This is a genomic window from Bacillus cereus group sp. BfR-BA-01524 (assembly GCF_022662595.1).
Taxonomy (GTDB): Bacteria; Bacillota; Bacilli; order Bacillales; family Bacillaceae_G; genus Bacillus_A; species Bacillus_A thuringiensis_S.
Map to the genome: position 1 here is coordinate 1 of NZ_JAKUDW010000016.1, position 84,632 is coordinate 84,632.

The window sequence follows — 84,632 nt, forward strand, 5'->3', positions numbered from 1 at the left end:
ATTTCCGTTATTTTGTTCATTTTGTTTCTTTTCTTCTTCTTGTTTCTTTTGCTCTTCTAGTTTCTTTTGTTCTTCTTGCTTCTTAAGTTCCTCTTGTTGCTTTTGTTCTTCTTGTTTTTTCAGTTCTTCTTGTTTCTTTAATTCTTCTTGCTTTTTCTCTTCTTCAGTTTTTTGCTGTTGATCTTGTTTTGGTTGCTCCGTTGTATCCGGCACGCTAGTATTTGGCGATGAATCACGTTTTTCACCTTTTATACGTAGCTCACTACCTTCTTGAATGACGCTACTTGGCATTTTAAAGCGTGATTTATCTGTAGCCATTTCGCTCATCATTTCTTTAAAGATCAACTGTGCAATTTTCGTATTTTTACTACTAATATACTCGTCTTTACCATCTTTCATATACCCAGTCCATACTGCCATCGTATATTGCGGTGTATATCCAGCAAACCAACTATCACGAGTTGCACTTTCTGGAATTTTATATTGAGCTAATTGTTTTGATGAGTAGTTTGTCGTACCCGTTTTACCAGCTACATCTAAGGATGCTACGTTTGCAGATGTACCAGTACCTGATGTAACTACAGTACGAAGCATATCTGTAATCATATATGCTGTAGAATCTGTCATAACTTGTTTTGGTTTTTGTCCAAAACTTTGTGACTTACCATCTGGATAAACGACTTTCTTAACAAAATGCGGTTTCGTATATTTACCCTCATTACCAAATGCCGCATAAGCGCCCGCTATTTCAGTTGGTGATACTTCATTTGTACCAATCGCTGTTGATTCAGTCGGTGCCGCATTAAATGTAATGCCTAATTTCTCAGAGAAGTCTTTTGATTTATTAATTCCAACTTCTTTCGCAGTCTTAATTGCTGGGATATTTCGTGACTTTTCTAATGCTACACGCATTGTAATTGGACCCATATGACTTCTATCTGAATTTCGTACTTCTTGTCCCGTTGAATACTTAAATGGAGAGTCGTCAATTTGATGGTACGTTGCCCATTTTAAATATTCAATTGCAGGAGCGTAGTCGAAAATCGGCTTCATCGTTGAACCAGCTGCACGATCTAATTCAATTGCCATATTATGCCCTTTAAATACAGCTTTATTTTCTCCACGGCCACTACCTATAGCACGAACTTCTCCTGTTTTCGTATCCATAAATGTAAATGCACCTTGGAATTTATCATTCGGATAATCAATGATATTATTATTTAAAATATTATCAGCAAGTTTCTGTGCTTTCGGATCTAACGTTGTATAAATTTCTAAACCGTCAGAACCGATATTAGCATCTGGTAATTCTTTTTCTACTTCTTTCACAACTGCATCCATAAATGCAGGGTATGGCATTGTTTGTAGTTGAGTTGCAGGCTTGAGTCCCTTTTCTACGTCAACTTTTGATGCTTCTTCCATTTCCTGTTTTGTTATATATCCATGTCGATTCATTAAGTTTAGAACAACATTTCTTCTTTCTGTTGCTTTTTGAACATTTTCTTTTTTCGTTGGATCATAGTTATTCGGTGCTTTCGGTAAACCTGCAAGCATCGCAACTTCTGGTAATGTTAAGTCCTTCAATTCTTTACCATAGTAGTTTTGTGCTGCTGTTGCGATCCCATATGAACGGTTTCCTAAGTTAATTTTATTTAAGTACATCTCTAATATCTCATGTTTTGAATACTGTTGTTCTAGCTTATAAGCTAAATATATTTCTTGTGCCTTACGCTTTGGTGTTTTGTCCATTGATAAGAAGTAATTTTTAATAACTTGCTGTGTTATCGTACTTCCACCTTGAGAACCATAATCTCCTTTAAGACTTACTAGAACAGCACGGGCAGTACCTTTAAAATCTACTCCGCTATGCTCATAAAAACGTGAATCTTCTGTCGCTAAAAATGCATTTTCTACTAATTTAGGTATTTGCTCATACGTAACATTCGTCCTTTTTTCTTTTCCATATTCATATACCAAATCCCCGTTTTTATCATAAATTTTTGAGGATAACGGATTAACAAGTTTTGCTTTCTCAAGTTTTGGTGCATCCTTAATCATTACGAAAAAGGTAGCAACCCCCGCCACTAAACCAACAATACCAAGTAATAAACAAGTAATTAAAAACTTGCGAAAGAATGATGTTTTACCTTTTGGTTTTTGTGTTTTAGAAGCTGGCTGTTTTTTCTTTTTAACTTGTCGTCGTTCCTCTCGAGAACGATAATTTTCTGACATGTTACTTTCTCCTGCCTTTCAATTCTCCCGTTGATTTACTTAAAAATATTGAGGTCACTTTCTAAAATGAATTTGATTAAGAAAGTATATTGACCTGGAGCATTCAATATTTTCCCAATTCACAGATTATAAATTTTAGAATACTTCTTATACAAACTATTTTCACTTCTATTTTTCCTAATAACGCTGCCCCTTTAAGCATAGAATGTAAAAAGTGAATTTTTAATACCTCGTATAAATAATATACCTTTTTTTCAAATGGTCAATATTTTCTTATTTATAAATCAAAGGTGAAATAAAAATAGCACAACGATATGTACTTCGTGTGAACTTCTTTATAATTACGTATAACAAACATTTAATATATTGCATATAAGTATAATACCTCTTAAATTATAAGGATTTCAACTTCACAACCTCAACATCTACAAGAAATTATTAAAAATGAAAAGTGAGGAGTTGCGTAATGATGAAGCTATCTCCCGTGATTTCAAAAAATATAGTTGCTGTTGGCTATAATCCTTTTTCTATGATTTTGCGAATCCAATTAAAGAATGGTATGTACGATTTCTTTAATGTACCAGAAAGTATTTATACTGGCCTATTACATGCACAATCTAAAAGTTATTACCATAAAACTTATATTAAAAATTCTTTCCGCCACACAAAAATTTAAACTTAACACCCACTAAAAAAAGGAGGTTAATCCTCCTTTCTTTTAAAAATATTTTATAGATGAATTATCTTCGATTCCTCTTATTGATTTCATCATATGCTTGAATTTGTTTTTTCAAACGCCGATCAGCTTTTTTATCATGCACTACAAGAATTGCATGTATAACTCCTGGAACCCAAAATATTAATGTTAATATGAAATTTATTATTGCCTGAATTGGTTTTCCACAAAATAATACAGCAACAGGTGGAAGAAAAATTGCTACTAAATACATCATCCCTTGAAAACTCCTTATTTTGTATTTTATATATCACTTTTCAAAATATAAGCAAAGAAACCTTATGATGTTGGCATTACATAAATTTTCATTAAATATACATAGCATCTCTTACTTTAATATATTCTAACTATAGGCAAAAAAACCTACTACTATTTTAATCTTAACCTGCTTCTAAAATCAATGTATCTCCTTCTATTTATATAAGTATTTCAGACTTCCCATTGTTTTCTAGCCTATTTTCTTCCTCTATTGCAGTTACTCCAATTGCAGAAATTAACGTTCCTATCGCTTGTATCCAAATACCAATGAGTGCAATTATTCTCTCATCCTTCTTATCAAAAATACTATCTTCATTTTCTCTCTCATCTTTCAATACATTTGAAACACCTTGATACGCTTGTAATCCAGCACCTAAACTTTGCATGGAGTTACCTAATATAATAATTTTCTGTAATACATTTATATCTATCAAAGCTGCTTCTACTCCTAAAAAAGCACCGATTGATTGTAAACTGTTCCCTGTAATGATAAGATAATCATTTTCTTTCAATTGTTCATTTATATTAAAATATGTTCCTATTACAGTTGATATATTCCCTAATGCTAATAACTCAATTCCTATTCGATCAAGTAATTTACTTTGATTCTCTAAGCCTATATTTTGCTTTTCCCTTTTTTCTTCCCCGTCATTATACTTGCTCGCAATGATTTGTAATATATACCCGAGGGCTTGTAATGAGCTTCCTACAATAACAAGATCCGATTCAACTTTCTCTTCTCCAATAAACCCTCTTGTCGTTCCAATTGCAGCTGTAAGGTTCCCTCCTACTTGAAACCATGCCCCTGTCACTTTTAAACCGCTTGGATTCATTTTTATCACCTATTTAAATATTTTCTAAACCTTTCAAAATAAAGAGAAACTTTAATCAGTGGTTTTTTCTTCATCCTCCGCCTAAATTATTTGCTTTCGCTGAATTTTGAGGTGGGGGTCTTACTGACTGGCAAATAGCGGGATAAACAAATTCCATCCTTAATCTTTTATTTTATTTTTCAGATGTAATTTTGTGAATGATATAATGTGTTACTAATATAAAAAAGCACCTTAAAGGTGCTTTTTTATATGCATGCTGGGCATGTCAATGAATCTCCATTTTCATCTATTGTTATATTCAATATATATTGAATTGCTTTATGTGACCAAGTTTCAGGTGTAGGTGATTCATTTATATATTGTGGCGCACATGACTTCAGCATTGGAGTGCTAATACTCCCTCCAGGATCTAAAGCAACTACAGCCATGCCATGGGGTAATTCCAGTGCCATAGATTTAGTGATACCTTCAATTGCAAATTTCGAGGCACAATATGGCGCAAGCTCAGCTTCACCTTCTCTCCCCCAACTAGAACTCATATTAATGATAATTCCTTCTTTCCTAGCTACCATTGCGGGAACAAACGCTCTTATTACATTTACTACACCATTCACGTTTACATTCATTACATTTTCGAATTCTTGAGCCGTAATTTTCCAAAGTTGTGCATTTTGATTTACAATCGATGCATTATTTATTATAAGATCGGGAGCCGTATGTCTATTAAGTATATAATTTGCCCAATTGTTAACTTGCTGAGAATCTGAAACATCAATTACTTGGAAATCATGTATTTTACTGTACTGTTTTTTCAGTTCTTCAATTTTATCTTTTGAACGTCCACAACCATATATGTTCCACCCTAATTCATGAAATCGATCAACCATCGCACGTCCTAGCCCTTGTGTCACGCCTGTAATAATTACAGATTTACTAATTTCTTTTCGCTTCATTTCTCTCATCCTCCTTCCCTATATCTTACTCTCTTCATTTTTATTCAGCCATTTACTAAAGTATCAACTCAACTCATACTTTAGTAATGGTTTTGATATTGCATACATAAACAAAAAAGTAACCATCATGGTTACTTTTTGCTATATATCTAAAAATTCATTGTTTATTTCATTATTGTTTTTACATTTCAACTTCTCTTTTCCACATTTCTCACATTGATACATATAAAGTGAAACTTTAATCAGTGAGGGTTTTGTTCATCCTCCACTGATTATTAGTTGAACCAATCGAGCTGCCCGGCAAATAGCGGGATAAACTACACCTAGTGTACTTTTTCAAAAATTTTCATTATCCTGCATCTTAATAAAAATATATTTATGTTTACAATGCGATTCACTCAAATAATTTTTAAACCACTTTTTCAACACAACACATTCCATCCTTATGATAGAACCTTTATTTAGCTGCCTTATTACATACTTTTATTTAAATATTCAATCTCATGTTGCAATTTTTTAAATTGCTCAAAATGCATGGTAATAGATTGGCTACTACCATAATCAACATTTTGTTTCACTAATATAACACCCGTATCATGAAAAAGTGCTTCAAGTTCTTTCCTAATAGACACTTTCGCAATATGAGCTGTTTTAATTGCAGATAAAATTGCAATTTCATTAAACTTTAATTTTATTTCATTTGGACAAAATGCGTCTTCAACTAATATAACTTCATTACTATAAATTAGTGCAACAAGATTACTTGATTTGGCATCTGTTAAATCAACTTTTTTCATAATATCTTTCATTACATTTTGCCTCCTTTATTTTCGTATATATCAATTATACAAATTTTTTTAAAAAATTACTCAACTTTATTATATTAATTTTAACACACTTTTATTGAAATCCATGCTCCAAACGTTTTACTGTTCCACAATTTTTATTATATGAACCATCTGGACTATACCTCCATATAGTAATGTTAACAACTTATTATAAAGCAGGTGAAAATTATGCCATCAGTTGTAGGGAATTTAGTTGTACAAAATAGTAATGGTTCATTTAACTTAGGTGATTTCTACAACGTTTCTCCGAAAGAAAATACGAAAGCTTATAATGGTTCCGGCGCATCAAACGTTGGCTTTGTTGTTAATACTTTTAGCGGTGTTAGTGCGACCAATACATTTGATTCTGACCTTGCAGATCAAAACCAAGTGGGTACAGCCTAATCTTATGTTCAACTTTCTGTATAGAAAATTTAAATTTGTCTATACTATAATCAGGCTGTTTGACAGCTCTTGTTGATTTTGGAGTACCCTATCTTTTTCTCCCTTTCCCTGGGGCTCAGCAGCTAGCACGAAGCTAGCTGCTTTTTCTTGTATTATTTGTTTCATAAATCAGAAATAAAAGAAGCTGCCATTTAATATTCAGCTTCTTTTACGTTATTTCAATAATATCCATAGCGTTAAATACATAAGTTTTATAAAAGGCGTCTGTACAAATTACAATTTGTTTTACCGGATTGATATGTACAACTGTCATATAGCTTGTTAATATGTAGCCATCTTCAAAATATGTTACCAATATTTCTTTCTCAGACAGTAATGACGTTAATAATTTATCAGAAATTCTCTCTTTTGCTTCGTTTGTTAAAAGCGGTTTTTGTACTTTTAATTTCTCTCCAATAATCTTTCTCATATTTAAAAGTTGTTCGGACATTACTGTAAACGGAACCCACTCTCTTTCTTCTTTTTGTATCTTTACATCGTTCATTTTTTATCTCCTTGATCATTTATACATTTATTTAGCCATACTATCCCTTAGTTATTTTTAATACTCACTAAACTCGGATTTACTTCTAAACTATAATTAGGTTACCCTCTCAAAAGAACATTCGTTCTTATTATACACGAACTTACGTTCTTTTGAGAAGAGCCATACTTATTATTTTTTAACAAAAAACAAAATTTTAATTATCTCCATACTTTTTTCCTTTATCAAATAAACTTCTCATTTTTTATGTAAAATGCATATAACAACTAAAAGGCGACTTCACACAAAGTGAAATCGCCTGTTTCTAAAAAATATTTCAAATTTTATTTTTCTATCCTAACTAATGTTCTTTCTGGAATACATAATTCATCTATATTAAAATGATTTATTTTTAATTTCAATTCCCCTACTCGTTCCTTATCTTCATCACCAACCCAACAACTAAATAATTCGAAATAGTCTCCATCTTCCGAATAGCCTTCCATAATCTTGCATAAAGTTAAAATTTTTTCTTTCGCTTCTTTTTTTCCTTTACGTTTTGCCACTCGACAAGTTCAATTCCCCAACTAGTTGAAACCTCATATGTGTAATTTGTTTGGAATTGATACTCATGTACAATTTCAAGCATACTTTCATCTGCAAAACACGGTCCAAAAACAATTACATCATTAGAATCTGGATCCGTTAACGGAATTTCTACATTACAGCCTATGTAACTTGCTAAACTCATTTTATACTCCTCCAATATTCGTATAAAAATACTTCATAGTATATTTGTTTACTCAAATATAAAATCCCTGCCTAAACAAAAAAGTTTTAAATTTTTTCGTTTATTAACCATCTATAACTGAAAACATATGCTATGATGAACGAACTCACAAAGCATAAGAAAAGAGAGCATTTACAACACTCTCTTTTCTTACATACTCTATGAAACTTTACAAAACTGAATCAGTGATTTTTATTATTACATTTCATTACATATACTTAGGTTGTACTATTATATGTAACTCTCTCTCTGTATCCGCTTTTTTCGGATGACGAAAATAATTAAGTTCGTACTTTAACACTTTATACTCAACAATCCCGATTTTAATCCCTTTCGTTTCTTTTAATATAGCTAATAAATCACTTACATTTTCATCATATGACTCAAAAATTTTCGCGCCGCCCTCTCCTTGAAAGATTACTTTCATATATTCTCCCCACCTTAATTTATTGATGTGGTAAATGACGCGTTTAAAACGATTCATTCTTTATCCTAAAATTTTCACACCAAAAAGAACATCCTTTCCATTCGAATGCTCAGCTTTTTACTAATTATCCATGTTAAATATTTATTCAAAAACATTATATGTATTATTTTTCAAATTATGTTCGATATCCATTATTAAAGGATAAATATATGTAACACCCTTGCATAATGAAAACCGTATAATATACACTTTCGTTGAAATAATTATAGCACCTTTAATTACCATCCATAATTCCCCATTGTAATTCTTAATATTTAAATGTAATATTGTATTGTCTTACTATCTATTTATAACTCACACACTAATTAGAAAAGGGAACTCTATATGAGTTCCCTTTTCTAATTATGATTACAATCATTATTTCTTTTCTAGAAATTTAAATGTATCTTTAAATTCTTTATTATTCACTTTAATATCAGCATCTTTCAATAAATCATTGACTACTTGTTGTTTCCATTTACCTGTCGTATCTTGTAGTCTTTGTTGTTCTAAATCTTTACGAATTTTTTCCTTTACTTCATCAAATGGCTTTAATTCTTTTTTATCCGTCACTTTAATAATATGGTAACCGTAAGTTGTTTTAACTGGATCACTTACTTGGCCTGCATCTAATTTATACGCAGCTTCCTCAAATTCTTTCACTGTTTGTCCAGGAGCAAAACCAGATATTTCCCCACCCTGTTCCTTTGACCCAGTATCTTCTGAATACTGTTTTGCTAAGGCAGCAAAATCTTCACCATTATTTACTTTCTCCTTTACTTCTTTAGCCGTTTTTTCATCTTTCACTAAAATGTGACTTACTTTCATTTCTGGTTTATAGTTATCTTTCACATCTTTTTCTGTGACTGTTGCTTTAATCGCTTTCTCAAATGCAATTTCTGGCTTCATTTTTTCTTTTAATTCATCTTCATTTTTCAATCCAAGTTGTTCTAAAGTTGATTTAAAGTTCTCACCCATTTTATCTTTTGCTTCTTCTACTTTCTTTTTTGCTTCCTCATCCGAAACTTTATATTTATCTAACAATGCCTTACTTAACATCATTTGATATAAAGTACTTTCTCCATATTGTTGTCGTAATTCTTTACTTAATTCTTTCTCTGTAACATTTCCTACTTTTGATGTTACTACGTTGTCTGAGGAACCGCATGCAGATAATGCTAGCATCACGCATGAAATAATTGTTCCAATAAATATTTTTTTCTTTTTCAATTCAAATACCTCACTTTTATCATTATGCAAATTAACTATACACAGGCATTGTGAAAACAGTGTGTTTTCTACATGTAATTCATTTCATATGAGTTGACTATGTATCATGCATTTCCATTTCCAAACATAAAGAGTCTTCTTACTATTATGTATAGTAAGAAGACTCTTTACATACACCTCAAAAACAATACGACTGCTATAGTTACTTAATACTTACATGTTCTTCAGGTATCCAACGATTCTGCCCGATATCTACTGCATTTCCCACTCTACCCCACACTCGAAAAGATGTCGATCCATCTATAGTTCCTTTATAATTCATACATTCAGGCTCTTCATAATAATTTACTCTGTAGCCAACAGGATATTTCGAAGTTGTATAAAACCATTTCACCTTAAAATGTTTTAAATATGCCCACTGCTTATCGTTCCCTAAACAAATCATATCTTGCTCACCGCCTCCCCAATAACCTGTTAAGATTAAATATGGAATTTTCTGAGTGAGTGCACCTGTAAATTGAGGATTCATGGGGTTTTCATATAAATTTATTCCGTATCCATCAGGATATTTCGAAACTGCAATACCAATGCCATTCGGTTGCTGTGTATACACTATGTTAGGTTGATTTGCTTTGTTCGAATCTATAAACCAAGAAAGTGACTTATTTCCTACTAATCGATTCAGATCACATTTCCCAATCCCAGGAACATTCCCTGAATCCGTATATTGCCAAATATCACATGGATATGCTGGCTTATTCCCTCCATAACGAGGAATCCATACGAAATCAGCTTCCATATTACGTGCTCCAAATGATAAATACGTGTGATGCCCTACATATAATCCTACTTTTTCCGCACCTAAACGGCGTAATTCATCAATAAATGCCTGTGTCCCGCCTTGCATATCTGCCATCGTTTGAACTTCTACGTCCGCCACCCAAAACTTAGCTGATTGATCACCACGATTCCAAAAATCTTGTGCCTCTTTCTTTGCATCAGCAATAGATATAAAACGGCAAAAAGCATAATTACCAAATGGGATACTATGCTTTTTCATTTCACTAACATAGTTTTGATACATAAAATCCACCGTATTAGAGCCATCTTGAACTCTAGCTATCACTAAATCTAGCTGAGATGCTGCAATATCCCAATTGATAGTTCCATTCCATTTTGAAATATCTACAATATAACCCATACATTCCAGCTCCTTTTTAATGTCCTATTCATAGCTTGTTTTATTGTAAGCCTCCCCTCTCTAAAACTAGCTATCTATAATATAAATAAAAAGAATCTTTACTGTTTTTAAAAATATATTCTCTTTCAGAAATATTTCTATTAGTTTTAACATATTTGCCACATAAAATATTCGAAATACACCCTACTATTCATTTGTTATGTAATCTCGTCCTATCATTCATTTTTGCGGATATTAGAAAAAATCCTCCTACATTATTAAATTAAAATTTCCAATATCAATTCCCTTTCAACTAAAAAAATTCATCCCTCATTTTCTATATATTCTTAAGTCAAAATTACTATCTTTACATGCTGAGATTTAGAAAAATTTTAATCAACGGGATATTAGCTAAAAAAACGACTTTGATACATATAAAAAGACATTTTCTATTCATGAAAATGTCTTTCTACAGTTTAATAAAATAACTTTGGTGCTAAATCTGCATTTTGCAATTCTTGATTTTCACTACTCATAACACAACTTGTGGAAAATAGAATTGGGATATCACAAATCTCATCCTGCATAACATCATGAAATACATTTGCAGCAACACCTGTAAACGTTTGACATAAATTTGAAATATCATCATTAAAAAATTGAATCACTTCGGCTTTAAACACCGGAAAGACAACATTAGATCCGCCAGGGAACTGAGGCTGTACCACAACTTGATCAAAATAAGGATTATTTTCTAGTGCTACTAGAAATAAATGTGCAATTTCAAAAGCATCTAGTGGACAAGGTACTGGATTTACGATTTGATTTTCATTATTCGTTACAATAACTGTCACACTTACGTTCCCAAATTCTACAAAAGATTTTAGAAGCGTTGCTAACGCTATCGCTTTTTCATTACTTAACGCATGCACTAAAATAATAAAATTCCCACCAACTGGAATAAGTGGACCAACTGTAACAGTTGGATCAGCGCCTATTGAATTTACCAATTTATTAAAATATGTGATCCACGGTGGTGAAAGCTGAGGTTGAGCTTGTACATTTTCTTGCATTCTTTTATTACCTCCTCATACAATTCTCACTACCATAATATGTATTAGGACAAAAAATGCATTAGATAAACTACTCATTTTTCATATTATATTAATTAAACATTTCATATAGTATTCTCAGTTTTTTTTCACATGTTTAAGTACTTATATGGCCATAAGGCTCTATACTATAATCAACTTAACTAAGATTTCATACTATATAAATACACCTTAATAATTATTTAAATAAAGAGGTGACGCATATATATTATGGAATATTAGGAGCTGATTTCGTGAAAAAAAAACCTATCATATTTAAAGTTCCACCTAATTCAAAACTAAAAGTTACATTTTTCGGTCCTTGTAACGAAGTAATTACAAATGTGTCTATAATTAATCAACTATGCACCCCTAAATGTCAGACTATCACGCAATACCCAGACTTTAAGAAATATGTAACTGAAGTACGATCGCTATCCCGTTGTTAGTCCGCATAATGTACGATTTTCACAACTTTGTTACCTAAAATAACTGAGAAAGAAAATAACTGCATTCCTAAACTAAAATTACTCATTTTATGATATTCCATTGATAATTTATTGATTCTTTACACTTTTTCATTAAAGGAGCATATATTATTGTATGGAGATTATCCACTCATAAAACCTATCTTTCTTTGGAGCGTACTTTTTATGTATGCTCTTTTTTTATGTAACCTTCCCCTTCTAAATTGACCTACAATATATTAAAATTCTTTATATACTCAAGGAGGTCAAATATGTTCAAGCTGCATCCAATACTACTCATCTTAGGATTGATTTTGTTTTTATATAGTGTAATCGTCTTTATGTTATTCTTTTCAGTGCATTAGCATTCCCTACACAAATCTATGTTCAATATATAATTTCTATATAGTAAAAAAAACGTAATGATACGATCTTTTATGTATTCCATCTTTCTTGTTCTATAAGAAAACTAGTAAACTTACTAACAATGAGTTTTCAGAAGCATGTTACTTATTTACGTATTATTTTGTTCATTATCTGAAGAAGGTTGAAGCATCTAAAAATTAAACTACACTTTACCTATTTACTTATATATTTTAGAAAAACAATAATAATCCCCCACCATTTGGTAAGGGGATTAACTAAACCTACTAAAAAACATTTGATGATCTGCTTTATTTAATTGGAGAAGGAAATCTTGCTGCTTCAAAGTGAACCGTATTTACACCATTAACATTTTGTACAATTACGCCCGCAATACTACTTTCTGCAAAAATTTCAACTAAATCTCCTGCTTCTAATTGAAGAATAGTAGTTACGGAAACATCATTATTAAAAAATACTCCTGTTCCAAAGAAATCATTATCTATCGCTATTGCTGGATTTCCATTTACACGAATTTCTACTCTAGCTCTGTAATTCACATTAAAATCATTTGGAGAAAATGTTATATTTCCTAATACACTATATACCCCTCTAGTTTTCGGAGTAAAAATGGATGTTACTGGATTATATTCATTCGCTAGATCAAATTGTTCATTTTGAAATAATACTTTAATAGGAGTATTTGCTAGAACAGGTTGATTAACTGTATTCACAGCTCTAAATGCCGATGCCCTTACAAGCTCCTCTTTCTTATCATCACAACACTTCACCTTTACATACTTCCTATCACATTTACTACTTTTCCTATAACAATCATGACTTTCCTTTTTGTAATCTTTACAATACTTACAGTAATAATAAGACATAGTTAGTCCCCCTTTACACTTATTTTTACATAGTATGCTATATAGGTTAGAATAGCTTGGACGACCTGTTACTATTTTTAATAGAGTAAAAAACCCTCACCATTTCGGTGAGGGTTTACCTTTAAGCTTCTGTAAACTCATTGTTTAATGACTTTATTTAATTGGAGAAGGAAATCTTGCTGCTTCAAAATGTGCACCATCTTCTAAAGGACTTAAAACTCCATCTATACTACTTTGTGCATAAATCTCAACTTCATCCCCTGCATTCAATTGAACAATCGTCGAAACACTTACTACATTTCCAAAACTTATTGGACCAAAAAAGTCATTATCTATAGCTATCGCTGCGTTTCCATTCACACGAATTTCTACACGTGCTCTATAATTTAAAGTTGGATCGTTTGGAAAGAAACCAATCGTTCCAATAATAGAATATACTCCTTTAGTCTTCGGCATAAAAATAGATGTTGCTGGATTATACTCATTCACTAAATCAAATTGTTCATTTTGAAATAACACTTTCACAAAAGTATTAGCAGGAACATTTTGATTTACTGTATTTCTAGCTCTAAATGCGGATGCTCTAACAAGATTGTCCTTGTTATCATGGCACTTACAAGTGTTCTTACAACAATCATGATGCTTCTTTTTATACTCCTTACAATACTTACAGTAGTAATAACAAGACATACTAATTCCCCTTTCAAACTTATTACTACATATTATGTAAGATTGATTTATAAGGTTTGGACTAGCTATTTTTATTATTCATAAGGGCGCTATTAACCTGCACCCTTATTTATATACACCACTTCATTCCTTACTAGTTATAAGTTGTATACAGTCCCATATGGAATAGTCAGAAAAGAACTTCCGTACGGTGTAACTTGATGTACTGGGTAAAAATACTCTACGGATGAATAATACGGTTGTACACCTTGCTGCTGCATTTGCAATTGTTGTTGCATTTGCAATGCTTGTTGAATAGCTTGGATTGTACTTTGTGCTCCACTATACGTTATAGATGTACCATACGCTGGTCGCATACCAGTTTCAGAATTAAAATATGAATAAAACATGATTTTCAACTCACTTCCGTATAAGTTATTACAAATTATATTATGATTCTTTATTTCAGTGGGTACTATAAAGCTAGTCCGCTCGCTTATATTCAAATGACAAAATAAAAAAGTAGCTGCTAGACTACTTTGACTCCTTCTTATCACCAAATGAAATGATATACATATTCTCCTGTTACACGCTCATTAATTCCCGCAACCCTAACAAACCTAAGTAAATCCGCTCCTTGAAGGAAATATACCGAAATCGTAACCGGTACTTGTGACCACATGAATTGATAAAGCTCATTCACTCTCTGATTCGTCGTAACGATTAAATCATTTACAGGTCCATGATTCCATGCAGAGGTTTGAACTGAAGTGAAAGAAAGGTCTTTCCCATTAACCACTATTCTTGATACGCTTTGAGTTATGTCCACAATAATCCCCTCCAACATTACAAAAATTGGACCTTTTTTAGTTCATATTATTATAAATATTCTTGACTGTAATAAATGTTTAAGGCAAATCCCTAATAAAGTGAAACTTTAATCAGTGGGGGCTTACTGCCCGTTAATGCGGGATAAAATTTTTTATTCATATCCCTCAATTCCCATTACAACCATATAATTTCTAACCTTATTCAATTTTTGTAATTAAAATAAAAAGGCATCTTAATTAGATGCCCTTTACTTATCTTTTAATACAATTCTACTGTTAAAATAGCAACGCCAAATCCGATGCAAACCAATCCTATCAATATGAATAGCAATTGGAATCCCCATAAATCACTGATTATTTCTATAATATGCACCAGCACAATAATAATAAAATCTTTAAACCCACTGAAACCATGTTCCTTTGTCTCTCTGATTCCATCAATTACAGTCAGACAAACAATAAAAATACCTAAACCAATTAACATAAAACCTAATACAAGCATTCATATATCCTCTTTTTTCTTTTATCTCCTATTAACGAACATTTCCACATTAAAATTCAGTACATACGGGGAAGTTAGATAAAAAATTAACTACCCGTAAAACCTGATTAGTGTGTACTAATAATTAAAGGGAAGGCCCTCCTCTTCACTTTATATTATCATGAAAGGATATGAGCTTCGGAGTTATTTCTTTATAGAATAAAAAATAGCTAATTCACTACTTAAAAAGTAAAAAAAGCATCAGATTGACTAGTATGTAGATGGTTAAATGAATGTAAAATGTTTTTAAATTATTTACTCTTTTTTTAGTTTGGAAGTAACTCTCATCTCGTCCCATCTTTATACACCACTTTCTTAATCACACTGAACGCAATATTCAATTGATGAGTTTGTCATTTCGTTACCTCCAATTAACGCTTTTGTTCAATGTAGTTATTTTCTTGTATAATAAAAGTTAATTAATCTAGAAGGGACTGAATTATGCGCAGATATCAATATTTTTAATCTACCTATCATTACAACATAACGGAGGTAAAAGTATTGATTACAGAACTACACTCACAGAGATTATATTTAAGGAAAATGAAAGCATCTGATTCACTAAGTATGTTTAAAATATGGTCTGATCCTAATGTTACTAAATTCATGAATATAAGTAATTTCACTGATGAGAACCAGGCAAAAGATATGATTCAATTCCTTAACGAACTCGCTCAAAATAATAAAGCTATACGTTTTACTATTATTGAAAAAGAATCTAATCACATTATCGGTTCATGTGGCTATAATTCCTTAGATTTTGAAAACTCAAAGACTGAGATTGGCTATGATATTTCAAAAACATTTTGGGGTAAAGGATATGCACCTGAAGCAATATCCTCTTTATTAGATTATGCTTTTACACATCTAAAACTATATCGTGTTGAAGCAAAAGTTGAACCTGCAAATGTAAATTCCATAAAAGTATTAGAAAAATTAAACTTTACTTTTGTAAGGTACTCTGAGAAAGAGCGAAAAATCAGCTGGAAAGCTTATCGATTTAAATATCTATTCGAAATTAATAAGCGATTAATTTTAGTCACTCTGCCCATACTCAATCAAAGTGTGGGCTTCTTTAATTTCTGTATAAAATTCAAAAGTTTGACACAATCCTGGAAAAAGCTTATAAAGAAAAGTGAGGTTCCGTTATTTTCACACTTAGTAGCGCAGTCATGTTACATACAATTTTATAAGTGTGAACGAACTACAAAACTAAAAAACAAATAATAAGTTTGCAACATGTTTGCAAATACGAATTTTGCATATAAATTCGTGTGATATTGAAAGGAGTTTTACTTATGAAAGAAATTAAAACAGAACAAGAATTCAAAGACCTCATCGCAAGCGAGGAGCCAGTAGTTGTTAAGTTCTTTACTACATGGTGCCCAGATTGCGTACGTATGGACAACTTTATCGGAGATGTAATGGAAGAGTTCAATAAATTTGAATGGTATTCTATTAATAAAGATGAGTTTCCAAGTATCGCTGAAGAGTATCAAGTAATGGGTATTCCAAGTTTACTTGTATACCAAAATGGTGAGAAGTTAGGCCACTTACATAGTGCTAACGCAAAAACTGAAGAGCAAGTTACTGAGTTTTTAGAAGCATACTAAAATAAAAGCCCTCTGGAAAATATTTTTCAGAGGGCTTTCATCTATTTTCACACTTATCTTTTGACGTTTTTCATCGTTTAATGAATTACACCTTGTCATTATAAGAATAATACATAGTAAGAAAAGTATTCGTTTCTTCATCCATCTACCCTCCTATCTCTTTAGTAAATAAACTCCAATTCGGTTTACACCCTGACTTTGTACTTTTCAACATATTTTTCCTTCACGAAACTTTGTTATCCCCTTCTTAAAAAGCTATAAAACGTCAACAATGTTTGTATAGACCCACACGACTTTCGTTTGATACTCTATTTATAGAAAGAAATTCCTTTAAAGAAAGGTGAGTGATTAAAATGGATACTCTTTCTCATAAAGAAGCTGATAAAGGTGCTATTGTCAGCATTATGGCCTACATATTTTTATCCTCTATGAAAATCATCATCAGTTATATTACCCTCTCTAGCGCATTACGTGCTGACGGTTTAAATAACTTAACGGATATCGGTGCTTCTTTAGCGATATTAATTGGTCTAAAAATATCTCGTAAACCTCGTGACCCAGATCATCCGTATGGGCATTCGCGGGCCGAACAAATCGCATCACTTGTTGCGTCCTTCATTATGGCAACAGTCGGATTAGAAGTTGTTATTAGTGCCATTCAATCTTTCTTAAATCCGAAACAAGCAGCACCTAATGTACTCGCTGCATGGGTTGCTTTATTTTCTGCTGTCGTTATGTACTGCGTGTATTTGTATACGAAAAAAATTGCAGCACGAACAAAAAGTAAATCATTAGAAGCCGCTGCAAAGGATAATTTATCAGATGCACTCGTAAGTATTGGTACTGTAGTAGGTATTGTCGGTTCTCAGTTCCAAATGCCTATTTTAGACCCTATTGCCGCTTTAATTGTCGGTCTTATTATTTGTAAAACTGCATGGGAGATTTTCGTAGAATCTTCTCATATGCTAACAGATGGAATTGATCCTGATAAAATGGAAGAATACGCTGATGCTATTGAGCATATTGGCGGTGTGGAAAACATTGTAGATATTCGAGCACGTATGTACGGGAATCAAACGTACGTTGATATTACAATTGAAGTAGATGCTCGTATGGATGTTGGAGAAAGTCACTGTATTACTGACAATATCGAGGCTATGCTTCGCAAAAAGTTTGGAATTTACCATGCACACATTCATGTTGAGCCAATGAAAAAAGAACCTATTATGACATAGGTTCTTTTTTTATGAACGTTTTATGAAATATAACACATAAAACGAGCCAGCTACCGCCAGCTGCCCATCCTGCTAATACGTCAGATGGATAGTGCACGCCAAGATATATTCGGCTAACTGAAATAGATAATACAACAAAGCTTGCTATAAGAATAATTAATAATTTTTTATGCAACGAAATACGATCTTCAGTAATTGTGACGTATGCAATAAATCCTAAAAAAGCAGTAGCATTCATCGTATGACCGCTCGGAAAACTATATCCAGTCGCAGTAACAAGCTGCGTGACATCAGGTCTTGCTCGTTCGTACCATAGTTTAAGCATACTGTTTAAATAACGAGCTCCGTAGTAATTAATTGTTAGAAGTAACGCACTAAGCAACTTTTTTCTAACGAGAAAATACATTACAAGAATAATGAGTAATGGAAAATATATTCTTTTGGAACCGATAAAAGACACCCAAGTAAAATAGGTCGTCAAATAATCGTTTCGAAAGCTTTGAATAAAATGTGCGACTATATTGTCAAAATTCTCAATACAAGCGGTATGATACGAAAGTGATAATACGACAAAACAAATGAGTAACGTAAAACTTAGCAAGTATAAATGTCGATATCGTTTCACATACATAACCTCACTATGCAAAAAAATGGAGCGGTTGTTTTAGTTTTCCTCTCCATTTCTTTTTTATGCATAGTTTATTAAAAAATATAATTATTAATTTTTTGCTTCATCTCAGGGATATCTTCTCTTGTTACGGTAAAACGAATCACCTTCTCATCAAGATCAAGCGCCTCAGCGAATAATCCAGCTAAACCACGGGATTTTCTATCTACTTCCATAATAATTTCTAGTCGGTCGTATGCACATGGCAAGATTAATAATTCTAATTCATCTAATTTCCCATAATGCTCTCCAGAAACCGGAATAAACTCAAATTCTTGTGCGAATGGAACTTGCTTACGTAATCGATGCGGTAATTCTTCACATTCTATATGACGTGCTTTAAACCCTAATTCATTTACACTATCTAAAACACTACTTAATAATGCATTGGGTAACACTTGAACGTAGTCGCGGTCACTTGGGTCTATACTACGTTTAATATCAAGACCTGTATGAATCCAAACCGTTTTCATACCAAGTGTAAGTGGTGCTTCAATTGGCATTGGAAAAGAAAATGGAATTTCAACTTTTTCATTCGGTTCTACAGAAAAAGGTTCTGTTAAGCGTACTCGCTCTAAATCATATGTTGCTGTTACTTTTTTATCATCCACTTCTCGTACATACGACGTCGATAATGTTAAGTAAATGCTTTCAATTTGTTGGCTAACTGAACCTCCAGTTATATGAACCTTTCCAACTATTTCTTCCCCAACAATATACTCATCTTTTTCAAGAACAGTATCTACCTTTGCACTTCCAATACCAACGCTTGCTAAAAACTTTTGAAACATGGAGTCTCCATCCTTTCTAAAACAGAAGCTACATCTTGTTTTAAATCTTGTACATTCTCATAGTACGGCGTTTTTATTTGTAACATTCTCATAAGAATTTCGCGATTATAATTTTCCAAAGTTAATTCTTCGTACCATGGTTTTTCCTGTTTTTCATTAGATTCATATCCTGCATATAATAAAAATAATGAGAAATGACCGAGCGCATAAAAGTCGCTACGAAAGTGAACTTCTCGCATCAAAGCTTGTTCACCTTCGTAAGTTGTAGCTCGCTCATCATCCTCACCTTTCCATTTAGCCAATCCAAAATCAATAATACTAATTTGATTTTCTTTCATTAGTATGTTTGGAATGCGTAAATCTCGATGAATAATGCCTTCACTATGAAACACCGATACAATTTCTAATATTTCATATAAAATCTCAAAAACTTCACGTTCTGTATATACATACCCATCTATGAAAATATAATCTTCAAAATTTTTACCAGGCATGTACTCCATCACAAAGAAGCTCTTTTTCTCCCATATGAAATGATCATATAGACTAGGAATTGTATGATGATTCAATGTTTGTAAAATCATTTTCTCTTGTTCAAATGATTTTCTACCAGACTCATATCTTTGTTTACTTTGTCTTAATTGTTTTAAGACTTTATATCTATTTATTTGTAAATCATTAACGACATATGTAACCCCATAACTGCCCATTCCAATTACTGATTCAATTTTATAACGTTCTGCAACAATTGTATTTTTTCGCAGTGGTCTATCAAATAATGCTAGTACACGACGCCATTTCATCAGCTACTTGAAAAGAAGCTACGGCTTTTACGTTTTCTTTTATAATGTTGATGTCCATAACCAGATGAACGTCGTTTATAATCGCTACTTGAATAAGAGCGCCCTCTACGACGATAATCACTACTTGAATACGAACGATATTTTTTCTTTCCTAATAAAGAATCAATAATTTTTTTGAACATCCCTTCACCTCTTGAGTAAAATTTCCTTTTCATTATACCAATAATTATTGACTATATTTGTGACAGGTTTGTAAAGAGTAAAAAACGACGAGTTATGCCCGTCGTTACTTTCATTCATCCTCTTCATCAAAAACTTCATCAATCATGCATTTCTCTAATAAATACTCAAATGTAATATCTGCGAGATCTTCAATTTCTTCTCGTTTTGGGACGTACCCTCTTTCAATTAGTTGCTCATAAAAAAACTCCGCAATCTCTTCCGTATCAATCACGACTTCAATTTCCTTCATGAGCATCACTCCTTTATTTCTGTTTTATGAAAAAATCTCAAAATTATGTATATGAGATTAGAAAAATAGATTTTATTTTTTTATAGGTCATAAGCTTTGGACGAGATGCATACGATTGTAGTACAAGCTATTCAAAGGGGGAAATAATAATGGAAAATCAATATGAAGTAGGACAAACAAAAGAAGAGTTCATGCATGAAGATCAATGGGCAGACTCTCTTATAAAGTGGCTTTTTATTTTTTTAATAGTTGTAGGCATACCTTATACTGCATATGTTGTTGTTCAATTTATTCTCTCTTTCTAGTTAACTATTTTTTCTCTGTCAATTTAACTAAATAATTATGAACAACATCCATTACAATTTTATATTCTTCATCTTTAAATGTATCGAACAATAATTGATAATCGTTATAAATATCAAGTAACCCATCAATGATTTCTTGACGATTCGTCTTAACACTCACTTTTTTCGAGTTGTTAATTGACTTTAACTTACCTAAATCTAATTTATTCATACCTGCTTTATCTTGTTTCAGTTTCTTCAAAATTGCATTTGCCGTTTGAGCATTCGCAAGTAACGTTAAATCTGACTCATCCGCTTCTAACCATTCACCATCCGTAATCCGTGACAATTCATAAATTGTATCTTCCCAGGCGTCATTCTTATATCTCCATACTTCTGTACGAAAACCAACAATACGGAAAACATCTTTATCATATCCAGTTACTTGCACAAGATCACCAAACGTGAAATTATAATTTAATTCAATCCACTCCGTATCGCCCTTTTTCATATCTTGCTCTGTAACGTGCTGCAATGTTTGCTCTACGTAAAATCCATCGTGATTATTGACTTCGTATACATAAACTCCATCTAAAACCTTCATATTTGTGATTTTCCCAACGGTTCCATATAGCGTAATCACGACTATGTCCCCTACGTTGTATTTAGGTTGTTTTTTTCTTGCCATCTCTATCTCTCCTTTTTTTGACGTCGTGATTTTGATATCAGTATATGCAACCTACATAAAAACGCTTATCACAGAAGCTTATATTCATAAATTTTTTCAATAAAAATTATAATCTTATAAAATTTACGTTACACTCAAAAAAAGCTAGTAACTAGACTAGCTTCAAATCAACAAATTTCGTATAAAAAAACATACAGAATACTTCACTTTAAACAAAGTAATGTATTCTGTATGTTTTCAAATAGTTTTTATCTATCTTGTATGTATAAATCCCAGGCTTCATCAAATATAGACATACTTTCTAGCATTCCGCTCAACTCTAAGTATGAACTAATTTCATCATAGTCTTCAGATTGCTTCGGAAAACTTAAATCATCATACATCGCCTCTGCTAAATCTGAAATTTCATTTCTAAATAAAGCTGCACGATGCTTCATCATATAATGGTAAAATGTTTTTTTCAAAAATATTCCCTACCTTTCTAACTTGGGTACATTATACAAGGCAAAAAAGAAAAAAACCAGCATAAAAGCTGGTTAAAAGTCGAAATAATTTCTTTTTAATAGACGTGGTCTTCCCATTAATTCTTCATATGTTAGTTGTTTTGGTAAATCTTTCGTATAAATTAAAAATAATTGATCTTCAATTTCTTTTACTGTATGGTCTGATTGATAGTCCATCCCGCACGAGGAACAAGAAATACATGGTGTCTTTTGGATTTCAATGGCTTTCGTACCATCTGGTAATTCCCAATATACAGTATTCAAGCTTTCTTTCGCTTCTGTACTGTCACACCACATACAATTCATACTGCATCACCCTCAGTTTTTTTGTCGTTTTCTTCTAATTTAGCCATTTGTGCTTGATATTTTTTATCTTTTAATTGATCGCGCTTATCACGTTTATCTTTTAAAGATGCATGAGTATCATTATCTTCATAGTCTTTACGACGGTTCATACGCTGTAAGTCGTCTGGAACGAGGTTAAATTTCTTATCGCTCATAAGACCTGCGATACCAACATCTGAACGTTTTTCTTCGTAGTTCGGATAAATCTCTTTAAAGTATCCTTCCGCTCTTCCTGGAATATAGCTCTCTGGCTCTGGATACGTCGTAATAACACCTTCAAAGTTACGAAGTACAACTTTATCTGCACTTTGTGAGATTAAATAGTTTGGTTGAAGTGCAATTTTACCGCCTCCACCTGGCGCATCAACAACGAATGTCGGAACAGCATAACCAGATGTGTGTCCACGTAAACCTTCAATAATTTCAAGACCTTTAGATACTGGTGCACGGAAGTGACCGATACCTTCAGATAAGTCACATTGATAAATATAATATGGACGTACACGGATTTTTACTAAGTCATGCATAAGTTTTTTCATAATTGGAACGCTGTCGTTAATACCAGCTAAAATTACTGCTTGGTTTCCGACTGGAACACCAGCATTCGCTAACATTTCACATGCCTTTTTCGATTCTTCAGTAATTTCAATAGATGTATTGAAATGTGTATTTAACCATACTGGATGGTATTTTTTAATAATGTTACATAAATTTTCTGTAATACGTTGCGGGAATACTACTGGTGCTCTCGTTCCGATACGAATAATCTCAACATGCGGAATCTCTCGTAAATTTTTTAATACATATTCTAAAATTTTATCGTTAATTAGAAGTCCATCACCACCGGAGATTAATACATCTCGTACTTGTGGTGTTTCACTAATATAAGCAATCGCATCATCTAATTGTTTCTTCGGTACACCCATTCCAATTTGTCCACTAAAACGACGGCGTGTACAGTAACGACAATACATAGAACATTGATTTGTTACTAAGAATAGTACACGGTCTGGATAACGATGTGTTAGCCCTGGAACTGGTGAATCTTCATCTTCGTGAAGTGGATCTTCTAAATCATATTTTGTTTTATATAACTCTTCCGAAATCGGTACTGATTGCATCCGAATCGGACAGCGTGGATCATCAGGATTCATTAGCCAAGCATAGTACGGTGTAATGTTTAACGGGATCGTTTTCGTTGAAATTTTAACGCCCTCTTCTTCTTCAGGTGTTAAGTTAATTACTTTTCTTAAGTCATCTAACGTTTTGATCGTATTCGTTAATTGCCAAACCCAATCATTCCATTGCTCTTCAGTAACATCTTTCCATAATTCGATATCCTTCCAGTGACGATTTGGTTTGTATACATCATGTAACATTGCTATTCCCCCTTTTTATACGCTCATCCTTTATATAAGCAATAGTTATGCCAACTTTACATTGTTGATAAGTAAATGTGCGGAGAACCCTATTACATAAGCGAAAAAATATTTTTAAGCGTTGTATGAAATCAATACTTAACATCATATTCATTACTTTTTATATATGTAAACGCTCTTTTATTCGTGCAAACACACAAAAACCGCCGATTATTCGGCGGTTTTGTCGTACTTGCTCAGTTTATATTGAAGCGTTTGACGAGGGATACCTAACATTTTTGCGGCTTGTAATATATTCCCTTCCGTTTCAATCAACGCTTGATCTATTAATTCTTTTTCTGTTTGATGAAGTGCTGCTCTAAGTGGCATTATACCCTTCTTCTTCGAAAAATTCTCTTTCCGAAATGTACGTGGTAAACAATTGGCTGTTAATGTATTCCCTTCTGCAATAATAACAGCATGTTCAATCGTATGTTTTAACTCTCGGACATTTCCAGGCCACTGATAAGCTTGCAGTCTATCTTTCGCTTCCTCATCAATTTGAAGTACACCTTTTTTATAACTTTTATTATATTCTTTCAAAAAATAAGATGCTAATAATAGTACATCCTCAGTTCTTTCACGAAGCGGTGGGATATATAATGAAAATACGTTTAAGCGATAATATAAATCAGTGCGAATTTTATTCTCTCGTAAACATATTTCTGGAGGCTGGTTCATTGCGGTAATAACACGAACATCTACTTTTCTCGTCTTATTATCACCAATTCTTCTAATGACTCCATCTTCTAACACTCGTAACATTTTTGCCTGCAAATCAAGAGGCATTGAATTCAGTTCATCTAAAAATAATGTACCACCATCAACAAGTTCAAATAGCCCAGCTCTTTCAATCGCTCCTGTATAGCTTCCTTTTGTCGTTCCAAACAATAAACTTTCTAATAGCGACTCTGGTAAAGCTGCACAGTTTTGTGCAATAAATGGCTTGTTTTTTCTTTTAGAAGCTTCATGAATTGCTTGTACGAACAGTTCTTTTCCTGTTCCTGTTTCACCATATATTAAAACATTTGCGTCTGTTGGTGCTACTTTTTGTGCTAACTCTTTCGTCTGTTTAAACCGCGTATCATTTGTCACTATCGTCTCAAATGCAGCATGCTTTTTAATCACTTTTTTTCTAGATGATCGCTTTATTTTCGACTGTAAGTCAACAATTGTGTCAGTAAGTTTTTGAATTGTAGAGTAATCCTTTGCAATTTCAACAGCCCCAGCAATATTCCCATCTATAAAAATAGGTAACGTCGTATTTACTGTACAAACATCTTCACCATTTAAATTTTGATAATGCTGTGCTTGATGTACGATAGGTTTTTTTGTATCTAGTACTTTCATCAATGTACTCGTTTCCCTTGATAAAGACGGGAACGCTTCTAATAGATGTTTCCCTAACACTTTTTCAATCTTCGATCCATCGTGTTTTGCAGCTACAGAATTATAAAATATTGTAATTCCATTCTCATCTACAGCGTGTATAGCCTCATCAATACTGCCCAAAATCGCTTCAATGACTTCTTGTGTCGAAACTGCTAGCAATGTCATCCCCCCTCTTGCCGAAAATCCAGCAATTACATGCCGAATTTTCGGCACACCTATGTGCGATTGTAAGCATGACGATTCCGTTCTATAATTTTGACCAATTTTATATTTTCATTAGATAACTCGAAATTCTAATTAGTACAGCTTTTCGAACACCCAGCTCCACCTAACTGTTTTGCTTTACAGCCGAATTTTGAGGCGGAAGTTTTACTGCTTTCGAATAGCTAGATAGATCTTTCACCCATATATTCATATCTTCCAACTTATCGAAAATGTAGCAATTATTCGCCAGTCTTCCTGTATACGTATAGCCTAATTGATGAAAGGCAGCATTCATTCCGAAAGAAAGCGATCGAGCAATTGTATAGGAGCAGAAAATAGATCTTTCTCGAAGCTCTTCCTCTAATTTAATTAGTAAACTTTTCATAAATCCATGTTTACGATATTCAGGTAAAGTAGCACAATTCGTTAATTCTGCATTCCCTTCTTTTATATTCATTTCTGCAGATGCTGTACTAATAATTTTCCCCTCAAATTCATATACGTAGTAAATTGTATCGTCTTCTTTCATCGTCTGTAATACATAACTCGCTTCATTTAAAGGTGTCGGATACACTTCAAATACTTTTCCGAATACAGTTGCTAATTCTTCTGCATCTTCTTCATTCGCTTTTCTCAGCAAAAATTTCTCTGGAACTACTTTTTCTTTTATTTCTTTTCCTTTTACACCGCTTAATATAGTATCTTCCTCAGTCCAATGCATACTATTTCGTCTTTCATCATTATTATATTTCACAAAAAAGTATGCATCGTGTCCTTGAAAATAATGAGGTATCGTTGCTTCCAACAAAAAACCGAAAGAGAGCCATGTTGAAACATGCTCTCCCTTTCCTTTAATAATACATTTAGTGAAAGAATGCTTCTCTGCTAGTTCGTCAATTGTCTGTATAATACTTTCAACATTTCCTGTATAGTGATCTACCCGAATACGCTTATTAAAATAATCTAAAACGCCTTCTACTGTATAACAATTCGTCTGTTCTCTAAAAGATTCATAGTATTTCATTTTTTCACCTCACACCAATCTAGTAATGTACATGCAATAATTTTTGCGGCAGCTATCATTTTATCAACTTCTATATATTCGTTTGGATAGTGTGCTACTTTCGTCTCTCCTGGACCAAATACTATTGTTGGTACGTTTGCAATTTGTGTAAATAAACCTCCATCAGTCCCCCACGGAGATGCTTCAATAATTGGTTCGTTCCCTTCGATTTCAACAAAGTTGTGATGAAGTGTCGTAATGAGTTCATGATTCTCTTCTAATTCACCAGGAACCCATCTCGCTCCAAACCACTCTACTTCTACTGGATTTTCAACAAACCAATTGTCCACATCATTTAATTCAACAATCCAATTCTCAAACTCTTCTTTTGCCGCCTCTATAGTCTCATTCGGCGCAACACCGCATCTTCCTTCTAAAATTAATTCATCTGGAACAGAACTTGGCCAACTCCCTCCTTCAATTTTCCCAATGTTAATTGGAATTGGAATCGGAATCCCTTTAAATAACGGATCTGTAATTCGACTATTTCTTTTCTCCTCTAGCTTTCTTACATGTTCTATAACAAACATACTTTTTTCAATTGCACTAACCCCTTCATAACGCGTTCCACCGTGTGCAGCTTTCCCTTTTACACGTAAACGAAACCACATGGAACCTTGTTGTTTCGGGAAAAACTTCATATTAGTAGGCTCTGGAATAATGACACCATCTGCCTTATATCCTCGTAATATAGTTGCTAATGTCCCTGCTCCGCCACTTTCCTCTTCTATTACACTTTGAAAATAGATGTCTCCTTTTAATGCAATGCTAGATTCAATAATCGCTTCCATCGCAAGCATGAGTGCGACATTTCCGCCTTTCATATCCGTCGTTCCACGGCCATATATACGATTTCCTATTTTCTCACCGCTATAAGGATGATGTTCCCACTGATTGACATCCCCTTCTGGAACTACATCAATATGCCCATTTAATATCATAGATTTCCCGTCTCCACTTCCTTTTAAAGTTGCTACAATATTTGGGCTATCTGAAAAACTTGTACGGGGTGATACAAAATAAGGATGATCTTTCATTTTAGAAAAAGAAGGCTCCCATATATCGAGGTCCAAACCTAATTCACGTAATTTTTCAATCACAATCGCCTGCGCACCGCTTTCATCACCAGATACGCTCTTTTCTTGAATTAATCGTTTTAAAAATTTCACACTTTCTTCTTCATGTCTCTCAATATAATCACAAACTTGCTTTTTTAATTGCTCCATATATTACATCTCCCTTCATTCAATTACTAGTAAGTTAGAACTAATTTGAAAATCCGCTTCTGTATGTCGTTTTATATCTTCTACTGTGTATGGGCTCATTAATTCTTGTAATATAAGTCCACTCGGAGTTACCTCCATGACCGCCATATCAGTAATAATTAAATCTACACATTTCTTTGAAGTTAATGGCAATGTACACTCTGAAACAATTTTTGCATTTCCGTACTTATCAACATGATTCATCACAACAACGACCCGCTTCGCTTTTTGTGCTAAATCCATTGCTCCACCAATACCTGGAACACGTTTTCCAGGTACAATCCAGTTTGCTAAATCACCATTTTCACTTACTTGTAATGAACCAAGAATCGTTATATCTAGCAAACCTTTTCGAATCATCCCAAACGCTGTGCAACTATCGAAATAACTCGCTCCTGTTATAAGAGAAGTTGGTAAACCTGCTGCATTACACAAGTTTTCGTCTTCATTCCCTTTACTTGGCGTTGGTCCCATGCCGACGATTCCATTTTCCGCATGAAACATAACATTTATATCGTCAGGCAAATGATTTGGTACAAGCGATGGTATGCCAATACCTAAATTTACAATCATACCATTTTGTATTTCTTTCGCCGCACGCCTAGCAATCTTATCCCTCACTTCTACGCCCATACCCATTTCCAGTTCACTCCTTCCGACGGTACAATATAATTTACGAAAACACCTGGAACGACAATTTCCTCTGGATCTAAACTTCCTAGCGGGACTATTTCTTCTGCTTCTACAATTGTTATATCCCCAGCCATTGCTACGTGAGGATTCATATTTCGTGCACTTTTGTCAAATACAAGGTTACCAAACGGATCTGCCTTTTTCGCATATACAATTGAAACTTCAGCAGTTAATGCTGTTTCAACTAAATATGTCTTACCGTTCATTTCAACTGTTCGTTTTCCCTCTTCCACAATCGTATCAACACCAACATCAACTAAAATACCACCAAGACCAACACCACCTGCGCGAATGCGTTCCGCTAATGTTCCCTGCGGAGAAAACTCAATTTGTAATCTTCCCTCGTTTAGTTGCCTTCCTGCATTTGGATTGGATCCAATGTGAGAAGTAATTAGTGATTTAACTCTTTCATTTGTAACAAGACGACCGATACCTACATCAGGAAATCCAGTGTCATTTCCAATCAAATTTAAATTTGTAACGCCTTTTTCTAAAATTGCCTGTATTAAAGATGGAGGGGATCCAATCCCTCCAAATCCCCCAAACATTAATGTCATATCATCATGGAACAAAGAAATTACTTCCTCAATTTCTTTTAATTTACCGAATGTATTTGTAATAGTTGTCATGCGATACTATGCCCTCCTTTTTGCATCATCTCTTCCACACTTTTAGAGAAAATTGAAAGTAATTCATCTAACTCGGAATATGTAGTTGTCATTGGCGGTGCTACAAGCAGTGCACTATCTTCTTTTCCTGCTTGCCCTGAAACTGCTTGATATAAAAGCAGGCCATTTTTAGCTGCAACTGAAATAAGCTCCGACGCTTTTGTAAACGGTTGCAATTCTACTCCGATTAGCAACCCTTTTCCGCGCACATCAGCAATGATTGTCGATTGTTGCTGAACTTTCTGTAAGCCTTTTATTAAATACTCTCCCTTTTCTGCTGTTTTTTCAGGGAGATTATGTTTCTCCATATATTCAATAACAGCTAAAGCCGTTGCTGCAGACAATGGATTTGCACTTAACGTATGACCGCTCATTACTGAACGTGACCCACGTAATATTGGCTCCATAACACGATCACTTACAACTGTCGCTGCCATCGGTGTATATCCCGCTCCTAACCCTTTACCAAGTGTCATAATATCCGGTTCTACACCCCAATGCTCCATCGCAAACCATGCTCCAGTACGACCAAGCCCAGTCATTACTTCATCCGCAATAAATAAAATATCGTAATGGTCGCAAATATCTTTAATGACTTTATAATAGTCTTTCGGCGGAACAACCGCGCCTCCAGCTGCTCCGATAATCGGCTCAGCAATAAAAGCAGCAATATGCTCTGCACCAATTCTTTCAATTGATCTTTCTAGTTCAGTCGCACATGCCAGCTGACAAGTTGGATATACCTTTTGAACAGGGCATCTGAAACAATATGGAGCTGGTATAGTCGGATAATCTTCCAAAATAGATACGAAACGTTGTCTACGTAGTGGGTGACCAGACATCGATAACGCACCCATCGTAATGCCGTGATAACTCATCCATCTTGATAATATTTTGTGTTTCCCTTGAATGCCTCGCTCTTGAAAATGCTGAATTGCAATTTTCATAGCTGTTTCATTTGCTTCCGTACCACTATTTACAAAGAAACTCCAGTTCAAATCTCCTACACTTAAATCACTTAACTTCTTCGCTAATTTTTCAGCTGGTTCACTCGTAAACTGTGATCTATAAACAAAAGCAATCTCCTCAGCTTGCTTTTTAATAACGTCTGCAATCTCCTTTACGCCATGCCCAATACCTGCCGTAATTGCTCCTGACGAACCATCAAAATATTTATTGCCATTTTGATCATACAAATAAACACCTTTTCCATGTGAAATCATTGGATACGGCTGACCAACAAGTGGTTTAATTAAGTAATCGCGCATAGCGCTCCCCCATTTCTCCAATTTGTATATATATATGAAGAAAATTGACGTTTCTTTCATAAAAAAGAATCCTCTGCAAAAGCAGTGAATTTATCAAAAAACTATTATAAAATATACAAATGAGTGCTTAAAAATATTTATAAAACAGAAAATTCAGAACTCAAAGCGAAGACCAACCCTTTTCTATACGCCCAAATAACCCTCCCTTTTATATGAAATGACTACATCACCAAATGGTTTTATAGCCTAATGCCAGCTGCCCTTATATGCCGACATTCTGTACACTTCGACGGAACTCCGGTTAAACTCCTTCCTATTATCCTACTTTAAATTGCATATTTTAAAACAAATTTCGACACCCTGCCTTACTAATCAATTCAGATTCATATTTAATATGTAAACTTTTCATTTTTAAACTATAAAAAAAGAACCGATTAACCACACTAATCAGTTCGTCATGACGCTCTCTTATGGGTTAATACTGTCAATTGCTTAAATAAATAGAAAAATCAAGTTTACAAATTCATCCTACAGCCTATAAGACAAAACCTTTTCATAACTTCATTCACAATTACTATCGGGATATCCCTATCCCGAAGTGGCACCCCTTTCCTCAGATTCAAACTACCTTTCCTTTATAATTTATGTAGGACAATTATCACTTTGTATGTGTATTTGCCTATAATTTAAAAAAACTCTAGTTTTCTAGCGATTGTTGGACATGTATTCAATATGTTAATTGAAATGCACTGTCAATTTGGCATTTATATGTTTTTACTTTCGTGCAGTCATATGTACTGCTTTAATCTACGAAATACTCGTAAGTACCAGCACCTCTTTATGACGACATATTTGTTGTCAATTTTTAATTTTCCCTTTATAAAATTATTTTTTTCGCATAACCGCTTTCTTGCTTCGCATATAGTTTTAATGATGACAAAGGAGGAATGTTCATGTCTCAACCTGAAATCGAAAAATATGGACAAGAAGTTACGCAATACGAACAGCTCGCACGTTACTATCAGTTTCGTAATCCTAAAAAATATATAGAATTATATATGAAATATTGCGATGCACTATCGAAACTTGTACAGGCGTATGAAACAAGGGATTCACAAGAAGCTGCTTTACCGTCACATATAAGAATTTTTCATGCCGATCCAAATATACCGGCGGTTGACATTTTAGTAAACGGACAAAAGATTATTAAAAATATTTCATTTAAGCAATTCAGCCCTTATTTATCATTAGTACAAGGTAAATACCGTATAGATATTGTACCCGTCGGAAATGAAACTCCAATCTTTTCAGCATTGGTACCAATAATGGGAAATCATACTTATACTCTTGCTGCAATAAACAGTGATAATCACCTACAATTACAACCTATACTTGATAATACACATTTACCAGCTGGTCAAGCCAAAATACGCTTTGCACATTTCTCTCCAGATACCCCTGTTGTAAATGTAGATTTAAAAGATGGGGATCATTTATTTGAAAATGTACTCTTTAAACAAATAACAGATTTTTTGCAAGTTAGCCCCGGTACAGCAGATATTGAAATTTCACTCGCAGATAATAAAAACGTTTTATTGACTATACCGAAATTCAATGTTGAACCAAATGTTATTTATACAATTTCAATAGCAGGTTATTCAAATAAAGATCCTAAATTAGAAGCAGTTATACTTACAAATTAAAACAGTCTACACCATTCATTTGGTGTAGACTGTTTATTTTTGAAATGCAATTTGAAATTCTGTCCAATCGTTATCTGATCGACACATAATGGACCCATTATGTTTTTCCACAATTTGTTTACATACAAATAATCCAATACCTGTTCCTAACTTTTTAGTAGTTACAAATGGTTCAAAAATCGTTTCTACATTTTCAGCTGGAATCATTGGCCCATTATTTTTTATCACAATTCGAATAGCTTGATCTTCTTCAAATACATCAATGATAATTTTCCGTTCTTCTTTCATTGATTCAAGAGCATCAATTGAATTCATTAATATGTTTAAAAATACTTGTCTCACTTCACTTCGATAGCCAACAAGCGGAATTGGATACGGTAAATTCTTTTCAATCGAAACATTCGCATTGACCAAACTCGGATATAAGAATTGTATAATGTCTTGAAACAAGTCATTAAGCCAAAACCGTTCCGATTCATTCCACATTTCTTTTTTCGATACGAGTAAAAATTGCGAAATACGAAAATTTAATTGATCTAATTCATGCGAAATAATATCTAAATACGATAAACTCGGATGATCTGCCTTTAATAATTTGACAAATCCCATAATGGAAGTAAGCGGATTACGAAATTCATGTACAAAACTAGCTGACATTTGCCCTAAAATCGTCAGCCTTTCTTTATGTGTTTCGTTAATATATTGCTGTTTTTCCTCTAAATTCTTCGATATAATTTCCGAGTATTTTAAAACGGTATAATAAATTAATTTGTCAAAACAAGTATGTATTTTTGCCATAATTGGTTTCAATTCACGAGCACTAACATCTAATTCACACATCGCTTCGAAAAGTTCATTTCTTCCCACGTTTGCGTTATAGACAAAATCTCCAATATTCGCATCTGCTCCAGCACGTTCAATAGCAATTTTCTCGCATAACGGTTGAAGATAAGTTATATCTTTATCTTCCATAGTAAGTTCGATAATTAACTCTAGTAAATCCTCTCCATTTTGAACTACTTCTAGTTTAAATGGATCTTTTTCGGAAATTATCATTTTGTTTTTCCAGTTCTCTACGAATTGGTGCCTATTGTTTTTCAAGTGTGAACAAAATATTTCTTTAATATCCTTATCGATTGGAAAAACCTCCATTCCCTCCATTTCCATACGACGAATACCCTTTATATTTTGAATATTAACACAAAAAATACGATTCGTTAATAGATTTTTGTCACATTTTGTTAATTTCTGTTGATAAAATTAATTTTTTCTTTCTTATTTAACTAATTGTATTCACATACCCTTTTTCCTTCACATATTTTCATTATTTCCGTAGTCAAAATGACTTTTTTTGCATCATTTTTAATTCTTGCGTACAATAGAAAATGAAAGGTGTGAAAAATATGGTAAATAAAAATGTGGAAGATTATCTCCAAGAAGGCATTTACGGCCAAAAGCAAAACAAACCAGAAGAACGTAATATGTATTTAACTACATTACGTGAGCGTGTAGAAATCGCTTTAACAATCGGTCAAGTAATGCAAAGTAATGTATATTCTGAAGTGGCAAGTAGTATGCGCCCTTCTCAATCATTACAAATATTCCTAAATGGTGGCATTGCTTACTCACATTTATCAAAATACATTAAATTAGCAAATGAAAAAAATGTTCCCTTTACAATTGTACAAAATAAAGGAACAGAAACACCAATCGGTTTAGTACTATCTCATAGCACCGCTGTAGACAAAGAGCATATTTATGTAGAAGATACTATTTTTAAACAAGAAATGAAGTAAAAGGTACACTTAATTAAATAGTAACTAGAAACGTAAAAAACACTAAAAAAACGAGTATGGAATCGTAAACATTTTCCTACTCGTTTTTTAGTGCAATGTTTAAGTTCTATATGCTTTATTTTTTAATACATACTAATTTCATTTCTGTCATTTCTTCTATTGCATATTTAATTCCTTCACGCCCCGTGCCACTTTCTTTCACACCACCATAAGGCATATGATCTACTCTGAACGTTGGAATATCATTAATCATGACACCACCAACCTCTAACTCATCGATTGCACGCATTGCTTTAAATAAATTATTTGTAAATACTCCTGCCTGTAAGCCGTAACGCGAATTATTTACTTGCTCAATCGCTTCATCAAATTCTTTAAATGTATTTACTGTCATGAGTGGACCGAATACTTCTTGACACTGCACTGATACATGATCTGGAACATTTGTTAATACAGTCGGTTCAAAGATTCTTGCATCCCGCTTCTTACCACCGCATAAAACAGTTGCTCCTTCCTTAATTGCTTCTTGAACCCACATATCAATTCGCTCTACATCTTTTTTTGAAATTAAAGCTGATACATCCGTTTCTTCAAGCAGTGGATCCCCAACAACAACTGATTCCATCGCTTTCTTTAGCTTCGAATGAAATTCATGCTTTTTCGTTTCATGTACAAAAACACGTTGTACTGAAATACAAACTTGCCCATTATTAACAAATGCTCCCCATTTTACACGTTCAACTATTTCATCTGTTAACTCTACATCTTCATCAATAATAACAGCAGCATTTGATCCTAGTTCTAACGTAACTCGTTTTAACCCAGCCTTTTGTTTTATTCCGATTCCAACTTTTGGACTTCCGGTAAAAGTAATAGAAGCAACATAATCATTTTTAACGATTGCCTCACCAACCGTGGAGCCAGGACCAGAAATGATATTTAAAGCTCCATTTGGCAATCCTGCCTCTTCAAATAACTCAACTAATGCATAAGATGATAATGGCGTTTGATCAGCTGGCTTTAACACAACTGTATTTCCGGCAGCAATTGCAGGTCCAACTTTATGCGCAACTAAATTTAATGGGAAATTAAATGGGGTAATAGCCCCTATAACCCCAATCGGCTTTCGGATTGTATATGCAATACGCCCATCCGCACCAGGTGCGGCGTCTAATGGCAATGTCTCACCATATATACGCTTCGCTTCTTCAGCTGCAAATTTGTACGTTTGAACAGTACGATCTACTTCTCCCCTTGCAGCACGTATTGGTTTTGCAGCTTCTTTTGCAATAATCTCTGCAAATTCTTCTCTTCTTTCATCCATTTTTTGTGCAACCTTCTCTAAAATAGTCGCACGATCATATGCAGATAATTTATTCATTTTTGTCATTGCATTTTTTGCAGCAGTAACAGCCTCTTTTACATCTTCTTCCGTTCCTTGTGCAATTTCTGCTAATGTTTCTTCAGAATATGGTGCGTATAATGGTTTATACGTGTTTACAGATTTCCAATCTCCGTTTATATATAAATGCTTTTTCATACTTCTTCTCCTTCCAAATATATGTATACAACAATACTTCACCTAGTGAAAGGTCTGACTTATGTCATTGTATCATAGCCCCTATTCCTCAAAAAACATTATGCTCAAAAAAACTCTGCTATATAGCAGAGTTTACGAGCTAATTTGCTCTTGTAACGAAATTTGTTTTTCATCTTCTAAAATAACAATCGATTCTACTATCTTTGTAACTTCTAATCTTTTTATATAATGTCCATCTAATTCTTTCACACAAAACTTATAATTTTCAATTTCAATGAAATCCTCTTCAGCAATCTCTATATTCTTCGTTAAAATCCAACCACCGATTGTATCAACACCATCATCATCAATCCCTAAACCAAATAACGTATTCACTTCACTAACAAGTACTTTTCCCTCTAGTATCGTCTTCGTTTCACTAACTTGTTGAATTTCTGGCTGCTCATCCGTATCAAACTCATCCTGAATATCTCCAACAATTTCTTCCAAAATATCTTCAACAGTAACAAGTCCAGATGTCCCACCATATTCATCTATCAATATAGCAATATGTGTTCTTTCTTTTTGCATTTTTAAAAACAAATCATGAATTGGAATAGAATCGATAACTAAAATAATTGGTCTCATATATTGCTCTACTGTATTCTTATTAACAGCTTTATGTTGTACAAACTCAGTAAAAATATCTTTAAAATTCACAAAACCTATTACGTGGTCTTTGTCGCCATCAACAACTGGATACCTTGTATATTTTTCGCGAGACATTTTTTGCAAAGCTTCTTCAGCGGGCATTTCTTTACTTATAATATTCATTTCAGTTCGAGGTACCATTATTTCTTTTGCAATCCGATCATCAAATTCAAAAATTTTATTTACATATTTATATTCAGATTGATTAATCTCACCATTTTTATAACTTTCTGAAACTAACAACCGTAATTCTTCTTCTGAATGAACCTCATCATGCCCCTTCGGCGGTTTCAGCCCTAGCAGCTTCGTAATGATTCGAGCTGAACCATTTAATAGCCAAATGAATGGGAATGCAATACGATAAAAGAAAATTAACGGCTTAGAAACAAGCAAACTCACTTGTTCAGATTTTTGAATTGCAAATGTTTTTGGGGCCAATTCCCCTATTACAACATGTAAAAAAGTAATTAACAAAAATACTAAAGTTACAGCAAAAATGTCTGCTAGTTGAGTAGAGATATTCCAATTTGCAAAAAGCGTATCAAACATTTGCTTTAACGCAGGTTTACCAAACCACCCAATTCCTAAAGCTGTAACAGTAATTCCTAGCTGACAAGCAGATAAATATTCGTCTAAGTTTGTAATGACTGTTTTGACCGATGTTGCACGATTATTTCCTTCTGCAATTAAATAGTCAATTCGTGAACTTCTCACTTTAACAATTGCAAATTCTGCTGCAACGAAAAATGCCGTTAAGGCAATTAAAACAATCACTATACTTATACTATATATGTCCAAATACTTTTCCTTACTTACATTGTAAGCAAGGAAGCCACCTCCTACTTAATTTTATTCAAGTGAAGTAAGCATTCTAATACTCTAACAAAATTCTACATTAGCAACCACCTTTTTATATATTATATGCATACATAAAAAAGATATTTATCATTATGATAATCTAATTCATTTACACTAGTCAAATCATTCTAAATGTTACGATAAAACATTTTTATTTAAACAAACTATTCTTCTTAACTCAATTTCGTGAAAAAACACTTTCTTTGCCGATTCCACACTTCTTTTGTCGCACTAGAAGGGAACTTACTTCATAGCTCGAAATCATTCAACAGGATATATATAGGAGGGATTATTTTGGAATATAAAACACCATTTATCGCAAAAAAATTAGGTGTTAGCCCAAAGGCTGTTGTCCGGATCGCGCAACAATTAAATCTTACGATAGAAAAAAATAAATATGGTCACTTTATTTTCACACAAGATGATGTCGATCAAATGTTAGAACACCATCTATTTCAAATAGAGCAGTCTCAAAATCCTCAACCTACTCAAAAGACTTCCTCAAATGAGGTTGAAGAATTAAAAACTCAAGTCAATACAATTGTTCAAAACATATCATCGAATGATTTTGAACAATTAGCTGATCAATTAAACACTATTACGAGAAGACTCGATCGAATGGAAGAACAAATGCAAGATAAGGCAAATGATGTCGTCACGTACCAACTTTTACAACACCGTCGTGAAATGGAGGAAATGTTAGAGCGAATTCAAAAGTTAGAAGCTGCCCTAACGAAAGAAGAACCCATTTATATTACTCCTGATTCAAAACCAACATACGAACGAGAAAAGAAACCTAAGCGCCGCAAAATGATTTTTAGTATATTTGGATTATAATTTTTAGACCCTTATTAAAATAATAAGGGTCTTTTTTAATGAAGAGTTATATCCTATAAAAATATTATTCTCTTTATTATACATATTCACTTCGTTTTATTTTGTTAACATAATATTTTTACTGTATTCTGCAATTAATGCCTGTGCATGAGCATTCCCTTGAATCACATCACGAAATTCTTTTAAAGAATATAAATGCGTAACCCCTTTTCGAGCATGAATTCTTACTGGTACACCTTGTAAAGTATCATGAAACTGAAATGGATTATCTATCGGTTCAATTGGAAAACCGAGTGTAAGTAAATACATATACATTCTTTTTGTTACTGCTGCAATGTACCATTCAGCTTTTGTTTCTAACGCATGTATAAATAAAATAGCTGTTAGCCTTTTAAAATGTCCTCTCCCACGAGACGTTTTCGAAATACTTAACTTGCCTATTTCATACACATTCTTCAAATCTTTTACTAAATCATTTTTAGAAAACGGATAGAAAAACTCAGAATTTGATTGTTCAGGTACCGTATACTTAATACATTCTACTGTACCAATAGGATGTTCATCTTCTATTAATAAAAATCGTGATGGATTTAAATTACGTTCTACGAACATTAAGTTTCTTTCTTCACAAAAATCTCCCCATAGTTGCTCGAACCCAAAATGTTCTTCCTTTGTTTGAACACGCTGGAACATATTTAACCGCCTTTCCCATCGTCGCTCTGTTTTTGATAACGCTTTCACTATCTATCATATAAGAACAAATCTTCGTATGCAACTAAAAATATTTATGACTTATTATATTCTGCAAAATGAATTAGATTCCAATTTAATCGACTTTTATCCCGCGCTCACATTCCTTTTAATAACACATTTGTATCACTTTTCAAATCTAAATTACAATATGTTTCTTTCCATACAGCATATAATTCTTCTTAATCTAAAAAAATCCTTTATGAAAAAGGATTTCTTTTACTTCTCAATGCTTTTTAACCACTTTTCAAAAATTTGTACCATCCCATGTTTTCCAGCTAATTTCTCTTCCCCTTGTTTCGTCTTATATGGATATAACTGCAAGAAAACACCGCATCCAGACTCAATTTTTTTACTATGCATATGGCTTCCTGGATATACACAAATGACTTCATAAATTGACCTTCGATAATAGACTCGCTTTCCATCCTGTTCTTCTACATACTTTATAGACCAATACTTATACATTTGCTCAGTTGCTTTCGTATTTCCAACGTGCTGAAAAATATTGTACATTGGACTATACTTCACTTCAATAATAATAGAAGATTTATATACGTATTTCCCATCTTCTTTTACATAACAGTCTAAGCGAATATCTGGCTTCTTCGTATCCTCACCATTGTAAAAATTACTCCCTTTACTTAATGCAATAAGAGGATGTGTTTCAATTAAGTCATTAAATGCGACATGCACCTTTATATCATCTCGTTGTAAAACTACTGTCGTTCCATCTTGTAATCCATCTACATAAAAATGTTCTTGTATTTGTTCACGAATGGAATTTCTAGCCTCAAAACCAATTTGCTCTAAAATTGAAATAACGATAAAAAAAGCGTAATATTCATACACTAAAAACGTTGGCTTATTAACAAATAATAACGATGGAGATTGATCCGTATATTGCGGGAGTACTTCTAAATGATGTAGTAATTGTTGATGTGGTATCGGTAAATCATGTAAGTTCATGTTACTCGTTTCAGTAACTTCCCTCCAAAACGAGGAGTGCATTAATATTTGAAAGTATTGTACATTTTCATGAACAATATGCGCCAATATTTTATATTCTTGTATTTTCATTGAGCTCTTTCGTAAATCAGCTTCTTTTAGTAAATGTATATTTTTATATTTTTGCTTCTCTCTATCGGTTACTGATCCATTACGCTCAATTGTTTGTATAATCGTTTTTACGGCTTGAAACTCTTCTGATTTTTTCTTTTTCTCTCTTTCTAATATTTCAATTGTTTGACGTAAAAAACTTTTAGCTTCAATTAAATAATGATGAAATTGCATCGCTTTATATTTAAGAAATGCATTTTCCTTACTATTTTTTTGTTCCATAAACTTACGATTATAATGTTTTGCATAAGGTTTTCTTTCTGCCACTATCGTTCCTTTTCTTGTTGGCTTTCTCTCTTTTCCTTCCCATTTATATGCATTTATAAATTTTGAGCTTGATTCTATTTTCTTAAAGATTTGCTTTATCATCTTCATTTTTTGGGGTAACTTTCTAAGCAACACTAAATAAGAAGAATCCTCAATATCGCTAAGTGCAGAGAAAGTCTTTTTATAATAACCTCTATCCAAAATCAACTCATTTAAAATTGACTTCACATAGTCTTGAATCATTTCAAATTGATCATCAAAAAAGTTTTTCGGTACGATTTGAAAAGCGCCATAATACGTTGTATCTTCTAGACGCACTTCAAAATGGTATAAACCACAGCGCCATGGATAAAAGAATTCTGTTTTCCCATGCTCATATATTAATACTCTTTGTTTTTTTTCATTTATTTCATATTGAGCCTCTTTTATATTTTTCTGTCCCTCATATACTTTATTCCATATAAAAGTAATATTCATTGGAATTTCATAATTGTACTGCAATCTAATTGGTTTTAATTCTTGTACTTTATAAATACATTGAACTAATGCTGTAGTAGATGTACAAAGACGATTCAATAAAATATAATCTCCTTTCCCCTCATTTCCAATGATTAACTTTAATACAAAAGGGAGCGTTTCATTCGTATCAACGATTTTTGTTTCGTAACGCCCTTCATTTTGCATATCCATACAGCTCCAGTTCCCTACGTTTTTCTCGTATATATGCTAAAGAGTGTTCAAATGTAGATACTCTGTTTGCAAGTGCAGATTGCAAAAGAGGTACTAAGATCGCTCCCCTTTTTGCTTCTTCAGAAAGTAAAGAACCAACCATCATTTCGGTCCCTCTAATTTTCGTCAATACACGCTGCTTTATTTGTAAATCAAACCCCTCTTCTCTACTGATCATATAGGTATGGTTATTTTGGAACGGTATGTTTTGCAAATAAGTCGCAATTGCATTTGCACATCGGAAAGAAATTCCCTTAGACGCATCATGTGATGACAATACGACATGCAACTTATCTAATAGCTCTAATTCTTCTTCAGAAAACACTTCAATCATCGCTTTATTTCTCATCCAATTTATCCGAAATTCTCCTGCTGTTACTTTCAAAGGTGGGTGTAATACGACTTTCCCCTGTTCCATGCCCATCTCACAAAACGGGATTTTCTGTAACGTTATTAAGTTCGTTCGGTCTAATAATCGATCAGAGAGCTCTTTCGTTGTTTCATCAAAATTCACAGTACCTACAAATATAATATTTTCTCCAATTTCAATTGTTGACGGAATTGAATTCTCTATGTCCTGTACACCCTCATACAAGTTTAAAATACGATTTTTTGTTTCAAGTTGAAGAACAGATAGAAACGGAGTAAACCAATGCTCAATATGAGACATGTTCATTTCATCAAAAACGATTATATACAGTTGATTTGGATTTTCTTTCGCCTTCATTAACGTCCTAACTAACTTCGTTTCACTTTCAATAAAAGTACCATTTGGATGAAGGTAACCAAGTAAATCATGTGGTTCTTGATACGATGGCGAAATTGGAATCCAAACCAATTCTTCTCCATACTGTAATCCTAATGCTTCTGCATAAGTTTGCACAAAACGCGATTTCCCAACGCCCGGTATACCACCAAGAATTGTTAACATATTTGTTTTTACACTTATATGGAAATTATAAATATCCGTTTCATCCAAATATAGCCCTTTATTACGCACCATACTTTGTACATACTGCAAAAAGGAAGATTCACGCTCATCCCATTCCCATTCATCTTTTTGCACTTTTATATCTTCTACTTCAACTAGCTTACCTTCTTCATGCATTCGTTTCTTTAATTGCTCATACACATGATCACTTACAAAATACAATTGATCTTCTACCGCTATTTCTACATACTTCGTCCAATCACTGCAGTTTATATATTTACATTCCCGATTCTGTTCAAAATATGCGATTGAGCTAATTGATGACTTTAAGGATATGTTTCCATACAGTCTTCCATCGTGCCACAATAATTCAGGAGGCTCAAAGTCCTTCGGAAATTTAGGCATTAGGAATGATAAATAACCATTGCTAAGTTTTCGTTCTAAAGACTCTCTTTTTTTATTATTTGTAACTTTAGGTGCCGGAATCATTTTATAGCTACTTGCTATTTCTTTCGGTTCTTCTGTACATATTAACTCCACGTATACATTTCCTCTTTCATAATAAAGACGAAACATCACTAATTGCTTTTCTAATTTTCTCTTCTTTAATTCCGAAAAGATTTTTTCATTCTTTTTATTGCTACATAACCCTTCAAATACATATGGTTCATTTGCAAATTGTTCCTGTAAAGTGAATGGTATTGGCGATAAGCATTGTACAAAGAAATTCTCTCCACTCTTCTCTTTTTCAGCTTTTGTAAATTTCCCTAAAAATCTCATATAGTACATTCGTTTTATAAAACTTGGCTGAAGAGCTTTATGTAATTTCACCTTAGTCACCTTCTTTTTTCATACTATTCTTAGTGTATGAAAGAAACGAAAAACTAGAAATAAAAAACCTGACGTTATCCGCCAGGTTCAAAATTAAAACGTATATTAATGAGAAGGAAATGCTTTTTTCTCTTGTAAAATTGCATTATGAGCAATTTTCATTTTAGCAAGTACGTAACGTAATCGATCTTCAGCGTTTTCATCTTTACTTTTTTGCAATTCCGCCAAATTTTCAACAGAACTAGCTAAATTCTCAATGACTCCTCTCAGTTCAGGATGATGATTAAAAAAAGATTCTTGCACTAATACTTTCCTTAACTCACTAGCTAAATCAATTATTCTAGACAACTGTTCTTTTTCTTCCATTCTCATCCCTCCTGAATATCTTATGTAGTAAATATTCTCTAAACAAAGAAAAAAGCCCTTTAAATGAAAAGGACTTTTTACATTTTTATATTTCCAGTTAATAACATATACAGTGATGTGATAGCCGCAATAATAATTGCCCACATCACATATTTCTCTGCACCTGCAAAGCAACGGTTCCCTTGTTCTTTTCTTGCAAACGTGTAAACAATAATTCCAATTCCATACACAATTGAAACGAGTAGTAAATTCTTTAAACCAGCTGCGTAAAGAAGCCATACAGAGTAAATAGAAGCAATTAAAGCTAACGCTCCGTTTTTTAATTTAGCGTCTTTTAGCTCGTTTGTAATGACTAATTTAAATTGGAATAACGCTGATAATAAATATGGTAATAAAATTGATGTTGATGCAATGAAATACATAATTTGATATGTTGATTCTGAAAACAGAACGATGATAAATATAATTTGGGCAACACCATTTGAAATCCATAATGCCATGTGCGGTGTTTGCTTTTTATTTGTTTTCGTAAAAACTTTAGGAAATACGCCATCTTTTCCTGCTACATGAGAAATTTCAGAAACAAGTAAAAACCAGCCAATTAATGTACCGACAAGTGAAGCAACTAACCCGATGTTAATCGCAACTGCACCCCATGGACCAACAACATGCTCTAATACATGTCCCATTGACGGGGTTTCTAACACAGAAAGTTCGCTTCTTGTCATCGCTCCCATTGACAGAACAGAAATTAAAATATAAATGGACATTACTAAAATAAGTCCCATTACTGTTGCCTTACCAACATCTCGGCTATTCTTCGCTCTTCCGGATAATACAACCGCTCCTTCAACTCCAATGAAAACCCAAAGTGTTACAAGCATTGTATTTTTCACTTGACCAAGTATAGCGGAAAGTGAGAGCGTTCCTTCTCCCCAAAAATCATGTGTAAATGTATCCCAGCGAAAGGCTGTTACCATAACAACAATAAATAATACGATTGGAACCAATTTCCCTATCGTTGCAATAACATTCATAATAGAAGCTTCACGGATTCCAAATAAAATTAGAAAATGAAGTGTCCATAATAAAAGTGATGCCCCAACGATAGACGCAACATTATTTCCTCCTTTGAAAATTGGAAAGAAATAACCTAATGTACTAAACAGTAACATAATTGTTGCGACATTACCTAAGATTCCTGCTAGCCAATATCCCCAAGCACTATTAAATCCAATATATTCACCGAAACCAGCACGTGCATAACTATAAATTCCACCTTCAAGTTCCGGTTTTTGTCTTGCTAACGTTTGATATACGAGCGCAAGTGGAATCATTCCCATCGCTGTAATACACCAGCCAATTATTATTGCGCCACTGTTTGCTCCTACTGCTAAATCATGCGGTAAACTAAAAACACCGCCACCAACCATTGTTCCAACTACTAATGCGATTAACGGAAAAAATCCTAACTTCTTTTCTATTTGTACCACCCCATCTGTCATTCTAGGTGTTATGTTCGTTCAACTATTAAAGTCACCTTTTTCTCTAATAGACGTTTCTCTTATATTTTTTCAGGAAAACATTACTTATTCTAAAAGAAAATGAGCAAAAATGGAATACTTTTTTGAAAAAATGTATAAGTATGCACAAAAAAACCGCTCATTTTGTAATGAACGGTCATTTCAAACATATAAATTTGTATATTTCTTGTAAATTTAACGAAGTAATTTCTCTTTTTGTAAAAATTGTTTTGCGACTTCTTCACTATTTTTACCATTTACGTTAACTTCATAATTCATTTTTCGCATTTCTTCATCTGTAATCTTTCCAGATAATTTATTTAATACCTTTTCAAGTTCAGGATATTTCTTTAACGTTTCTTTTCTTAATAATGGTGCTCCTTGATAAGGTGGGAATAACCCTTTATCATCTTTTAGCACTTTTAGTCCGTATTGCTCCAATTCACTATCTGTTGAATATGCATCGATTACGTTAACATCTCCAGATTGAATTGCGCTATAACGCAACTTCGGCTCCATCGTTTTAATATTTGAAAACTTATAGTTATATAATTTTTGCATTCCTTTATAACCGTCTTCACGATCAGCAAACTCTAATGTAAATCCTACTTTAGCATTTTGTGCAATATTTCCCAAATCAGAAATTGTATTTATATTATTTTGATCTGCTATTTTTTTCGGCATAGCTAGTGCATATGTATTGTTATACTCCATTGGCTTCAACATAACCATATTATATTTCTTTTCCATTCCAACGCGAGCCTGATCATATACTTCATCACGATTTGTGCTCTTTGGTTCTTCTTTCACGAAAGTAGATAATGCTGTTCCTGAAAATTCTGGGTATATATCTACTTCCCCTGATTTCAACGCTTCAAATACAAATGCTGTTTTTCCAAGACCTGGTTTTAATTGTACGTGTAAATCGGTATCTTGTTCAATAAGCTGCTTATACATTTGAATTAAAATTTCAGGTTCTGATCCAAGTTTGCCCGCAATAACAATATCTTTCTTTTCTGTACTCCAAAGAAATGGAGAAGCAATCATTACTACAACTATACATATCGTCAATATAACACGCTTAGAAGAGCGTTTCGGTCGTTCAAGTATGCGAAGTACTATATCAAAGAATAAAGCGAGTAACGCGGCTGGTACGGCCCCTAAAATGATAAGTGCATGATCATTTCGATCTATACCTAATAATATAAGCTTACCTAGCCCACCAGCACCAATGAGAGCTGCTAATGTAGCCGTTCCAACAATCAATACCATCGCTGTACGAATACCGGCCATAATGATAGGCAATGCAAGAGGAAGTTCTACCTTCCACAACCTTCTCCAACTATTCATCCCCATAGCTCTCGCCGCTTCTATTAGTGATTCATCTAATTCCCTTATTCCTGTATATGTATTTCGTAAAATAGGTAATAGTGCATACACAACTAATGCGATAATCGCTGGAAGTTTTCCAATTCCTACTAACGGAATTAATAGTCCAAGTAATGCAAGTGATGGCACTGTCTGCATTACTGCAGAAGTTCCTATTATAAATTCAGCCATTCGTTCTTTTCTTGTTAATAAAATGCCAAGTGGCACCGCTATAATTACTGCAAAAAATAATGAAATAAGCGATATTTGTAAATGCTCACTTAATGCAGTTAGTAATTCTATTTTTCGTTCTTGGAACGTTTGTATAAAATTAGTCACTGTTTAGCCTCTTTCCTTCATTTGTTCAACAATGTAATTGACAATATGACGACTTGTTAACGCTCCAATATATTGACCATTTTCTTCAACTGGAACGACCTCCTCATCACGCACACGAACTAACGCTTCTTGTAAAGAAGCATGTAATGATAGTGCCTGCCCTTCTAATTGCACACTTTCGTCAAGCGGCAATACATCTGCTACACTTTTCCCCTCATACCAAGTTCGTCCACGATTTCCAATGAACTCCTCTACAAATTCATTTTTCGGATTATGTATAATTCCTTCTGGTGTATCAAGTTGAACAACTTTTCCTTCTTTCATAATACAAATGCGATCTCCAAGTGATAATGCTTCTTGCATATCATGTGTTACGAACACGATTGTTTTTTGAATCTTTTTTTGCAACTGTACAATATCCTTCTGAAGCTGTTCCCTACTTAACGGATCTAGCGCACTAAATGGTTCATCCATAAGAACGATTTTCGGGTTTGCGGCTAATGCTCGCACGACACCGACACGTTGTTTTTGTCCTCCTGATAATTCATCAGGCATACGATCTCGATATATATCCGGATCTAATCCAACCATATGTAACAAGTCATCGACGCGTGCTTTTATGTCCTTTTTGCTCCATTGCCTCATTTCAGGAACAACTGCAATATTTTCAGCGATTGTCATATGAGGAAATAAAGCAATCTGTTGCAACACGTATCCTATATCCCAACGTAATTCGTTTATATTATATTGTTGAATATCTTTTCCATCGATTAAAATCGATCCTTCAGTCGTTTCGATTAAACGATTAATCATCTTCATTGTCGTTGTTTTCCCACAACCACTCGGACCGATGAGAACGAAAAATTCTCCCTTTTTAATTTCTAAATGCAATGAATCCACTGCTTTCGTGCCATCTTCATACGATTTTGACACATGATTAAATTGAATCACAAACACAACTCCTTTACTGTTGTTTCCTTTATTTTGATGGAATATGGCATTCATTTCAAATGATACGCTTTTAAATTAAAAAAGAGCTCGCATTTGAGCTCTAACGGTCGAACAATATTGTTTTCATAATAGCAGCATATTCGCGAACATACATTTTTCTCTTAGAACGCATTGGCGTCTCAGCAGCTAGTGCCTCCATCTTCATGCCTAAACGCTTTGCAATTATTTTTGTTCGATATAAATGATACGTATTACTTACAACTACCGCATGTTTCACATTATATAAATCCATACTAAATTTTAAGTTTTCATACGTATTTGTAGATTGATCTTCTATTAAAATACGACTCTCATCTATACCGTGTACCATTAAATAATTTCTCATGCTGTGAGCTTCCGGTATATCTTCATCTTCTCCTTGACCACCTGAAACAATTACTTTCGCTTCAGGATGGGAAAATAAATACTCCAACGCTACATCCAAACGATTTTGAAGAGATAAAGACGGTCTATCTCCAAATAACTTTGCACCCAGTATAAGAACGTACGGAGAGTGATAGCTCAACTTTTCACGAGCAACTTTGTTCATTCGAAAGGTCATATAAAGGATGTATAGTGGCGGTAATAATAAAATCATAAGAAAGATCCATTTGTTCATAAATAAGTATTCACTCCCTTTCTTGTTATTATATAGAAAAAGAAAGGGAGGCAGAAGTGTTTTTTCAAACGATTGATTTATTAGAAACATGCGCCGCTACTTTACGTTGTGATAGTACATAATAAATAGCGATTCCTAATGAGAAGATCAATATGCAGCTTAATACGTAAAACGGCAGCATGACTCCGACTTTAGATACACCCGCTGTAAACAACATTAATAATAAAATTCGTATTCCAGTACCAATTAGGCGAAATAAGCTGTCTACACGTCCCATTACTTCATTTGGAATTTCCTCCATCATCAATACATTTCTCGCCACTCTTGTACCCGCATTTCCAACTGCATGAAAAATTGCAAGTCCATATAAGAAAATTACGGAAGGTTCAATAATCATTACGGTAATTGAAATTACATAAATGAACATCGTCATAACGATTGAAACTTCTGTTTTTACATATTTCATTATGAGTGGAATACAGATTCCTGCAACAACCGCTCCAACACCGTACATCATCCCCTCTATTGCGTATACAGAGGCATTGGCTTTAAGTATATCCGAAATATAAACTGGTATTAAATAATTTGCCATCATGACACCTATAAACGGCATATAAGTAGCCAGTAAGAACCAAAAGAGCTTAGGACGTTTTTTCATAAAGTGAATTCCTTCAAACAATTGCTTCTTAAATGTTATTTTTCTTTTCACTTCTTTTTTCTTTACGTACGGTATACATAAGAAAAGAAAAAATGCTCCAGCAAAAGTTAACATGTCTACTAACAAAATCCACTTCAAAGATACAATTTCAATTAAGAAGCTCGCGGCCGCTCCAGAAATAACTTGTGTTAACTGTCCTTGTATTTCCATCGTTCCACTTAAACTTTTATAATGTTCTGCTTGAAATATCTCTTGGTTGAACGCAAATATTGTAGGATAAAATAATAAATAGTAGAATGATCCGGCTATATAAATAAGAATATAGTGAATAGAATGATAAGGTTGCCCAGCAAATCCCCATATAACCATTATTCCGATTACGGCTATTCCGATTCCTTCATTACATAGCAATAAAGATTTTCTTGAAAAACGATCAATACTTTGCCCAATGAATGGTGTTAATAAAAACATAATGAGGGTTGCAATGATAGAAACATAACCAAATGTTGTCTCTCCTCCACTCTCTTTAATTAACAGCCAAGGAATCGTTATCATAACAATTCCGGAACCAATAGCAGATAGACTATTGGCCCCTAGAATGTAATACAAGCGAGAATCATGATAAAGTGAGGACATATCACTCCACTCCTAGTTGCTTTTTCACCTCTTTATATACGCTCATATATGCTTTTAATTCTTTAACTACATCATGAATTAATGGTTTGGCATCTTCCCCAAGTTCACCATCTTGCACATGTAATCCATCAAGCACAACTTGTTTTGGAATGGCATTTGCATAAACACCTCTAGCGACCGTTCGCATGCTGTTTAATGCATTTATTCCACCTTTACCGCCACCAGCAACCGCTAACAACGCAACTGGTTTATGAATAAATTCACTACTACTTAAGTAATCTAAAGAGTTTTTCAGCGCACCGCTCATCGCATTATGATATTCTGGTGTACATAATACAACCCCATCCGCAGCTTTCACTAACGTTTTCAATTTTTTTACTGCCTCTAAATCACGTTGTGACTCTTCTCCATTGTATAAAGGTAACTCCTCAATTGCTAAATCATATAATTCCCCTTCAAATTGATCCGCAATATATTTTGCCACCACGCGAGTTCTACCAAATTTTCTTGGTGTACCGTTAATAACGACTAGTTTCATGATTATTTCTCCCCTTTGTTTTCAAGTTCTACTTGTATATTATCAGAAATTTCTATACAAAACACAATATAAAGAGTTAACTTGTTTCATAAAATAGTATGATAAACAAAAAAGAACTCATACTTTCGTATGAGTTTCGCACAATTACTTCGTTTCATCTCTCAGACTCAATGTACCTAAACTTTCATTTGCTTCAAAATGATTATATGCTTTTTCCGCTAATTTTTTCCGTTCTTCTGGTAATTCTATATATTTCATTACGTTTTCAATTATTTTTTCGTACGGAGTAAATACAATTCCCGGCCACTCTACCTCATCTTCTGGATTACTATTTTCGGAAATAATAAATTTCTTATTTGCGACTGCATAAGACACGCGAGGTGTTTCAAGAATTCCTGATAAGTAAAAATGAACATTTAATATAATTTTAGCTCTAGCAATCAATTCATTTCTAACAATTCCCCACGCATTATTTTTAAAAACTATATTTAAATTTGGGGCAATCGCTTTTAGATGATCAAAAATAGCTTGCCGCCTCGGATTAAGGGCACCTATAAACAGAATATCAATATCTTCAGTAATCTCATCTTCAAATGCATCTTTTTTTATTTCCAAAGTTGGAGCATAGTTCATTTTTACATGTTTTATTTCTTTTCCTACCCCTTTTTGTTTTAGCCATTCTATATTTTGTTTACTATAATCCCAAATCACTCTATCTTTTAATAATATTAAATAAAGGGGGTGCGCATATGGACTTCCTTCGTATAGCTGTTCTAAATTATAAATAATTGCATCTTTCGGAAGAAGATTCGGGTTATATGCGTATGTATGTGCTCCAAAAACAACTGTATTCTTTACATTTTCCAGTATTGTTTCTGATATAATTACTGTATTTCCCTCCTGCTCCAACCGCCACTTTAAAGCTCGCGCAACATCTATGAAACTACCGTATGTCTTTGGGCATATAAAAAGACAATAATCATATTCTTTATTCAAATAAGCTTCCATTAATTTTAAATTATTTTTATATAAATCTACATCCGGATGTTTAAGTACTAACTCATTTGCATGTTTTCTTGCTACTTTATATAATCCAGCATAATAAGCAGCGATGCATCTTCTTAATTCGATTCTTTCACGATGTTCATCTAATACATCCATGTTTAAAAGAAGATTTGCGATACAATACGCTTTTAAATGATCACGATCATAATAATAGTCTAGTAGTGGCATCAATTCTTCATACGTATTTCCATGCACCGATTCTCCTAGTTCAATCGCCCATCGCATTAATTCCATGATTACTCCACTACTCCTTTAACCGAAAATGTATTTAATAAAATTTCGCATTATTCTCTACTACATTTGCTATATGAAATGGAATCTCTTCTTTAATCGATTCCAAATACTTTTGCGACACGGCCCCTAAATGTTTTTTATGAGGTATATAGAAAGCACTAATAGAAATTTCATAGTCAAATAAGTAATCATACACATGATAATCTACAAATAGAAGATCATCCTTTGGAAAAGGAATTTCCTTCCCTTGCAGAGCATACATCAAAGCAATATTGTTTTGAGATCGTAATCGATACAACCTTGCAAGTTGGTATAATGGTTCAGCTCGAGTTGGTCTATATTCCCACGCTTTTTGAAAATAAAAAACAGCTAATGCTAAATATTGCTCTTCTTGCCCTTTAACATTTTCTTTTTCATCAGCATCTGTCACTTCATTTTGTTTATTTGCTGAACGATTTGCTAACTGCTCATAACAAAATCCTATTCGCAATAACGAATAGAATACCTCTTCAACCCACCCCCCTGCTTCCACTCGTTTTTTATACCATTTAATCGAATCTTCAAATTGACTTAAATGAAAATAAGTCTGGGCTAAATAAAATAAATATCTTATATGCAAATCTGGCGTTGTTTCTGGGTCATTTATCCCCTGTAACAACAACCTCTCATCTCTTTCAAATTTATCAGCTTTACTCCCCCCATCTCCGGGATCATTCACGACAAGAGTCTCTAACCGATCTACCCTCGTATTGTAATTCGCTCCAACTTTTGAACGATCTATATCCCAATACTCATGAGTAACACCGACAGATTTCCATGGTAAAGAAGCTTTTAATAGACGTGTAAGCCAATATTTAATATGAACATCATATTGCAATGTAAGATAATGATCTTCCGTTAAGCTCGTTTTATCGAAATTCGGATCAACCTCTAAAATCATATCCGCATCTAATATTAATAAATAATCCGCTTCTGGATATGTTTTTTGCGCTAATGAAACTGCTAAGCTTCTGTTATAACCAAAGTTTTTAAACGGCTCATGATGAACTGTCCCAGGTATCTCATTTTCCTTACACCAATTTTCTATAATTTCAGGCGTATTATCCGTCGATCCAGTATCACAAATAGAAACATAATCTACAATTGATTTTGTTGCATTTAAACATCTTTCCATAATTCTAGACTCATTTTTGACAATCATACAAAGACATAACTTTTTTTCTTCCTTTACAGACTTCACTTGCTCATTTCCCATTTAACCACCTCATATTTTATTAACACGCTCTTCTCATATGTAACAACATTTTTTAGCTATACTGATGACATAAGCACCCTTTTACTATTTATGAAAACTTCATTTTATTTATTCTTACTTTTATGTTGGGACATATTTCATGCTTCGCTTTATATTTGATACAATCAATACAAAAAAACATAATACGGGAATCCGTACATTTCAAAGTCTAAGAGGAGGTTATATTTTGTTGGATTACATTTGGCTAAATGACAAATCACCAATTTTAGAACAACTACCAAGTAATTTTAAATCTGCAGCTATATTGCTACATCCATTTGTCCAAATGCCTTTAGGATGGGAAAAGTCTGTGAGAAAAAGACCATATGAGCACATCTATCCTAGCGCTGAAGAAATCATTCACAATGGGAAATCCGTTTCTTGGAAGGAAATGATGTCTTGTAGTGGATTACATTCATACGCAGACCTAGCAATGGCCATGTTGACTTCCATTAGTGTCTTTTCAGAAGAATATAAAAGAGAGGATTTAGCTGAAAAGCTACATTCAAACTTAAAAAAAGATCTTTATTATCCAACAGAAGATTATACGTCTATATTTTTATTACACAAATTACTTAAACTCCTCGGTTCTAAAGGTGCAAAAAATCTATATTTCTCTGAACCAATTCTTGATACAAACGGATTATTACAGGTAAATAATACTACTCCATTAGATATTTGGGACATTAGCAATAATGAGTTAATTATTACTGGAGAAGACAATGAGTATGCGTTTATGAGTATATACGATTCCTTTACAACCTTATTATTAGCTAAAGAAGAAAATATAGAATATATTGTTCAATCAATGAATGTTGAAGCTGTCATTTGTGACAAAAAAACGATGATTGATTGGTATTTTTAAATTAGTAATTTCTTAAACTACAAAAAAAGAAACTTGCGCTTATGCACAAGTTTCTTTTCAAAAACATCCTTATTTTTTTACAACTTCATGTCCACCGAACTGATTACGTAGTGCTGAAACTACTTTTCCATGGAATGTATCATCTTCCTGAGAACGATAGCGCATAAATAATGACATCGCGATTACTGGTGCCGCTGCTTGTAACTCAAGCGCAGTTTCAACAGTCCATTTCCCTTCTCCTGAAGAGTTCATTACACCTTTAATGCCATCAAGTTTAGGATCATCTGCAAATGCTTTTTCAGTTAAGTCCATTAACCAACCGCGGATTACTGATCCGTTCGCCCATACTTTTGCAACATCTTCATAATTGAAATCAAAGTCACTCTTATCTAGTACTTCAAATCCTTCAGCGATTGCTTGCATCATGCCGTACTCAATACCGTTATGAACCATTTTTAAGAAATGACCACTACCAACGCGGCCAGCATAAGAATAGCCATTTTCTACTGCTAAATCTTTAAATAAAGGTTCTAATTGGTCATAAATTTCTTTTTCTCCACCAACCATTAAACAAGCACCGCATCTAGCTCCTTCTACACCGCCAGATGTACCGATATCTACATAATGTAATCCGAAGCTTTTTGCTTCTTCAGCACGGCGTAACGTATCTTTATAGAATGAATTTCCACCTTCAATAACGATATCACCTTCATCTAATAACGGATACACATCTTTTAATACTGACTCTACAACTTCTCCTGCAGGCACCATTACCCAGATCGTACGAGGAGCTTCTAATTCAGCGATCATTTCTTTTAATGTATGACGTGCAGTAATTCCTAGTTTTCCTGCCTTTTCTACAAGCTCTTTATTTACATCGTATACAACTACTTCATGCTTGTCTTCATGTAAGTGTTCAGCTAATGGGAATCCCATTTTTCCTAATCCAATTAAACCTAGTTTCATATTAATCAATCTCCCATTCTATACAAATATATTTAATATCGAAATTAATACAAGTGCTACAACTGATAGTATCGTCTCCATTGCGGTCCATGTTAATAATGTTTCTTTCACAGTCATTCCGAAATATTCTTTAATCATCCAAAATCCCGAATCATTCACGTGTGATAAAATTAATGACCCTGCGCCTGTTGCAAGTGCTAGTAATTCAACATTTACACCAGGTGTACTTGCTGCAATCGGCGCAACAATACCAGCTGCTGTCATCATAGAAACAGTTGCCGATCCTGTTGCAACTCGGATAAGTGCAGCAATTCCCCATCCAAGTAATATTGGTGAAATATGTGATTCTTTCGCCATTTCAGCAATTGTAGTACCAATTCCAGAATCTAATAACACCTTATTAAATGCACCACCAGCACCAATTACTAACAGTATGTTTGCAATCGGCCCAAGGCAATCATTTGTAAATTGTAATACTTTATCTTTAGAAAATCCTTTTGCATAACCAAGGCTAAAGAAAGAATAAATCGTTGCAATTAATAAAGCGACTATTGGATCTCCAATAAAGTGTAACACTTGTGCAAGTTGACTCGTTTTATGTAACGCTACTTCAGCAATGGATGCACCAAGCATAAGAAATACTGGAAGTAAAATAGTAAACAATGTATTTCCGAAGCTAGGAAGTTCTTTCTTCTTATCTCTTTCAATAAATTGCTCCGCTATATCTAATGGTACTTCCTTATGGATACGAGCACCAATCCATTTCCCGTAAAGTGGACCTGAAATAATTGCAGTTGGAAGTCCGACAATTAACGCATATAAAATTGTCTTCCCTACATCTGCTTTAAAAATACCAACTGCCGCCATTGCCGCTGGATGCGGTGGAACAAGTCCGTGTACGACTGACAGTCCTGCTACTAGCGGAATACCGATTGTAATAAGTGATACCCCAGTTTCTAACGCAATTGTAAATACTAACGGAATTAATAGGACAAATCCAACTTGGAAAAATACCGGAATACCTACTAAAAATGCAACGAACATCATCGCCCAGTGAACTCGTTTCTTCCCAAAACGATTAATTAATGTGTTAGCGATCCGTTCAGCACCGCCAGATTCGGCCATCATTTTTCCAAGCATCGTTCCTAGCGCTAAAACTATTGCTAAAAAGCCTAACGTATTACCAAGCCCTAGTTTAATAGAATCAATAATCCCTGGATCTTTTGGTGAAGTTCCAATTAAAGGCATTCCCATTGCCAATCCTACACCAATTGCTGTTAAAATTAATGCGACAAATGGATGCCATTTTACTACCGTAATAAGTAAAAGTAGTATGACAACTGCCGCTAGTACGATCCCAACTACCATTTCTCCCAATCCCCCTATTGTTTACGTTGGAAAGCAGCTATACAATCAAATTCTTCTTTCAAACGATTGTAAAGTCGTTCATACATATAAAACATTTCTAAATATATAGCCGTATTTTCTTTATTCGGTACATGATGATGGACAATATCAATCCAATCCTTTACCTCTTCAAGAGAATCAATTTTTCCTACAGCATATAAAGCAACTGCCGCTGCCCCAAGCGCAGATGCTTCATGACTTTCAGGTACAAGCAATTCTTTCCCCATCATATCGGACAACATTTGTCTCCAAAATGCAGATTTCGCAAACCCTCCTGAAACTCGTATTTCAGTAAGTGGCCCTGTACAGTCCCTGATTGCGAGTGCTACTGAATATACACTCATACAAACACCTTCCATCACTGCACGTATAAAATGTTCTCGCTTATGTTGAAGATTGATTCCAAAGAATGTACCACGAGCATTTGCATTCCAGTAAGGTGCGCGTTCTCCAGATAAGAAAGGTAAAAACAATAGCCCATCCGCTCCAGCTGGTACGCTTTCTGCATATTTAATTAATAAATCATAAGGATCAATTCCGAGCTTCCTTGCAACTTCTTGCTCTGGACTACCAAATTCATCACGTAACCATCTCAGTAATATTCCACCATTATTCGTTGGACCACCGATTACCCAGTGCTCATCTGTTAATGCGTAACAAAACGTTCTCCCTTTCTCATCTGTATTTATATTTGATGAGATTGTTCGAACCGCACCACTCGTTCCAATCGTAATTGCAGCCGCACCCGGTGATATCGCCCCAACTCCTACATTTGCAAGAACCCCATCACTTGCTCCGATGACAATTGGTGTCTCTGCACTTATCCCCATCTTCTGTGCTAATTCTGGCTTCATACCTGATAAAATATATGTAGTTGGTACAGGGGTTGATAATTGTTCTGGTGACATATGTAACATCGTTAAAACATCTTCATCCCAATTTAATGTTTCTAAATTAAATAACCCCGTAGCAGAAGCAATCGAATAATCAACTACGTAGCGTGAAAATAATTGGTAAATCACATACTCTTTAATGGAAATAAATTTATAAGCACTTGTATATAACTCTGGTTCCTCTTCTTTCATCCATAACAATTTAGAAAGTGGTGACATTGGATGGATCGGTGTACCTGTACGTCTATAAATTTCATGCCCATTCATTTGATGTAATAATTTTTCTGATTGCTTCGTACTTCGATTATCTGCCCAAATGATAGAACGCGTTAATGGCGTACCATTTTCATCTACTGCAATTAATGCGTGCATAGCTGCACTAATACCGATCGAAGAAATATCTTCTGGTAATACATTACCCTTTTCAATGGCAACGCTTACACTTTTGTATACAGCGGCACATATTACATCAGGATCTTGCTCAGCCCATCCTACGTTCGGTTGAATAATTGGGTAATCGATTGCATGTGATGCAATAACTTTTCCTTTTTCTGTAAAAACAACCGTTTTCGTACTTGTGGTACCGATATCAATCCCGATTACTCTCCCCCTTGTTTCCATGCGAATCTTCCCTTCATTTCTAGCAAAATACGATTTAGTAAACCGTTTACATGAATTAGTATATAAAATATTTTTTCATTTATCAAGTTATAAAAAGAAAATTTTTTTCATAACAAAAAGTAAATCCCCTCATTCCATTTCACTTATATACTAAATTTAGCTTTTCCGTGCGGTAAAATTACGTTATATTGCGTTACGCAATACACTCTTTCCTCTCATTAACAACACATACATAGTCCTCCATACGTTCTACTCATTTGCATGAAAAAGCGTTGAGAAGCAATATTCATTTTTAGGGATCACGTAACATCACCATCAAGCCAAGAAAAGTAACTATCCGCAGAATAAGAATTCTGTGCATTTTGTTCTTGTTTATTATTTTAGATTCACTAGTCCTTTTATCTTGATAAACATAGAGCGCGGCCCCCCACTATCACTTTTTTATCTTGTAAATATATCTTGCATACTATAAAATTTGATAGTATTTTTATTTTTCAGAAAAATAAAACAATAATATAGAATTTATTGTATAATGTTGTAAAAAGATGTCGGAGGGATTTAATGTTAAATAAAATATCTCAATTCACAATTAAGCTTTCATCAATTCTTTTATCACTCTTACTATTATTAAATTTACCTTATTTATTTATCACTCAACAAGGGTTTACCTTTCAACCAATTTATTTTTTTAATCAGATTGTTACCATGTTAAAACAGGTCTTCTCCCCTGAATCATTAGTGATTATAGGATCAGACCCGAAGTTTGGCCATTTCAAAAAAACACCATTATTTCCAACTGTTTTAGAACCTTACCTATATTCATTTACTATATTATTTTTAGCATTTTTTCTTGCTCTCTTTCTATCATCTAGCATGGCATTTTTTTATTTTTTAGCAAAAGATTATATAAAAAAATGGATAAACCGAATTGTGTTCATATTAGAAGCTGTCCCTGATATGATGATGATGATTTGTTTGCAAATATTTTTCATATGGGTACTTCAGAAATTCGGGGAATCTCCTGTCACTATTATTTCTTTTAATGAAAATCGAGCTTATTTACTCCCTATTTTATCATTAGCTGTCTTACCTACATTACAAATGTTTCGGATGATGGTGTTATACATAAAAGAAGAAGAAGGAAAACATTACGTAGAGGTTGCATATGGAAAAGGCCTTTCATCAAGTTATATACTATGCATTCATTTATTCAAAAATATATCTATCCATTTCTTCCATCATTTAAAAACGATTTTCGTTTTCTTACTTTCTAACTTATTCATTTTAGAATTTGTTTTTAATATGGAAGGCATTATTCAATTTTTATTTAAAAAGGCGTTTGTTTCACCTCCAGCTGCATTTATCATACTTGTCATGATCATTTTACCATTTTATGTTATTTTCCAAATAATCTCTTTTATGATGAATAGATGGAAAAAGCAATTGAAAGGAGTATCATTATGAAATCTATTTGGAAATCAAAACGCTTTTTAATCGGCTTTACTTATCTATTCATACTTATTTCAGCTAGTTTTATTTATAGTTGGTTCTTTAAAGATAACATCCCAAAACCTCCTCAGTTACTTTACAATGACAATAACGAATTACTTGGAAAGGCCCCCTTTCCACCATCGTTAATGCCGCCTTTTGGATCTGATCGTTTTGGAGAGTCTGTTTTCTTACAAATTGTAGAAGGAGCAAAATTCACCATTTTATTAGCCGTGGCAATTAGCTTCTTTCGAATTTTATTCGGAACATGTATAGGAATCCTCTTAAGTTTATATGCTCCAAAATTCAAGAAATTTTTCCAATCATGCTCAGAAGTTTTTTATTATATTCCAACTTTATTTATCGCATTTATACTCATCACGCCCGTTAATATTGTAATCGTATCAAATGCTGATAGATTAGACCCAAATATTTCATTTGCGTTTTATCAAGTACTCGTACTTATTTTCGTGGCTCTGCCTACACTTTCTTTATATATATCCTCAGAAGTCGATGAATTTATGAAACAAGATTACATTTTAAGTTCACAATTACTGGGTGCTAGCCGTTTTCATATTATCAAAAAACACTTACGAGTCTTATTACTTGATCGCTTATTTGTGGTATTTATGGAACATATCGTCCAAGCACTCATACTCGTTATCCATTTGGCGTTGCTTGACATTGTAATTGGCGGGATACAAATGCGTGAACTCTATGACGGAGTGCTCAAACCTGTTTCTCTATCTAATGATTGGGCAGGCCTTATTGGATTAAATCGTTATGAAATGAATCTTTCATGGTGGATTATTTTTTATACTCTCGTTTCATTCTTTATTACAATTCTATTTATTAAGCTTATGACAATCGGGATTCAAGATGCACTGAAAGCAAGAGATTCGCAAGTTGTAGCAATTCAAACCGTTCCAAATCATAAAAAATTTGTTAAACATAAAGATTCTTTTTCGTTTGCAAATAAAGTGAACCTTTAATCATTTTTCATTAATCAAATATTAATTGGCATTGATATTAGTAGAATATAAAGAAGATGATCCCTATTAAATACAGGGATCATCTTTTTATGCCGTCTAACTTTTTTACATGTCCTTCGCTAGACTCATGCTTTTTATATTTAAAGTGAATTATTTGCAATCGCAACTATGCTGTTTAAAATCAATTACCATACGCCCTTGAATTCTACCTTGTTCCATTTCTTCGAATACATTTTGTACTTTATCTAGAGAACAGGTTTGAACAACCGGCACTACTTTTCCTTCTGCCCCGAACATAAACGCCTCTTCTAAGTCCTTACGAGTACCAACTAGAGAACCAACTACTTCAATTCCATCTAGTACAAGTCGCGGAATGTTTAAATCCATAGTTTCTACTGGTAGCCCTACTGCAACTACTTTACCGCAAGCACGTACTGCATCAACTGCTGAGTTAAAGGCTACTTTAGAGACTGCTGTTACTACAGCAGCATAAGCGCCACCAAGCTCCTCTTGAACAATTTTATCAGCAGGACCTTGAGAAATTGGATTGATAATCATATCAGCACCAACTTCTTTTGCTAAGGCTAATTTGTCGTCATTAATGTCTACTGCGATTACCTTTGCACCAAATACATTTTTGGCATATTGGATAGCTAAGTTACCTAATCCACCGCAGCCATAGATTACAATAGGTTGACCAGGTTTAATATCTGATACTTTAATAGCTTTATATGTAGTTACACCAGCACATGTAATTGATGATGCTTGAGCAGGATCTAATCCTTCTGGTACTTTTACCGCATAATCAGCTGTAACGATACATTGTTCAGCCATACCACCATCTACTGAATAACCTGCGTTTTTAACTTCACGGCAAAATGTTTCTCTACCAGTTACGCAATATTCACAACGTCCACAAGATTGGAACATCCATGCGATACTTACACGGTCACCTATCTTTAGTGAAGTAACATCATCAGCTATTTTCGTAACAATACCTACACCCTCATGACCAAGAATACGGCCATCAGTGTTACCAAAATCATGATTCGCAACGTGTAAATCAGTGTGGCAAACTCCACAATACTCTACATCTACTAACGCTTCACCTGAGCGTAACGGACGTAACTCTTTTTCAATCACTTCGATGTTTGCTTTGCTGTTTTTATTAACCACTACTGCTTTCATATGTGATCTCCCCTTTAGTGTTTTAGCGTTTTAATGAGTTTATCTCACAACTACTTTCCCCACTACTTTGGCTAGTTACCGTACCAAATTTAAGTGTTCAATCATCATTACATGTTCATCATAACATGATACTTCATAAACAAATTGTGAAATTATGAACAACATTTGAATTATTACATAAATCGGTTTTTATTTTAGATTTTTAAAAATGAGAGTTTATCACTGCTTATAAGTAAGTCATACATTTCTAAAAGAAAATAAATTAACAAACTTCTCATCGATAAAAAAGCTCTTCACTCAACATTTTCTACATTTAAACACTTAGTTTCACAGTAATAGCCTTTGCCGCCAACATAAACTTTTTCTATTTTATTCTTGCTATTGGTTGCTAATTTAACTAATATTTCGGAAGGCGAGTGTAAAGAATAACCTTGTTCAAATACATAGACTTCTTTTTGCAAATAGTGCTGTTCATAAAGGTAGCAAGCTAATGCACCGTTTGAAGTTCCAGTCGCTGCTTCTTCATTAATGTCGTATAGTGGAGCAAAATTTCTGCATATAATTCGATTGTCATTAAAAGTATATAGATGCATCCCGACAACATTATAATACTTGCTGATTTCTTTAATTTTTTCAAAATTAGGTTGCAGTGCATGTAATTGTGTTTCGCTTTTTATAGGAATTAAAATATCTTTTAAGCCCGTGGAGACAATTTGAATTGGGTATTTATTGTCTATATCTTTAATGTCAAAACAGTCGATGAACTCGTTTGGAGATACAACATCATAGAATATCGGTTTATTTTGTTCCATGAATATGATGTCATCTTTTATGGTAATAGTAAGAACACCGCTGTTCGTTTCAATCGTATAGCGATTCCTGAAAAGTTTATTTAAATGCATCAGTATCGCAAAAGAGCCAATTGTGGCATGACCACATAAATCAACTTCTTCTTTTGGTGTAAAATACTCAAATTTATAATCAGCAATTTCAGATTCTGATATAAATGCGGTTTCCGCATAACCCAATTGTTTGGCTATTGTCATTTTTTGAGTAGTGGTCAATGTATTTGTATTCTCAATAAATACCACTCCTGCTTTATTTCCGCCTTTATGATCCTTGCTAAATGCACTTGCAACATAAACGGATATTTTCATAAGACACCTTCCTCACTTATAGTATAGAAAGCACTACATATAAATAGCATTGGATAAATTATCCATAAAATAAGAGACAAACTATTTTTAGCATTTGAACTCTCCAAAAATAATTGGTCTACAGTCTGAAAGCTCTTCATTTGAAGAGCTTTTTTATATTCGCTTCATCGAAATCGTTTCACGTATACTTTGTAAATTTTTTAGAGTTTCCTCTTGTCGCTGCAGCGACACCCCTACATACAAAGTATCTAATAAACTTAACTGTGCTAATCGTGATGAACTTGCTTCTGTGCGGAATTCAGTCTCACGTGTTGATGTATATAACGTTATATCAGCAAGTTGACTTAATGCTGATTTCTTATAGCTCGTAATCGCAATAATTTTGGCCCCTCTTGCTTTCGCTACTTCTAACGCTTCAAGTAATCCTTTATTGCTACCAGAATGAGAAATGCCAATAACAACTGAATTTCCCGAGAGTAAACCTGCTCCCATAATTTGAAAATGTGAATCAGTATGAGCGATACAAGAAATACCCGTTCTCATAAACTTATGATACGCATCCATCGCAATAATACCAGAGCCACCATTTCCATAAAACTCAATTCGACTTGCTTCTTGCAAGGCTCGTACAGCCTGCTCAAGTGCTGTTTCATTTAGCAAATGTAAAGTATCTTGCAGTCCTGTAATATGCGAATGAAAAACTTTTTTAGCAACAGTTACCATACTATCTTCTGCTGATACCTCTTCATGAATATTTTGCATCGGTGTATGTACAATTTCACGAGCTAATGTAATCTTTAAATCTTGAAAACCTTGCAAACCAAGGTGTTTACATAAGCGGAATATCGTAGCTTCGGAACTATTCGTAACTTCAGCTAATTCTGTAATAGATTTATGTACAACATCTTGTGGATGTTTCAAAATATGTTCGGCAATACTTCGCAATTTTGGTGATAAACCATTTAACGAAGCCTGAATCTTTCCAATCCCACTTCTTGTACCAGGCATAGCATATCCTCCTCTTCCATCGTAGCTTTATCCTGTAAAAACCGATTAGTTTAACTAATAATCAGTGGGGATGGTCCCCCACTGATTAGAGTTTCACTTTATTGTACCTAATTATTGAAAGAAGAAAAACCTATATTAGGGATTACAATAAATTTTAATCGCTCCTATGTATTCTGTCATACGATATAACAGAATTATTCATACTTATGAATAATTCTCCCCATGTTTCACTGCGTATAATGCGGCTTGCGTACGATCATCCACTTCCAATTTAGCTAAAACGTTTGAAACGTGTGTTTTCACAGTTTGTTCTGTAATATGAAGTTCTGCTGCAATCTCCTTATTGCTTCTTCCTTTCGCAATTTCGCGAAGTACCTCTTGCTCTCTTTTCGTTAACATTGAAAAAGGATTTTCTATTTCCTTCTTTACTGCAGAACGCCCCATTAATGCAGGTGTTACTTTCGGGTGAAAATTCGCATTTCCTTGATGTACTGCAATAATAGAAGCCACAAGTTGCTCAGGTTGTACTTCTTTTAATTGATAACCATCTGCTCCAGCTTCAAGTGCTGGTATAACATAATCTTGCTCTGAAAAACTACTTAATATAAGTACCTTTATCGTCTCATCGTATTGCTTTAGACGTTTTGTTGCCTCAATTCCATCCATTTTCGGCATCGATACATCCATTAGTACGACATCCGGTCTTTCTTTTTGCACGAAATGTAATGCCTCTTCGCCATTTTCCGCTTCCCCAATAATTTCAAATTCTTCTCTCGTTTTCAAAAAGAATACAAGTCCTCTTCGAACGATATGATGATCCTCAACTAGTAGCAATTTAATCTTCAATCTTATTCTCCCCTTCAAATCGGCAATTGAATTTCTATTTTTGTTCCCTTTCTCAGCTCTGTTATAATTTGAAACGATCCCTTCATTAACTGAATACGTTCCTTCATACTTTTCAGGCCAAGTGCTGACTCCCTTACTTGCTCTTGTATAAATCCTATTCCATTATCTTCTATGTAAAAATGTAACTGGTTATTTTCTATTTTCAAAAGAACATGTACCTTTTCACACGAAGCATGCTTTTTACAATTATGTAGCGCCTCTTGGCTAATACGCCATAAAACTTCTTCTATTTCATCCCCAATTGAAACCATCCCATCAATTCGAACTTCCACTTGAACTCCTAATAACTTCCCGTAATTTTGAATTGCTTCTGCTAACCCTTTCTCTAATCCTTCAGGTCTTAATTGCCAAATTAATAGAGTCATCTCTTGTAATGCTTCTTGTGATAATTCCCCAATATAACTTAACATCTCTTGCAATTCTCTATCTTGCGTCATATTCAGAGTACCTTTCGCTGTTAGCATAATAGAAAATAGCAATTGTTTTACTGAATCATGTAAATCACGTGCAAGTCGATTTCTTTCCGCTACCACTACATATTTACGTTCTTTCTCAACTAATTGAATACGTTGTATTGTCGTTCCAATTTGAAATGCAATTGATTCTAATAACGCTAACTCTTCCTCTGAAAAATGAGTCTTATGAGGTGCAGCCACATTTAGTAGACCAAATTTTTCTGATCCAGACCTAAGTGGAATTGTCGCATGATGTGTAACATCTTCTGTCTCTCCCCAATTACATTCAATTGCATCTTCTATTCGCTTACATTCAATAATATTAGTCGCTTTTTCCAATCTCCCATTCACAAAACGTTCTACACACCAACAGTCCCCTTCACACATCGGCTTCTTCTCTTGCCACGTAAGAGCTGGTGGTAAATTTTCGTCTACAAGCATACGGTGCTTTCCACTTTCATCAATAAAGAAGATCCACCCTGTTTGTAAATTCATAACTTGTAACAATGTATGCAATACTTTTTCTAACATATCCTGTAAGTTTGTTGCTTCATTTAATAATTCAGCAATTTCTTTTAATGCTTCTAAACGATGCATCTCTTTTTCTTCAAAGTTCATTCTCATCACCAACTACAATTATAACATTAAGAAATTTCTAAATTCTATAAATAAAAAAAGAACCGAATCCCTTCAGCCCTTTCTTTATATCAATCATTTTATTATTGTTATTCTATCCAATGTTGGAAGCAAAATTTTTGTTAACAAACGATCCTACTTTAGCTGTCCGATAAAGATTGTCCACCATGGATATGCTGTAAACTTTCAGTAGTAACAACCATATTCGCTGCTGGCATTTGCACTTGATTCTTATGAAACATAGACATTAATTCAAATCTTACTTGTCTAGAAGTTTCAAAATAATCTTCTGGCTTTATTAAACCTGTAATACAAAATTCATAGCCAACATATTTCAGGTTAGGATTTAAGTCTGTAACACCGACGTATTTAAATGGTTCAACAGCGTCATCCTCTACTCTATAAAGAGTTTGATCCAATTTTTCATTGCATATAACACATACTTCTTCTAACAATTCCTTCACTCTTGTTGGATCTTCCTGATAACTTACCGTGATGCGTTCAATTACACGCATCCATCCTTTATTAAAATTTTGTATCGTTCTAATCTCTCCGTGCGGGATGGTAAGTAGTTTTCCTGACCATTCACGTATTTGCATAAAACGAATACTAATCTCTTCAATAGTTCCTGAATTTGTTCCGTTAAAAGTTACAAAATCACCAACTCGAAACTCTTTGTCCGCTAATCTTGCAAAGCCTAATATAACATCTTTTAGCATCTGTTGTGCTGCAAAACCGATGACAACTCCAGCTATCCCTGCACCTGCAATAATACTTTTTATATCTACAAATTGGCTAATTAAATATATGATAAGACTGATGATAATGATATATCTAAAAATAGATCGAATTACACTTTGAATCGTCTGCTCTACCTCTTCATCAAAAAAGCTTGATTTCCTAAAAAACCAATCAATAATACGGTTTATTACAAACGAAATAATGATTAAAACTAAAGCAAATAGTAAAAATCTTAAAAGTAAAAACTCCCTTACATAATTAAAAAATTCTTCAGTATACGTTAATAAACTCATCCATCCACTTCCTTAACTAATAAAAATTCTATACAAAGCTGCTATATTTTTAAAATTCATTAGACATTCTTCTATAAATATACCCTTTTTCATAACCTAAAGGGAGCTAGCAATTGAATTTTTTTATGACTTTACTTTAAGACTACACTACCCACCCTAACAAAAGGAAAACATTTACATAATATCGAATAGTTCATTTGAAAATATTATTACTCACGGAGGTTACAAGCAATGGGATATATTGAAGAACTAAGAGAAGTTGTTGGATCAAGACCGCTTAATTTAGCAGGCGTTGCGGTAGCTGTTTTCAATGAACAAGGACAAATACTACTACAACAAAGGCGACATGGCATGTGGGGCGTTCCAGGAGGTTTTGTGGAACTTGGTGAATCTATAGAAGAAGCTGGAAGGCGAGAAGTACTTGAAGAAACAGGAATTGAAATTGGTACACTTCAGCTAGCAACTGTATTTTCAGGTAAAGAATTTTTTATGAAATTACCGAACGGAGATGAATTTTACCCTATAACAATCGCTTACCTTTGCAAAGATATTACAGGTGGCTTGCTAAAAGCTGATGGAGTCGAATCATTACATGTACAATTTTTTAATTTAAATGAGCTACCACAAAATATTAGCCCATTCATAAAAAAATTAATTGAGCAAAATATCGTCTCAGTTTAAACGCAAAAAAGAGACCTTTTTAAAGGCCTCTTTTTCATTTCACTTCTGCATGTAAACAAGATTTAAAATGTCCAAGTGCAAATTCATGCCCTTGCGCATTAAAAGATGCAACTGCCTTTTCATAAACAACAATTTTAAATCCTTTATTATAAGCGTCTACTGCTGTGTGAAGAACACAAATGTATGAATACATGGTATATCTTAAAAACTCCTTCGAGCTTGTCGGAACAAGTTTTTTTACAACTTATAATGTAAATTTATTTCAAAAGGACAAAATGGTATATAAATTTGCTTATGTATATGCACCGAACACAAGTTCTTCAACAAACTCTAATCACACTAAAACAAACTCTACCTCTTCTCAAAATAATTCAAACGATAATAAGGAAAGTAACGTAAATTGTAAGGGGAAAATCAAAGGTAATGCAAACAGCAAGATTTATCATGTTCCTGATGGATATTTTTATGATAAAGCAACAAGTAAAATTGTCTGGTTTTGCACAGAAAAAGAAGCTCAAGAAAATGGATATGTAAAATCAAAACGTTAAAAAAGCACCTATAATTAGGTGCCTTTTTTAAAAATATATTATGAGATTAAACTTATTGTAAAATATAATGATAATCATCTATTACTTTTTTAATTGCTTCAGCAATTCCAAGATAGAAACCACTCTTTTCTTCTAATGGCGTTAATTCCATTAAACGAACTTGGTAACTATCCATAGGATTTTTAGGCTGTATATTATACTCATGCTTCGGATACACTGCCCAAACTTCATGTACTGGTCTAAATATATGCCATTGACTTGAAAACTTATTATTATATAGGAAAGGAGAACTCATATTTTCACGATAAGAAATTAATTGATGCATAACAGAATTCTTTTTTCTCTTTGCATTCGTCCATATGGCTTGCACAGGTCTGTATTTAAAATCAACCATAATTGTTCCAATGTATTCATTATCTTCATATATATCCATTCGGGCATCCGGTCGATTATGCGTATCATTTGCATAAATCGGTTTATCCAGAACTGTCTTTTCCTTAGAGAATGGTAAGATTTCATCATAAACCAAACGCAATCGAATATTTTCTTTCTTAAATTCAATTGCCGTTCCTGATTCTAAAAAAGGAACTTGAATTGTTTTTGAATTAGGCTTCATATCGAAAATCCACCCCTTTACCACTTCAAAGCCAACAGTTTCTTGTTGTAATCCGTCTATCAATTGTAAAAACCCCCAAATTTCATACAATAAATATGTTCGTTTCCAATAGTAGTCGTAATTGGTATCAAGTGTAATGGATAACTCTTCATTTTTTAACAAGCGATACAGTTGATATAATTGTCTGTATCTTGAGTCCAATTGCAAGACATGAGGAATGCTCAACACTTGTGCCTCTTCTACTTCTTCCATCCAATCTTCTTTTAACACAAGCAAACATTCACTTCTCACACGTCGAACAAATCGTTCATATTCTATTAATTCATCTAATACTTTAGTTTTCAATCGAACTTCAACGTGTTCATCGTGATGAAAATGTCGTTCGCTTTTAATTTCTCGTTGTATTTTTTCTTTATGACTATGGAGATAGTCCAATAATTGGTTCATTTCTCGCGAGATAAAACGCACAATTTTTTTAATCCATTGATTTTCTAATAAGTTATGATTTCGAATATGTTTAGGTGTATAAATGTAATCTCTACTTTCTGGATGCCTAGAACGATAACGGATACTAGTAGCATCAACTATTCCAGCTTTTCCTTCTGGCACTAAATTATATTCCTTACGAATCCGCATACGAGGGTCGGTTTGAATCTTTTTTAAAGAATTAATCCATTTCAAGTAATCTTTTTTAACGATATATAACTTTCGAAGAATATGAATGGGAATAGGAAGAGAGCTATTAATTCCTAGACTTGCATTTTTTCTTACCAAGTCTTGGGCTAATCCATTCAATGTTTCTTCCACTTCGTCACGCATTGAAACCCATTGTTCTTCTGTGATTTGTTTTGGCTGTACCTTGAGCCAAGAATAGTAAGATACATTTTTTACAACTACCTTGATACGATAATGTCCAGGAATCAGTGAATAATATCCATCCGGATTGTCTGAATCCTTGCTATTTTTATATAAATATATACGACGTATTTCAGGGGAGATATATGCAATATCGTCTTCTCCAATTTCTAAATCCCGCTCTGGGAGGGTATCCAACCCATCCATATAAAGACGGGCTGTTTCATCCTCACAAATAAATTCTAACGATAAGTCTTTGTTTTCCACAACTTTCGGTACGTTTTCATCTTCCATTCGATACAAAAGCGTTTCATCTTGTACGAAGTTAGTAACAGGTATTTTTTTTTCGCTATGGTGATTAGGATTTTGACGAAAAATAACTTTAAACGGTATGACCATATAAATGTAACTCCTTCGCTTTTTCCGCTATCAATTTTCGTGTTTGTTTAAATTCATAAGAATTTGGCATAGTAGATAATAATTCTAATAATTTACTGTTCTCTACTGTTTTTGTGTCTGAATTATATTGACCAAGTAACTCAGTAAATTGTTCATCTGACCCGCGAACTTTTGTTAGAACACGTTGTACTAACTGAATATCAAAAGCTTCTTCTCTACTAAGAGGAGCATTTAACGGAATGTTATTTAGGAAATTGCTGATTTGACGAATAATACGCCATCCAATTCCCAAGTTTCGACTGCAATTTTGCAATTCAATGTGCAAATCCCAGAGGAACTTAGATTCATTTTCATGTAATGAAATTTCACGTTCTTTTCTTTTGAATGTTTCGTATTCATCAAATGTAAATGGCTCTGACTTCGGTATAATTGGTTCTTGTTTACGCTGTTCTTCCATTTGTAGCACATTGGAATATGGCTGCATGTTTAAAGTAATTACATTTGCTCGGTCTAATACTTTATCAGAGAATTGGAATGTAGATTCATCAAGATTTACAGTTCCTACAAAAATCACGTTACTTCCTATACGTAAAGTAGGTGGAAATACATTTTGGTTGTAGATTCTTGCACTAAACTCTTCATTATACAAACGTAAGATTCGCTTATTTTCTTCCAACTCAAGTACCGATAAGAATTGTGAGAAATAATGTTCAACGCGTGCAAGATTCATTTCGTCAAAGCAAACGATATGCAAGTCTTCACCATATTCATTAGCACGAGCTAAGATATTCATCACACCGGAATCTCCTGGGCGATATACGTTATGCAATGTATCTAAATACCCAATTACATCTGCATCATCTTGCCAAAACGGGCGAACCGGTACAAATAACATTTGGTCCTTGTTTAGTTTCACAGCATTTGCATAACATTGGACAAGCTTTGATTTTCCAGTACCACTCATACCAGCTAAAATTACAAGACTTCCTGTTTTCATTGCAGTATGGAAATTATATAAATCTTTAGTGTCGTAATAGAGTCCTAAACGTTTGCATTCATTTTGAAATGCTTCCATAAACTCATTTTCTCTGTAACCAATAGAGTGTTCTTCTGGTGTAACAGGTTCTACAGGTTCGTCATCTGATAATTGTTCTTTTGAAGCATCTTGTGTTTCTAATCCGCCAATCGGTTCCCCATGTTCTTTAAGCAAATCTTGCAATTCATCGTTTAGTTTTGATTCCATAAAAAGAACCTGTTCATGCACATAACTATTCATGACATATTCCGTTTGTAAATTTATAGAATTTACTTGGTCTGATGCTGTATAGAATCGAAAACCGCCATGAGCATAATCATATTTTTCAAATGAACCGTATAGTGTATATTCTTGCTTGTCCGGTTGATGTTTCCATAAAATCATAGATGGAGCAACGTCATCATCCTTAGAGATTTGTTTATGGTCTCCTATATATTTTTTACCCTGTAACTGTTGTTCAAATACCTCTTTTGTACGCTCAGTTGTTTCTTCTGAAAAAATTGGAATCGGCTCCAAAAATGTACCAGGGGCAAAAGAATCAGATTTCTTAACAATACTTACATCTCTTGCAACATGATACTCCATTGCTCCGTTTGGTTTTTTTAACTCTACTTTAAAAAAGAGAATATAGCGATTCAAAAAGTCGCGAAGCGCTTGCTTTCTGTCGAAGTGGCTTTTAGTAATATCATCATAAAAACCCCAATTATTTAACTCCTCTGCATAACAACATACATCTCTTATTTGTCTAGGGAAACTTTCAGGCGGCGTAGAAACGATTCGTATATAAAATTGTAAATTGTCGTTTCGATTGATAATAACAGAACTTCTTCCTGTTGAAACCTCTCCGTCATTTGCTAAAATCCCTGCAATATCAATATCCCATTTTTTTGCTCCGTACATGCTATAAAACCCTCTCTCTTATTCTGTTATTTTGGTTTAATAACTCTTTTACTTGATTGAAATTTTTACAAATGTTAATTTTAGTTTTGTCGATTTGTGAATACGAATCGTTTGCATTCAATAGAAATTGGTCTTTATTATCGAGTTCGTATGATAAAACCCAATAAGATTCACAGTCGAGTGGAAATTGATAATCATGGACAGCACCTGCCTCTACAAATTTAAATTCGATTTTTTCATTATCAAATTGGTTTGTATATACGGGTTTTCCAATTACAAGAATTCGAGTTTTATTTGTTTGATTCAAAGTTACTTTCATTTCAGTTGTGGTTTTGTTATCAGAACCTTCCTTTGTTAGTTCATGCAATTGTTTCTCATTCATTTGTTTTGCATGTAAATGATTTAATTGCCCTTGCAAAGTTTTTATTGTTTCTTCGTACTCGGATTTTTCTTTGTTCCATTTTTCTTGTTCCCCCTTGTACTCGTTAGTCGTTGCTTCGTTTTCTTTCAATAACTCGCTATACAATCGGTTTTTTTCATTTAGTTTTTCAGTTATTTTCTTATTGCTTTCTTTCATCTCGTCTATTTTTTTCTTATGATTCTCATCACGTTTTCCCAACTCCTTCGTCAAATTGTCTACCTTTTGCTCGAGTTGTTGTATCTTCTTTTGGTCTTTTTTAGAGGTCGTCGTTTCCTCTTTTAGTTTTTCATTAGAAATTGGTTTTTGTTTTGTCATCGGTTTTTTATCGTCCGATTTAGTGTTTTCTGATTTCAATGTAATGGATTCATTCGGAACATTTAATAATTCGCTCTGTTCGTCTTTTAAAAGTGCATACAATTGAACTGCCTTTTTTTCTTGGTCTTCAGAAAATAGTTTTGCAAATACCGTAGCCGCATTACTGTGCTCTGCAATATTTACTAGTTCGTTTACCTCTTTATCTACCAACGATAATCCTTCTAGTAGATTTGACCCGATTCCTTTAGACCAGGGCATTAATTTTGGATAATTCTTTGTGTCAAGCAAGTTTGAAATAAGCATATTTCTATTTGTTTTATTAATGATAGATTTAATTTTATTAGTCCGGACACTCTTAAATGTAATTTCTTTTTCTGTGTATATTTGAACCAAAACTTCATTACTAAATTTAGGTAGCAACCATCGCCACACATCTTTACTAGACATACATTCCCTTCTTCCTAAAAGTGATATTGTTTTTTGTGTCTGAATCCGTTTACATAATTATCACTCCCCTCATAATTGGTATTTCTAACCGTTTATTTCTATTATATTAAGAGTCTATAAGAATATAAAGATAGGAAATATACATAATAAAATTTTTCTTGTTCAATGAGTAATATTCCCATTCATTATTTCCGATAAAGTCCTTAATAAAAGATAAGAAAATATTTCCTGAATCACATATGTATGATTACATGATATATCTAAAAAACACCTTCGAGCCTATGGGAACAAGTCTTTTCGTAACTTATAATGGAAATTTATCACAAAAGAAAAAATGGAATATACATCGAATGTTTCTTTATTCTCACTATAACAACACTCCCCATTGATACTTATGGTAACCACTGAACGGGTGTAAAAAATAGCTGAACAGCTTTATGTTAATAATATTAAACAAGAAAAAGAGCATTGATGTCGATTCAATGCTCCTTTTACTGCGCCTTATTGTGTTAATTTAATGCTATTTGTAATGATATTTAGCCTCAATTAAATAGCTTTCCTTCCGAAAGAAGAACCCGTTATTTTAAACGAATAATTTTTTTATAGAATCAAGATAATTTCCTCATTCAAAAACTCATTGATTGAAGGGATGAAAATAATAGGCTGGGTAACCAATTTTCTAACATTGAAACAGTTTAAAAAGGTCTCTAATATCAAATCTTATACTATTGATATATTCATCATGTTTTTTACGACGGGATTTTGGCAGCTGATTAACCTGCTCTTCAGAAAGGTAATGTAAGGTCTTCCGTACCTTAATTAGTACACCTTCATTTTTCCAGTTCTGAGTTTTGTTAGATATCCAAAATCGATAAATAAATCCATTTTTCTCTAAAATATCCAGTTGCACTTGTATAGTATTTACACTAGAGTTTAGTTCCTCTGCTAAAGCATTAACAGTAGTAAAACAGAAATCATTTACTTCCTGGCAGCCTTGTGCAAGAGCTATGAAGAGCCTAAAAGCCCTCCATCCTATTATAGGTAACCAACAGGTAACAAGGTATTGATTAAATCCTACTTTGTCTTTTTGAACGGAATCTGTGAAAGGGAGAATTAATTCATTAGTTATCGTTTCAAACTTAAAAGCAGCTACTTCATGTTCAGCTATATACTTTCTTTCCAAAGATTTTTTTTTAAAGGATTCAAACTTCCCATTTCTAATCCTTTCCACTTTCTTTATTTTTTCAGTTGTCATGAGCCTATAATATAGCAACTCATCCTTTGTTCCTAATAGATTAACTTTACGCTTCATATCTGTTCCTCCTATTTTATATTACAGGTATAATTATGAACGAGAAAATTTTTTATATAGGCTATTCTGCTAGAAGTTTAAATAATTTGAATTTCATTTTCTACTTAAATCGAATGGGATAACATGGGCAGTTCCGGTTTTGTTTTGTTTTTTTTCTACTTACAAAGATATATTAAGCTGAATGAGTGCTAAATTATTAAACGCAATCCCACCATTCTAGGGAATGGCTGAGTTTCCGTAACTCACTGGAATTTCTTCATGATATTAAACCAACTAACAAAAGGAGATGAAAATACAAGTGTTTACGTTACTAAATGTATTCTACCTCCTCTTTATAGTGGCAAAAAAACAAAACGATATTGTGCATAGTCAACATCATCGAGTTGCGTTTCTAACAGCTGAAACAGTTCCTCTTTAAAAAGGTTCAATAGTTTTATCTTATCGTGCTTCATTATAATTTCTTCTAGATGGTCCAAAACCGGTAAGGCTGCGATAGCATAAGATTTATCCGTTATAAAATAACTCTCCATTTCCAACGAAATGTTCTCTTCTTGAATATTGCTGTCCTCAAGTAAAATTCCCATCCTAAAAACCCCACAGATAGGATAAAAGTTTACTTTAAATTTAAATTGAATCAGTAAACTTCCTAAAAGTGTAAAAAATTTCCCGTCTTGGTAATAACAAACGATAGACTTTTCCTTGTCTCCAAAGTTAAATAGCTTCATTTCCATTCCCCTTTTTCTCTATTTAAATTTCATTCATCATAGATTATTTGTGTCAGGCTGACCGATTAGCGCAATAAAAAAGGGTGCCACAGCACCTCGTTATCAAACAAAGAAAACAAAGAAATGTTCAACATCATATGAAATGCCTTCTGTATTACCGGGTAAAAGATGAAATTACATATAAGGAATTTCCAGTCTTTTTTGTGTATTGGCTAATTTAAGATATTGTTATCGGGGAAGTCAGCTATACTTTTTCAACTCTTTCGTGTCTCTTCACTACTTGTTTCATCAATTTTTCAATGACTAATGCCTGTTCATCGCACTTCGTTTTGTAAGCCATCAACATCTGTTTCAAGTTCGAAATTTCTTCCATTAATCGTGCTACAGTTAGGCTTTTAAGCTCTTCTACCGAAGAAAGATTCTTTTCAATCCTTAAATCCTCATGAATTTCTTCGATTTCTTTAAGCAGAGTTTGATACCATTCCTCTAAATATATTTTTCTGTCACCAGTATATAAGCTTCTTGTTGTCAATTGTAGCGTCGAAGCTACCTTCTGCAAAACTTCTTCCTTGCTCAAACTTTGAGTGAGATATATCCCCTTCTGGGCTCTCCTGATAAACGTTCTTTTTGCACTCGCAGCGCCTCGAGTTAAATCTGCATGGGAAATTTGTTTCTTAGCCATTGATAATACCACTCCTCAGAAAATCATCCATTTGCTTTGCTGTTGGACTTGGAAACTTCCTATAATACTTTGCGATGTATTTTTTCACAGTTTGATATACCTCTTTTTCAACAGCTTCAGCTTCCTTTTCTGAAAGATGTTTAAACTTTCGAAACAGCTCCTTAAACGTCTCTGGTTGCAAGTCTTTTTTTATATCGTCTATCCTTAACGGAAGCGTCCTTTTCTCTACTTTATCTTTGGTCTTCTTTAATAAAGTTTCTTGGTGATGAACAAAGACACTCCATCTAACAAGCTCCGCTTTATGCTCCAGTAACATATCTTCATCAGGGCTATATTTATTACACTTGTAACACTTCAATGTGTGGTGGAAACAAGTTACCTTCGCATGAGCGTTGCAGTTATGTGTTCTCATAGGGAATCCCTTCGGAATTTCTCCATCCGGTTGAGGTTGTTCTGAGGGAAAATCAAGGCCTTCTGTTTTCTTCAACAGTTGTTCTATAAATTTTTTTGCTGTTTCCTCTTCTTCCACTACATCAATAACCATAGAAGACTTTTTGAAAATGCTCTCTTCACTAAGAACCTTTACGTCTTCTGTAACAGAATCAACGGTGTTCTCGTTAATAGTCGCTTTTATCCCGTACAAACCTTGTTTTGATATATCCTGAAGTGCATCCAATATATCATTTCCTGCTGTGTGGGTGTAAGTATATTGAGATTCCAAATTTTCATGCCCAAGCCTATTAGCGATTTCTTCATTGGAGAGTCCTTTGAATTTCAAATAAGTTCCGTACATTCTCCTTAAATCATGCGCTGTGAAATACCCTCCACTTGGCGGAGGCGTATCTTTCCATATCTTCTTTTGTAAGTCTTTGAGATATGTAGTAACATAAACCGGAAGTAAAGGGACTACTCTAAGTTGCGTACCTGCAACCAATCTTTTAGCTCTTAAATCGTCCCCTGCAGGATATAGCTCTGATTTGATTTCTATAGGCTCCGTAGGAGCTACACCCTGTAATTGCTTGACCCATTCAACAGCGTTTCTGGAGATTTTAACATCATGCTTTTTCCCCGTTTTTGTTTTATGAAAATGCAAGAAGTTGTCACCGTACTTGTTTTGTTTTAAACAATTTTGCTTTAAGTAACATACCTCATGCGCCCTTTTACCGGTCTCTAGTATCAGCAGCGATAATCTTCTAAGTCTGAAATCAAACAGTGCATTATCTTGATGATAAGGTGATTGGTCATCTTGCAAAGTCTCTATTAGCTTAACTGCCTGCTTAAAATCAATGTGTTTCCCGAAACGTTTATCGCGTGTCCCTAATCCAGCATTTGGAATGATTCGTTTTTTGTTAATATTTAGTTGGTTTCGATATGCATAGAAATCAAACCAATTATCAACAACTTGGACATATTTAAAGAAGTCCTTTATACTGTCATCCCCAGCCATATCAACGAATATATCTATCAATCTACCTTGTAGTACATCTCCAATGGTATGCACTTCACCAAGATATAGATAGTTCTGACACAATAAACGCAAAGTGCTAGCATAGGTTTTCCAAGTTCCAGGTCTTATCTCTTTAGTAGCAATGGTCTCTGAATCACCGTCAATATTCGTATATGTTTGAAGCTTCACTTTTTTCACCCTATCTTTTAGGTCCCCAAAAACATACTCTTTTATATGGAGCGCTAGTTCCGTTTCAAAGGCAGGAGATTCTTCCAACCAAAGTTCCAATTCTAACTCGAAAACATCCTTCCTTTCCGAAAAATCCATAGTTCTTTGAACTAAAGACCTTTCTTCCTTAGAAAGAAGGTAACCAAGTAATGTAAAGGTCTTTTTTCTTCTTCCATTATTTACTCCAGAAAACTTATTTGCGACCTCTTTTAACAAATCGTCAGTTATTGGTTCATGCCCAATCCCTACAATTACTCCGTAACCAGAAAGCCATAATCTCAAAGCAAGGTTTTGAATTTCTTCTTTGTTCCTTACTGCTTTTTTTGTGTTATTTTCGTTCAAAGGGTCCCATTTTTTATAATGCTTATCAAACAACTCCGAAAGGATTGTGAAATTAGGCATAGCCTCCAAAGGGAATTGATGCATGGTCCAAAAATTCATAGTGTATTCTAAAGGCAATCGACATCTTTGTACAAAAGCTAGACTTAACAAATAGTTTTGCATTGTAAGCTCTCTATATTCTTTTCCTCTTCCGAGGAAACTTACAACGTCAGTTTGAATACACTCATGAAATGGAACTGTAAACATAAATCCACAGTTCTTGTATGCAGCAGGTGCAAGAGCAGCCCACTCTTCGAGTGTAAAGTGTGCTTGCTCATACATTTTCATTGGAATTCCGTTCAGTGTAGCAACATGTTCCTCATTCTTTTGAAGCGAGCGTAAAACTCTCATTTGACAATGCCTCCTTGATATCTTTCCCCAACAGTTTTAATTGGACCATCTCCCATATCATTTCTGGACTTAAACTCAGGTCAGTAAGTCTTTTTTGAATTAGAGCTTGTGTCTTTATAGAAGAAGCTGCGAAAGGGTTATCATCTGTATAATGTTTACTGTTCTGTACTAGACTTCTGTGTTCCAGAAAAAGTTGTGCTAGTAGTCCGATAGCTTCCTCTATTTCTTCTTTTCTTAACAGGAAATGTTGACAGCCCCAACAGCGATAGTACGTTTCACAGTTATCTTCAGACATACACCAGCCCATATCTCTTTTTCGACCGTACTTTTTTAAGAAGTCTGATAGTTCCATTTCCGAATTTAAATCATCAAATATTCTACTGGTTTCAATGGATTCATCAGTCCACATTTCTATGATTTTCAGATAGTATTTCCCTGAAATCTCTTGTTTCTCGTAACCATCAACGATGGAGTAGAGAAGAGTGTTACGCGAGATTTTACTTCTAAGGTAACGCATAGACATTTTCTCGTCATGATGCCCGAGTACAAACTGGGTTGCCTTAATATTTCTTGTTTTGGCTTGTACTAAGGTAGCTATAAAATGCCGAAATCCATGAGCACCAATTTCAAACATTTTACCGTCATTTTCAATCTTATAATCTTCAATTTCTTTTATCCGTGAGAGAATTTTATGTTTCAAAAAATCCCTAATAGCCGTTCCTGTTAGAAGACCATTAACATTATCTTCATGGAAAAGGTGAACATACTTCAGATTGTTATTAGGATTAGTTATTGCTTTAAATCCTTTAACATCACATCGTTTCTGAAGGCGTTGTATCGCTTCGATTCCAACATCATCAAACAAAGGGAACTGCGCATTAACATTGCCACTTTTATCCCTATATGTGGACGTTATCCCTAGAAAAGTATCACTATTTAACATAGGCTTTAGGCAGTCTATCGCGAGGTTATGAATAAAATCAAATCGACCAGGACAAGACCCGATAATTAGCCAGAAGTCCTTACATAATGCTTCCCTTTCAGTTTCAGGAACATACGCATAACATTCCTGAATTATCCCTTCAGCTAGTCCTTCTATAGGAAAAGCACGACCATCACTGTTTTCTTGCTCTGCTGTAACAGCACGATTTAGCTTTAACGATAGACCTTCAGGGAAGTCAATAGTCTTTGGGAAATCAGGGTACTCATTTAATCCCCATTCAATGAATAACTTAGCGTCAATGACATGTGCATAAGTATATGATGTGCCGAACTTGAGACTTAACCATTTATAATAAGCCCAGAATTCCGTTCTTTGGAAGTTTGATAGCTGTACAATTTCACTTTGTTCTTTTAGAAATGATAGAAAATTTGATAAGGTAGTATTTTTCTTTGATATAGTTGCTTTTGAATATCTTCCAGCTATCATATATTTTTGATAATCCCGGATAGGCGTTTCAAAATGCGGATGTTCAGCTACCATTTTATCGACCGGTTTTTTTTTGTACCAATGGGTGAGTTGCTTTTTCGTTGTATAACCAAGAGCGAACCTTGCTTTTTGTATGATATTTCTTGAAGTAACTACCGAGTTGAACGACCAGTCTACACAGCTCTCTAGTACATCTTTGTCTGTAACATCCTTCAATTTCTTTCCAAATACAACGCACAACTTATAAAAACTACTAACAAAATACTCTTTTTCGGAGTCTTTTCGCAACGCTTTTAATGCTTCGACTTCCTCTTCAGTGACAAACTGGTAATGCTTGGCTAACTCCTTACATAAACCACTCACTCTATTAGAGAACTTACTATAGTAATCTATAATTACTTTTCTATATTCTGGATAATGCATTAAACCTCTTTCTAAAGCCCAAGGTAAAATATATCCAAAGTCCTTCATTTCAGCCCATTTGAAAGGTTCTTTTTCTTCTAAAGGCGTCTTCAGCCAAATATCTCCTGTTGAATATTTGGTTTTTAACCTTTGTAATATGCCTTTCAACGCTTTCTTTCTGCTCTCGTTGGCTTTGCTTCTAGGTAAATCTTCAATTTCAATCCACTCTGTATTCATCAAATTCATACCTTTCCACCATTTTTGAAAGTAGAAGCAATGTCTCCTACCCTGTCGTCTGTATGCAAATCGTCCTGTCCAGGTAAGTAATGAAGGTAGATTATTCTAGTTGTTTTTTCATCTCTATGACCTAACCATCTAGATACATCGTAAATGGGTTTGCGTTTAATTCGGATTAAGTGAGTTGCAAAAAAATGCCGGAATGAATGTGGAGAAAAGTTGAGATAAAAATCTTCTTTTTTAGAACCAGAAATAACACTGCGATACTTAGAATAAACCGTCCCCCCGGTAATTGCCTCTCCCTTTGAATTATTTGAAGTTGAATAAAATAAATAATCATGTTCTTGTCCTGTCTCTTCCATTACCAACTGCCTTTCCTTGATATGTTCAAGTAATAAGTTTGTGAGCTCCTGCTGCGAGAAGAAGTTAGGAATTAGTCGTGGTCTAACAGTTTTATTTTGAGATTGAAAATTGTTAACCTCTCTTTTTACTACATTACAAACCCATGCTTTTAGCATGGTATCGTACGATAAATCGCCATGCATCTCATTCTTTAACCATTCCTCTGCCTTGTTAATATCCCAAAGGTAAAAGTCTTTAGGTACCTTTTTAGAAACAAATAGAAGGTTTCTAGCCTCAGACCTTCTAAGTCCGAAAGACTTTAAGATGTAAAACAAAAGTCTTGTCTGAATGTCGCCTGAAAGAATCAAGGACATGAAATTGTTTATATCTTCTTCGGTCATCACTTCTTCCGATAATGACTGAATGCGGTCTGCTGAAGCGTTTGGATTACTAAAACTAGCCTGACTTAGTATGGCGTGTACATCGGCTACTATTACATACGTTTTTCGCCCTGTTGTACCCGTTATGGCAGTTGTGAATGCTCTTTGCTTTATCGGAATAGATGTAAGGTCTATATCTTCGAATTCATGGGTTTCTTTTTTTAAAAAGTCTAGATACTTACATGCTGTTTCTACAATGCCACTTATAGTATTATGGGACAAATCTTCGAATCTATCTTGGACCATTATCCCTTCAAAATTTAAGCCAATAGAGGACACTTTACCGAAATGCTTTGCTCGTTCATGCAAAGGCACTTTTTTCAGCAATGACCATTTAATTGCCTGCTTAGGTGTGGCTCTTAAACTCTTTAATAAACGCAAGTAACTAACAAAGGATACAACAACTGTAACTGTATCGACTTCTAACAAATCAATATTCCAAAAATCTAGGAAGTCCAAAAATCTTCTCAATTGATGCGCTTGTCTTAAAATAGTATTTATAGGAGTATCATTGTACTTTTGCTTTAATAAAAAGCAAGTACCATAGTAATGCAATTTATGAGAAGCAGTATAAATATGGATTACATTGTGCGTTGTATTTTCTTTACCTTCGGTTCTTCCTATGAAGTCTACATAATGTAAGCCATTTATCTCGGTAAAAGAGTAGATATTGGCGTACTCCTTTAATTGGACAGCCTTATCTAAAATATTAGAAATAGCTTTTAATGTAGCATAGTCCATCTTGTCACCAACTCTCTAAAGTAAACTATCATATTAATCTTCCAACCAGTTGTAAAGGGAGATTTTTAAGATTTGACATTCGCTTGATTCTGTCACTTTCTCGTTTGCATTTTTTTACAAAAACAGCATTCCGTTGCTAACCCCAAATAATTCCACATCAAGAGTAATGGCATTACTGACCTTTTTCTTGATAACCTTTCCCCTTAATTCATCAATAACATTACTAAAGTTTAAGGCAATCCTAATAAAAGAGAGGTTTCTAAATAAATCCCACCATAGAACATCAACTAATGATACATTAGAGTCCACCAAGCTGGATTAGCATTTACAAACATAATAAGTTAAAATCTTTTACTATTCAATAAAAAAAATATACCAATTAGTGAAATTTAATTTAGATAATCACTTTCCTTATTAGGATATTTATATTAATATGGAAATACTAACTAATAGAGGTGGACTGTTATGAGCTATCTTGGCAAAAACATTCGAATATTAAGAAAATCAAACGGCTTATCCATTTCAGAATTAGCTAAGTTAAGCAAAGCAAGTCCGTCAAGCATTAGCCAAATAGAGAATGGAAAAAGAGATGCAACATTTAAACTCATTCTTAGCATTGCACAAGCACTTAACGTTGAAGCAGCTACACTAGTAACTCCTTTTAATGAGGACTACTACAAACATGATATTCAATCTGTAATAAGATTTTCCGACAACGATTTAATCATCGGTAAATCCGTAAATCCCTTACATCATGAGTTAGACTGGGGGGCAGTTTTTAACCTTTCTGGTGATGGAATGTTAGTAGATACTTTATATGTGAAACAAAGTGAAAAGGATTTTAACTTTAACACTTTCTTTGAAAAGACACTCAATTCTTATTTAATCCAACAAAGATTAAGAATAGTAATGTGGAAATGTATTGAAATTGATAAACCATATTCAGAAGTTGTAAAAGAAGGGATTAAATGGAATACTTTTAAAGAAATTATTAATCATTTAGGAATTCTAATAACAGATAACTGACTCTTAATGATATTTACTATTTTAAAAAGAACTGCTGATACAATTCTTCAGCAGTTCTTTTTCTCTTTAATAATGATTCAATCCTCACGACAAAAATATGTAGTTAATACTAAAAGCAAATGCAAAACAATTAATGAGCGACCTTCATTATAAAACTCTACATCTGTTAAACGATGTGCAATATTATTTCTAATATTTTCCGAAGAAGTGTCATCATTTAATAAATACTGCAAGTAACCAATAAAGTCATCAGATAAATTCTGCTTCACTTTTTCATCCTTAAGGATATCGGATAAATTCACGGTAGTTTGTAAATTGCTATCTTTTCGTTGAGTAGCAATGTCCGTACCGTTATATAGTTCATAAACTCTCCTTAGTAAGCATTCAATTGTTGGTACAAGTACACTTAAAAATGAAATAAATTTATTATTATAGAAGTGTTCTAATGCCTCTTTAATAAACACAATGTCATTATCCGTTACAACTTCAGAACGTTGTACATAATTCAATAAAAAACCCAAGTTGAAGTTTTTATCTTTCTTTAAACCTAACATTGCAGGAATTGTAGTAAATTGAAAATGAGTCGAATAACAAAGAGATTTCGCTTCTATATCCCTTTTACCAATTCCAATTACCTTATTACCACTTAAATGTATAGAAGAAAGAAGTTGGCTAGTGATAGAGCTATTCAATGTTTTTTCCGAGCTTTCAATTGTTTTCAATTCAGGAAATGGTCTATAAAATAGATGCGTTCCTTTCTCTCCATTTACCTCAGCATCCCTTATAACCGGAAACGCTAAATCAGAAACACGATTTTCTAGTGATACATTATGGTCTGAAAAAATTTCAAAAACCTTTTTGTATTGTTCTTCAAAAGCATTTAAATATTTTTTTCCTAATTTCAGAGGTATTCTTTGTTGTGAGTCTGTCCCAAATTTATAAATAGATTCACTAAGGATAGCTAAAGCCTTTCTAGCTCCTTCTTGATTGTTTATTTCTGAAAAAATAACAGAAGCCCTTTGTGCATAATGAATCTTTGCCATTTGGTCTTTATTAGCTTCAGCAATACTTAATGCAAGATTAGCCTGCCGCTCTTTAAATTCATTTCCATCTACAGTTGGTATAGATACTGCTGTTACTTCTTCATACAACCTATCCAAGAAATTATCGTTTCCCTCTTTCTGCAATTCTGCTTCAAATTCATTCACCAAAAGCGCGATATATTCATAATAACGATTTTTTATTTCCGAATCCCCCTCACTTTCGATAAAAGGAACTACATATGACATAATTAAAAGTAAATGAGATTTATCTTTCATTAAGAATTCTACTACTAAATCCCAAATAATTTTCCTAATAGGCTGTATGTTCTTCCCGTACTTTAAAACATAATGTATTACATTCATTTTTAAACAAGGCTCATCATAAAACATTTCATGCAATAATTCATCTTCTTGGATTAATTCTAAAATTTTCTTCATTGGTAGCATTTTTTTCTTTTCATAATTTAATAAGTGCCAATAGTATCTAAATTTCATAAATGGCTCCTTAGCCATCTCTGCCTTTTCAACGGCGTAAAGAATAGAATTATTAATCTCTTCACTATTATATGAATCCGAAGCATCACCAACTAGTGTATATTGAACTATAGACTCACATATAAAATCTATTTCTTCATTCTCTTTTGGTATCATCTCACTCAAATCAGATATAAAAACAGCAGAAATTTGTTTCGTTTTGATTACCTTAGAAAAAATTTTTTCATAATCCCTAAAAGACATTTTATATCCTCTTCTCCCGCTTAAAATATTTGTTTATGTTTAGACAGAGCAGAAAAATTTATAAAGAAATTATTTTTCTTTGTTGTTTTTCAAGTTCCTGATATTTACCTATTGGATTTTCAACACAACGAAATCTGTAAAATCCACTCGCACTTTTATCAAAATATCCCTGTCTTTTAATTGAATAAAACTATTCTCTCATTCCATTTTACACGAGCAAATTGCTAACAAAAAATAATCTGCTTAATTTTGAAAATCAAACTTTCTATCTGTTAGCAGTCTTTATCTATAACCCATATTTATCCCATTTTTTCTAGATTTTCATGTCTCTCAATGCATCATTCATTTTTACATCTTTTTAATCTGAATTTCATATAGGTGAATTTTAGATTTCCGACAAAAAATAAAATTCCATACTTTTCACAACACAAATAATTAAGTTTAGATATGATTTTTAGAAATAACAATCGACAGAATTGATATTTCTGTAACAGAAAGTTATTTAAATATCACTGAAGTCGTAGTTCCTTTAGAAAACAGGGACTTCAGTAATATTTTTGTTAAATTAGAAGGGATTCAATATAAACAAACCTCTATCAAATCAATAAGATTCAAAATCCATATGATTTAATCTTACAAAATAAGCTGGAGTTAAAATCAACACAATATATGGTAACTATAAAATAGAGTGCCATAGAGATATTCAAAACAATATAAAAATAGAAAAGTAGCTTATACATCGGCTGAAAGTATCCGAAAGCAAATTCTTCAAAAATACTCTTGAGAAAACCTTGTCTTTTTTAAACACTATTAAAAAGCCACTCAACTGTGAAGTGACCCCCGAAAGTTAGACAGGTCGTTTCATTAGGCAGCCTCTAGGGTATGAGCCCGGTATTGTACTGGGCTCATACCCTTTAATTTTGCCTTAATTCTTTTATGA

The 84,632-nt window shown here is 33.6% G+C and carries 81 protein-coding genes and 4 pseudogenes; 16 read left to right on the forward strand and 69 right to left on the reverse strand.

From position 1 onward, the window contains the following. Positions 1 to 2,232 (reverse strand): transglycosylase domain-containing protein (locus MR170_RS07695; protein WP_242307875.1); only part of this gene is annotated, 2,232 nt, incomplete at its 3' end. Positions 2,233 to 2,698: 466 nt separating this feature from the next. Between MR170_RS07695 and MR170_RS07700 the strand changes: the two genes are divergently transcribed. Then, on the forward strand, positions 2,699 to 2,908 hold the full coding sequence (locus tag MR170_RS07700; RefSeq protein WP_000977080.1) for a KTSC domain-containing protein: 210 nt from the start codon (positions 2,699 to 2,701) through the stop codon (positions 2,906 to 2,908). Between the two features lie 64 nt (positions 2,909 to 2,972). Here the strand turns inward: MR170_RS07700 and MR170_RS07705 are convergent, their stop codons facing one another. The 5 genes and pseudogenes from MR170_RS07705 to MR170_RS07720 all read right to left on the reverse strand — a co-directional run bounded on the left by MR170_RS07705 (position 2,973) and on the right by MR170_RS07720 (position 5,821). Beyond that, complete coding sequence (locus MR170_RS07705; RefSeq protein WP_016081733.1) at positions 2,973 to 3,185, reverse strand: YqaE/Pmp3 family membrane protein; 213 nt, start codon at positions 3,183 to 3,185, stop codon at positions 2,973 to 2,975. A 199-nt stretch (positions 3,186 to 3,384) separates the two neighbouring features. Continuing rightward, a complete protein-coding gene (locus tag MR170_RS07710; RefSeq protein ID WP_016081734.1) occupies positions 3,385 to 4,059 on the reverse strand; it encodes a DUF6944 family repetitive protein in 675 nt (224 codons plus the stop codon). Between the two features lie 245 nt (positions 4,060 to 4,304). Further along, positions 4,305 to 5,012, reverse strand: coding sequence for an SDR family oxidoreductase (locus MR170_RS07715; protein WP_016081735.1), 708 nt, complete (start codon positions 5,010 to 5,012; stop codon positions 4,305 to 4,307). A gap of 141 nt (positions 5,013 to 5,153) precedes the next feature. Then, positions 5,154 to 5,441: pseudogene (locus tag MR170_RS32455) on the reverse strand (hypothetical protein). Between the two features lie 44 nt (positions 5,442 to 5,485). Beyond that, a complete protein-coding gene (locus tag MR170_RS07720) occupies positions 5,486 to 5,821 on the reverse strand; it encodes a hypothetical protein (protein ID WP_016081736.1) in 336 nt (111 codons plus the stop codon). Between the two features lie 207 nt (positions 5,822 to 6,028). On the opposite strand from MR170_RS07720, the gene gerPF reads away from it, so the two are divergent. Next, on the forward strand, positions 6,029 to 6,244 hold the full coding sequence (gene gerPF / locus MR170_RS07725; RefSeq protein WP_001141569.1) for a spore germination protein GerPF: 216 nt from the start codon (positions 6,029 to 6,031) through the stop codon (positions 6,242 to 6,244). 208 nt (positions 6,245 to 6,452) lie between these two features. Here gerPF and MR170_RS07730 read toward each other — a convergent pair whose 3' ends face one another. The 7 genes from MR170_RS07730 to MR170_RS07760 form a co-directional block, all read right to left on the reverse strand. Next, positions 6,453 to 6,788, reverse strand: a complete 336-nt coding sequence (locus MR170_RS07730; RefSeq protein WP_001999741.1) for a YolD-like family protein — start codon at positions 6,786 to 6,788, stop codon at positions 6,453 to 6,455. A 323-nt stretch (positions 6,789 to 7,111) separates the two neighbouring features. Further along, complete coding sequence (locus MR170_RS07735; RefSeq protein ID WP_043936528.1) at positions 7,112 to 7,333, reverse strand: hypothetical protein; 222 nt, start codon at positions 7,331 to 7,333, stop codon at positions 7,112 to 7,114. Next, a complete protein-coding gene (locus MR170_RS07740; protein ID WP_042968896.1) occupies positions 7,288 to 7,518 on the reverse strand; it encodes a KH domain-containing protein in 231 nt (76 codons plus the stop codon). The genes MR170_RS07735 and MR170_RS07740 overlap by 46 nt, the downstream gene beginning before the upstream one ends. A gap of 247 nt (positions 7,519 to 7,765) precedes the next feature. Then, the gene (locus MR170_RS07745; protein ID WP_000864277.1) at positions 7,766 to 7,984 is read right to left on the reverse strand and encodes a hypothetical protein; all 219 of its coding nucleotides are present in this window, start codon (positions 7,982 to 7,984) and stop codon (positions 7,766 to 7,768) included. 417 nt (positions 7,985 to 8,401) lie between these two features. Next, positions 8,402 to 9,253, reverse strand: a complete 852-nt coding sequence (locus MR170_RS07750; protein ID WP_000727352.1) for a peptidylprolyl isomerase PrsA — start codon at positions 9,251 to 9,253, stop codon at positions 8,402 to 8,404. 202 nt (positions 9,254 to 9,455) lie between these two features. Continuing rightward, a complete protein-coding gene (locus MR170_RS07755) occupies positions 9,456 to 10,454 on the reverse strand; it encodes a glycoside hydrolase family 25 protein (protein ID WP_029442240.1) in 999 nt (332 codons plus the stop codon). 455 nt (positions 10,455 to 10,909) lie between these two features. Beyond that, the gene (locus MR170_RS07760; protein ID WP_016081741.1) at positions 10,910 to 11,506 is read right to left on the reverse strand and encodes a hypothetical protein; all 597 of its coding nucleotides are present in this window, start codon (positions 11,504 to 11,506) and stop codon (positions 10,910 to 10,912) included. A 272-nt stretch (positions 11,507 to 11,778) separates the two neighbouring features. Between MR170_RS07760 and MR170_RS07765 the strand changes: the two genes are divergently transcribed. After that, positions 11,779 to 11,973, forward strand: a complete 195-nt coding sequence (locus tag MR170_RS07765; RefSeq protein ID WP_043936529.1) for a hypothetical protein — start codon at positions 11,779 to 11,781, stop codon at positions 11,971 to 11,973. A 692-nt stretch (positions 11,974 to 12,665) separates the two neighbouring features. Here the strand turns inward: MR170_RS07765 and MR170_RS07770 are convergent. The 6 genes and pseudogenes from MR170_RS07770 to MR170_RS07795 form a co-directional block, all read right to left on the reverse strand. Next, positions 12,666 to 13,241 carry a complement C1q domain-containing protein gene (locus MR170_RS07770; protein WP_226605715.1) on the reverse strand — a complete coding sequence of 192 codons (576 nt, stop codon included), beginning with the start codon at positions 13,239 to 13,241 and terminating at the stop codon, positions 12,666 to 12,668. A gap of 153 nt (positions 13,242 to 13,394) precedes the next feature. Further along, positions 13,395 to 13,931 carry a complement C1q domain-containing protein gene (locus MR170_RS07775; protein ID WP_242307876.1) on the reverse strand — a complete coding sequence of 179 codons (537 nt, stop codon included), beginning with the start codon at positions 13,929 to 13,931 and terminating at the stop codon, positions 13,395 to 13,397. A 137-nt stretch (positions 13,932 to 14,068) separates the two neighbouring features. Further along, entirely contained in the window at positions 14,069 to 14,320 is a 252-nt protein-coding gene (locus MR170_RS07780) for a DUF3947 family protein (protein WP_053564577.1), read from the reverse strand. A 143-nt stretch (positions 14,321 to 14,463) separates the two neighbouring features. Next, positions 14,464 to 14,739, reverse strand: coding sequence for a hypothetical protein (locus MR170_RS07785; protein WP_000355695.1), 276 nt, complete (start codon positions 14,737 to 14,739; stop codon positions 14,464 to 14,466). A 260-nt stretch (positions 14,740 to 14,999) separates the two neighbouring features. After that, entirely contained in the window at positions 15,000 to 15,242 is a 243-nt protein-coding gene (locus MR170_RS07790) for a hypothetical protein (protein ID WP_016081744.1), read from the reverse strand. 226 nt (positions 15,243 to 15,468) lie between these two features. Next, a pseudogene (locus MR170_RS07795) lies at positions 15,469 to 15,579 on the reverse strand (2TM domain-containing protein); the annotation flags it as partial. Between the two features lie 203 nt (positions 15,580 to 15,782). On the opposite strand from MR170_RS07795, the pseudogene MR170_RS07800 reads away from it, so the two are divergent. From MR170_RS07800 to MR170_RS07810, 3 genes and pseudogenes are all read left to right on the forward strand, one after another. Continuing rightward, positions 15,783 to 16,314, forward strand: a pseudogene (locus MR170_RS07800) (GNAT family N-acetyltransferase). 265 nt (positions 16,315 to 16,579) lie between these two features. Further along, entirely contained in the window at positions 16,580 to 16,894 is a 315-nt protein-coding gene (locus tag MR170_RS07805; protein ID WP_016081745.1) for a thioredoxin family protein, read from the forward strand. Positions 16,895 to 17,247: 353 nt separating this feature from the next. Then, positions 17,248 to 18,129, forward strand: coding sequence for a cation diffusion facilitator family transporter (locus MR170_RS07810; protein ID WP_000380385.1), 882 nt, complete (start codon positions 17,248 to 17,250; stop codon positions 18,127 to 18,129). Here MR170_RS07810 and MR170_RS07815 read toward each other — a convergent pair. The 5 genes from MR170_RS07815 to MR170_RS07835 all read right to left on the reverse strand — a co-directional run bounded on the left by MR170_RS07815 (position 18,119) and on the right by MR170_RS07835 (position 20,862). After that, positions 18,119 to 18,754, reverse strand: coding sequence for a phosphatase PAP2 family protein (locus MR170_RS07815; RefSeq protein WP_242307877.1), 636 nt, complete (start codon positions 18,752 to 18,754; stop codon positions 18,119 to 18,121). The two genes, MR170_RS07810 and MR170_RS07815, sit on opposite strands and share 11 nt — an antisense overlap. A 77-nt stretch (positions 18,755 to 18,831) precedes the next feature. Continuing rightward, the gene (locus MR170_RS07820; RefSeq protein WP_029442235.1) at positions 18,832 to 19,587 is read right to left on the reverse strand and encodes a sporulation protein; all 756 of its coding nucleotides are present in this window, start codon (positions 19,585 to 19,587) and stop codon (positions 18,832 to 18,834) included. Continuing rightward, complete coding sequence (locus MR170_RS07825; protein ID WP_242307878.1) at positions 19,569 to 20,390, reverse strand: serine/threonine protein kinase; 822 nt, start codon at positions 20,388 to 20,390, stop codon at positions 19,569 to 19,571. The genes MR170_RS07820 and MR170_RS07825 overlap by 19 nt, the downstream gene beginning before the upstream one ends. Beyond that, positions 20,390 to 20,572, reverse strand: a complete 183-nt coding sequence (locus tag MR170_RS07830) for a hypothetical protein (RefSeq protein WP_000473371.1) — start codon at positions 20,570 to 20,572, stop codon at positions 20,390 to 20,392. The genes MR170_RS07825 and MR170_RS07830 overlap by 1 nt, the downstream gene beginning before the upstream one ends. Positions 20,573 to 20,682: 110 nt before the next feature. After that, on the reverse strand, positions 20,683 to 20,862 hold the full coding sequence (locus tag MR170_RS07835) for a YozD family protein (protein ID WP_000658451.1): 180 nt from the start codon (positions 20,860 to 20,862) through the stop codon (positions 20,683 to 20,685). A gap of 149 nt (positions 20,863 to 21,011) precedes the next feature. Between MR170_RS07835 and MR170_RS07840 the strand changes: the two genes are divergently transcribed. Continuing rightward, a complete protein-coding gene (locus MR170_RS07840; protein ID WP_000431486.1) occupies positions 21,012 to 21,167 on the forward strand; it encodes a DUF3930 family protein in 156 nt (51 codons plus the stop codon). Positions 21,168 to 21,171: 4 nt separating this feature from the next. On the opposite strand, the gene MR170_RS07845 is transcribed toward MR170_RS07840, so the two are convergent. From MR170_RS07845 to MR170_RS07890, 10 genes are all read right to left on the reverse strand, one after another. Continuing rightward, complete coding sequence (locus tag MR170_RS07845) at positions 21,172 to 21,834, reverse strand: hypothetical protein (protein ID WP_000101498.1); 663 nt, start codon at positions 21,832 to 21,834, stop codon at positions 21,172 to 21,174. A gap of 248 nt (positions 21,835 to 22,082) precedes the next feature. Continuing rightward, on the reverse strand, positions 22,083 to 22,298 hold the full coding sequence (locus MR170_RS07850; protein WP_000750717.1) for a YozE family protein: 216 nt from the start codon (positions 22,296 to 22,298) through the stop codon (positions 22,083 to 22,085). A gap of 72 nt (positions 22,299 to 22,370) precedes the next feature. Then, the gene (locus tag MR170_RS07855) at positions 22,371 to 22,643 is read right to left on the reverse strand and encodes a YokU family protein (protein WP_000995766.1); all 273 of its coding nucleotides are present in this window, start codon (positions 22,641 to 22,643) and stop codon (positions 22,371 to 22,373) included. Beyond that, positions 22,640 to 24,061, reverse strand: a complete 1,422-nt coding sequence (kamA, locus tag MR170_RS07860; RefSeq protein WP_000902145.1) for a lysine 2,3-aminomutase — start codon at positions 24,059 to 24,061, stop codon at positions 22,640 to 22,642. Before kamA ends, MR170_RS07855 begins: the two co-directional genes overlap by 4 nt. Positions 24,062 to 24,271: 210 nt before the next feature. Beyond that, a complete protein-coding gene (rocR, locus tag MR170_RS07865; RefSeq protein ID WP_080681755.1) occupies positions 24,272 to 25,657 on the reverse strand; it encodes an arginine utilization transcriptional regulator RocR in 1,386 nt (461 codons plus the stop codon). A gap of 163 nt (positions 25,658 to 25,820) precedes the next feature. Further along, positions 25,821 to 26,720, reverse strand: coding sequence for a putative beta-lysine N-acetyltransferase (ablB, locus tag MR170_RS07870; protein ID WP_043936532.1), 900 nt, complete (start codon positions 26,718 to 26,720; stop codon positions 25,821 to 25,823). Beyond that, complete coding sequence (locus tag MR170_RS07875; protein WP_016081750.1) at positions 26,717 to 27,985, reverse strand: peptidase; 1,269 nt, start codon at positions 27,983 to 27,985, stop codon at positions 26,717 to 26,719. Before MR170_RS07875 ends, ablB begins: the two co-directional genes overlap by 4 nt. 15 nt (positions 27,986 to 28,000) lie before the next feature. Beyond that, a complete protein-coding gene (locus MR170_RS07880) occupies positions 28,001 to 28,663 on the reverse strand; it encodes a CoA transferase subunit B (protein ID WP_000525277.1) in 663 nt (220 codons plus the stop codon). Beyond that, entirely contained in the window at positions 28,648 to 29,346 is a 699-nt protein-coding gene (gene atoD / locus MR170_RS07885) for an acetate CoA-transferase subunit alpha (protein ID WP_016081751.1), read from the reverse strand. The genes MR170_RS07880 and atoD overlap by 16 nt, the downstream gene beginning before the upstream one ends. Further along, positions 29,343 to 30,653 (reverse strand): aspartate aminotransferase family protein, encoded by a 1,311-nt coding sequence (locus MR170_RS07890; RefSeq protein ID WP_001205877.1) that lies wholly within the window; start codon positions 30,651 to 30,653, stop codon positions 29,343 to 29,345. The genes atoD and MR170_RS07890 overlap by 4 nt, the downstream gene beginning before the upstream one ends. 953 nt (positions 30,654 to 31,606) lie before the next feature. Here MR170_RS07890 and MR170_RS07895 point away from each other — a divergent pair. After that, positions 31,607 to 32,356: a DUF4397 domain-containing protein gene (locus MR170_RS07895; RefSeq protein WP_016081752.1), complete on the forward strand. Its 750-nt coding sequence runs from the start codon at positions 31,607 to 31,609 to the stop codon at positions 32,354 to 32,356. Between the two features lie 33 nt (positions 32,357 to 32,389). Here the strand turns inward: MR170_RS07895 and MR170_RS07900 are convergent, their stop codons facing one another. Next, positions 32,390 to 33,523, reverse strand: a complete 1,134-nt coding sequence (locus MR170_RS07900) for a BA2291 family sporulation histidine kinase (RefSeq protein ID WP_080117203.1) — start codon at positions 33,521 to 33,523, stop codon at positions 32,390 to 32,392. 236 nt (positions 33,524 to 33,759) lie between these two features. Between MR170_RS07900 and MR170_RS07905 the strand changes: the two genes are divergently transcribed. Next, entirely contained in the window at positions 33,760 to 34,152 is a 393-nt protein-coding gene (locus MR170_RS07905) for a YueI family protein (RefSeq protein WP_016081754.1), read from the forward strand. A gap of 115 nt (positions 34,153 to 34,267) precedes the next feature. Here MR170_RS07905 and MR170_RS07910 read toward each other — a convergent pair whose 3' ends face one another. Continuing rightward, positions 34,268 to 35,692 (reverse strand): aldehyde dehydrogenase family protein, encoded by a 1,425-nt coding sequence (locus tag MR170_RS07910; protein ID WP_242307880.1) that lies wholly within the window; start codon positions 35,690 to 35,692, stop codon positions 34,268 to 34,270. Positions 35,693 to 35,824: 132 nt separating this feature from the next. Then, on the reverse strand, positions 35,825 to 37,180 hold the full coding sequence (locus tag MR170_RS07915; protein ID WP_016081756.1) for a hemolysin family protein: 1,356 nt from the start codon (positions 37,178 to 37,180) through the stop codon (positions 35,825 to 35,827). Between the two features lie 354 nt (positions 37,181 to 37,534). On the opposite strand from MR170_RS07915, the gene racA reads away from it, so the two are divergent. Then, a complete protein-coding gene (racA, locus tag MR170_RS07920) occupies positions 37,535 to 38,077 on the forward strand; it encodes a chromosome-anchoring protein RacA (RefSeq protein ID WP_000456013.1) in 543 nt (180 codons plus the stop codon). 96 nt (positions 38,078 to 38,173) lie between these two features. Here racA and MR170_RS07925 read toward each other — a convergent pair whose 3' ends face one another. From MR170_RS07925 to MR170_RS07980, 12 genes are all read right to left on the reverse strand, one after another. Next, positions 38,174 to 38,770: a hypothetical protein gene (locus MR170_RS07925; protein ID WP_000487795.1), complete on the reverse strand. Its 597-nt coding sequence runs from the start codon at positions 38,768 to 38,770 to the stop codon at positions 38,174 to 38,176. A 276-nt stretch (positions 38,771 to 39,046) separates the two neighbouring features. Beyond that, the gene (locus MR170_RS07930) at positions 39,047 to 40,897 is read right to left on the reverse strand and encodes a hypothetical protein (protein ID WP_242307922.1); all 1,851 of its coding nucleotides are present in this window, start codon (positions 40,895 to 40,897) and stop codon (positions 39,047 to 39,049) included. Further along, complete coding sequence (locus tag MR170_RS07935; RefSeq protein WP_016081759.1) at positions 40,887 to 42,704, reverse strand: AAA family ATPase; 1,818 nt, start codon at positions 42,702 to 42,704, stop codon at positions 40,887 to 40,889. The genes MR170_RS07930 and MR170_RS07935 overlap by 11 nt, the downstream gene beginning before the upstream one ends. A 105-nt stretch (positions 42,705 to 42,809) precedes the next feature. After that, entirely contained in the window at positions 42,810 to 43,070 is a 261-nt protein-coding gene (locus MR170_RS07940; RefSeq protein WP_000391447.1) for a hypothetical protein, read from the reverse strand. A 77-nt stretch (positions 43,071 to 43,147) separates the two neighbouring features. Then, entirely contained in the window at positions 43,148 to 44,575 is a 1,428-nt protein-coding gene (locus MR170_RS07945) for a basic amino acid/polyamine antiporter (RefSeq protein ID WP_016081760.1), read from the reverse strand. Between the two features lie 213 nt (positions 44,576 to 44,788). Next, a complete protein-coding gene (locus MR170_RS07950) occupies positions 44,789 to 46,300 on the reverse strand; it encodes an ABC transporter permease/substrate-binding protein (RefSeq protein ID WP_043936536.1) in 1,512 nt (503 codons plus the stop codon). Between the two features lie 3 nt (positions 46,301 to 46,303). Beyond that, the gene (locus MR170_RS07955; RefSeq protein ID WP_029442228.1) at positions 46,304 to 47,251 is read right to left on the reverse strand and encodes an ABC transporter ATP-binding protein; all 948 of its coding nucleotides are present in this window, start codon (positions 47,249 to 47,251) and stop codon (positions 46,304 to 46,306) included. Between the two features lie 100 nt (positions 47,252 to 47,351). Then, positions 47,352 to 47,909, reverse strand: a complete 558-nt coding sequence (locus MR170_RS07960) for a YdcF family protein (protein ID WP_029442227.1) — start codon at positions 47,907 to 47,909, stop codon at positions 47,352 to 47,354. 64 nt (positions 47,910 to 47,973) lie between these two features. Next, on the reverse strand, positions 47,974 to 49,203 hold the full coding sequence (locus MR170_RS07965; RefSeq protein ID WP_016081764.1) for an MFS transporter: 1,230 nt from the start codon (positions 49,201 to 49,203) through the stop codon (positions 47,974 to 47,976). A gap of 1 nt (position 49,204) precedes the next feature. Beyond that, positions 49,205 to 49,741, reverse strand: a complete 537-nt coding sequence (locus MR170_RS07970; protein WP_000780355.1) for an NADPH-dependent FMN reductase — start codon at positions 49,739 to 49,741, stop codon at positions 49,205 to 49,207. A gap of 144 nt (positions 49,742 to 49,885) precedes the next feature. Further along, positions 49,886 to 51,040: a CgeB family protein gene (locus MR170_RS07975; RefSeq protein WP_242307882.1), complete on the reverse strand. Its 1,155-nt coding sequence runs from the start codon at positions 51,038 to 51,040 to the stop codon at positions 49,886 to 49,888. Positions 51,041 to 51,074: 34 nt separating this feature from the next. Continuing rightward, the gene (locus MR170_RS07980) at positions 51,075 to 52,295 is read right to left on the reverse strand and encodes a glycosyltransferase (protein ID WP_242307883.1); all 1,221 of its coding nucleotides are present in this window, start codon (positions 52,293 to 52,295) and stop codon (positions 51,075 to 51,077) included. Positions 52,296 to 52,434: 139 nt separating this feature from the next. Between MR170_RS07980 and MR170_RS07985 the strand changes: the two genes are divergently transcribed. Then, positions 52,435 to 53,199 carry a DUF2711 domain-containing protein gene (locus tag MR170_RS07985; protein ID WP_242307886.1) on the forward strand — a complete coding sequence of 255 codons (765 nt, stop codon included), beginning with the start codon at positions 52,435 to 52,437 and terminating at the stop codon, positions 53,197 to 53,199. A 69-nt stretch (positions 53,200 to 53,268) separates the two neighbouring features. On the opposite strand, the gene gnd is transcribed toward MR170_RS07985, so the two are convergent. Genes gnd through gntK form a run of 3 tightly spaced genes read right to left on the reverse strand, consistent with a single transcriptional unit; the run spans position 53,269 to position 57,086 of the window. Continuing rightward, complete coding sequence (gene gnd, locus MR170_RS07990; protein ID WP_242307889.1) at positions 53,269 to 54,165, reverse strand: phosphogluconate dehydrogenase (NAD(+)-dependent, decarboxylating); 897 nt, start codon at positions 54,163 to 54,165, stop codon at positions 53,269 to 53,271. An 18-nt stretch (positions 54,166 to 54,183) separates the two neighbouring features. Continuing rightward, a complete protein-coding gene (locus MR170_RS07995; RefSeq protein WP_242307892.1) occupies positions 54,184 to 55,533 on the reverse strand; it encodes a GntP family permease in 1,350 nt (449 codons plus the stop codon). Between the two features lie 14 nt (positions 55,534 to 55,547). After that, on the reverse strand, positions 55,548 to 57,086 hold the full coding sequence (gene gntK / locus MR170_RS08000; RefSeq protein ID WP_016081766.1) for a gluconokinase: 1,539 nt from the start codon (positions 57,084 to 57,086) through the stop codon (positions 55,548 to 55,550). 561 nt (positions 57,087 to 57,647) lie between these two features. On the opposite strand from gntK, the gene MR170_RS08005 reads away from it, so the two are divergent. Both MR170_RS08005 and MR170_RS08010 read left to right on the forward strand, forming a co-directional pair. Then, the gene (locus MR170_RS08005; protein ID WP_242307895.1) at positions 57,648 to 58,550 is read left to right on the forward strand and encodes an ABC transporter permease subunit; all 903 of its coding nucleotides are present in this window, start codon (positions 57,648 to 57,650) and stop codon (positions 58,548 to 58,550) included. Continuing rightward, positions 58,547 to 59,566, forward strand: coding sequence for an ABC transporter permease (locus tag MR170_RS08010; protein ID WP_242307898.1), 1,020 nt, complete (start codon positions 58,547 to 58,549; stop codon positions 59,564 to 59,566). The genes MR170_RS08005 and MR170_RS08010 overlap by 4 nt, the downstream gene beginning before the upstream one ends. Before the next feature lie 150 nt (positions 59,567 to 59,716). Here the strand turns inward: MR170_RS08010 and adhP are convergent, their stop codons facing one another. The 6 genes from adhP to MR170_RS08040 form a co-directional block, all read right to left on the reverse strand. Further along, complete coding sequence (adhP, locus tag MR170_RS08015; protein ID WP_226605757.1) at positions 59,717 to 60,754, reverse strand: alcohol dehydrogenase AdhP; 1,038 nt, start codon at positions 60,752 to 60,754, stop codon at positions 59,717 to 59,719. Positions 60,755 to 61,047: 293 nt separating this feature from the next. Further along, positions 61,048 to 61,911, reverse strand: a complete 864-nt coding sequence (locus MR170_RS08020; RefSeq protein WP_029442223.1) for a PhzF family phenazine biosynthesis protein — start codon at positions 61,909 to 61,911, stop codon at positions 61,048 to 61,050. Positions 61,912 to 62,064: 153 nt separating this feature from the next. Continuing rightward, complete coding sequence (locus MR170_RS08025) at positions 62,065 to 62,919, reverse strand: MurR/RpiR family transcriptional regulator (protein ID WP_242307901.1); 855 nt, start codon at positions 62,917 to 62,919, stop codon at positions 62,065 to 62,067. Between the two features lie 204 nt (positions 62,920 to 63,123). After that, positions 63,124 to 63,765: a two-component system response regulator CasR gene (casR, locus tag MR170_RS08030; RefSeq protein WP_016081772.1), complete on the reverse strand. Its 642-nt coding sequence runs from the start codon at positions 63,763 to 63,765 to the stop codon at positions 63,124 to 63,126. Between the two features lie 14 nt (positions 63,766 to 63,779). Then, entirely contained in the window at positions 63,780 to 64,898 is a 1,119-nt protein-coding gene (gene casK / locus MR170_RS08035; protein WP_029442220.1) for a two-component system sensor histidine kinase CasK, read from the reverse strand. A 158-nt stretch (positions 64,899 to 65,056) separates the two neighbouring features. Further along, on the reverse strand, positions 65,057 to 65,950 hold the full coding sequence (locus MR170_RS08040) for a mechanosensitive ion channel family protein (protein WP_016081774.1): 894 nt from the start codon (positions 65,948 to 65,950) through the stop codon (positions 65,057 to 65,059). A 231-nt stretch (positions 65,951 to 66,181) separates the two neighbouring features. On the opposite strand from MR170_RS08040, the gene MR170_RS08045 reads away from it, so the two are divergent. Beyond that, a complete protein-coding gene (locus tag MR170_RS08045; RefSeq protein ID WP_242307903.1) occupies positions 66,182 to 66,631 on the forward strand; it encodes an NUDIX hydrolase in 450 nt (149 codons plus the stop codon). Positions 66,632 to 66,665: 34 nt separating this feature from the next. Here the strand turns inward: MR170_RS08045 and MR170_RS08050 are convergent. Continuing rightward, a pseudogene (locus MR170_RS08050) lies at positions 66,666 to 66,812 on the reverse strand (isochorismatase family protein); the annotation flags it as partial. Positions 66,813 to 66,906: 94 nt separating this feature from the next. Between MR170_RS08050 and MR170_RS08055 the strand changes: the two are divergent. After that, complete coding sequence (locus tag MR170_RS08055; RefSeq protein WP_242307905.1) at positions 66,907 to 67,179, forward strand: sunset domain-containing protein; 273 nt, start codon at positions 66,907 to 66,909, stop codon at positions 67,177 to 67,179. 52 nt (positions 67,180 to 67,231) lie between these two features. Here the strand turns inward: MR170_RS08055 and MR170_RS08060 are convergent, their stop codons facing one another. From MR170_RS08060 to MR170_RS08100, 9 genes are all read right to left on the reverse strand, one after another. Beyond that, positions 67,232 to 69,049: a DUF2357 domain-containing protein gene (locus MR170_RS08060; RefSeq protein ID WP_242307907.1), complete on the reverse strand. Its 1,818-nt coding sequence runs from the start codon at positions 69,047 to 69,049 to the stop codon at positions 67,232 to 67,234. Next, positions 69,033 to 70,985 (reverse strand): McrB family protein, encoded by a 1,953-nt coding sequence (locus tag MR170_RS08065; protein ID WP_242307909.1) that lies wholly within the window; start codon positions 70,983 to 70,985, stop codon positions 69,033 to 69,035. The genes MR170_RS08060 and MR170_RS08065 overlap by 17 nt, the downstream gene beginning before the upstream one ends. Before the next feature lies 1 nt (position 70,986). Next, the gene (locus MR170_RS08070; RefSeq protein WP_242307910.1) at positions 70,987 to 72,168 is read right to left on the reverse strand and encodes a hypothetical protein; all 1,182 of its coding nucleotides are present in this window, start codon (positions 72,166 to 72,168) and stop codon (positions 70,987 to 70,989) included. A 679-nt stretch (positions 72,169 to 72,847) separates the two neighbouring features. Beyond that, positions 72,848 to 73,480: a helix-turn-helix domain-containing protein gene (locus MR170_RS08075; protein ID WP_242307911.1), complete on the reverse strand. Its 633-nt coding sequence runs from the start codon at positions 73,478 to 73,480 to the stop codon at positions 72,848 to 72,850. Between the two features lie 332 nt (positions 73,481 to 73,812). Further along, a complete protein-coding gene (locus MR170_RS08080) occupies positions 73,813 to 74,205 on the reverse strand; it encodes a hypothetical protein (protein WP_242307912.1) in 393 nt (130 codons plus the stop codon). A 244-nt stretch (positions 74,206 to 74,449) separates the two neighbouring features. Further along, on the reverse strand, positions 74,450 to 74,887 hold the full coding sequence (locus MR170_RS08085) for a hypothetical protein (RefSeq protein WP_242307913.1): 438 nt from the start codon (positions 74,885 to 74,887) through the stop codon (positions 74,450 to 74,452). Continuing rightward, complete coding sequence (locus tag MR170_RS08090; RefSeq protein WP_242307914.1) at positions 74,880 to 77,294, reverse strand: tyrosine-type recombinase/integrase; 2,415 nt, start codon at positions 77,292 to 77,294, stop codon at positions 74,880 to 74,882. The genes MR170_RS08085 and MR170_RS08090 overlap by 8 nt, the downstream gene beginning before the upstream one ends. Then, a complete protein-coding gene (locus MR170_RS08095; RefSeq protein WP_242307915.1) occupies positions 77,263 to 79,371 on the reverse strand; it encodes a hypothetical protein in 2,109 nt (702 codons plus the stop codon). Before MR170_RS08095 ends, MR170_RS08090 begins: the two co-directional genes overlap by 32 nt. Beyond that, positions 79,368 to 80,885, reverse strand: a complete 1,518-nt coding sequence (locus MR170_RS08100) for a tyrosine-type recombinase/integrase (RefSeq protein ID WP_242307916.1) — start codon at positions 80,883 to 80,885, stop codon at positions 79,368 to 79,370. Before MR170_RS08100 ends, MR170_RS08095 begins: the two co-directional genes overlap by 4 nt. A gap of 465 nt (positions 80,886 to 81,350) precedes the next feature. Between MR170_RS08100 and MR170_RS08105 the strand changes: the two genes are divergently transcribed. Continuing rightward, positions 81,351 to 81,911: a helix-turn-helix domain-containing protein gene (locus MR170_RS08105; RefSeq protein ID WP_242307918.1), complete on the forward strand. Its 561-nt coding sequence runs from the start codon at positions 81,351 to 81,353 to the stop codon at positions 81,909 to 81,911. Between the two features lie 77 nt (positions 81,912 to 81,988). Here MR170_RS08105 and MR170_RS08110 read toward each other — a convergent pair whose 3' ends face one another. Then, positions 81,989 to 83,692: a DUF4209 domain-containing protein gene (locus tag MR170_RS08110; protein ID WP_242307921.1), complete on the reverse strand. Its 1,704-nt coding sequence runs from the start codon at positions 83,690 to 83,692 to the stop codon at positions 81,989 to 81,991. Positions 83,693 to 84,632: the final 940 nt, after the last annotated feature.

What these genes read in the sequence shown, in the direction of transcription:
- MR170_RS07700 (WP_000977080.1), top strand. Translation starts at nt 2,699, where the DNA reads ATGATGAAGCTATCTCCCGTGATTTCAAAAAATATAGTTGCTGTTGGC.
- MR170_RS07705 (WP_016081733.1), bottom strand. Translation starts at nt 3,185, where the DNA reads ATGATGTATTTAGTAGCAATTTTTCTTCCACCTGTTGCTGTATTATTT.
- MR170_RS07710 (WP_016081734.1), bottom strand. Translation starts at nt 4,059, where the DNA reads ATGAATCCAAGCGGTTTAAAAGTGACAGGGGCATGGTTTCAAGTAGGA.
- MR170_RS07715 (WP_016081735.1), bottom strand. Translation starts at nt 5,012, where the DNA reads ATGAAGCGAAAAGAAATTAGTAAATCTGTAATTATTACAGGCGTGACA.
- MR170_RS07720 (WP_016081736.1), bottom strand. Translation starts at nt 5,821, where the DNA reads ATGAAAGATATTATGAAAAAAGTTGATTTAACAGATGCCAAATCAAGT.
- gerPF (WP_001141569.1), top strand. Translation starts at nt 6,029, where the DNA reads ATGCCATCAGTTGTAGGGAATTTAGTTGTACAAAATAGTAATGGTTCA.
- MR170_RS07730 (WP_001999741.1), bottom strand. Translation starts at nt 6,788, where the DNA reads ATGAACGATGTAAAGATACAAAAAGAAGAAAGAGAGTGGGTTCCGTTT.
- MR170_RS07740 (WP_042968896.1), bottom strand. Translation starts at nt 7,518, where the DNA reads ATGAGTTTAGCAAGTTACATAGGCTGTAATGTAGAAATTCCGTTAACG.
- MR170_RS07745 (WP_000864277.1), bottom strand. Translation starts at nt 7,984, where the DNA reads ATGAAAGTAATCTTTCAAGGAGAGGGCGGCGCGAAAATTTTTGAGTCA.
- MR170_RS07755 (WP_029442240.1), bottom strand. Translation starts at nt 10,454, where the DNA reads ATGGGTTATATTGTAGATATTTCAAAATGGAATGGAACTATCAATTGG.
- MR170_RS07760 (WP_016081741.1), bottom strand. Translation starts at nt 11,506, where the DNA reads ATGCAAGAAAATGTACAAGCTCAACCTCAGCTTTCACCACCGTGGATC.
- MR170_RS07770 (WP_226605715.1), bottom strand. Translation starts at nt 13,241, where the DNA reads ATGTCTTATTATTACTGTAAGTATTGTAAAGATTACAAAAAGGAAAGT.
- MR170_RS07775 (WP_242307876.1), bottom strand. Translation starts at nt 13,931, where the DNA reads ATGTCTTGTTATTACTACTGTAAGTATTGTAAGGAGTATAAAAAGAAG.
- MR170_RS07780 (WP_053564577.1), bottom strand. Translation starts at nt 14,320, where the DNA reads ATGTTTTATTCATATTTTAATTCTGAAACTGGTATGCGACCAGCGTAT.
- MR170_RS07790 (WP_016081744.1), bottom strand. Translation starts at nt 15,242, where the DNA reads ATGCTTGTATTAGGTTTTATGTTAATTGGTTTAGGTATTTTTATTGTT.
- MR170_RS07805 (WP_016081745.1), top strand. Translation starts at nt 16,580, where the DNA reads ATGAAAGAAATTAAAACAGAACAAGAATTCAAAGACCTCATCGCAAGC.
- MR170_RS07810 (WP_000380385.1), top strand. Translation starts at nt 17,248, where the DNA reads ATGGATACTCTTTCTCATAAAGAAGCTGATAAAGGTGCTATTGTCAGC.
- MR170_RS07820 (WP_029442235.1), bottom strand. Translation starts at nt 19,587, where the DNA reads ATGTTTCAAAAGTTTTTAGCAAGCGTTGGTATTGGAAGTGCAAAGGTA.
- MR170_RS07825 (WP_242307878.1), bottom strand. Translation starts at nt 20,390, where the DNA reads ATGAAATGGCGTCGTGTACTAGCATTATTTGATAGACCACTGCGAAAA.
- MR170_RS07830 (WP_000473371.1), bottom strand. Translation starts at nt 20,572, where the DNA reads ATGTTCAAAAAAATTATTGATTCTTTATTAGGAAAGAAAAAATATCGT.
- MR170_RS07835 (WP_000658451.1), bottom strand. Translation starts at nt 20,862, where the DNA reads ATGAAGGAAATTGAAGTCGTGATTGATACGGAAGAGATTGCGGAGTTT.
- MR170_RS07840 (WP_000431486.1), top strand. Translation starts at nt 21,012, where the DNA reads ATGGAAAATCAATATGAAGTAGGACAAACAAAAGAAGAGTTCATGCAT.
- MR170_RS07845 (WP_000101498.1), bottom strand. Translation starts at nt 21,834, where the DNA reads ATGGCAAGAAAAAAACAACCTAAATACAACGTAGGGGACATAGTCGTG.
- MR170_RS07855 (WP_000995766.1), bottom strand. Translation starts at nt 22,643, where the DNA reads ATGAATTGTATGTGGTGTGACAGTACAGAAGCGAAAGAAAGCTTGAAT.
- kamA (WP_000902145.1), bottom strand. Translation starts at nt 24,061, where the DNA reads ATGTTACATGATGTATACAAACCAAATCGTCACTGGAAGGATATCGAA.
- rocR (WP_080681755.1), bottom strand. Translation starts at nt 25,657, where the DNA reads ATGACATTGCTAGCAGTTTCGACACAAGAAGTCATTGAAGCGATTTTG.
- ablB (WP_043936532.1), bottom strand. Translation starts at nt 26,720, where the DNA reads ATGAAATACTATGAATCTTTTAGAGAACAGACGAATTGTTATACAGTA.
- MR170_RS07875 (WP_016081750.1), bottom strand. Translation starts at nt 27,985, where the DNA reads ATGGAGCAATTAAAAAAGCAAGTTTGTGATTATATTGAGAGACATGAA.
- MR170_RS07880 (WP_000525277.1), bottom strand. Translation starts at nt 28,663, where the DNA reads ATGGGTATGGGCGTAGAAGTGAGGGATAAGATTGCTAGGCGTGCGGCG.
- atoD (WP_016081751.1), bottom strand. Translation starts at nt 29,346, where the DNA reads ATGACAACTATTACAAATACATTCGGTAAATTAAAAGAAATTGAGGAA.
- MR170_RS07890 (WP_001205877.1), bottom strand. Translation starts at nt 30,653, where the DNA reads ATGCGCGATTACTTAATTAAACCACTTGTTGGTCAGCCGTATCCAATG.
- MR170_RS07895 (WP_016081752.1), top strand. Translation starts at nt 31,607, where the DNA reads ATGTCTCAACCTGAAATCGAAAAATATGGACAAGAAGTTACGCAATAC.
- MR170_RS07900 (WP_080117203.1), bottom strand. Translation starts at nt 33,523, where the DNA reads ATGGAAATGGAGGGAATGGAGGTTTTTCCAATCGATAAGGATATTAAA.
- MR170_RS07905 (WP_016081754.1), top strand. Translation starts at nt 33,760, where the DNA reads ATGGTAAATAAAAATGTGGAAGATTATCTCCAAGAAGGCATTTACGGC.
- MR170_RS07910 (WP_242307880.1), bottom strand. Translation starts at nt 35,692, where the DNA reads ATGAAAAAGCATTTATATATAAACGGAGATTGGAAATCTGTAAACACG.
- MR170_RS07925 (WP_000487795.1), bottom strand. Translation starts at nt 38,770, where the DNA reads ATGTTCCAGCGTGTTCAAACAAAGGAAGAACATTTTGGGTTCGAGCAA.
- MR170_RS07930 (WP_242307922.1), bottom strand. Translation starts at nt 40,897, where the DNA reads ATGCAAAATGAAGGGCGTTACGAAACAAAAATCGTTGATACGAATGAA.
- MR170_RS07940 (WP_000391447.1), bottom strand. Translation starts at nt 43,070, where the DNA reads ATGGAAGAAAAAGAACAGTTGTCTAGAATAATTGATTTAGCTAGTGAG.
- MR170_RS07945 (WP_016081760.1), bottom strand. Translation starts at nt 44,575, where the DNA reads ATGACAGATGGGGTGGTACAAATAGAAAAGAAGTTAGGATTTTTTCCG.
- MR170_RS07960 (WP_029442227.1), bottom strand. Translation starts at nt 47,909, where the DNA reads ATGAACAAATGGATCTTTCTTATGATTTTATTATTACCGCCACTATAC.
- MR170_RS07965 (WP_016081764.1), bottom strand. Translation starts at nt 49,203, where the DNA reads ATGTCCTCACTTTATCATGATTCTCGCTTGTATTACATTCTAGGGGCC.
- MR170_RS07970 (WP_000780355.1), bottom strand. Translation starts at nt 49,741, where the DNA reads ATGAAACTAGTCGTTATTAACGGTACACCAAGAAAATTTGGTAGAACT.
- MR170_RS07975 (WP_242307882.1), bottom strand. Translation starts at nt 51,040, where the DNA reads ATGGAATTAATGCGATGGGCGATTGAACTAGGAGAATCGGTGCATGGA.
- MR170_RS07980 (WP_242307883.1), bottom strand. Translation starts at nt 52,295, where the DNA reads ATGGGAAATGAGCAAGTGAAGTCTGTAAAGGAAGAAAAAAAGTTATGT.
- MR170_RS07985 (WP_242307886.1), top strand. Translation starts at nt 52,435, where the DNA reads ATGCTTCGCTTTATATTTGATACAATCAATACAAAAAAACATAATACG.
- gnd (WP_242307889.1), bottom strand. Translation starts at nt 54,165, where the DNA reads ATGAAACTAGGTTTAATTGGATTAGGAAAAATGGGATTCCCATTAGCT.
- MR170_RS07995 (WP_242307892.1), bottom strand. Translation starts at nt 55,533, where the DNA reads ATGGTAGTTGGGATCGTACTAGCGGCAGTTGTCATACTACTTTTACTT.
- gntK (WP_016081766.1), bottom strand. Translation starts at nt 57,086, where the DNA reads ATGGAAACAAGGGGGAGAGTAATCGGGATTGATATCGGTACCACAAGT.
- MR170_RS08005 (WP_242307895.1), top strand. Translation starts at nt 57,648, where the DNA reads ATGTTAAATAAAATATCTCAATTCACAATTAAGCTTTCATCAATTCTT.
- MR170_RS08010 (WP_242307898.1), top strand. Translation starts at nt 58,547, where the DNA reads ATGAAATCTATTTGGAAATCAAAACGCTTTTTAATCGGCTTTACTTAT.
- adhP (WP_226605757.1), bottom strand. Translation starts at nt 60,754, where the DNA reads ATGAAAGCAGTAGTGGTTAATAAAAACAGCAAAGCAAACATCGAAGTG.
- MR170_RS08020 (WP_029442223.1), bottom strand. Translation starts at nt 61,911, where the DNA reads ATGAAAATATCCGTTTATGTTGCAAGTGCATTTAGCAAGGATCATAAA.
- MR170_RS08025 (WP_242307901.1), bottom strand. Translation starts at nt 62,919, where the DNA reads ATGCCTGGTACAAGAAGTGGGATTGGAAAGATTCAGGCTTCGTTAAAT.
- casK (WP_029442220.1), bottom strand. Translation starts at nt 64,898, where the DNA reads ATGAACTTTGAAGAAAAAGAGATGCATCGTTTAGAAGCATTAAAAGAA.
- MR170_RS08040 (WP_016081774.1), bottom strand. Translation starts at nt 65,950, where the DNA reads ATGAGTTTATTAACGTATACTGAAGAATTTTTTAATTATGTAAGGGAG.
- MR170_RS08045 (WP_242307903.1), top strand. Translation starts at nt 66,182, where the DNA reads ATGGGATATATTGAAGAACTAAGAGAAGTTGTTGGATCAAGACCGCTT.
- MR170_RS08055 (WP_242307905.1), top strand. Translation starts at nt 66,907, where the DNA reads ATGGTATATAAATTTGCTTATGTATATGCACCGAACACAAGTTCTTCA.
- MR170_RS08060 (WP_242307907.1), bottom strand. Translation starts at nt 69,049, where the DNA reads ATGGTCATACCGTTTAAAGTTATTTTTCGTCAAAATCCTAATCACCAT.
- MR170_RS08065 (WP_242307909.1), bottom strand. Translation starts at nt 70,985, where the DNA reads ATGTACGGAGCAAAAAAATGGGATATTGATATTGCAGGGATTTTAGCA.
- MR170_RS08070 (WP_242307910.1), bottom strand. Translation starts at nt 72,168, where the DNA reads ATGTCTAGTAAAGATGTGTGGCGATGGTTGCTACCTAAATTTAGTAAT.
- MR170_RS08075 (WP_242307911.1), bottom strand. Translation starts at nt 73,480, where the DNA reads ATGAAGCGTAAAGTTAATCTATTAGGAACAAAGGATGAGTTGCTATAT.
- MR170_RS08080 (WP_242307912.1), bottom strand. Translation starts at nt 74,205, where the DNA reads ATGAAGCTATTTAACTTTGGAGACAAGGAAAAGTCTATCGTTTGTTAT.
- MR170_RS08085 (WP_242307913.1), bottom strand. Translation starts at nt 74,887, where the DNA reads ATGGCTAAGAAACAAATTTCCCATGCAGATTTAACTCGAGGCGCTGCG.
- MR170_RS08090 (WP_242307914.1), bottom strand. Translation starts at nt 77,294, where the DNA reads ATGAGAGTTTTACGCTCGCTTCAAAAGAATGAGGAACATGTTGCTACA.
- MR170_RS08095 (WP_242307915.1), bottom strand. Translation starts at nt 79,371, where the DNA reads ATGAATTTGATGAATACAGAGTGGATTGAAATTGAAGATTTACCTAGA.
- MR170_RS08100 (WP_242307916.1), bottom strand. Translation starts at nt 80,885, where the DNA reads ATGGACTATGCTACATTAAAAGCTATTTCTAATATTTTAGATAAGGCT.
- MR170_RS08105 (WP_242307918.1), top strand. Translation starts at nt 81,351, where the DNA reads ATGAGCTATCTTGGCAAAAACATTCGAATATTAAGAAAATCAAACGGC.
- MR170_RS08110 (WP_242307921.1), bottom strand. Translation starts at nt 83,692, where the DNA reads ATGTCTTTTAGGGATTATGAAAAAATTTTTTCTAAGGTAATCAAAACG.